A 115343-nucleotide genomic window follows, 5' to 3' on the forward strand; every position below is an offset into this window, starting at 1 on the left:
CAATATCAAGGTAACTTTTATGAGGCCAACGATGGGCCTTTCACCTTGCAGGGTTTGGATTCAAGCTATTTTGTGACGGATGCCGCGATGAATCCGGAGACCTATAAAGTCGTTTTTCCGCAGGGAAACGTGTTTTTGCTAAATGGTGGGAATAGACGAGCGATTGACTGGTACGTGAGGGGCACAGACAAATGGGGAGTGAAGGGATTTAAGGAAGATCTCATGTTATTGGACGGTGCCAAGTTAAATAATGACGCCAAGGTTGATGAGGTGAATCGGGCCTTGATTGATAAAGAATACTTACTAATGGCCAGAAACGGAGCTTATGCTGTGCCTGGTGATATTTTACGTCTGGAGGATACCCAATATGGTCATGACCAGGATCGGCCCCTTATTAATGGATTGAATTATGCTGCAAGTGGTGTATCTGCTGTCTATCTAGATATTGTGGCGGGTAAATATTTAAAACTGCCGCTTACGAACGATCAAGAACTATATTTTGCCAGAAATGCAATGCTGGCAGCTGTAAGCCCGGTGATGGCGATGGGACTAGGTCCATGGAATATTACAAATACCCATTATAAGGATGCAGTCAAGAAAGCAGCGGATTGGCATACCCAATATGCGCCTTATCTCTATAGTGCGGCAGTTAAAAGTTTTAAAGAAGGTTATCCGTATACGATGACACCGTTGCCAATTGCTTTTCCTACAGATACAAATACGTATTATTTAGCGGGGAAGGAACACCGGCAATATGCTTGGATGTTGGGTGAATCCTTATTGGCTACTCCAGTGTACGGAAATGATTATGCCACCGCTACTTCTCGGGATGTCTACTTGCCGGCAGGGAGGTGGATAGATTTTGAAAAAGGGACCGTTTTTAATGGGCCTTGTACATTGCGGGAATATGAATTCCCTACCGACAAGTTACCTTTATTTGTAGGTGGGGACGGGATTTTAGTAAGGAAACAAGGCGATGCGTTTTACGCAGATATATATCCGGTATCAGAAAGAGCATTTTTGTATGATTTCTATTTTCCGGATGGCAGCGGAAAATCTACTGTTAATAAAAGAGGAAAAGGCATCATCAAGGAAAATGTGAGGGTGAAAGATCTGGCGACGAATAAAGAGGTTGAACTGGAAGCAAAGCATAAAAACTTAGCTTGGTCCTTTAGGCTGTTGCCAGGACATCGATATGAAATTTACGAATGAAGTTTCCACGGCAATAATAGGAAAATGTTTAAAAAAGGATTGGTGAGCTTATAACCATTTAGGGATGCGATTGAAACAAATAATAAGAAACGAAGCTACCGACAAAATAAAATTACATATCAATAAATATTAACAGATGAAGTTTAAAGAAGAATTCGTAGCAGCAGGAAGGAATAAGTATGTAGAAGTACTAAAGGCTGATCTTGTTATAACCGGTGGTGGATTGTCCGGTGTTTGTGCAGCTATTACGGCGGCGCGCAAAGGCTCCAAGGTGGTGCTTGTACAAGATCGCCCCGTACTTGGTGGTAATGCCTCCAGTGAGATCCGGTTGTGGATATTAGGGGCTACTTCTCATATGGGTAACAACAACCGATGGAGCCGAGAGGGAGGGGTGGTTGATGAATTATTGGTGGAAAATACTTACCGCAATCCGGAAGGAAATCCTGTTATTTTGGATATGATTCTTTTAGACAAGGTGGCTCAAGAACCCAATATTACCCTATTGCTGAATACGATGGTATATGAGGTCGAGAAAGATGGGCCCGATCATATTTCGGCACTGAAAGCATTTTGTAGTCAGAATTCCATTGAATATCAGCTTCAGGCACCGTTGTTTTGTGACGCTTCCGGAGACGGTATTGTTGGCTTTTTAGCGGGCGCAGCCTTCAGAATGGGGGCCGAAAGCAAAGAAGAGTTTGGTGAACTGATGGCTCCGGGAGCTGTATACGGAGAATTACTTGGTCATAGCCTATATTTTTATAGTAAAGATGTTGGTAAGCCGGTTAAATTTATACCGCCTTCATTTGCAATGGATGTAACGAAAGAAATTCCCCGATTTAGGAATTTTAATGCCAAAGAATTTGGATGTAAATTGTGGTGGGTAGAGCATGGGGGCAGAATGGATACGGTGCATGATAGCGAGAAAATAAAATGGGATTTGTGGAAGATTGTCTATGGTGTGTGGGATTATATCAAGAATTCGGGAAATTTTCCGGAAGCTGATACGATGACCTTGGAATGGGTAGGTGCAATTCCGGGGAAAAGAGAAAGTAGAAGGTTTGAAGGGGATTACATGTTGACACAACAGGACTTAGTGGAGCAAAGAAAACATGAGGACGCCGTGGCTTATGGCGGATGGTCTATTGATCTACATCCTGCGGACGGCGTGTTCGGTGAAAATAATGCTTGTGACCAGTGGCATAGCAAAGGAGTTTTTCAAATTCCTTATCGCTGCCTTTATAGTCGTAATATTAAGAATTTATTTCTGGCGGGACGAATTATCAGCGTAAGCCATGTGGCTTTTGGAGCGACTAGAGTGATGGCTACAAGTGCCTACGTTGGGGAAGCGGTGGGGATGGCAGCTGTTTTATGCAGACAGTTCGAATTAAATCCGGCGGCACTCTTACAGGAAAAAAAAATAGACACACTACAACGGGAATTAATAAAGATAGGTCATTATATACCGCATATAAAGCAGGCTGATCCCTTAGATTTGATGCAGCAAGCGTCTATAAATGCTTCTTCTGTGTGGGAGTTTAATGGATTTGATGCCATAGATGTTCAGTGGAAGCCCTTATTTATTGCTGCTGCCCAATTGTTGCCTATACCCAGTGGTAGGTGCCCGTCGTTTAAAATAACCGTCAAGGCTACTCGTAATACTACATTAGTGGTGGAGTTGCGAAAAAGCAGCAGAATAGGGAATTTTACGCCGGATATGCTGCTGACTAGTCAAACGTTCGACTTGAACGAGGGAGAGCAACTATTGGAATTAACCTTTGACCTGACGCTGGTTGATCCTACATACGTGTTCCTTGTGTTTAAAGATAATCCGAATATTTTACTTCCTTATACGGAACAGCGGGCTACGGGATTGGTTGCTGTTTTTAATGGGGTAAATAAAGCCGTGTCAAATTATGGAAAGCAAATCCCGCCTTTAAATATGGGCGTTGACACATTCGAATTTTGGTGTCCGGCGCGGAGGCCGGAAGGGCAAAATATATTGTTAAGCGTCTCTAAAGGATTGCATATTTTCGATCCTAGGTTTCTTATAAATGGTGTAGATAGACCAACTGTTAGAAGCAATGCCTGGGTTGCGGATCCGACAGATCCCAATCCATCCATCGAGATTGTTTGGAATAAAAAACAAAGGATAAGTAAGCTGGTCCTTTTCTTTGATACGGATTTTGATCATCCAATGGAATCGGTACTAATGACCCACCCGGAACGCGTGATGCCTTTTTGTGTGAGAGCGTATAAGATTCTAGACGATAAGGGAAATACTATATATGAAAAACAAGATAATTTTCAAACGATCAATGCTATATTATTCGATGGTTCCGTGGAAACAGAAAAATTGATTGTTAGCATGGCACATCCTTCGAATAACGTTCCGGCAGCCTTATTTGGAATACGCTGTTATGCTCAAAGATAATTGTATTTAACAAATAAAGACCTAGATTGTGATGAATAACATCGATTATGTAGTAATGGCTGTATTTGCCCTTCTGATTTTATGTATTGGAATGGTGTTTACTTATTCAGGAAGTAAAAATACATCGACTTTTTTTGAAGCTGGGGGGCAAACACCGTGGTGGATTAATGGCCTCTCCTTATTTATTAGCTACTTTTCGGCTGGTACTTTTGTTGTATGGGGATCAATTGCTTATCAAGGAGGCTTCGTGGCTAATGGTATACAGTTAACCATGATGCTAGGTGGGTTGATAACAGCAATTTTTATTGCTCATCGATGGAAGAAAACAGGTGCGCTTACTGCCGCAGAATACATCGGTGTCCGTTTCGGGGTAAAGACGCAACAATTTTATACTACTTTAACGTTATTGTATAGCTTGTTTTCTGTGGCGGCTGTGTTATACCCAGTTGGGAAGATGGTAAATGTTGCTTCGGGGATTTCTATTGAAGCCAGCGTGCTTATTATTGGAGGTATTATTATTTTATACACAGCTGCGGGAGGACTTTGGGCCGTTTTGGTAACAGATGTGGTGCAATTTGTAGTTTTATCTGCCGCGGTATTAATTGTAATTCCACTGGCGCTAAAGGATGCAGGGGGTATCCAGACATTTGCCTCCAATGCTCCGGACCATTTTTTTGACTTTTTTAACAGTGAGTACAGTATAGGATTCTTTTTTGCTTTTCTTTTATATCAAACTATTTATATAGGAGGAAACTGGCCCTATGTGCAACGTTATACCAGTGTTTCCAATGAGAAGAATGCGCGTAAGGTGGCGTTTTTATTTACAGGGTTATATTTGATCTGTCCGTTTATTTGGATGTTACCTCCCATGCTTTACCGTGTGATTAATCCCAATTTACAGGGCATAGAAGCGGAAGGAGCTTATATGATGATGGCACAAAAAGTGTTGCCTGCAGGCTTAGTGGGCTTGGTGCTTTCAGGAATGATTTCGGCTACGGCAAGCAAAGCAAACACTACACTGAATTTAGTTGCAGTGGTTTTTGCGAATGATGTTTATAAAAAATTTTTTCTGTTAAGGCTTCTGACAAAACCTTAGTATGGGTTGCAAGAGTCTTCACTGTGCTTTTTGGATTGCTGACAATGGTTATTGCTATTCTGATACCTAAAGTTGGCGGAATTGTTGAAATGGTATTGAGCACGGCGGCAATAGCGGGCGGTTCACTCTTCGCTCCCTTGATTTGGTCATTATTTTCTAAGAAACAGACCGCAAAATCGATTGTTTTTGCATCTATTGTCAGCTTAGTGGTAAGCATATGGATGAAAATAGGCGCACCATTTATTATGGGTATAAGGTTAGATCGCTTTCTGGAAACTTGCCTCGGAGTAGGTTTGCCCTTAGCTATTTTAGCACTATTTGAATTGATCAACCGAAAGCAACATTATGCGGCGTTTTCAAAAAAAGAGGAATCCATACATGAGTATAACGAGCGACAAGATTCTGTGAAGCAAAATATATTCGGTATAAAAGTTATTGCTTTTTCGATAACACTTGTTGGTTTTGGAATCGCTTTATTGGGAATAGGAGCTGATGATGGTTTAGTAGCAGTGATTGTTGGTGCCGGAATTATGTTAGGAGGTGGTGCCATTTGGAAATCCATTTTAAGTGCTCAATGAAATTTTATGCAAATTACCATGGTAGAAAATAGATAGCTAAACTCAAGGGTACATTCGCTTATTGACGCCTCGCGCGGCCGGCGCATCTATTGGATTTTCAGGCCAGGCATGTTTGGGGTATCTTCTTTTAAGCTCTTTTCGGACTTCAAAGTAAGCATTGCTCCAGAAGCTTTTTAAATCCGCAGTTATTTGAACAAGTTTAAAACCGGGAGAAAGCAGATGAAGGGATACGGGCGTTTTTCCGTCATTGATGGTAGGCGTTTCGAGTAGACCAAAAACTTCTTGCAAACGCACTGCCAAGATTGGCGACTCGCCATTTGGTAAATAGCGAAGCCTAATCTGAGATCCACTGGGCACTGTAAGCTTGGTTGGTGCCAGTTTTTCCAGCTTTCTTTGCAGCTCAAAGGGAAGCCAATGGACCAATATCGAAATTAGGTCCAACTTTTTCAAATCCTCTGCTTTTCGGCACTTAGTAAGATAGGGCGCTAGCCATTCTTCTACGCAATTAAGCAAGCTATCGGTATCAGCTTTAGGCCAATATGCTTTCTGATCCCAGAATTTCAAGCTCATTACGCGATTCTGCCATTGTTCAACCTCCGTCGTATAGTTAAGTAAATGTAGCCCTTCTTTCTTTATTACCTTTAAAAGCACTTCGGTAACCAGATCGGGGGGGATTTGCTGTAATGGCCTTGTCTGAACGATTAGGTTGTCGATTTTCCATTCTTCTCTTGCAAGAAAAGCCCCGTTATTTGAATCCCACTGAATGTTTGTATCGTGTGTTGTCAAAGGAAAAACATCTTCTTTCTTTAGTGGAGCGGCAAGAAATACCTTGCCCTCTCCTCCTCGAAAATCAATATGGGCTATGACCAAAAAGTCTTCGTTACATAAGCTATCACTTAGAAGGAGTGTTGCCTTCCGTCCATTGGCCATGAAGAAGCGGTTGCTGCCCTGCTCTATCTTGCGGGCAATGCGATCGGGATAAGCATAGGCCACAAGGCATCCACTAACGTAAGGATCGGGATCGTCATTGTTCTCTTCAATACCAAATAGCTTTCTATAATAGGCGGCAATCTTAATCACTTTGGAGAAAGACTGATGATACATACGGTTTTTTCTCGCTCTTCTTAATGCTTCAATTCGCAAATTTAAATCGGTTTCAATCGTATTACTTAGGGGATCGCGTTCTTCCAAAAGGGCAGCAATATCTGTTGCTAAGTGCAAATGTAATTTTTCGGATGCTGCTGCGGATAGCATATGCGCTAACCTGGGATGGCATGGTAAACGATGTATCATTTTGCCATGAGCGCTTATCTTTCCATCCATGATGGCCTCGATACGAGTTAAGATCTTTTGTGCTTGCAGAAATCGTTCGAGCGGCGGTGGTGTTAACCATTTTAACTGGTCCACAGATGAAATCCCCCACTTGAACAGTTCTAAGGTTAAAGGCATCAAATCCGCATCGATAATTTCCGGATTGCGATAGGTTTTCATTTTAGCCTCTTGTGTTTTAGACCACATGCGATAACAAGTTCCAGGGCCAAGTCTACCGGCCCTACCACTTCGCTGGATTGCTGAGTCGAGGCTAATACTAACCGTTTGTAAGCTTGACAAATTAGTTTTAGCGTCGAATATTGCTTGGCGCGTAAAGCCACTATCAATGACGACGCGAACGCCTTCGATCGTGAGGCTGGTCTCGGCAATGGAGGTTGCCAGGATGACTTTCCGACCACCTTTTTCATCGGGGAGGATGGCTCTTTGTTGTGCTGCTATTGAGAGCTGCCCATATAAGCAATGGATAATTGCAGTTGTCTTTTTTATTTTCAAGAGATCTTTACATCGGTTAATCGCCGCCTGTCCAGGAAGAAAGACAAGTATGTCTCCGATGGTTTCATGAAGTGCTCGCAATATAGTTTGAACACATAAAGACGGAAGACTTTCCAAGTTTTGCTCTCCTGTATAGATAATATCTATCGGATGTGTTCTCGAAGGACATTCAATAGTTGGAGCTTTTAATAACTGTGCCAGGTTAGGTAAATCGAGCGTTGCCGACATTACCAGTAATCGCAAATCGGGGCGTAAGATTTCTTGCGTTTCCAGACAGAGTGTTAACGCAGTATCGGCATGAATACTTCTTTCGTGAAATTCATCAAAAATAATTAAACCAAATGCTTCGAGGGCATTATCATCTTGTATCATGCGCGTCAAAATACCTTCGGTTACCACTTCTATCCGTGTGCTATTGCTTACTTTATGTTCAAATCGAATCCGATAACCTATGGTTTTTCCTATATCTTCATCTAATAGAGATGCCATTCTCCCTGCGATCGCGATTGCAGCTAAACGACGGGGTTCCAGTAATAGAATTTTTTTGCCTTTGAGCCATGGTTCATCCAATAAACGCAAAGGAAGCAAGGTGCTTTTTCCTGCCCCCGGAGAAGCGCTAACCAATAAATTGGGGTGTTTTTTTAATGAATCCTGAACTTTTGAAAGGATTTGCTGAATGGGTAGTTGTGGCTCCTCTAAAATAGATAACATGGAGGTCAAACTTACGGAATAGATTCGGAATGATCAATGCTATCTTATTGGCTAAGTGGTGCGTCTTGTTCTACCATTGAATGTAATTTCTTTTTTTGAAGAGGCTGGTTTTTATATAAATTGGTAGTGCTTCGCCAGATCCATTCAAGCGGGCCAAAGCTGAATTTTTTGAACCAATAAATCGAAAAAATGATTTGTGCAAAATAGAATAAGTTGGCTAATATGATAATGGAAAGCAATTCTCCATTTTTTACTTGTTTATAGCCAAATTCAAAGAGAAGAAAGAAGAAAAAAGTTTGTAATACATAATTCGTTAAACCCATGCGGCCTAAATTTTCCAAGGCTGACCAAAAAAGCCGCCATTTTTTCTGTACCAATAAAGTAAACAGATGCCGCCGATGTAGCAGAATGAAAGCCATAGACTTTTTAAGGCACTCAACGTAGCTGTATAATATAACGTACTGCCAATAATTAAAAACACGCCAAGTGCAAGCGACCACAGAAGTAAGGATTTTTTTAATAGCTCAGTACGAAAACCCTTAGCATTAAATAGATCAACTGTACCGGCCCAGTAACCAAGATAGAATAAGCTAAGAATCATCAGGAAATGACCGGACGATAATTGATGGATAATACGTTGCGAGAAGCCTAAATTGGCTATTAAGGACATGGAAGAAGAACTTTTAATATGATGGCCGAATTCGGAAGATAAGCAAGCTGCAACAACTAAAATTGCTATTATGAATAGAAGATGTCTTTGATTCAGATGTCTAACAGGAATAAGTAACAAACCGATAATGGCGTAGATATGCAATATATCAAAAGCATAAAATTGATTATGCAGTAAACCAATAATAAATAAAACAAACAGCCTCCATATAAACTTGATTGTAAATGGCTGACCCTTTCTTTTAGCATTTCTAAATTGGATATAAAAGCTTAAGCCGAATAAGAAGGAAAATATTAAGTAAAATTTTCTTTCTACGAAAAAACTTAAGAAACTCTTGATTAAAAGGTCCGTTTCATTGCCGATTTTTTTTCCTTCGGATTGTAATTCAAGAAGATATATAGATGCCGCGTGAGCAAGGATAATTCCGTACAAGGCAAATCCCCGGAGAATATCGAGGATGGAAATTCGTGGTGAGTCAGTTTTTAATAAGGTATCGGCCATGGTAATACAAAGGTAAGCTGGAGACCCAATTAATGGAGACCATGGATACGAACTGATATAAAAACGGGCAATTATACGAAAGGGTGGGAAGTGTTGATTATTTATGTACAACGCTTACAAAGATAAGTGGCGGAAAGCAAGTACAATATACTGATGCGGAAATCGTTTATGTTGATGAGGAGAACAGTGATGTTTAATTTGTTTAGACGAAGTGGACATGCGAGTCTAGAGTGGGTTGAAGTTGATATACATTCACACCTATTGCCAGGCATCGATGATGGGGCGCCAAATGTTTCGGTATCGCTGCTGTTGCTAAAAAAACTTTTGTCTCTTGGTTTAAAATCGTTCATATTAACGCCCCATATATATGATGAGGTATTTCCTAATACGAAGGAGACAATTGATTATGCTCACGAGAGGTTCTATGCTGAAATGGAACGAGCCGGTTTAGCAGATATATATACCCATTCATCTGCGGAATACATGCTTGGCGAGAAATTTGAAGCGCTCTTAGAAGAGCAGTGTTTAAGACCATTTCCAACCAATCATTTACTGGTTGAAATGCCATGGTCGGCCGAACCGATTGCGTTGGAACAGATAGTAAGTCGCATTATCGCAAATGGGTATATCCCAATCATCGCGCATCCCGAACGTTACAATTTTTATTCATCGCAAACAAGGAAGTACCATGAATTAAAAGAGATGGGGTGTTTGTTGCAGTTGAACTTACTTTCTCCAATAGGTTACTATGGAAAACAAGTTACAATAACAACGCAATATCTTATTAATAAAAATATGTATGACTTTTTAGGAACTGATTTGCATCACCATCAGCAATTAACTAAAATAATCAGCTATGTAAAAAGTGGACGCGCTTATAAGGAGTTAGGGCATTTATCTATAAAAAACGCTGAATTGCTATAGTCGATCATGCTACCTTTCGTTTAACGGTTGGTATATTGGATAATAGTACTCAAAAGCGGTCCGTTTGTATACAATTTACGGACATTGCGTTTAAAAAAAATATTATTTATCCGATATTCACCCCGATAAATTTCCTGGCGAAATCGTTTACGTTTGCGAGTCGTCAATATTAGTTCCTTTAAAAATTGATTTAAATTAATAGCAAATGAAACCGACTTTAGTAATCTTAGCCGCTGGAATGGCGAGCCGCTATGGTGGAAACAAACAAATTGATGGTTTTGGACCGAATAACGAAACAATTTTGGAATATTCTATTTTTGATGCCATACGTGCCGGATTTGGAAAAGTATGTTTCATCATTAGGAAAGAACATCAAACTGTATTTGAAGAGAAGTTTGCAAAGGCCCTGAAAGGCCAAATGGAAGTTGATTATGCATTTCAAGAGCCTCAATTGGCAGAATACGGTTTTAATGAGTATATTGAGCGCACTAAACCTTGGGGAACCGGACATGCGCTGTTGGCTGCAAGAAATGTAGTTAAAGAAAATTTTTGTGTGATTAATGCGGATGATTTTTATAGTCTTATAGCTTTTCGGCGAATGGCGGCTTTTCTGGCAGATGAAGCTAAAGATGATTACTTTGCGCTATTAGGGTATAAGATTGACAAAACTTTATCGGATAGTGGCCCTGTAACGAGAGGGGTTTGTGCCATATCAGATTCAAGTGAATTGAAAAGGTTGGATGAGCGAGCAAAGGTTTACAGAAATTCTGAAGGTGAAATCGAGTTTGTTCAGCACGATGGGACACCTGGCAAGTTAAATGTCGACGATCTTGTTTCAATGAATTTTTGGGGTTTTACTCCAGCGATATTTTCGTTACTTGAGCCTTTGTTTGTTACTTTTGTACGTGAAAATATAGCGGATCCGAAAGCCGAATTTCTCATACCGGAGGCAGCGCAGATCTTGCTACAGAAAGGACAGGCAAGCTTTCGGGTGATCCCTATTGACGCCCCGTGCTTTGGAGTAACGTATCAAGAAGATAAACCGTTGGTTAAAAACGAACTGTCTGATTTAGTTGAGAAAGGGGTTTATCCTAAGTACTTATGGAAAGAGGTAGCTGTTTAGCATTTTTTTGCGCAGTTATAAAAAATTATATATGAATAAAAATCATTATGTTGTTATTATGGCCGGGGGCGTAGGTAGCCGTTTTTGGCCAGTTAGTAGAACATCACTTCCTAAACAGTTTATTGATGTGCTTGGGTTAGGTAAAACCTTAATTCAAAGTACTTACGAGCGATTCAAGCAAATTGTTCCGGAGGACAATATTTATGTGCTAACAAACCATAAATATGTTGAATTGGTAAAAGAGCAGTTAGGGATTACCGATGAGAACAGAATTATCGGTGAGCCGGCCATGCGCAATACGGCGCCTTGCATCGCCTATGCCTGTCATAAATTGCAAGCTTTAAACCCTAATGCAACACTCGTTATTGCCCCTTCTGATCATCTTATTCAAGATACGGAGCGTTTTCTGTCGGATATCAAAATGTCTCTGGAAGCAGCGGAAAACAGCGAAGCGTTGATTACCCTAGGAATAAAGCCGTCAAGACCGGATACGGGATATGGGTATATTCAAATTAGCGACGAGACGCTTGCCGGATTTTCAAACTTTAACAAAGTCGCTTCCTTTAGAGAGAAACCCGTTTTACAAGTAGCGCAAGAATATGTTTCGAGTGGTAAGTACCTCTGGAATGCAGGTATTTTCATTTGGAATGTGCAATCTATTCTTGCTGAATTGCAAAAGTATGAGGAAAAGTTAAATGCAGTATTTATGGCTGGATATGGAAAATACAATACACCGGAAGAAAAAGCTTTTTTGGAAGCGTATTATCCGGCATGTGAGAATATATCCATTGATTATGCAATCATGGAAAAAAGCGAACGGGTTTATGTCCTGCCTGTAGATTTTGGCTGGTCTGACTTAGGAACATGGACGTCTGTTTATGGGTTAAGTCAACAGGATAATAGCGGCAATGTGCTTATACCAGACGCTAATAATGTGATTCTATACAACAGCAGCAATTGCATGGTTAATGTGCCGAGTTATAAAAAGGTAGTTTTGAAAAATTTACATAATTATATTATAGTGGAGGCAAATGATACGTTGATGATTTGTCCGATCGATAGTGAACAAGAAGTAAAGCAAGTTGTTGCAGATGCGGCTAAGCAATTTGGTGAAAGTTATATCTAAATATTCTTTGGATTCCATTATGAAATGGGTATGGAGAGTGTGGTGCTTGCTGTATTTTATCATCTTATTCTATGTGGTTTTTTTTGCAGGAAGAAGGCCGAACCCCACATTTGAAAGCACTGATTCGCGACCATTATTATTAATCCCATTTAAAATGAAGTGGTATTTATACAAACATGCAATCGATGTAAATAGTGTGTACCTCGACATATTGGGCAATATTGTAATGTTTGTTCCGCTACCACTTTTTCTTTATATAGTATGGAAGGTCAAGCGACCGCACACAATGTTTTGGATCGGTTTTATCGCGAGTTTTATAGTAGAGTTTACTCAGTATATCACCGGTGTAGGGCTTGCCGATATCGATGATCTCGTATTCAATTCGCTTGGAGTTCTTTGCGGAGTAACTATAATTGACGGCATAAAGCGAACAGCCTTTGAAACTGAAAGATCTAATAATTGAAAAGGAGGCTAAACACCGCATCTCTCTGTTCAAGATTCGTGAAAGAAATGTAACGCTTTGAGATTTTGTCATTGTTTATTTTTGTAACGCACGGCACATAAAAAACATTTAGTTTATAATTTGAATTTATCCTTAAAAATGACTGTAAAAAAAATCTGTTGTATCGGCGCTGGCTATGTTGGCGGCCCAACAATGGCTGTAATAGCCAAGCAATGTCCTGACATACAAGTTACGGTGGTTGATCTCAATGAGGCTCGGATTGCGGCCTGGAATGATCACGATGTTAATAAAATTCCCGTTTATGAACCGGGATTGAGTGAAGTTGTTTCAGAAGCAAGGGGAAGAAACCTGTTTTTTTCAACTGATGTGGATCAAGCTATTAATGAAGCAGACATGATCTTTATCTCAGTGAATACCCCGACAAAAACATACGGAGCAGGAAAAGGACAAGCAGCCGATTTGAAATGGATCGAACTTTGTGCGCGACAAATCGCCCGCGTTAGTAAATCGGATAAAATAGTTGTCGAAAAGTCCACGCTTCCCGTCCGCACGGCTAGGACCTTGAAGGATATTTTACAGCATACCGGAAACGGTGTTAAATTTCAAATTCTTTCTAATCCGGAATTTTTAGCGGAGGGCACGGCTGTAGAGGACTTGTTAAAACCCGACCGCGTGTTGATTGGTGGCGATCAGGACGAAGAAGGAAAGAAAGCGATTGAAGCGCTGGTCAATATATATGCACAGTGGGTGCCCAGAGAACGGATTCTTACTACCAATGTATGGTCGTCTGAACTGTCAAAATTAACCGCCAATGCTTTTCTAGCACAACGAGTTTCATCGATTAATGCGCTCTCGGAACTGTGTGAACATACTGAGGCAGACATTAATGAGGTAGCCCGTGCTATCGGAACAGACAGTCGGATAGGTCCTAAATTTCTGAAGGCTTCGGTAGGGTTTGGTGGCTCTTGTTTTCAAAAGGATATTTTGAATTTGGTGTATATCGCGAGAAGCTACGGACTTACGGAAGTTGCCGACTATTGGGAACAGGTGATTATTATGAATGATCACCAAAAGAAGCGATTCGCGAACAAGATTATAAAAACGCTTTATAATACGGTAAACGGAAAGAAAATTGCGTTCTTAGGATGGGCTTTTAAGAAAGACACCAATGATACGCGCGAATCTGCGGCGATTTATGTAGCCGATCACTTACTATACGAACAGGCTCATGTCGGTGTTTATGATCCTAAGGTACCCGAGCAGCAAGTTTATACCGACCTTGACTACCTAGCTACAAGATCATCGGATGAGAACAGCAAGCTTGTACAAGTATATAATGATCCTTATGAGGCTTGTAAAGACGCCCACGCCGTGGCTATCCTTACCGAGTGGGATGAGTTTAAACACTATGATTGGCAGCGGATCTACGATAACATGTTGAAGCCGGCGCATATCTTTGATGGACGAAATATTCTCGATAAAGCGAAGCTTGAGAATATTGGATTTAAAATTTGTCCGATAGGGAGCTAGTAGAAACGAAAAGTAATTATCAGACTTTTACCAAGTCGAATTAAATTAAATAGAAGGCTAGAATTTTCTGGCCTTTTTGTTTTAATATAAATTTTGTAACAACAATTTTTGCACATTTTTATTTAAGTTTTCTCATAGATAGGTAGATTGTGTTCATTCTGTTAATAATAACGGTATTATATAACCTATTATTATATAGATCGTTAGTTGTTTTTTCTCTTCATTGTTAAATGCAATTGAGATGTGAAATGTGAAACCGACATCCTTTGCTATACAATATTTTACAAAGAGTGAAATAGGCATAAAAATATTTTTTGTCATCTTTGTTAAGACCTAAAAATTCTGGTACTGGACTGAATATTGAAGAAGGATTAAATTCTTGATGAAATAATCATATAGAATTTACACCGATCTAGATTTAACAGGTAAATACATAACAACTGTTTAAGTATTTTATTATGAAAGCAACTATAGGTATAGTAGATGATCATGCGCTGGTTTTGGAGTCTTTAATCATGCTCATTAATAATCTTGCCGATTTCCAAGTCACGATGCACGCTACCGACGGACATGATTTGTTAAATAAATTGAGACGACAAGAAAGCTATCCAGATATATTATTGATTGACGTGCTTATGCCCAATATGAGCGGTGCAGAGCTTACTGGCAAAATCAAGTTTACCTATCCGGATATAAAATTAGTTGCCCTTTCCGTTTTAAGCGATTCGATCAGTGTACTTCAAATGATCCGAGCAGGCTGTTGCGCATACCTTACAAAAAATATGAATGTTTTGGAACTCAATTTGGCACTAACTGAAGTATGGGCAAAAGGGTATTATAACTCTTATTTGACAGAAAAAAGTGTAGAAGACATCGCGCTTCAAATAGATCTGACAGATCGGGAGAAGGAATTCTTGTATTTGGCTTGTAGCGACTTAAATTATCATGAGATCGCAAAACGCATGTTTCTGTCGATTAAAACAATTGATGGTTATCGAGCCAGTTTGTTTGCTAAATTCAAAGTGAAAAGTCGAACCGGACTCGTTTTACAGGCAATTAAACATAAATTCGTCCACATTAGCTAGTGATAACCCGTAATTCTTAGCCTTATTTCCTAAAGACCTTTTGTTAAACAAATGTATAATGCTGTCTATACCTGTGTATAAATAGGTCAGAAATCGAGTATGGCGGCTTGTAGCCGAATACCTACTTTTGCATAGTAGTTCCCATGATGGAGAGAACGACGAATGAAACGAAATAAAGAAGTCTATCAAAATTATGACCTTAATCAGGATATTGTAATTTGGGAGCGAGTATGCTCAATAAGCCATAGTCTATTATTTACCATATAAAAATGTGAGTTTATACACATTTTGTTGAGAAAATAGTGCATTTAAAGAAAGATCAATTTATTTTGATGGCTTATGGCTCAATTGGTATATAAATCATCAAAATCACGTTGCAAAATATTTGGTGATAAAATAGAAAAGTGTAAATATCGGAACACCTCTTTATAAAGAGCTGTTCACTGCCATTAAAAATGATAATTGAAATGAGAGCTTTAAACAGATTTAGTCGGATTGCCGGTCGTGCTGCGTTTGGTGGTATAATGGCACTGGCATTATCCATGACGGCGTGTAAATCAAATAAGTTATATGATTCTCCCCGAGTTTCGTCTTTCCGGGGTAATAGGCTGCCGGCACCTCCGGGAATGGTATACATCCCTTCGGGAACGATCTTCTATAAGAGTTCGCAAGATAGTAGCGACATGGGGAAAAACGTAAGCTTAAGTGCATTCTTTATCGATGAGACGGAAGTCACAAACAGACAGTACCGCGAATTTGTAAACTGGGTTGCCGACTCGGTTGCTGTTGTTGATTATTTAAAAGACGATCAGTACTTTTTAAAAGAAGACAACACGAATGAAGACGGCGCTAACGACGCAAATGTGGAACGACTGATTGATTGGAAAAGGGTGAAAAAAGAGTCTCCCTTATGGCTAAGTAAAAATCCGGAAATTCAAGAGAAGCTGCGTCCAATGTTAACCATGAAGGCAGGTAAAAGAGTTTTAAACGATGCCCTGCTAACTTATCGCTTTTCTTATTTAAAAATGGACGGCAGGAACAATGATCAATATGTAACAGACACCGTGGGAGTGATGCCAGTAGACGACATTTGGTCAAAAGATTTTCCAAATGCTCAAATGCATGCTATGGATGCAAACTACTTTTATCATAAATCTTTTGACTACAATCCGGTGGTCGGTGTAAGTTGGAAACAGGCCCGGGCATATGCTGATTGGCGAGGAAAGGAGATTATGGCAAGTTTGCAAAAGAACTCCTATCTAAAGGGGTATCAATTGACTTTCAGCTTACCTACCGAAGCCCAATGGCAATATGCCGCAGAAGGGAAGCTTGATCCGGTAGATACGATTCAACGGACCCGATTAACAATCGATGATCGCAAATCAGACAAAAAAAGACTTGCAGTAAACTTTAAGCAAGGAGAAGGGACCTATTCAAGAGATGGATCTACCTTTACGGTTCCTGTAAAAGCTTATACTCCGAATGCATTTGGCGTATATAATATGGCCGGAAACGTGTCGGAATGGACGTTGGATGCTTTCAGCCCCTCAGCCATTGAATTTGTGAACGACTTAAATCCCGTTTTATTATACGACGCCGATGATCGTGCAAGTTATGCGTTGAAACGGAAAGTAGTTAGGGGTGGATCTTGGAAAGATAATGGAAGCATGCTGAATAGCGATGCGAGAAATTACGAACAACAAGATGAAGCACATTCCTATATTGGATTCAGGTGTGTAATGTCAGCTTTTGAAATGGCAACCCCACAAGTAAAAACAAGAAAGTACAAAAATTGATGGTTTCAAAATTGCTCCTTAGAGCGTATCTCGAAACGCTAGAAAATCATTGTTGAGAAAAAGAATAATAATTATGAAAATGTTTTTGACCGGTATATTGAGTTTCTTCTGCTTTTTCGGATTGTTGGCGCAGGAAACTCCGGATACAACTATTGTAGAAGAGGGAATAAGTGGAACGATCCCCGATTCGATGGCAGGCAATGGTAGTGTGTTATTGATCGATACTGTGCCCCAAACGGATGGCTATTATCAGGTGAGTGATTTACATGACGCTGTACCTTTTGCTTATCCAAAGGTTAATCCAAAGAATATTCGTTTTTACAAGCGCGTGTGGAGAGACATCGATTTGAAAGATAAAGAGAACTATATTTTTGCTATCCCCGGAGCTTCATTGATGGAGGCTATTATGAAAAGTATCAAAGAAGGTAAATTAACGCCTTATAATCCGGAAGATGATGGTTTTAAAACGAAGCTGACTGCAAGAGAGGGAGAAGCTCGCTTTACAGATAGCGTGCTGGTACCGATTTTTGACAACGAGGGAAACCAAATCGATGCCAAGATGACTTTAAACGAATTTAACCCGGAAAAGGTGACGAAATTTCGTATTAAAGAAGATATATTTTTCGATAAACAACGAGGCAAACTGGAAACAAGGATTATTGGGGTAGCGCCTTTGATGACAATCAATTCTTCGGCGGAATTGGCGGAGTCGGTCGGAGAAACACCCGCCTTTTGGCTGTATTTTCCACAATTGCGATACACGTTGGTACAACTGGATGTGTCTGATCCCGATAAGGAGCTCTATGATATGACAATGGACGATCTATTTGTACAGCGTAAATTTTCAAGCAAGATTGTACGACAAACTTCTCCAAGTCAACGGATGCAATATGCGGCCGACGGACAGGATACGACAGAAAGAGACATCCAAGATAAGATTCAGCTTTATAAGGACCGTTTATGGCGCAATCCCAAAGGGGTCAACTCGGATGATTTAGTTTCGAAGGACGAGGATTATTTGCGAGAAAAGAAGGAAAAGAACGACCGAAAGAAGGAAAAGGCAGTGTTGAGAAATGAACAGGCTGAGGGTAAAGAAAGTCGTCAATAGTAGTCATTGATACTTTTAAACGTTTTATAGATTGTCAAAACTTAGGTTACGATCACTGGTAGTAAAGGCCATACATGCATAAATGTGTAGTTATACTCGATTGATATGGGGCAAAACAGAATAACAATTATTTGATAAAGCCTTCATGATTTTTAAACTTACACGAGGGATGAATAATGGAGTTTACGAACTCTTGAGCAGCCCTTAAGCGAAGATCGGACGGCTTCATCGCCTTTAAAAAATGCAAATTATATACGGATGAAAAAAATCTTCATATTTTTTATTACAGCACTTGCTAGTCTGCAAGTAAAAGCGCAGATTTGGGAAGAATATTCTAGCTTTTATCCCGGTGTAGGCATTCATGTGGGAACTAGGGGGCTCGGAATAGAGGGAGCTTATCCGTTATCGGACGCATTCAATGTTCGATTGGGAGCAAGTATCTTTCCTTCCTCTAAGATGAAATTAGGTAATCGGGTGTTTGAAATAAACCGTTCAGACGTAACTTTATTGGCGGATTGGCAGCCGCTTATTGGGAAAGACAGTTGGATTGCCCGTAAATGGATTGTTAGTGCTGGAATAGGATACTTTTTTGAGAACAGGTATGAGCGTTATGTTGGAACGCGCAAGGTGGCTGATCAAAAGAAGGATTATGGCGTTGAATGGGGGAAATTAAGACCTTACATAGGAACAGGAATAAACGGAATAAGGCTTTCACAACGATTAAATATGGCGGTTAATGTAGGGTATTATATCCCTATAGAGTCGACAGCGATAAAAATCTACGAAAAGGATCCTGTTGACATACCAAAATTACGTGAAGATTTAGATTCTTTCCCTTACAATATGGTGCCCGGGGTAAATGTACAAGTTGGAATATCGTATATCTTTTTTAAAAACAGTTATAATAAATATTTCCAATAATTTAAGTATGAAGAAGAAAGACAATTCAAATTGGCTACACGTAGCTATCTCATGGGGAGCCAGTGTGGTAATCTTAGGAGCTCTGTTTAAAATACTCCATATTGGCGGAGCAATGGCAAACTACATGATCGGAGCAGGTTTAGGTGTAGAGGCTCTATTGTTTTTTTTAATGGGTTTCAACCCGCCGCCTAAGGATCCTGAATGGGAAAGAGTTTATCCTGAGCTAGCCGATGATTATAGCGGAGAATTACCTAAAACTTCGGCGAGGCCGATACAAAATCCGAACGCCTCAACTACCCTCGCCTTGGATAAAATCTTTGCTGATGCTCAGGTTGGACCGGAGACCATTGCCAGTTTAGGTAAGGGTTTACGTTCGTTTAATGAAAAAGTGACCGCCATTAGCAACCTTTCCGATGCTTCTTTTGCGGCCAACGAGTTTACAGAGAAGCTTCGTTTAGCTTCATCTAAATTCGACAGTTTAAGTGTTGCCTTTGAAAAGGCGTCGGCCAATCTTGTTGCCATGTCGTCTACTAACTCGGACACTCGTGGTTACCATGATCAGGTACAACAATTGACTCAAAACCTGAGTTCCCTAAATGCGATGTACGAGCGCGAATTAAGAGATTCAAATGCGCATCTACAGTCAATGAATAGGTTCTATGAACAGCTAAGCTCTACTATGCAGAACTTCAATGAATCTTTAGACGACTCAAAAATGTTTAAAGATGAAGTGAACAAGTTAGCGAAAAACCTTGCTGCCTTAAATGCAGTTTACGGCAATATGTTAAGCGCTATGAACCAACCGCGCATGTAGTTTTCCGGATATTATTCATTGACAATTAAAAACTTAATTAATGGCTTTAGGAAAAGAGACCCCAAGGCAACGGATGATTAATATCATGTATTTGGTATTATTGGCCATGCTGGCGTTGAATGTATCAGATACCATATTGGATGCCTTTAAGAATATAAATGATAGTTTGGAAACTTCGAGATCGAATGTCAACAATTCGGTAGAACAGTTATTTATGGCTTTTGAGAATACCAAGCTAAAAGAAGAGCCGGAACGCGCAAGACCTATCTATGAAAAGGCGAAACAGGCGAGAGCTATAGTAGGTGAGCTGAACGAGTATATCAATACACTGAAGAAGGAGTTTGAAAAGCAGGGTGGTGGTTATGATGAGGATACAGGGGATTTGTCGCAACGCGATAATATGGATATAGCCCCTGGGTTGATGATTAACAAGAAGAAGGGTGCTGAGTTAAAAGAGAAAATAAATGGCACAAGAGAAAAGTTGCTGGCATTATTGGACGAAAAGGATAGGGGAGCAGTAACATTTTCTCTGGAGGCTAACGATCCGGAGAAACGTGTTAACGGAAAGAAAAAATGGGAAGAAATTAATTTTGGCGATGGCACTCCGTTGACTGCTGCCATGGCTATTTTAACCAAAATTCAAACCGATGCACAGAATGCAGAGTCGGATGTGGTGAAACGCATCTTAGGGAAAATGGACCAGGCTGTCGTAAACCTGGATCAATTTGCTGCAGTAGCAGTTGCCCCTACCTCTTATCTGATTCAGGGACAGCCATACACTGCTGAAGTTTTCTTAACGGCTTATGACTCTAAATCAGATCCGTCTATTTCTGTAAACGGGAGTGCTTTACAGGTAAGTAATGGAAAAGGGGTGTATAACGTTAACACCTCTAAAGAAGGCGTCTTTACATGGACCGGTGTTATTAAAGTAAAACAAACGGATGGAACGATAAAGGAATATCGCACTCCCGAACAACGTTATCAGGTATCGAGACCATCGGCCGTTGTTTCTCCGGACAAAATGAACGTGCTTTACATCGGTGTTGATAACCCCTTATCCATATCCGCCCCGGGAACACCGGCCGATAAGATTAAGGTCAGTATGAGCGGTGGCAGTTTATCGGGTTCAAACGGGAAGTACGTAGCGCGTGTGTCATCTCCCGGAACGGCTAAAATATCGGTGTCAGCTGAAGTGGCACCAGGTAAAGTGCAAACCTTGAGTACAACGGATTTTAGGGTGAAGCGGATCCCGGATCCCATCGCTAAATTTGGTGGAAAGTCAGGTGGTGCGATGGCTTCCGTTGCTTTAAAAGCACAAAATGCCTTGTTTGCAAGTTTAGAAAATTTTGATTTCGACGCTAAATTTAATATTACCAAATTTACCATGATCTTAGCAAAGCCACGAGCCGATGCCATTGTTCTTTCAACTAGCGGAAACTCCTTAAGTGCTGCGATGAAGTCGGCTTTGAATGGAATAGGCCCGGGAACAAGAGTTATTTTTGATAATATTATTGCTGTTGGGCCTGACGGGGCTCCAAGGCAGTTAAATGCGGTGGCATTGTCTGCCAATTAACATTATCTTAACTTTTGAAGGTTATGGTATGCCTTAGCATTCTTTAATAAAATTGATTTATATGGAAAAAGATTCTAGAATTTATATCGCAGGCCATCGTGGCATGGTTGGCGGCGCTATTACCCGTCATTTGAAATTAGCAGGTTACACTAATTTAATTACTAGAACTTCTGCTGAATTAGATCTTCGTAATCAAGGGGCCGTCCACACATTTTTTCAGGTAGAAAAACCGGAATATGTCTTTTTAGCAGCCGCAAAGGTAGGAGGAATTGTAGCAAATAATACTTACAGGGCTGATTTTTTATATGACAACCTGTTGATGGAATGCAATATAATTCACGCAGCATATCAGCAGCAAGTTACGAAGCTTATGTTTCTAGGTAGTAGTTGTATTTACCCAAAAATGGCTCCTCAACCTTTAAGAGAAGATTACCTTTTAACGGGGCCGCTTGAGCACACGAATGAACCTTACGCGATTGCTAAAATAGCAGGTATAAAATTATGTGAGGCTTATAGAGATCAATATGGGTGTGATTTTATAAGTGTCATGCCTACGAATCTGTATGGAATAGGCGATAACTACCATCCTCAAAATTCTCATGTATTACCTGCCCTGATTAGACGATTTCATGAGGCGAAAATAGCTAATGCTCCTTCTGTAACGATATGGGGGACAGGGACACCTAAGCGGGAATTTTTATATGCAGATGATCTGGCTGATGCTTGTATATTTCTAATGCAAACCTATTCTGAAAAAGAATTAATAAATGTTGGAACTGGAGAAGATTTAACTATTAGCGAGTTAGCTGAGCTCGTTAAAGATGTTGTCGGATTTGAAGGAGAAATTAGGTACGACACATCTAAGCCGGACGGTACCCCTCGGAAGCTTATGGATGTCAGTAAATTACATAAATTGGGATGGAAGCACAGTGTAGATTTAAAGGAAGGGCTCGCACTCGCATATGATGACTTCTTGCATACTCAGATAGTTGCTGAGCGCTAATTTCAACCCATCAACGCTTTAACCCCTGTCGTCTTTTAAAGATAATAGGGGTTATACTTTAATGAGGCCCTTTATGTTTTAGTCCGAGCGTAGAAATGGTGCTAAAATTTCGAAGGTCTGTATAATTTACACACTTTTATATTCTCTCTAGATTGCTTTTCTCACAAATAGAACGTTCATTTCTCACCGTGCGTAATTCCGAATTTTACGCTTAGTTTTACCGCGGAAATAAAACAGAAATAAGAAGGAATGGACAGTTCGAAAAGTTTGGTGTTGAAAGGAATTTTTTGGAATGGCGCGCAACTGGTAATTAATCAATCTTTTGCATTTATAGTTAAACTAATATTAGCTAAATTGTTATTGCCAGAACAATTTGGGCTAATAGGCATGGCCGCGGTTTTCACCGGATTTGTACAAGTGCTTACCGATTTGGGGTTTGGTGCAGCCTTAATTCAGAGAAAAGAGGAGGACTTAAAGCCCGTGCATTTTCATACCGCATTTTGGACAGGATTGTTATGGTCAATCGCCTTGTTTCTTCTGATGAGTTTTGTGATCGCTCCGCTAGCTGTCGAGTTCTACCATGAAGAGCGGTTAAGGTTGTTGATTCCTGTGATCAGTTTAGGTATTCTTTTTACTCCCATCAACTTGGTTAATAAAGCTCAGCTATCTAAAAAGATGGAATTTAAAAAAATTGCCAGTATAGAAGGAGCCGCTAATATAGTGGCAGGCATTCTCTCTATTATTCTTGCATTTGCCGGAGCGGGGGTATGGTCATTAGCTTTCAATTCTTTTGCTATGGTAACTTTTGCTATCCCTTTTTACTTCAAAGCCACAAATTGGCGTCCGAAATTTCAATGGAATAGGCAGGCGTTTAAGGATGTGTTCGGATTTGGTGTGCTTGCGTCTGGCACGAATCTCGTGAACTACATTATCAACAATATTGATTACCTGCTAATTGGAAAATTTCTTTCAGCGGCATTGTTAGGCGCATATTCTTTCGCCTTTGTATTAACCGATTTGTTTAGAAGCCGCTTGATGGCGGTTATAAACAATGTAATGTACCCACTTTATGGTAAGAAGCAGTCGGAACCAGCAGCCATTAAAAAGTATTATCTAAAAGTAGTAAGCTACAATTGTATCATTGTATTTCCGGTCATGTTGTTGTTTTTTACCTTAGCAGAACCGTTTGTATTGAATTTTTTTGGTGAGAAGTGGCATGCCTCCATTATCCCTTTACAGATATTAGCTGCCTCAATTATGATTCAGATGCTAGTAAATAGCAATACTGTTTTGATACGAGCCTTAGGTCGGCCGGGCTTGGAAATGAGGCTTCAAATCATTAAGGCAGTCGTTTATATCCCGTCGCTTGCTTATGGTGTTTATGCTGGGGGGATTATTGGTGCTTCTTGGGCAGTATTTTTCAACAAAATATTTAATGTGATCGTTGCGCAGTATGCCTTTAGGTACCTGCTGGATCTGAAAATAAGCACATTGGAATTGTTAAGTGAGGTGAAAGCAGCTGTGATTGGTTCGTTAATAGCTTATGGAATCGGGTTTTTGTTACTCAATATAGCACATATGAATTTCGTTGCAGTGGCTATAGTCATGGTAGCCGTTTTTGCTGGCGTAATATATAAGATGGTAGGTCAGGAGTTAATGTTACATCTGAAACCTCAAAAGAAGTAAAATATATTCATGCTGATCAAATGAAAGAACTATCAATAACCTTTGTTTCTATTATAATTCCTACTTATAGGGATTGGCCGAGGCTTGCGTTATGTATCAGCCATCTGAAGAAGCAATCTTGGCCAACGTCAAACTTTGAAGTGATTGTTGTTAATAATGATCCAAATGATTTTGTACCATCCTCGATTATGAACGATTTACCGCAGAACTTCAGTATTATAAATGAACAAAAATCCGGGTCATATGCAGCACGTAATGCCGGCATTCAATTAGCAAAGGGCAATATCCTTGGATTTACGGATTCAGACTGTATACCTGATAAAGATTGGATAAGGAATGCGGTTACGCTATTTAATGCCAAAGCATGTGATCGAATTGGAGGTGCTATTGAAATCTTTTATGATAATGAAGAAAAACCGACGGATGCGGAACTTTACGAGAAGGTGTTCGCCTTTAAACAAGCCGAGACAGTAAATGCTAGTGGTGCTTGTGTAACGGGGAATATGTTCAGTTATCGTTATGTTTTCGATAAGATAGGACTTTTTAACGAGACGTTATTTTCAGGAGGCGATTATGAGTGGGCCCGGCGCGCGTCAGATGCGGGCTTTTCTATCATATATGGCGAAGATGTAAAGATATTTCACCCTGCGAGAAAGTCAATGCAGGAGTTGATAAAAAAAGCAAAAAGGGTTGGAGGAGGGACGGCTCATCAGTTACTTGGGGCAAAAGGCGCTGCTATTAGAGATTATCTGAATACTTTTGAACCCTCACGATATGCCTTGCATATGCTTAGACTTTACGGAGGAGAACTTTCCTTATGGCAAAGGCTGAAAGTATTTGGTTTACGTCTATATATAAAACATACAATGAACTTAGAAAAGATGAAAGTTGTATTTGGAAAGAAGGCGAATAGAGAATAAAGTATGCTGGGTTAATTTTTGAAATTTATCCAGCATACTACTTTATTATTCTACTTTAATAAAGTATTCATCATTTCCTCAATTTTACGGTCTAGCGCTTCGCTGACTTCTTGATAGTTTTCCAAGGTGTCCAATGGGAGTTTGGCGCTGCAATAAAACTTAATCTTTGGCTCAGTCCCAGATGGTCGAGCGGAAACAACACTTCCGTCTGATAACACAAACTGAAGTACGTCTGATTTTGGCAGCGCGAGGGAATCTTGTTTTTTTGTTATCAGATCAGTGCTTATCCCGTTTTCGTAGTCTTTTAATAAGGCGACGGTACTACCACCTAATACTCTTGGCGTCTCTGTTCGTAATTTTTGCATCATCAATTTAATCTCTTCTGCACCGCTTTGACCTTTTTTCGTTAAAGAAACGAGCTTCTCTTTATAGAAACCATGCTTTATATACAAGTCAACTAATGCCTCAAAGAGCGATTTCCCTTGATTTTTATAATAAGCGGTCATTTCGGCAATAAAAGCACACGATACGACAGCATCTTTATCTCTCACTAAATCACCAACAAGATAACCATAGCTTTCTTCTCCGCCTACAAGAAATTTCTCCTTATGCAGAAGTTTGGTCATCAATTCACCTATGTATTTAAATCCTGTTAGCACTTCATAGCACTGTACACCGTGGCTGAGAGAAATATCACTTATTAAATTCGTTGTAACAATCGTTTTGCAAGTGTAATCAGTTTGTGCTAGACTCCCTTCGTCTTTCTTGGAGCTTAAAACATAATCTACCAAAAGGGAGCCGATCTGATTTCCGTTCAATAGTTGAAAATCTCCTTTTAAATTTTTTACCGCAACGCCAACTCGATCGGCATCGGGATCCGTAGCTAAAAGTAAATCTGCATCTAGTCTAACGGCCTCTTGCAGGCCTATGGACATCGCTTCTTCCTCCTCAGGATTTGGATAAACAACGGTCGGAAAATTTCCGTCGGGAATTGCTTGCAATTCAACAGTGGACACATTTTTAAAGCCCCATTTGGCCAGCACTTTCGGAACCAGGGTGATTCCTGTTCCGTGGATAGGTGAGTAAACGATCTTAAGGTCCCCTTGTTTTGTGATAATATTTGGCCTTAATGATAAAGCAGCCAGTTTATTAATATAGAGGTGGTCTATTTCCTCATCAATCTTCCGAATAAGCTCTGACTTCCTTGCAAATTTTACGTCATCGATTGACAAAGCATTTACTTCCCCTATTACATTTTTGTCGTGAGGTGCTATCATTTGACCACCGTCACTCCAGTAAGCTTTATAGCCGTTATATTCTTTTGGATTATGTGAAGCCGTTATCATAACACCGCTTTGGCAGGCAAGCTCTCGGATGGCAAACGATAATTCGGGCGTAGGCCTTAATGCTGAAAAAAGGTATACCTGAATGTTGTTTGCTGAAAAACATCAGCCACTGTCTGAGCAAATAAGGATGAAGAATTACGGCTATCGTAACTTACGACGACTTTTATTGCTTGATTTGGGTAAGTTTTCTGTAAATAGTTGGACAAGCCTTGTGTGGCTTTTCCAACCGTGTAAATGTTCATTCTATTTGTGCCCACGCCCATAACACCTCTGAGGCCTCCTGTGCCGAACGACAGATCTTTGTAGAAAGCATCGTTTAACTCTTCGATATTATTTTGGAGGATTAGGTCCTTGATAGCACTTTTTGTTTCTGTGTCATAATTGCCGTTCAGCCACTGCTGAACTTTTTTTTCGATGGATAATTCTAAGCCGTTAATTGTCATAGGTAAATCAATATGTATCTTAAAGCGGTATAACAGGTACGCACGAAATGCGAAACCCCGATATAAAAGTAACAAAAGCTCGTAAAAAACGAAAGCCGTTAAGATTTTTTCGGCTCTTGTTTTACTTGGTTAACCAGGAGACGATTATACTCCTCTAAAATTCTGATGTATTTGTCTTTCCAATAGCTGCTACTAATTTCGGGGCCAGTTTGTGAATCCTCCTCTGACGTTTTTGCTGGCGCTATTACTTTTTGAAATTCGTCTTCAGTGAACAATTCAGGGAATTCTTCTGAAAAATCATGTTTCAATGCGCAGCCAATGCGGAAAATGATTTCAGGTTTTAAATTTTTTTGGTTGAACCAATTGTATATAGATCTTCTATTTACATTTGTCAAACGCGCCAGTTCGCTTATACTGTAACCATTACGCCTGATAATTCTTTCAATAATATGGCCATAATGTTTGTCCATAGATGTCTGCATTAGGATTAGATTTGCTTGGGTTTATTTTCAAAAATACTCTGATGATTCTTTCATCGGTCGTTAAGCACGTAATAAGTTTTGCTGTGAAACGCTTACTTTAGCTATCAGTGCGCAATTAAATTGCTCTAAAACCATGACGACGGATTTTCCCTTCACCGTTATGACCTCTCCCTGCCAATCGGACAAAATACCTGCTCTTACTTTGATGCGATCCCCAGGATTTACTTGATCAAATGAAACGGTTTCTAACCCCTCGTAATTTTTGGCAACCAAGTTCTTTATCATGTCGATCTCTTCTGGCGTGAGTTTTGCAGGTTTGCCACAGTGATGTACAATATTAACGACACCCGCGGCTTGTTCAACACGGCTTTGTTCAAGAGCGCTAACCTGCGCAAATACATAAGATGAAAACAGTGGGATTTCTACTATTTTTTTCTGTCTGCCCATTGTCTTTTTGTTTTAATCAGAGGACAGAAAGATTCAATTCCCTGTTGAAGTAGAAGTTGATTTACTTTTTTCTCCCATTTAGGCCGTGTGTAAATAGCGATCCATTGTCTTTGATTTCTCATTTTACTAGCTTTGTTATTTGTGCACTATGCTGTCTTTGTAATCACTACAAATGATCAAATTAAGAGTCAAATTTAGCCTCTTGTTGGCGTCTTTTGGTTGATTTTCATCCTTTTGTAGCATATTTTATGGCTATATGTGCACTTCAGCTCAAATGTTAACGGAATGCCACGGAATTGTGAGAAGAAGCTCCTTTTTTATGATCAAAGCAGCATGGATAACGCGATTTCCTTATAAATGTGTGAATTAATTCACATTCTTATCTACAGATTTCAAAAGAGGCGCTCTTATTTGGCAAAGGTGCGTTATACTTGCAGAATATTGAAGGATGGATACATCTGTTTTTCCCAACTACAACTAGAATAACTGTCAAAATTTTACCATGTATGTATGAGGTTCGGCGTTTAAAAAAGACCGATGTGCGATTAGCCAACGCAATATGCGAATCTTTGAAGTCTGCCTACGATCCTTATGTATCGAGATTCTTTGTTCATCAAGACGAGGGATATATCAGGTTTTTTCAGTCTATTCTTGATCATCCTGCTTATGCAACTTATTATGTATATGATCAGTTGTCTGACGAGTTATCTGGTTTTGCATGTTTTCAATTTTTAGAAGGAATTATTTTTTTAAAGCACATTGTTGTCGATAATCGGATGCGTGGAAGCAGAATAGGAACGAAGCTGCTGACCGATGCCATGGCAGATATTAAACAAACCCTACCCAAAGGCGATTACCTATTTCAACTTCATGTTTTCGAAAGGAACAGCAGGGCCTTAAGTTGGTACTTAAGCATAGGTATGGAACCTTTAGATTGTACGTACTGGTACGATTTAAGATCATTGACCGATATCAATAGCCCGCTAAATGGTATGAATAAACAGCTTTTCTCGACACAAAGGGATAATTTTGGGTTTGAACAAATCTACTATAACGAAAACTATATAGGTACCATACTGGCAAGAAGAACACTGATAGTGAAAAATGAAGACATGCTTAGCCAACATCCGGTTTTATGCGCTGCGCTGCGACATTTTAAACTTTCTTTTATAGGTTACATTAGTAGTGAGCCGCTCCAATATGAACTGGTAGATACGGCGTTATTAATGAGCAAGCCGGCAGACCTACTCGTTTTGGCTTAGCCATTCAAAACCGTGTATCTGTAGTTGATGTGTTAATTCGTGTTATTGTGTGAAACTATCTACACAATTTCGTTGATATGCGCTATTTGTTACCATAATAGCTCTGAAATAAGGATTTTATTGTTGATTTAGTAATCTTTGCAGTGGATTTATACGATATAAGTTTTGACGGATTTATATCAAGAAAAAATGACCACTGTAAGTGGAATGGCGAAGCTCTTTCTTTTTGTATAAATTGTTCTTTTGCTGAGTTTAATAATTTCTTAATCGAAAATTGAACGGTTCAAAGTTATCTGTAATGGTCAGTGTAATAATTCCCTGTTTTAATTGTGAGGGCTATCTATCAAGAGCCGTCGAAAGTGTGTTGAACCAAAAGTACAAGGATTGGGAAATCGTTTTTGTAAATAACAATTCAAGTGATGGCTCACAAAAAATAATCGAAAAGTATGTTAAGCAGTTTCCTGAAAGGATGTGCTCCGTGTATGAGTATAAAAAAGGTGCAGGCTTTGCTCGTAATACAGGCTTAAATTTGGCAAAAGGCGAATGGATTCAATTTTTAGATGCGGACGATGAAATTTTGCCAGACAAGCTTCTTGACCAGCTTGAGATAGGAGTGGATGCAGATGTGGTTATTGGGTCCTTCACCCGAGTTTACCGTACCAAGATGCGACCATGCAACTTTAAGGTTGTGTCAGGAGATAGTATTTGGAGGTCTTTATTTTTTTCACGAGCTGGGATAACTAGCGCAAACCTATACCGTAAACACTCATTACTCGCAATTGACGGATGGAATACTACTATCAGTTCCTCTCAGGAGTATGACTTGATGTTCCGGCTTCTCAAGAATAATGTCAGCATAAAAATGAGTGAAAAAATATGCGCAATAATCTATGAAGAACAAAACTCGGTCTCAAGGCCTTCCGATTTAAAAAAAAGACAGAAGATCGGTGAAAACTACGTCGAATTACGAGTAAGGATAGCGGAGCACTTGAATGCTATTGGGGGGTGGGACAAAAAATTGCGCAAAGATTTCGCAGTATCAATTTACAATATGTTATTGGGACTGAGAGGAGCTTCTGTATCAAGTGCCTCAACCAAGATGAGAAGCCTTAACCTTACGGTGCCAATTCAATATAAGGTGCCTTTAATTTTAAAGCATTATATCAAGCGATTTATCATCAGAAGTATTTAGTGTCATTCAAATAAAAACAAGGATCGAATAATTTCCAGCGTATGATTTATGTTACCCAACCGTTTATGCCTCCTCTTGACGACTATCTTGCTTATATTAAAGATATTTGGCAGAGGCATTGGCTTACTAACAATGGCCCTCTTGTGAATCATCTTGAACTTCGCTTAAAACAATACCTTGATGTTGACCATATGGTATTCGTAACAAATGGAACAACTGCGTTACAGATAGGGCTTAAAGCACTTGGAATGAAAGACGAAATCATTACCACGCCCTTCTCGTTTGTCGCAACAACTAGTTCACTAGTTTGGGAGCATTGTAAGCCGGTTTTTGTTGATATTGACCCTAAAACCTTAAATATAGATCATTCCTTAATTGAAGCGGCCATTACGGAGAAAACAACAGGTATAGTTGCAACTCATGTTTATGGTAATCCTTGTGAGATAGACGAAATACAAAGAATAGCGGATAAGTACAACTTGCGCGTTCTCTATGATGCTGCGCACTGTTTTGGGACGAAGTATAAAGGAAAGTCGATTTTTAGTTATGGAGATGCTAGCGCACTTAGCTTACATGCAACGAAAATTTTCCATACAATAGAAGGTGGCGCTATATTCACTAAATCCCCTCAACTGTTAAAGAAAATTGCTTATATGCGTAATTTCGGATTTAGTAACGTAGACGAAGTGTATGACATCGGAATCAACGGCAAAAACTCGGAATTTCATGCTGCCATGGGGCTAGCCAATCTTCCTTATATTGATGAGATTATGAATTATCGAAAAACGCTTTATAGCTATTACGATCAAAATTTAAGTACCTTAGAAGCAAAAAGAATCGAAATCAACAAGGACTCAGAATTCAACTACGCATACTATCCCCTAATTTTTGATTCGGAAGAAACATTAACAAAAAATGTTGCGGAATTAAATAATAACCGGATTTTCCCCAGGCGATATTTTTACCCTTCGTTAGCGAATCTGCCATATGTAGGGTCTTCAAACACACCAATCGCAAATGATATAGCCAAGAGGGTACTTTGCTTACCACTTTATCATGAACTCTCGTTGGAAGAAGTCAATTTTGTATGTCGTATTTTGTTAAGAGTACAGAATAATTAAAGAAATCGATGTATAAATATTTATGTGAAAAAGAAAAGATATGAATCTACATATACTTGATGACGAGAAGTTCTTTGACCCTTTTGTCCAGAAGCTTGAAGCATTGGGACTGTTAGGTAATAACATTTTTGTGGTAAAAGAATGTGGCTCGCTAAAATATATAAAGCGGCAAGACCTGATTTATTGCAGAATGTGTGATTCTCGGCGGATCGGTAATACAAGACATTATGCAAAGGTCTTCATTCACTGTTTTACGCGAGATCTATTCGAATGGGTATATGATAATGATTTTCAGGAGCTAAATTGGATTATTTGGGGAAAAGACCTTTACCTAACCGAAGACCTATTTGAAAAGCAAACGAAACATATTGTAAAGAAGATTAAAGATCGACGTTCTGCCATTGAACTTCGTTTGACTCGTGCTCGACACTTTTTTCTCAATATTGACTTAAGCAAAGTTTATACAAAGGTGGCGAACGTTTTAACTTGGATAAAACCTGAATATGACTATGCAGTAACCCATATTAAGGGGTTAAAAGCTAATCATTTGGATTTTGCTTACATGTTTGAGTACGATGCCGAATTTATCGTAAGCCAATTTTTGTATAATCGTAATTTTAAACACAAGAAAATTAGTGATTTTAAGATCGTTCTTGGCAATTCGGGTGTTGCTTCCAATAATCATTTAGACGCGTTGGAAGAGTTAAGACAGCTCGGATTTGAAGAAATAGTTATTCCGTTAAGTTATGGTAACGAGAAATATATTAAGATCTTACAAAAAGAAATTGAAAGGAAGCCGTTATTAACAAAAATAACCTACCTTACTCAGTTTTTAACGCTACACGAGTATCTAACCGCTTTTTATAAGTCTGATATATTTGTTAGCAATTCGATTCGACCGCTTGGTATGGGCAACATTTGGATTGCACTTCTTTTGGGTAAGCTTGTTTTCATGAACCCAAAAAATCTTGTGTTCGATTTTTTAAAATCAATGGGACTTCAAGTCTTCGCTATTGGGGAGCTAGAAAGCGTAGAAGATATTGCGCAAACTATAGACGTAAAGGCCAATGTGGACATTGCTATCGATTTTTTATCGACAGCACGAATAGACGCAATGTATAGAAACCTTTTTAGTGCAACTGTAAGAAACACCTCAGAGCTACACCTATGTACATCTACATTATAAATAAATATACCAAATTAAGACTATGAAAACTAAATGCAAAAAGCCTTTGATGATTTTCGTAATGGCAATAATCGCGATTACCTCCGCTTGTACTAGTTCTAGAAAGTTGAAATACTTTCAGGATCTGCCCGAGGTAAAATCGGGAACAGAGTTCGCGATGATCAAATTTGAAGAGGTGAAGATCAAGCCAGATGATATTTTGAATATCCGTGTAAATACAGTAGATCAGGAAGCATCGGAAGCTATTAATAGTGGAAATACGTCAGTACCTGGAAATATTGTAGGAATTGGAACGAGTGTTAACAGTCAAATGGTCTTAGGGTACCTTGTTGGTCAAGATGGAACTGTTGAAATTCCTATTCTAGGCAAGATTGATCTTGCTGGTAGTACGCTTCTGCAAGCGAAGGAAAAAATCCGTGAAATCGCTTCTCAGTATTTTAAGGGCGCTACCGTTAGCCTGAGATTCTCTAATTTTAGGGTTTCTGTATTAGGTGAGGTTGGACGTCCTGGTACCTTTATCATTCCGAATCAACGTGTCTCGGTATTGGACGCTATCGCTTTTGCCGGTGATTTATCAGTGTATGGCCGCCGTTCCAATGTGCTTGTTGTGAGGAAAGATGATGAAGGAAAGGCAGTCGCGGTAAAGATGGATTTAACTTCTAAAGATGTTTTTAATTCACCATACTTCTATTTGAGGCAGAACGATATTGTATATGTTGAACCATCAAAAGCCAAGCTATTAAACGCAGACACTTCTCTTGTTAGATATTTAAGCTTATTAGCATCATTAGTATCGGTGGGTATACTGGTGTTTAGAAATTAATCTCCGTAAAAATTAGGATTATGAAAATGCAAGTAGATAGAGACAACGATAAAAAAATGTCAAGGTTTTTTAAACGCATGGCCAGCTTCTGGTACGTTTATCTTTTAGGAGTTTGTTTCTTTGTTTTGTTGGCATTCGCTTACTTGAAATATTCAACACCTCAATATTTGGTGTCCGGGGTTTTAATGTTAAAGGATCAAAAGAGTATGACGGAGAGTAAAGCTGTAACATCATTTGCAAATGATAACGGACTTTCTTTTCTGCTCAAGCCGACAGAGAACGTAATGAATGAAATGAAGGTGTTGTCTTCTAGAAGTTTAGCACTTGAGGTTGTAAAGGAATTAAATTTGAATATTAAAACGGGAATAAAAAACGGTCCTACATTTAAGGAACTTTTTGATAAAACTCCATTCAATGTATCTGTCAGCAAAATTATTGTCGATTCCGTTAAAGAACGAAACTTTGAAGTCGAAGTTTTGGAAGGTGAGAAGCTCCGTATTATAAGCGAAGATGAAAATTTTAACAAGGTAATTGCGGTCAATAATATCCTTAATACAAAACAATACAATATTGGCATTTCGAAGAAAGAATCGGCGGAATTGCGGATTGGAGAAAAGTATTGGATAAACATTATCTCGGAAAATGCGGCAGCCAACTCATTACTAAATAGTTTTAGTGTAGAGCTAACCGATAAAACTGCTACAACAGCCAACTTACAATTATTCTATCCTGATCCGAAACGGGGCGAGTTGATCCTTCAAACTATAATGAGTAGGTATATAAGTGATAATAAAGATAAAAAAATTAGGTTAGCGGATAGTATGTTGGTGTTTATTGACGACCGATTGAACTTGGTAGCATCTGAATTGACTGATGTCGAAAAGGAGTTGGAAGGATTTAGAAGCAGCAACCGAATTACCGACTTATCTGAGCAATCAAAAATGCTAGTTGGCAACGCGAATGAATATTATAACAGGTTGAAAGACCAGCAGGCTCAATTGAAAGTGATACGTCAACTAGAAGCTTACGTGCAAAATCCTTCGAATAGCCATATACCTAGTTCTACAGTAATCCAAAATGCTGCTTTTAATTCTTCTTTGAACCAGTATAATGTATTGTTGCAAGAATATGAAAAGAAGAAATTATCATATACAGATTCGAACCCCGTAATCATCAACCTTACACAACAGATCAAATCAGAAAGAAATAATCTACTTCAGAACATAGCGTCTTACAAAAAGGAATTGCAAGTGACAAATGAAGAGTTGGGACGGGTAAATAGCGGGTTTAATAGCCAAATAAGCCAAGTTCCAGCCAAGGAAAGGCAGTTTGTTAACTACAGTCGTCAGCAGGAACTTAAACAACAACTCTATGTATATCTATTACAGAAGCGTGAAGAAGCTAATATTGCAAAATCATCTAACGCGGAGCTCGCCAACATAGTTGATGATGCAAAAAGCAGCGAAGGCCCTGTAAAACCCATGCCTTCTGTCATCTATTTAATGGCAACTATGATGGGGCTGATTGTGCCTTTTGGCTTTCTAAATTTGAGAGAATTAACACGTACAAAAATCCAATCTGAATTTGATTTTGAGCGGTATAGTGATGTTGAAATTATCGGAAAGATTGGACATAGTGCTTCCGAACAACAACATGTGGTGGGATCAGGAGCTAGAAACTCAGCACTCTCAGAAGGGTTTAGGAGCTTGCGAGCCAACCTGTACTACGCCTTGCAGTCTAAGCAGTCCAAAACTATAATGGTCACTTCTACTATCAAGGGAGAGGGCAAAAGCTTTATGTCTCTCAATCTAGGTCTTTCTCTTTCATTAACTGGGAAAAGGGTGGTTTTTGTTGAACTTGACTTGCGACAACCTAAGTTGGCAGCGATGATGGGTATTAACGAGCCTGTAGCGGGATTTTCGGAAGTAATTTCAGGCCGTTTAGAGGTGGAAGATTGTATTGTGCAAAGTCCACTTAGCCCGTCATGTTTTCTGTTAAGCGCTGGCATTTCAATCGAGAACCCTGCGGAACTAATTCTTGATGAAAAGGTTGAAGCTTTGTTCGACAAGTTAAAGCATCGATTCGATTACGTCGTTGTTGATTCACCTCCAGTTGGGTTAGTGTCAGATGCTTTTATAATCCAACAATATGTTGAGATGACGGCCTATGTGTGCCGGCATAATTATACTAAAAAAGATCAGTTCGATTTTATTAATGAATTAAATAAAAAGAATCGGCTCAAAAATATGTATTTGATAGTTAATGATATTAATGTAAACAGCTCAGCGTACTATAGCTATGGATATGGATATGGTTACGAAGATACGTTAGAGAGAAAGAACTGGAGAAAACGATTGAAGCTTTAAAGTATGAAAAATGAAAATTTTCCTTTAGAACTTAGTTCTTATGAAGGAGTGGTAAATGAAACATACGGTGTGATGCCATTTTACAGAAGTAGTATCAATTTTGCCGTTTTGTTCTTTCCAATAACATCATTTTTACTTATCCCCTCTGTACAAGGCACAACCATCATAAGTGTACTTATAGCGATTCTTTTTGGGGTTGTATGTGCGTTTCCTGCAGGGAATCAAAAAAAATGGTCTTAAGAGATTTAAGCGTTTTCTTTTTGATTTATATCTGCTTTAGTATAATCTCTCAATTTCTTAATCTGATCTATGAGTTAAAATTAGATGAGCGAATCGTGCTAATAAATCAGGGTATGTTTTTGGATTACTTTTATCGACCTTCCCATTTGACACAATCTCTCTATTTAATGATCTCAGTTATAATTTATTTGCTGGTTAAATATTACGCCGATCATTCCATTATAGATTATATTTATTGGGCCTTACGTATTTTATGCTTTTACGCGATTTATGAAGTGATCTTTTATATGATAACGGGTAGCCCTGGAGATTTCGTGACCAATAGAAAGTTTGGAGAAACCTCTGCATCTTTGTTTCAAACAACTACTATTGCTGGTATGAGATTTCAGAGGATGAAAGGATATACAGGCGAACCATCAATGTTCACCTTTACTATACAACCTTTTTGGGTGCTAAGTTACGCCTTACGGAGAAAGTTTGATTCTGTGTTATTACTTGTTTGTTTAATTTTTACTTTTTCTACTACCGCATACTTTTCAATCATTGTTTTTTTTATTGCTTGGTTCGTTTACAGAAAACGCTACAAACAAATTTTTTACGTAATGATTGTCGTACTCGCGGTGTTGGCAATACTACAACTGGACGCATTTCGCAGTACATTTGATGCACTTTACGACAGCGTGTTTGGGAATAAGCTCAGCGGCGATAGTAGTTCGTCGCAAGATAGGGGTGGTAAGTTCTCTTATCATCTTGCTTACTGGACCGGGTTACATTTTCCACATAAACTCTTTGGAATAGGATTTGGATATATTCGATCAACGGACTTTATTACAACGATACTTGTAAATAATGGTATCATAGGCTTCCTGGTGTTTTCCTTCTTTATATTGAAGCATACGCGTATTTTTATTCTTCAGCGGGATGTGGCTTTTTGTTATAGTATAGGGCTGTTAATTCTCTATTTTAATTTGATGGCAACGGTCCCTGAGTTTATGTACCCTTCTTTTTGGATTTTTCTAGCGCTAGGCTATATATTGAAAGTTTATTATAAAAACAAATCGGATGCTGTATTTTGAGAAACTCCTTGGGCTTATATTTCTGATATTCTTTTTATCATCGAGTAACCGTGTTAACGGGCAGACAAAGGAAAACAGAGTATTTATTTGGGGAATAAATGGGCATCCTTTTACGCAACAGGCATATAACAAACGTACCTGGGCAGAACAACTTTCATTTTTGAAAGATCTGAAGGTGGATTATTACCGGATTGATGTGCCTTTAGCGAATACAGGGCGATCGAAAAACGAAGCCGCATTTTACGCATTTGTAAGACAACTAAAGTCCATCAATGTGAAACCGATGCCAGCCGTTTTTCCAAGGATTGATACTACTGTAATTGACTCATTGAACACCTATAATTTGTATTATGAACAAGGGAAAACATTTGCAAAAGAATATGGAGACCTAATAGATGTTGTGGAAGTAGGAAACGAGTGGGAAACAAAATTGATAAAAAGCAGAAAGCTTGATGGAACAAGAGCCTCTCACTATGACCTAGTAAAGGCGAAGAAGCGGATGTGGTTGCTGCAAGGGTTTATTAACGGTATGAAGACAGTTAAATCATCTTTACGTGTAAGTATCTCTTTGGGTTGGACGCATTGGTATTATCTAGAGTTGTTAGAAAAGCATCATGTCAACTACGATATTATTGGGTATCACTGGTATTCAGACATGGGGGATATTACAAATGCTAGAAAGCCTTACGGTGATTTTTTGCCGACGCTTAAAGAAAAATATAGAAAGGAAATTTGGGTTACTGAGTTTAATACTCATGCGGGAACAGTAAAGCATTCGTTTGCGTCTCAAAAAGACTATATAGCGAAAAGTATAGAGCGAATTTTGAAGCATAAAGTAATTAGTGGTTTATTTATTTATGAGTTATTCGATCAACCTGCGCTAAAGCCAAGATATCCAGATGAACCGAATTATGGTTTGATATACATGGAAGGAAATCAACGTCGTTTAAAACCTGCTTATTTAATTTTTAGACAATTTATAGCTTCGACGAAATAATAACTAATTTTATTTCTCTCATAATTCATGACAATATATATTAATGGTAAATACCTTACACAGCGACTTACGGGTGTGCAGCGCTACGCTTTTGAGATTACAAAAGCGTTAGTATCACTAGAGGTAGATGTTAAAGTAATTATTCCCTCTTTCTTGGAAACTACTGAAATTGATCTGCCGGGGCATGTATTGTTACCTCTAGACGGATGTAAAAGCATAATACTTTGGGAACAGCTAACTATTGCACGGTTTTTAAAAAACAAAAATGACTATATTTTATTGAACCTTTGTAATATAGGCACTCTTTTTAACAAAAATCAAGTGCTTTGTATTCACGACATGACATATAGGGTAGATCCTAAATGGTTTAGTTGGGCGTTTAGCAAATATTATCAATTTATGATACCAAAACTGGTAAGGATAGCAAGGGAGATTGTAACCGTTAGTGAATTTTCCAAAAAGGAAATAGCCGATCACCTTGATGTGAGTAAGGATCGTATTACAGTAATTTATAATGCACCATCGAATGATTTTGTATATAGCAGTGTCGAAAATATAGTATGTAACAAAGAAGACTTCTTTTTGTTTGTAGGGTCTATGCATCCCAGGAAGAATATAAATCTATTAATTAAATTATTTTCTTTGGAAGAGTTCAGAAATCAGAGACTGGTCGTTGTTGGAGCTAAATCGAAAGAGTTTGCAGAAGTGGATTTCGATTTGCCTACAAATGTTGAGGTATTTGATAAATGCAATGATAGTCAGTTAGCAAGTTTATACCTTCGAGCAAAGGCACTATTGAATCCGTCGATATATGAGGGTTTTGGAATACCGATAGTCGAAGCAATGGCTAGCGGATGTCCTTTGATAATATCTGATATACAAGTTTTTAAAGAAATAGCTGGGGATGGTGCTATTTATTTTAATCCAAACTCTTTAATGAGTTTAAAAAATGCTTTTAATACTTTTTTAAGTAAATCTCAAGAAGAGGTAACCCATATTATTCAATCTAATTTTACACGTAGTAAAGAGTTTACTTGGGAGCGTTCGGCAAAAAAATTATTGGATCTTATAAATAAATCGCAATGGGTTGGATAAAAGAGACAGGACGAGATCTTCGACAGCTGAAAAAAGTTTATGAAATCAATTATTTGCTGGCAGTGTTAGCGAATCGTGGCTTTCACGCACTTTTTGTATATAGATTAAGCAACTGGTTGTATAAAATAAAGATCCCATTACTACCTTTAATATTAACAAGATGCATCCAAATACTTTATGGTATAGATATCGATTACCGATCGTCCATCAGCGGCGGGATTGTGATCATACATGGAGTGGGGTTAGTAATCGGAGAAGGAGTTGTTATTGAGGAGGGCGTGACCCTGTACCATGGGGTTACCTTAGGTAGAAAGAGACAAGGAAAGGTAGTGCCAAATGATGATGGGTTTCCCTCCGTTGAAGCAAACAGTGTAATAGGTGCCGGTGCCAAGTTAATCGGTCCGATAAAAATCGGTAGAGGGAGTTTGGTTGGGCCAAATTGTGTCCTTACTCAAAGTATTGATGCAGAAACTCTGGTGAAAATAAGTCAACAAAGTTATATATTAAAAAATATTCGATCAACTTCAACTAGTTAAGGGTCAAGAAATAAAGTCGACAATCCTATTTGAATAAGGAAAACTTTGATGTTTTAATATCATCACAACTATTACCCTAGTCATTAGTTCGCTTAAATCTTGAATCTTTATAAAGAAGATTTTTAGTCAAATTACAGACCGCAAACATTACTATATATGAAATTAGCAATTGTTCAAGACGATATTGTTCGAAGAGGGGGGGCCGAGCAGGTAGCCTTAAGTTTTCATCAGGCTTTTCCAGATGCACCGGTTTATACACTTGCATATGATCCTCACGCTACATATGAAGAATTTAAACAAGTGAACATTAAAACAAGTTGGTTTGGTAAGCTTGTGAGAAATGAGGACACGATGAAAAAGCTCTTTTTCCCTTTTGGAGTTTGGGCAATGAGACAGTTAGATCTAACTGCCTATGATGTTATACTTCAATCTACGACACATTGCGCTAAGTATATCAAAACAAGAAGTGATGCATTGATCATTACGTACTGCCATACGCCATTTCGCTTAGTTTGGCGATCAGAAACCTACGAGCAGGTGAGAAATGCGTCGTTCTTAAAGAGAATAGCGTTTCAATATGTTATTAATCGTTTGCGAAAAATTGATTTAAAATCTGCGAGAAGGACTGATTGGTTTGTTACAAACTCTAGCGAAGTTGTACCCAGAATTGAACAGGCTTATCATCCTAAGCAACCAATTAGCGTTATTAATCCATCAGTTAAATGCAAAAATTTTTATGTGGATGAAAATCCTGAAGATTATTTTTGGTTGTCTCCCGATTTGAGCCTTATAAAAAGGTTGACTTAGTGATTGAGGCATTTAATCAAATGCCTGATAAAAAGCTATTGATAGTGGGAAAAGGAACAAAGGAAAATGAATTACGCTCTATGGCAGGACCTAATATTCAATTTCTTAAATCACTAAGCGCTGATGCATTAGCAACGGTTTTTGCGAGATGCAAAGCACTGATATTTCCGCAGCTTGAAGATTATGGTATAACACCTCTTGAAGCAAGTGCTTCAGGCAGACCTGTAATTGCTTATGGTAGTGGGGGCGTACTCGATACTATGATACCGGTTAGTGATATTTCAAGCGCTGAGAGATCGACGGCTCTATTTTTCAACACACAAACAACCGAAGCGATTATACATGCCGTGAGTATATTTGACAACTTTGCTTTTAATTCGGCCTTTATCAGGAAACATGCTGAATCATTTGATGAAGAACAATTTGTAATGAAGATAAAAAAGTTTGTAATTGAAAAGCATAAAGAGCATTGCGAAGCTAAGGTATTCGACTTTGTGAATTAATTCAAAGAGCTCGAGGTGATTATATATTTAGCGTAAAATTAATATAAAAGTTGTGAGAATACTTTTGGTGAATACGTTTTATTATCCGAAGCTCATTGGAGGAGCTGAGGTTTCAGTTCAGTTACTTGCTGAGGGGTTGAAAGAACAGAAGCACGAGGTATTTGTAATAACACTGGGTGCTAAGGATGAAGTGGTGAAATTAAATGGTGTGGTTATAATACGGTTGAAAGAGAGAAATATTTTCTCCCCCTATTCAGGTATAAAGAGAAATCTCATTCAAAAAATAATCTGGTTCTTTATTGACTCGGGAAACCCTTTTTATAATTCCAAATTGGGGAAAATTTTAAAAAGAATTAAGCCAGATATCATTCACACAAATAATATTCAAGGCTTTTCGCCGCATATTTGGAAAACGTTTAAGAATATGGGATTTCCTGTCGTTCATACGATGCGTGACTACTATCTGCTCTGCCACCGCTGTAATATGCACAACAAGCTAGCAAATTGCGAAACATTATGTACGCCTTGCGCTTTTACCCATTATATCAAAAAGAGATATATGGATTATCCGGATGTATTTGTGGGAATATCCAAATTTATTGTCAATAAACACCGAATTTTTGGTGATTTCTCGAAAATGAAACATGCTAAAGTGGTATACAACGCTGTTGATATGCCAAAATCGACCCTTATAAAGGCTGCAAACGAGAAGGTCGTTTTTGGATTTATGGGTAGAATAGCGGAAGATAAGGGGGTCAGTTACCTGGTTGAACAATTACGAATCGTACATGCTAAGTTCCCAGATAGCTTTTCTTTGGTGTTAGCAGGGAAAGGGGATGATCTTTATCTGAACATTATTAAAGAAAAGCTTGACGGTATAATCTGTCATTTTGTTGGCGTAGTAAGTCCTACGGAATTTTACAAGCAAATAGATGTATCCATCGTGCCATCAATTTGGGAGGAGCCCTTTGGTAGGGTTGCGATTGAATCTTTAGCTCATAGCGTGCCAGTTTGTATGTCAAGTAAAGGAGGGTTGCCCGAAATCTTTAACGGCGAATGCGCATGGCTTTTCAATCCCGAAAATGACGAGTTATCGGAAATTTTATTAGAAATAATAGACAATAGGGAGTTGATAGAACAGAAAGGCAAGCTCTCGAAAAAACATGTTGTTCGATTTAACAATGAAAATAATATCACAAACTATCTGCGTCTATATAGTCAAGTAACCAATAAAGAGGATTTACTTCATAAGGATAATCATGATGATATGCACCTTATAGTCTAGCATTTTCCTATGGTGTAAAAAAATAGAGGCCCCTTTTAGAGAGCCTCTACTTAGCAGTGATCAACAGTCTTAAATACTAATAAAAAAATGGCTATCTAGCGAAAGATTTCGCACGGTACTCGGTATATTGTTTAGCCCATTTAAAAATGCCGTAATTAGCTTCCAGTCCGGTCCCTTTTTGTGGTTCGTCGAATAATTGGTAAATGATGGCAGCGCGGACTTGCGGATTATTCCTGCATTTAGCAATGAATGAATCGAGAAAAGCTTTCTGCTCAGCTTCTGAGCGAGTGCCGGTTTTGTTCCGGACACCGACTTCTAGGAACCATATCGGTTTATTAAACTTAGACGATAAAAATTGTGTAATGTCACTGATGTTATGGTTTTTTAAAGCTAAGGACTCCATTTCATCGTACCAATGATATCCAACAATGTCAAATTTAACTCCATGGCGTTCGAGCATGAGAAGGTACTGATAGTGCATCCAGTTGGCGTTAATTATGGTTTTCGCATTTGGATCTTTGGATTTGATACCATCGTTCATCCCTTTTAAATAAGCGGCGACTACTTTGAACTTTTTTTGATCATAATGCGATACTGACGCTCCAGAGAGTGACCCCGATAGAAGGCACCTTAATTCCATTTCGTTTCCGATATTATAATAGGTGAAATCATTCCCATATCGACGGGCAAAACGATCGCCAAGAACACGTCCTCGTTCGTAGGATTGACGCTCAGAGAGATTTATGTCAAAATCTCTTGGATAAAGCATAGGTAGTAACGTAACTCCCGCAGCGTCAGCGGCTTCTTTAAGCGGTTTATACAAATGAGGTACTGTTATATAGCCGTTATCTAATTGAGATTGCACATCAATTCGATAAATGTTCATGCCCATACCTTTTAACAGATTAATTTGAGTTTTCGCGGGTACACTTGTGTAGGGTTTGGTGCCCAGGGGATGACCGTTTACTCCGTAAAAAAAAGTTGACGAACTTTTCCCCGATGTGGACATAGTAGCTGAAGGACCTTCAGTTAGTTGCGTTTCTTCTATTAAATCTTGTTTTGAACATGCGGCAGCCAGTAACAGCGCACTTGCGGTTGAGAAAATAAAAAAGAATTTTTTTCATTTAAGTGTTGAATTGTGTAATAATAACGAAACTGAGGCAAAAGAAAACACAACGGTTGGTTGTAAATTGTAAACTCCGCCAAAAGTGAGCGTTATTCGTTACGGTTGGATTAAAAAAATAACGTTGATCACTGCTTAATACTAACGGCTGTGTGCCAAAGAAATTGTACTGCTAGTGTAAATCTGACACGCAAAGATAGATAAAATTTTCTAATTGATAAGTTTTTAAGTATATAAATCGGAAAAATGCCTTAGAATAGGCGTGACTAAACAGTATATAACTCATATAAATCAATCATTTCAAATAAAAGCAATGAAAAAAGAAAGAGTATTAATCACCGGAGCTGCTGGTTTTTTAGGGTCTCATTTATGCGATAGATTCACCCAAGAAGGATTCCACGTCATTGGTATGGATAACCTGATAACAGGCGCCTTGGCTAACGTAGAACATTTGTTTAAATTACCAAACTTCGAATTTCATCATCACGATGTTTCTAATTTCGTACATGTTCCTGGAAAACTCGATTACATTCTCCATTTTGCGTCGCCAGCAAGTCCCATAGATTATCTCAAGATTCCTATACAAACTTTGAAAGTTAGTTCTTTAGGGACTCATAATCTTCTTGGTTTGGCTATGGAAAAAAAAGCCAGAATTCTAGTTGCTTCTACGTCAGAGATATACGGTGATCCTTTAGTTAATCCGCAACCTGAGGAGTATTGGGGGAATGTCAATCCTGTTGGACCTCGAGGTGTCTATGATGAAGCGAAAAGATTCCAGGAAGCGATTACCATGGCCTATCATACTTTCCATGGTTTGGAAACGAGAATAGTGCGAATTTTTAATACCTATGGTCCTAGAATGCGGCTAAATGATGGGCGGGTTTTGCCAACTTTTATTGGGCAAGCATTAAGGGGAGAGGATTTGACCGTTTTCGGCGATGGTTCACAGACGCGTTCTTTTTGTTTTGTGGATGATCTAGTAGATGGAATTTACCGACTACTTTTAAGTGATTACGCACTTCCTTTGAATATCGGTAATCCAGATGAAATTACTATCCGTGAATTTGGAGAAGAAATTTTACGTCTGACTGGTGCGAATCAAAAACTGATATGTAAGCCACTACCAACAGATGACCCTAAACAAAGACGTCCTGATATAACAAAGGCGAAAGAAATATTGGGTTGGCAACCTAAAGTATCAAGATCTGAAGGATTAAAAATTACATACGAGTACTTTAAGCAGATAAAAGATAAAAATCAGCAATTTAAAGATTTTACTCACTTTAATAAACATACAATTTCAGTGAGGTGACGTGAAGGATTTCTCTTTTTTTTACATAGAATATTCTCATGTTTTAAGGTTTTTTCACACTTCTGCTTTCCTTATACGATAATCCACAATAGCGTAACATGTGCTGAGAAGATACGCTAATCGATCTCGATTAGCGATATCTTTGCTTTGTCATTCAACTATGTGTTTTATATGAGCTGTTGTTTATGAGGGCGCTTTTGGGAAATAGCTTTTGGTATTAATAATAATTTCTCTAACACACAAAACATGAACATACTTTTAACGAACACATTTTCTACAGCTAAAATAACAGATGCAAATGGTATAAAAGAGAAAGATACTTGGAATCACTATATTAAAGAGAGTACCGAATTCGACTTTTATCATACGCATGACTATCATTTAATGGACCATGGAGGTGATCCTTTTATTTTTGTTTACCAGGAAGGTAGTCGATTTCTGAGCTTACCTTTTATTAAACGCAAAATCGAACAAACACCATATTTCGATTGTACATCGGTTTACGGTTATACTGGTGCGCTAACCAACATAGATAGAACTAATTTTGTAGACGATGGCTTTATCGATAGGTTTTCAGATGCACTTAAAAAATTCCTGCTAAAAGAAAATATCATTTGCTGTTTTAGTGTGCTTCATCCGTTATTTGATCAAAAAGCAATTTTTAAAAGTATTAAAGATGGGCAATTATTAGACGTTGGGCAGACTGTTGCTATTAATCTTCAAACTTCACTAGAGGAACAACGATCAAAATATCGGCGCCCCATACGGATGAAAGTTAGCCAGTTGAGACGCAAAGGCTACGAGGTGCATCGGGCAGATTCTGAATTACAATTAAGAGAGTTTATCACGATTTATCGAGAGAATATGATAAAGGTGGGTGCGTCTGAAAAGTATTTTTTTGAAGATGAATACTTCGAACGTTTTATGCATGCTACAGATTATCAAACAGAGTTACTGCTGGCATGCTATGAGAATAAAATAGTGGCTGGAGCGATGGTAGTATTAACAAACGACATTATGCAACTTCATTTAGCTGGAACTAGGAGTGAATTCTTTTCGGAGTCGCCAATGAAGCTAATCTTTGATGAAGCTACGCTACTGGGCAGAGCTAGAGATGCTCGGCTTCTGCATCTTGGCAGTGGAGTAGGTGGAAAAGCCGACTCCCTTTTTCATTTTAAAATAGGTTTTTCTGATAACCTATTCGACTTTACGACATGGCAGTTTATCGCTAATGAAACGATTTACAATGAATTGGTTCAGAATAAAATTGAGAGAGGATTAACTCCGAATCCGCTCTATTTTCCGTTATATCGATCTTGTTAATATTTACCTCATCTATCTACTATGAAAACACGTTATTTATACTTATTGATTTTTATTCTCGCTGTAAGCGATCTTTTAATAGTAAACGTCAGTTACCTTGGCACTTTCTATTATTTTGTGGCAGATGATTCTCGCTTGCAAGGAATTTATATGGACGGATTGATTGTGAGCAATTTAATTTGGCTTGTATCATCCTTCTTTTGCAAGTTGTATACTGAGAAGACGGTCCGTCGAATTGATTTTATTTATTCAGCCACCTTAAAAGCTTTTTATTGCATTTTGCCTTATTTGCCTGTTTATACGGCTTTTTTCAAAGAAAAAGCGATTTCTCGCGAATTTCTGCTGGTTATGTATATAGGTTTGTCGCTGTGTCTCTTTGTCAGTCGTTTTTTGGGAACCTTTTTTGAAAACAGACTTTTACGGTATTTTAAGGCAAGCAGGCCGGTCGCGGTGTTGGGAATGAACAAAATGGGACTTCGTTTAGCGGCCTTTTTTGAACAAAAAAAGAATCAGTATGAATTCAATGGCTTCCTAGATGATAGTGAGGAGCTCAGTATTGGCGAGGACGGACGGCTACTGCCTATGGTTTGTCAGCAAATAGAAGTTGCCGCCAAAAGCGGTATTCAAGAGGTATACGTACCCCTTACTCCTGAAAATATGGCGAATGCAAATGTCTTGTTGCGGGAAGGTGAGCGGCAGTGCGTCCGTATGAAATTTGTCCCTGATTTAACTGGAACGCTTGTTACACCATTTAAGTTGAGTTATATGGAAGAATTCCCAGTGATTAGCATGCGGCATGATCCTTTGGAAGAAATTGAGAATCGATTTAAAAAACGTATTTTTGATATTGTTTTTAGTCTATTGGCAATTGTTTTTGTCTTGAGCTGGTTATATCCTATCATCGGACTTATTATTAAGATTCAAAGTCCAGGACCTATTCTTTTTAAGCAAAAGCGTGACGGGCGCAATAATCAGACATTTTACTGTTATAAATTCAGGAGTATGAAGGTCAATAATGAGAGCGATACTCGTCAGGCTACTAAGAATGATGACCGGATTACACCAATTGGTCGCTTCATTAGAAGAACTAGCCTTGACGAACTACCTCAGTTCTTCAACGTATTGTTTGGAGATATGAGTGTAGTAGGACCAAGACCTCATCCACTTTCTCTTACAAAGCAGTATCGTGAAATAATTGATCAGTACATGGTAAGGCATTTTTTGAAGTCAGGGATTACGGGCTGGGCGCAAGTGAACGGTTTTAGAGGCGAAACTAAGGATCCCGAGCTCATGAGAAAACGCGTAGAGTACGACGTTTGGTATTTAGAAAATTGGTCTATTTGGCTTGATGTCAGAATTATTTTGCAAACTGTAATCAATATGATTAAAGGCGAGGAAAATGCTTATTAATACGCATCATTCTTCAGTTCATTGAGATACATTCTACAGAAAAGCCGGTTTATCTAAAAGCCGGCTTTTTTCTGTAGAAAATGTACGGATAAATTTGTTGTTCAATTTAAATCCGAAACATTTAACTCAGATGATTGAAGTACCATATGCTCATTTCTCTTGAGATACTACAGCGTCATTTCAGGAATATTAATATAGTAAATAAAATAGAACCCGCTTACTATATTACTATAATTTCTTTCTCAATATATTAAACATTGAATTTTTGGCTAACTTGTTTAATAAAATGCCCCTAGCAACATGTTGCTAGGGGCTAATGCATTTCTACTTAGAATAGCTGTTTCGGTAAGCGATTAATCTCTACAAGGACAATGTAATTCAATACTCCCTTGGCGGCTAGCCGCTGTTTTCGTCTCTCCGTTCTCTTTATACTGTATATCGGAATTGTCAGTCGATACAATAGACCAGCTCATCGTCTTTTCAGTGAATGCGGTCACTTCATATTTGTCTAACTTTCCCGAGTCCCAGGTAATATTTACATAGTCTTTTTTATCCTCTCGCGAAATATTCCAAGCTCCTGAAGTCAGCTTATTCGTAAACTTGTCTAGTCGTGTCACCCGATGATCGTCCGGAGTTGCCTCGTTAGGTCTAAAGTTATACTGTATACTTTTATTTCTAAAATCTTCGTATACTTTACTGCTTTGATAGACAGTGGTTCCATCACTCGCTTTGTACTCGTATTTTTCCGAAACGGTATTCCATACCGTGCGGATAAGCGTTTGATCGATGGTTTTCGGGATTTCTACTCCAGGATCCTCTGTTTTATCACATGATAAAATGAATAATACCAATGGTAAAAGTAAAATGCGCTTTGACATAATAATAGATGTTTTTAATAATTTAATTACTCTCCAAATTTCGCAAGTATATCCTAAGAAAATGGGCGTAAAAGCGGATTGTATAAGGAAATAGGAAATTTTGGGTATGAAAATATGGGAATTAATAAAGTACTTGTTGGGCACTGTGTTGCACTTGTGCTTAAAATGGGAAAATAGAGCCATACATTTGAAGTATTTTTCCTATTATAGTGATAGTTTATTTTTTGTGTTATATCTTTAAAGAAAAAAATCAAAGGTATTTGAAAGATTGGTCGAGACGGGCAAAAACCACATTTGTTAATCTTTAGAAATCTTCAATAGATGGAACGAGATTTGTTAGTTAAGCAACGTATTTTATTTAAAAGGTGGTAAACATATGATGAAAGGAACTATCGGTATAGTTGACGATCAACAATTGTTCTTGAAAACTGTAGGTATGTTTGTCAATACCTTCCCGGATTTTGAAGTGATATTATATGCATCTAATGGACCCGACTTATTACAGAAGCTAAAATCTCAGAACCCCTTACCTGACATTCTGTTGATTGACGTTAACATGCCTGAAATGGAAGGAGCTGAGATTGTTTCAACGATTAGGAAGACATATCCAAGTATTAAGATGGCAGCACTCTCCATGATGGAGGATTCGCAAAACGTAATTAGGATGATTAAGGCAGGGTGTTGTGCTTATCTTTTGAAAAATATGAATCCCAATGAACTGGAATTGGCATTAAAGGAAATTTTACTACGGGGATTTTATAATACCTATGTGACAAATATGTGTTATCAGGAGATGTTTAATAAGGACTCTATAGATTTGAAAGATAGAGAGCGTGAGTTTTTAGAACTAGCATGTAGTGACTTAACCTATCAACAAATAGCGTCGAAAATGTTTTTGTCAATCAAGACGATCGACGGCTATCGAGCAGCTCTTTTTGAAAAGTTCCAGGTTAAAAGTAGAGTAGGTCTCGTATTGGAAGCTATCCGGCAGAACGTTATATCTGTATAATTAGCCAGCCGTACGTATAGGATTTTTCCTGTTTGATTTTACGGCTTTTCCCTTAATATAACTAAAATAATAATTGTTAATTTGTGCGGCAAATTAACGCGTTAATGAAGATGAAACCAACGTGTTTCAGTGTGTGGAACGTGTTTTTTTAAGTTTGGTGCCATTTAAGGTCATTATCGCGGAGTTGATTGTTCTTTGATTTGCAGATTGGTCGTTAATTTCTCGAGGGAATGGAGGATGTCTTGCATTGTTAAAACTTCCGAACGGATACTTCGGATTTCAGCTGCTGTATTTAGCATGGTTTCCTTCCGGTATGAAGATGTCGTTGATAATGTCGAAATGGTTGATAGATCTATATCAGACAATTTAGTGCCGTCTTGCGGAGATGAAACTTTGATGTCGCTCCCGAGATCAGTAAAGGGTTGGTGTTCCAGATTGTTTTCTACTCGTGCTATGTAACCGTTGGCAAACACTTCTAAGGACACGGATATGTTATTATAAATACCATCATAAATGCCTTCGATAGAGTTTTGTTTATTCTCTGCGTACATCGTCCTGCAGAATCCCAATCCAATTAAACCATTTCTAATACTGATCATAAAAAAAATACCTATTGCAAATATAAAATATCTTTATTCGCATTAATCGATATGAAGAATATTTTAATATTTTGTGTATCGATAACTGTGCCAATTGCCAATGAAGAAATAAAGGAAGATTGTATTTTGTATAAGATCGATCTGTATATTGATAAATGGCATGATTCTTTGTGATTTAAATTGCTTAAGTTTGACATTAAAAAGAACTTTTACGTCCAACCGTTATGAAGATTTACGTTTTTTTAGAATATTTTTAATGAAGGATTTGAGGATAAAACAAACACCAGGGAAATCTTTTATCGATCTGAAGCCTACAAAGGACGATCATATAAGGCAGAACAATTTGTTACTGTCGGTAAATGAATGGTCTGGTGAAGGAAGTAAAGTATGCAGTATATATTTGAATATCGAGCAAACGAGCGTGCTTTATGAATATTTGAAATCTTTTTTAGAAGAAAAGGGCGAGGTACTTGCTTACCACCATCAAGAAATAAAAGAAAAAAAGCGTATGTTGAATGATGTTTACGAAGAATCTAAAGACAGCGGCTTGATAACAAGCGGGCAGATCAATAACTTGAGTAAAATAGGAGTTCCGATTGTGTCGCTACTGGCAAAAGATCTTCAAGTCCCCGCGCACGAGATTATAGCAATAGCAGAAAGCAATCCGTTGCCCTTTGCTCTTTTGAACAAACATTTCCGAACTTGTTGGGAATCGGTTCTAACAGAACCTCTTCCTTCCAATTATTTGTTCTAAAAAATGAGTATAGAAAAAATGTCAACAAGCGAAGTGTTAAAATAAAAATTATAGTTGTTACATCTTTACTTGTGCAAATAACATTTCATAAAAATGGACAAAGAAATAAACCGAGTTGATCAGTATGAATGAAGAGATAAAAATTTTATACTTGGATGATGAAGTGAACAACTTGGTTGCATTTAAAGCATATTTTCGACTGGATTATCAGATTTTTGTTGCTGAAAATACAAACGAGGCACTTAAAATATTGGAAGAGCACCCTGATCTGCGAATTATATTTACAGATCAACGGATGCCGGACAAATTGGGTACAGATTTTCTGGATGAGATTCGAGTAATTTATCCGTTACCGGTTAGAATTCTGCTAACAGCTTATACGGACGATTTAAATACCGCAATAGATGCGATAAACAAAGGTAATGTTTATCGTTATGTGAAAAAGCCGTGGTCGGTTGAAGCAATTTCAGCTGTTATAACCGATGCCAATAGGTATTATTTAACGAACTCATTGCTATCTGTAAAGAACAGAGAATTAGAACAAGCTTATAACGAACTGGATAAATTTGCTCATAGTGTAAGCCATGATATCCGTGGGCCGTTAGCAGGCATAATGGCCGCTGCTCAGCTGGCACAAGATATAAGTGATCTTAGTGAAATTGGTGAACTTTTGCAAATAATAGTCAATTCTGCCGAAAAGCTTGATCGCTATATTTTGACAATACACGACTATTACAGTGTCCGGCGAGGTGAGTTTAATATCATGGATATCGACCTTAACACCTTAGCTGACGATCTGCGGGTAATGTATGAAGCTATTGCGAACGCGAAAGGCATCCGATTTACAATAACGATCAATAACTCGGATGTTTTTAGGTCGGATGAGGTTTCTGTAAAGTTAGTGTTGAATAACTTATTATCTAACGCCTTTAAATATCAAAAGAAGGATTACAATTACAAGTATGTGCACTTGGAAATGGGAGTAGAGCGAGGTGTTGCTACTTTTGTTGTAAAGGACTCCGGAATAGGTATTCCGGAAAAATATCTAGGCGAGATTTTTAAGTTGTTTTTTAGGGCTACTTTGCTCGAGGCTGGTAGCGGGCTCGGACTTTATAACGTTAAGAATATTTTAACGAAGTTAGGAGGGCAGATAATAGTGAACTCTGTTGAAAACGTTGGTACTGAGTTCGTTGTGGCCATTCCGACAAAGTGATTTAATGTTAGATGGAAAATTTGAATTGAATATTAATGTATTGTTAGATAAATGAAATATCCTTTTATAGTTATTGATGATAGTCCGATCGATTGTCTCATTGTAAAGAAAGTGATTGGTTTTAGTGGAAAGAGCTCGGACGTAAAGGTTTTTAATGACGCTACACTTGCCCTTCAATACATAGAAAGTAACGAAGAAAGCCTAAGCGCGTCTATTTCTTTTATAACATTGGATATTATGATGCCGATCATGAATGGTTTTGAGTTTTTAGATAAATTTATAGATCTGCCAAAATCAATTCAAGAGCGCTATAAAATCATTATTCTCTCCTTGTCTAATAATGAACATACAATAAAAAGATTGCAGAAATACAAGGTAATAGAGGCCATTGTAGAAAAGCCTATTACCATGGATAAATTCGCTGCGGTCATCGGGAAATTTCAAGAGTAACGAAGATCGTTCATCAGATCTTGCATTATCTATATAATATAGGTGCTATAAAATCATCAAATGGGAGAAACACGACAAGAGGCCGTCGGGAATAATTTTCGGCCTATTATTTTTAGAAGAAGGCATCTTGAGGATAGCAAAGAAATGGATAAGTTATTGGCAATTGAAGGAGCCGTACAAATAATCGATACCATTGATATGCAGTTAGCTGAATTGATCAAGATCGAAAATCCGTCAGAGGGTTTCGATGAAAAGAAGCTCAGAACATATATAGATGCTTATATATATCCATCTTCATCTTTTGATTTTGGCGCATGGGTTTATTATCCCTGGTTAAATAAAATTATACATTTATTGGATGAGCCTGAATTTGTAAAGGTTAGGACCAGCAGAAATATATATAAGATTAAGCCTGAAGAGATCAATGTGCTAAAGGAAAAGAAAGTAGGAATAGTTGGATTATCCGTTGGGCAAAGTATAGCATTGACTTTAGCAATGGAGCGGAGTTGCGGAGAGCTACGCTTGGCCGACTTCGATTCAATTGAATTAAGTAATATGAATCGTATCCGTGTTGGTGTACAGGATTTAGGACAGAGTAAGGTTATTACTGCTGCAAGACAAATCGCCGAGTTAGATCCGTATATCAAAGTGCTTTGTTTTACGGACGGTTTAGATACCGGCAATATGGACCAATTCTTACTCGAAGGAGGAAAACTAGACATGCTGGTTGAAGAATGCGATGGTATTGACATTAAAATTATTAGTCGACTGAAAGCAAGAGCATATGGTATACCGGTAATCATGGATACAAACGACAAGGGTATGTTGGATATAGAGCGGTTTGATTTAGAAAGAGACCGCCCCATTCTTCATGGACGACTTCAAAAAATAGAAGGTTATACCATTCAAGACATGGAAGTACAACTAAAAGAACTGGACCTTGAGCAAAAGATAGCGTATTTAGTGGATATAATAGGTTTTGAAAATGTTTCTGAAGCAATGAAACTATCACTCCATTATATGAAAAAAACCATCATTGGATGGCCACAGTTGGCCTCAGCTGTCACGTTGGGCGGCGCAATGGTTACTGATGTGGTAAGACGGGTGTTTCTTGATCAATTTAATGATTCAGGGCGGTATTTTGTTGATTTCGAAGAGTTAATTCATAACACTAAAGTTGATTAACTATGATCCATATACGAACTTTTAGAGCACCAGATGATCCGGAAGCATGCGAAAAGTTCATAATTGGACATAGAAAATTATTGGAAATTTTTGGCATTAGCCAGATTACTTCTAATCGGCAAGATTGGGTGGACGATAGGGATACTATTGTTATCTTAGTAGAAAATACGGAAACAAAAACGGTATATGGCGGTGCTCGCGTCCAAATGGCCAATAGTAAATATGCGCTGCCTATAGAAACTGCAATTGGAAGATATGATGCTAAAATATACGACCTAATACAACATGACCAAGCTCGTGGAGGAACTTGCGAAATTTGCGGATTGTGGAATTCAAGGGAAGTAGCTGGTATGGGAATCGGTAGTTATATTCTGTCGCGAGTTGGGGTCGCAATCACAAAGCAGCTGCCAGTTGTTAGTCTTTTTGTACTATGTGCACCTATTACAGTTAAAATGGGAATCCGATTGGGTTGTAAGGTAGAAAAGACGTTGGGGAACAATGGATTGTTCTACTATCCAAAAGATGATTTAATTGCGACCGTAATGCGTATGGAGGACATAAATGACCTGTCGTTAGCAACAGATCTGGAAAGGGAAAAAATTTTGTCTTTGCGAGACAGGCCCCACCAAGAAGTACTGGAGCGAGGCCCGAAAGGTGAGTATCCTGTCACTTATGATCTCGTTATTCCAAATTTTCCTTAGTCATGTAACATAAAAAAGACTGAAAGCAATGAAAAACGTTAGTATCTTTTCGAAATTCAGAACTTTTTTAATACCTCTTGTCGTGCTGTTATGCCTTTGCAAAATAGGTCATACCTTCCAGCACGACCGTATAGTCAGATTTAGTGATGCGAGTAGCGAACTTTTATTAAATCGTCATATTTCTATTTTTAAAGACGCTTCAAAGAAGCTGCCTATTAATTCCGTTAAGCAACAAAACTTTGCAGGTTATCCAAAAGACGGTATTATCAATTTAGGAGCAACAAAAGACAGGGTGTGGCTAAAATTTACCGTTCAAAATGATACCGACGATGAAGATTTATATTTATTATTGCAGCAAGCAACAATTGATGAAGCCATTTTATTCCTTGAACATTCGAATGGTGACGTTTTAATCGATACTTTAGGAAAATATAAACCATTTGAGGAAAGAGCGGTTTATGCGCCCGATTACATCTTTCCAATCAATGTGAAAAAGGCAAGTAACGCAACCATTTACCTCGGCGTTTCTTCAAACGATCAGATGCAGTTGCCTCTCTATATCGGCAGCAAGGAAGTCATCTCGACAAAAATGTCAACGAAAAACCTTTTGTTCGGATTGTATGCAGGGGCAGTGTTGATCATGATGCTGTATAATCTATTTATTGGCCTTTCTACACGCAACGGCAGTTATATCTATTATATTGTTTATATATTCACTGTAGGACTTACGCAGGCAATGTTTCAAGGATATGCTTATATGTATCTTTGGTCCAATAGCCCTTGGATGGCAAGTCGAAGTTCTATTATTATTCCCTTCCTTTCCGGTTTAGCCACGATCGCATTCATCAAGACTTTTCTACATACGAAAACAAATACCCCTAAACTCGATAAAGGAATTAACGTAATCGTTATTTGCTATTTCGTAGGTTTATTCATTGGCCTATTCGATGTTTTTCAGGGGGCCATCGTTTTGCAAACAATGGCCTCTTTGGGCATTATATATGTGATGTATGTCGTTAATCAGATCCGTAAAAAAGGATATAGACCGGCAGTTTTTTTTCTAATTGCTTTTACCTTGTTTTTTTCCTGTGTTATAGCGTTTGTTCTCCGTAATTTTAACCTAATTCCTTACAATGGATTCACCGCTTATATTCTAGAGATTGGTTCGATTGTAGAGATTTCATTACTTTCTTTTGCATTGGCTGATCGGATAAATTTCTATAGAAAAGAGAAGGAGGCATCGCAAGCGCAGGCGTTGCGAATATCACAAGAGAATGCGAGAATTATAAGGGAGCAAAATCTATTATTGGAAACGGAAGTTGATAAACGAACCAAAGATCTGAAAAGAACTAATGAGAGTTTAAATGAGGCCATGTACAATTTAAAGCAAGCTCAGGCTCATTTGGTTGAATCCGAAAAACTAGCTTCATTAGGTATGTTAACTGCAGGCATTGCTCACGAGATTAACAACCCAATAAACTTTGTAACCGGCAGTATAAAGCCTTTAAGTAGAGATGTGGATCAATTAATTGAGGCGCTGAAGGTTGTTGAGGAAATAGCATTCAAGGATATTCCCGAGGAGTCAAAGATTGCCGAGCTGGAGAGTTATAAAGAAGATATTGATTTAGCGTTCTTAAAAGAGGAGATTCAGTTATTATTAAAAGGGATACAAGAAGGGGCTTTTAGAACAGCGGAGATCGTAAAAAGCTTACGGGTTTTTTCAAGGGTGGACGAAGACGACTTAAAACTGGCAGATATTAATTTGGGACTTGAATCCACTTTAGTCATCTTAAACAGCATGTTTAAAGATAGGATCAACGTTAAAAGACATTACGATGAAATTCCATATGTGGAGTGTTTCCCGGGAAAGCTAAATCAGGTTTTCTTAAATTTGCTAACCAATGCCTTCCATGCCATTGACCAAAAATTCAAAGGAAAGCAAGGAGGGAAAATCACTATCAAAACGTACTATAAGGACGATTTGGTATATATTTCTATAAAAGATAATGGGGTAGGGATAAAAGAAGAGTTGAAAGATAAAATATTTGACCCCTTCTTTACAACCAAAGATGTAGGAGAGGGAACGGGATTAGGTCTTGCAATCGTTTCACAAACGGTGGCGAAGCACCATGGTAGTATCTCCCTGGTTACTGAAGAAGGTAAGGGATGTGAATTCATTATTAAGATACCCACAGTTCAACCAAATGATAATCAACTAAACAACGAAAATGTCCAATCAGGAGAGGAGTTTCTGTCGAAGTAAAAATTCCAATTGTTCATTGGTAATGGACAATAACTGATTCTCATCTTTCATCTTTTTCTTTTCCAAATATAACTGATAGGCTTTTTGAATTGTACTATCCAACTCTTCTTCATTCCAAGGTTTGGTGAGATAATGAAAAATCTTTCCCTTATTAATAGCATCAATAACAGCAGCCATATCCGTATAGCCGGTTAAAAGGATGCGAACGGGGTCGGGGTGTGTCTGTATGATCTGCTCGAGGAATTCAACACCGGTCATCCTAGGCATTCGCTGATCGGTTATGATAATATCAAACTCTAGATTCTTAAGTTTTTCAATCGCCTCTAAACCACCAATGGCTGTTTCAATTTTATATCTGGTTCTAAAAGTAGCTTTGAAAGAGATCAAATTGTGTTCCTCGTCGTCGACAAAAAGGATTCGAATTTTCTGCGGTTCCATAACAATCCATTTAATAAGTGTACCTTAACAATTCTTCTGCCAAGACGGCTCTAAAAAGAAAAAAATGCTGCAATTTCGAGTCGATTATATTTTATGTATCGATCAAGTGCTATGCATCACCGTTAACTTCGTTAAATGTAGAAAAATATAGTGTATTAACTCATGTTTTCCGAAAACGAGCAAAATAATTTTGAAAGAGCTATCTTGCAAGATTAAAAAGCAAATGTTGACAAATTATGGAGAAAATCAAAATTTTAGTGGTGGGTTGCGGTAATATGGGGGCTTCACATGCCAAAGCCTATCATTCGATGGATAAATTCGAGATTTGCGGATTGGTTTCCACCGGTAAAAGTAAAGAAGTGCTAAACCGGGAACTAGGTGGTTTGTATGAGCTATATGACAAATATGAAGAGGCCTTGCGTTTAGCAAAACCGGATGCTGTTTGCATAGCTACTTACCCCGATACGCACGAAGACTTTGCGATTAAGGCTTTTCAAGCAGGATGTCACGTTTTTATCGAGAAACCTTTAGCAGATACCATTGATGGAGCAGAAAGGGTAGTGGCTACAGCCAATAGATATAATAAAAAACTAGTTGTCGGTTATATTTTGCGCTATCATCCTTCTTGGGAGATGTTTATTGAGCAAGGGAGGAAGCTTGGTAAACCCTTGGTAATGCGCATGAATTTAAACCAGCAAAGCCACGGTTACATGTGGAAAGTACACCAAAATTTAATGAAAAGTTTAAGTCCTATTGTCGATTGCGGTGTGCATTATATTGATGTTATGTGCCAAATGACAGATGCGAGGCCTGTTCAAGTAAGTGCGATTGGCGCAAGGCTAACTCAGGACATTCCTCCGGATAATTACAATTATGGCCAGCTGCAAATTAAATTCGAAGACGGATCAGTAGGTTGGTATGAGGCGGGTTGGGGACCGATGATAAGCGAGACGGCCTTTTTCGTAAAAGATGTAATTGGGCCGAAAGGCTCTGTATCGATCGTTGCGAAGGAAGCATCAAAAACCGGAAAATCCGATGCCGTAGAGTCGCATACAAAGACCGAGTCTCTTAAAATACATAACGCTCAATTAGATACAGATTACAACTTTGTTCACAGAGATACTTTGGTTAATTTGGAAGATGAACCTGATCACCAAGAGTTGTGTAATAGGGAACAGCGATTTTTCTTGCAGGCTATACTTGAGGATTTAGATTTAACAAAAGCTAATATCGACGCCATCAATAGCTTACGGATTGCTTTGGCATGTGATGAATCCGTAAAAACAGGAAATATTGTCCGTATGTAAGGTGTATTCACGTACAAAGTTATTCCTTCATTTTATTATAATAAATGGTTTAGAGGTTTCCATAGATAATTTGAGAATAAATGTGATGTAAGGCAACATAAAATGTACGTTCGGGGAAGAATGGTTGGTAGGCGTCCTAAATAACTTTAATATTGTTCTCGCTGAAATAAGATTTTATTAACTAAAGCGGTGACAATATGTTGTTTAACTCCATCAGCTTTGCTGTTTTTCTACCAATTGTTTTCATTCTCTATTGGTTTGTTGTAAACAGGTCTCTTAAGCAACAAAATATACTTTTGTTGATCGCAAGTTATTATTTTTATAGTTGTTGGGACTGGCGCTTTTTGTTTTTACTTGCTTTTTCTACTTTTCTCGACTACTTCTCCGGCTTGGCAATTCATCGTGCCGAAAGTCAGAAAAGTAGAAAATTTTGGCTTATTTTAAGTATAGGAATCAATCTAGGCTTTCTCGCATTCTTCAAATATTATAATTTTTTTGTAGAGTCGTTCGCTGATCTCGTTGGCCAGTTTGGGTTTAATCCGAATATATCGACGTTGAACATTATTCTGCCTGTTGGCATCTCTTTTTACACCTTCCATGGATTATCTTACGTACTGGATATTTATAACAGAAAGATCGAACCTAGCACGAATTGGGTGCATTACTCGTTGTTTGTCAGTTTTTTTCCGCTCCTGGTAGCGGGGCCAATCGAAAGGGCCACGCATTTGTTGCCTCAAGTAGAGAGAAAGCGGAACTTTGATTATACGCGAGCTGTTGACGGATTGAGGCAAATTCTTTGGGGCTTTATTAAAAAAATCGTTATTGCGGATAATTGTGCGGAATATGCAAATATGATTTTCAACAATTCATCCGCTTACTCCAGTGGCGTGCTAATCATAGGCGCTGTTTTATTCGCATTTCAAATCTATGGCGATTTCTCTGGTTATTCTGATATTGCCTTAGGGGTGGCACGGCTGTTTGGTTTTGAACTTTTAAAGAACTTCAACTTCCCTTACTTTTCGAGAGATATTGCCGAATTTTGGCGCAGATGGCATATTTCCTTATCGTCATGGTTTAAGGATTATCTATATATACCCTTAGGAGGCAGTAGAGGAGGTCTATGGATGAGCATACGCAATACATTTATCATATTTTTAGTAAGTGGATTCTGGCACGGCGCGAATTGGACGTTTATAGTTTGGGGCGGATTGAATGCGCTCTTCATTATGCCGTCTATAATTTTCAGGACGAACCGGTCGAATCTCGATATTGTTGCTAAGGGACGTTTGTTCCCTAATTGGCGAGAATTGCTCCAGATAGCAACTACGTTTATTTTAACGGTGCTGGCGTGGATCTTTTTTCGAGCCGCAAGCCTCGATCATGCCTTTAGTTATATTGGCGGGATATTTTCACATGTTGGAGATGGATATATTCCTTTACAATCGAACGAGTTAAGAGGTACCTTCATTTGCTTCCTGCTCATTATACCATTTGTCATGATAGAATGGCTTGGGCGAGAACAGAATTATGCAATCGAAAAAATCGGCTTTATTTGGCCGAGAATCATAAGATGGTCTTTCTATTCTATCATGCTCTTTGTCATCTTGATGTATATGCAAACAGGAGGAACAGAGTTTATATATTTTCAATTTTAACATGAAAAAGTTCTTCATATCCTTAATTGCTTTTGCTGGAGTCGCATGCATTATTTGTTGCTTGGGAATCATCGCTTTTGGACGCTTTGTTCCCTTTTCCGTTCGATCAAACTTACCTTATGTTTTGGGCGGCGTGGGGTATTCTTACACAAGATTTAACGAAGCGAAAGAAATTGATAGAAATGTAGATGTGCTTGTTGTGGGATCCTCTCATGCTTATCGTGGTTATGATCCTCGAATTTTCGAGCAATATGATTGGAAACTCTTTAATTTAGGCTCTTCCGCACAAACACCTGTTCAAACTGCATACCTATTCGATAAGTATATTGCTAAATTCAGACCTAAATTGGTTGTTATTGACGTTTACCCCGTTCTGTTCAAATCCGATGGGATAGAGTCGGTTATAGATTTGGTTTCAAATGGCGAGCTTGATGAAGAGCTCGTACGTTTAAGCGTTGCTCAAAATAATATCAGTGTGTATAATACGCTGTTTTATAGAGCTTTTGCAGATGCTTTTGGATTCAATAAAGGTTTTGTTGAGAAGAATCCAAGCAGCACCGGCGACTTGTATGTTTCAGGTGGATATGTAGAATCAAAGGGCCGTTTCAAAGGAAAGAAAGAATTTAAAGCAACGAGTTATTCTTTTCTGCCAAATCAGGTCGATGCGTTTGAACACATCATTGCGAAAATGCGGCAACGGAATATTCCCTATATCATTCTACAATCGCCTATTCCGCAGGCGAAATATGCACGTGTTACCAATAATGCCTATGCTGATGCATTTTTTTCTAAATATGGCTTTTATAGGAATGCGAATGAAGTATTAAAGTTGCCTGATAGTTGCTTTTTGGATGAAAGCCATTTAAATCAATGGGGTGTTAATCGATATAATGAATATGTGGTTAATTTGATAGAGGAAAAGGGGTATTTGAACGTGAAGAAGAGGGAATATCGATTCGCTTCTAAATACGAATGATAAAAAGTCCCTCAGTTCTTGTCGAGAAGACTGGCGGATTGCTTATTCCTGGCTTCTTTATAAAAAGTAAGAAGAAATATAACAGAATCAATAAAGATTATAGGAAAATCTTCAAAATGATCGTTTTCTTATCATAAACTCATCGTAAATACTGCGTAAAATTTACGATCAATTTACGATAGATTTACGATGAATTTACGACAACATTGAATATTAATCAGGTTTCTTTATTTTTTCTAACGATGTTTTAAGTAGCTTTTATTGTGAAAAAAGGAAAAAAGAAGGGTATAACGAACCTCAATTGATCTACGATTAGGAAACACTGAAAATAAATCCAACGCCATACACGTTTTCAATATTGACGCGAGTGGAATGTGTCAAGGCCTTCCGAAGTCTGGAGATAAAGACATCTAGGCTTCGTCCCAAGAAATAATCATTTTCACCCCATAGATGCAATAAGATTTCTTCTCTTTTTAAAATACGATTGCTGTTGAGGTGTAAATACTCCAGTAGCTCCGCTTCCCTTAGGGTAAGTGATACTGCTTTTTTATTTGGCAACGATAACTTCAATAACTCCTTTTGAAAAATGAGATCACCGATTTGCAACTCACCGGGAAGTATTTCAGGGCGTATTTCTTTATTATTTCTCTTAATGATGTTTTTTATTCTTAATACCAGCTCGTCAATGTCAAATGGTTTGTTGATATAATCGTCTGCTCCAATATGGAGTCCGTGTATGCGATCTTTTTTTTCATTTCTTGCTGTTAGAAAAAGAAACGCTTGGGTTTTATTCTCTTTGATTATCTTTTCCGCCAGTTCAAAACCATTGTAATCAGGTAACTGTACATCAATGATGAGCAGGTCATAACTGTGACTTTGTTGATAATGTAGAAGCGCTTCATGAGCACTCATGCACCAGATAACATTAAAGTTCATGAACTCTAAATACTGTTTGACAACATTTCCAAGATCTTGTTCATCTTCCACGAAAAGTAAACTATGTTTCATAAGCCTGTATTATTGGTATGATAGGGGATAAAGATACAAAATTCACTTCCTACACCAATTTGACTTTGTAAGTGTAGTCGCCATCCGTGCGCTTCTAACGATTGTTTCACATAAAAGAGACCTAAACCTAAACCACCGGTTTGTAAATTATGCTTTCCACGGTAGAATTTTTCAAAAATATGTGAAATCGTACTCTCTGCCATTCCAATGCCATTATCTTTGATTGAAACAGTTAAGTGTCTTTCCTTCCAATCCGTTATTACGGTAATATTTTTGATAGCAGCGTTATTGTACTTTAACGCATTGTCGAAAATATTGTAGAGCATTGTGGTAAAGAGAAATCTATTTAGCAGGACGATCGAGCCAGATGTAAAAGCAGTGTATCGAATTTGAACTTTCTCCGGGGTTTTCAATTCATAATCGTTTATAATTTCTTCTAACAATTTTTCCAAGTCATGTGATTCTTTTTCAATATTTTCTTTACTCATCGAAGTGATATCCAATGCTTGATTGACTAAGGTTTGAAGGCGGTCTGTCTGCCTTTTTATAATGCCTGTTAAGGTGTTGACTCGTGTATAATTCGTTATGATGTCCGGGTTTTGCAGGCTTTTGTTCGCTACAAGAATAGCTGAAATGGGTGTGTTGAACTCGTGTGTAATACTGTTCAGAAAATCAGACTTCATATCCGCATTTTTTTTGTTTCAGCCAATTCCTATACGTAAAGTAATAAATGAGCAACACAAAGGCTATGGACATCAAAGACAAGCTTAGGGTAGGGACCATCTGTTTTAAAATCGCTATTTGCCTATTATATTGGTCAACGTATAAACTGAAGCTAACTTGTAGGGTATTGGGCGAGGGGTCTGAAATGCTGATGCTTGTGACCAAATTTTCCCGATTAGCGAAGGACAAATCACCATCAATCAGCATCCCTTGGCTTACCTCACGAATATTAACCGGAGCATCGCCAAAAACACCTTTATGGTATATCGGTATATAGCTAATACCATCGAAAGTAATGGCGATATTGTTTAAAATAAGAAGGAATTGTAGATCGTTTGTCAGTGCAAGTTGCGTATGGATTGCCCGAAATAAACTATCCATTGTGCTATAGCGGGTAAGATCTTTGTATAGCTCTTCACTGACCTGCTTTTGAAAGGCTTCAAATTCTTTTGGCCCGTTGGTGTAAAGTTCTTGGAATTTCACCAGGTTATTGTCTATATGTTGCTTCAGGATTTTCGCACCACCGGGAAATAAGACTTCATTCCGAATCGCCTGTTTGTAAGCGTCGTTGATAAGTTCTTTTTCATCTAGATTATATTGGCGATTCTTCAGCTCATAGGTGTTGTATATGAGTTTTGCCTGAACAACAATGAGAATGGCCATACAGCAGATAGCAATCGATCGATATAAAATGATCGACGGTAACAACAATCGATTAATCTTTTCTTTAACCATTTGATTTTCGTTGATTGTCTTGTTAAGATTCTGTTAACAATCTGTTATGATTTGGTTGACAACTTTTTCTTTCGTCTAGACTTACCTTTACGCGAGTAATCAGACTAATACTTTAAGCCTGTTAAACTTTCGGGATAGAAATAATGATCTCTTTGCTATAGCTAGTGTTTAGGCAAAGCTAAAACGTTTTTATTAACAAAACAAGATACAATGATAAGATAGTTTACGAATTACTTTCTAATTATGACAGGTCAACAGTCGCTTGACTAGCTTACAATTAAACAAATACCAACCAATCATTTAACAATATGTATCATTTTTTACCAATCAAAAAAAGTAAAAGGACAATATTTCCGAAATGGCAGTTTCTTTTTACGATGTTTATTTTATTCAATACTACGCTTTGGGCGCAAAATCGAACAATTACGGGTATTGTTACAAGTGGGGTGGATCAAGCACCTTTACCTGGGGTTTCTGTTTTAGTAAAAGGTACTAGTACCGGTACTACCACGGATGAAAAAGGAAGATTCACTTTGTCTGTACCGGAAAAGGCTGTTCTATCGGTTTCGTATATTGGGTTTTTGTCAGAGAACGTGGATGTCGGTAAGCAAACAAACTTGTCAATCATACTTCAATCAGATACTAAAAGTATGGACGAAGTAGTCGTAGTAGGATATGGCAGCATCAAGCGAGGAGATTTGACATCTGCAACAGCGCATGTAGGCCCAAAAGATTTTAGACAAAGTGGCGCCAGAAATGCGATGGATTTATTGCAAGGAAAGGTTGCTGGTTTGCAGGTCACTAGATCTGGCAGTAATCCGAACAGCGGTGTTTCAATCCAATTGAGAGGAGCTACTTCGATCATGGGAGGAAACTCGCCACTGATTGTTGTCGATGGGATACCTGGTGGTAACATGGACTTACTTCAACAAGAAGATATCGAGTCAATCGATGTGCTTAAAGACGGCTCCGCTGCTGCAATTTATGGTACGCAGGCAAATGGCGGAGTTATCTTGATAACGACAAAAAAAGGGAAGCCAGGGCAAACGCGTTTTGATTATGCGAATTATTTCCGAAAAGAATTTGTTCAACGTCAACCGAAGTTTCTTTCAGCTGACGAATATCGAAAAAAAATGGAGGATGGAGTTTTTACGGGTACAGATGGCGGAGCTAATGTAAACGCTTTCGACGAATTAATCAATAAAGACAATATCAGTCAATATCATACCTTGGCTATCTCTGGTGGCGGAGAGAATAACAGCTTTCGTGCGAGCACTTACTATCGGAATTTAGAGGGGATTGCCAAAGAAAACGGGCGACAAGAGTATGGCATTAGAGCCAATTTCAATGGGAAAGGGCTCAATGATCGCTTAAATACCTCCGTTAATTTAGTTACCAATTACAACAATGCAAATTTATTAGGTGGTGGCGGATGGGAATGGGCTTATACCAGAAATCCAACACAACCATTAAAAAATGCTGATGGTTCTTGGTATTACGAGCAAACAACGACGAACGAAGTAGCTCGTTTGTATGAAGAAAAATATAGGCGACAGCAACAGACATCTTCGCTCGACGGAAAAGTGAGCTATATGTTCTTAGATGGATTAAACGGATCTGTTTTTGGATCTATACAGCGAAATTCCTATACAGATAGTTATTACGCAAGCTTGAATTCAGAACCGTCATTTAAGAATGGTAACGGTTATAAGGGTGAAGCGGAACAAACTTCTTTTTTGCGTACGGATTATGCGTTTGAGCCTACAATCGATTATAAAACGATTGTTAACGAGGATCACTCAATTACAGCAGTAGCGGGTTACAGTTATCGCCGTTCGGTAGAACAAGGATTTGATGCTAAAAATTTCGGTTTTTCAAGTGATGTACTTGAAGACAATAAGTTGCAAACAGGAAACGCCTTAATTGACGGGAAAGCCGAGATGAACAGCAATAAATGGGATAGCAAATTGATTGCCTTCTTCGGTCGAGCAAATTATTCTTATAAGGGGAAGTATATGTTCCAAGGAATTTATAGAAGAGAGGGATCTTCCCGTTTCGGGGCGAATAACAAATGGGGAAATTTTGGATCAGTGTCTGCTGGTTGGAATATTTCTGCAGAAGAGTTTATGAAAGAGGTCTCTTTTGTGGATGACTTGAAACTAAGGGCAGGCTATGGAGTTACAGGAAATCAGGATATCGGAAACTATAACTCTCTTGTAACGTTGGGCACAGGGAATTTTTATATTTTTCCGGAAGGAGAGAATGGAATTTGGAGACAGACCTACGGCCCTAATAGAAATCCTAATCCAAATTTAAAATGGGAAACGAAAAAGGAATTCAATATAGGTTTAGATTTCTCTCTGTTTAATGGGAAATTAGGTGGGTCAATTGACGCATATAAACGAGTTACGGACGATTTATTGGGCGAATATAAATCGCAGCAACCTCCTTTTATAAGGGATTTTTTAGTTACAAATGTAGGCCAATTATCCTCGAAAGGTATCGAATTGACTTTAACGGCATCGGTAATTCAGACGGATAAAGTTACATGGCGAACAGATTTTATAGCTAGCAGCAATAGTGCCCGAATGGATAGCTTTTCAAATGATGTTTATAAGGTTAGCTATCGTGACTTCGGCTCAATTGGAGGTGCTGGCGCACTTGGTGACGCTTTCAGAGTAATGGAAGGTGGAAAGCTCGGAAATTTCTATGGAAAACGTTTTGCTGGATTTTCTGAGGATGGCAAATGGCTTTTTTATAAAAGGATGGTTCAGCGGTGCCGTTTGATCAAATAAACGACTCGAGAACGGATTTAGAAAATACCGATTTGGCGGTTATTGGCAATGCCATTCCGAAATTTTATGCTAGCTGGAATAATACCATAACCTATAAGAATTTTGACCTAAGAGTGTTTTTTAGGGGACGTTTTGGATATGATGTTTTAAATACAACAGAGCTTTCCTACGGCAATCGCGTGGCGTTACCTAATAATGTGTTGGAATCAGCCTTTACTAAACATGAAGCCTTGAGTGACACTTATATGTATTCCGACTACTATATAGAGAGTGGTTCTTTTGTGAAGCTTGACGAAGTGACTTTGGGCTATACATTTAAGCTTAACACAGCGAAGTTGCGTAATTTTAGAATATACGTAACCGGACAAAATTTAGCAACCTTTACAAGTTACTCGGGTGCCGACCCGGATTTTATCCTAGATAATGGCTTCGGAAATGAAATTAATGGTAGAAGGCTAGGTTTGGATCCAAGAGACCCTTACCCAAGTACGCGCTCCTTTTTAGTTGGGCTGAATATCGGATTCTAGTTTAGTTGATTCACTGAAAATATTTTTGAAATGAAATACTTAAAAAATATCGGTCGTGCTGTATGTTTCTTGGCACTGTCGTTACATATAAACGCATGTACTAATTTGGATGAGAAAGTTTATGATGAATTGGTAACAGATAATTATTATAATAATAGAGAGCAGGTTTTATCAGCTGTTTTACGACCGTATACCCATGCAAATGCTTGGGCTACGCCTGGACAGGATGGTTGGTGGAGACTCAGTGAGTATGCAGCTGACCAGTTGGCGTGGCCAGTTAAAGGACGTCATGGACAGGATGGAGGAAAGTGGATACGCTTGCACTATCATACTTGGATTCCCGACGATACCTTTATTTCAGGTGCCTGGAATTTAATGTGGTGGGGTATGGGTTTATGTACTGATCCTATCGAAAACTTAGAGAAACGTGATATTGCTGCAATGGGAATAACAGAGGAAGAAAAGGCGGCATTTATTGGAGAGCTAAAATTATTTAGAGCCTTCCACTATCTAAAAATTATGGATCTTTGGGGCAATGTTCCAATTGTGACCAAGGTTGGTGAACCCCTAAGCCCGGAAACTGCTTCGAGACAGGACGTATTTAATTTTATTGAAAAAGAGATTCTGGAGAATATGAATAATGTGCCTGTTCTTTCTAGGCAAATGTTGGGAAGAATGTCGCGTGCGGGAGCTTACGCGATGTTGGTAGAATTATACTTAAACGCAGAAACATGGACTGGCACACCTAGATGGGACGATTGCATAAAGGCTGCGGACGCCTTAATCAATGGGGAGGCTGGCGGACAAAACGGCGCTTTGGTATTGGAGCCCAATATTTTTGACGCATTTAAACCCCAAAATGATATTTCAAAAGAGGTGGTGTTTTCCATTGCGTATGATTTTCAACGAGCTAACACCCAGCCGCAGTGGACAGGTGATATGTTTTATTTTAATCAACGTGGTATCACGGGAGGCGGAAGAAATGGCAACGATGGTTGTGTCGTGATTCCCGGTGTATATAGTACATTTAATGAAAAAGATAAAAGGAGAAATGAATGGCTGCTAATTGGCCCGCAATATCGTTTTGATGATCCAACAAAGCCTGTTTTAGGAGCCAATGATGAATATCAAGATCAGCCTCTAGTGTTCGTAGATAATATCCGTAAAAATCTCGAAGCAATCAACAACGGGACGGATCCGGAAAAATTACCTTCCAATATGAATACAGGGGAAGGCAATAGTGGAGTACGTTTCAATAAGTACCAATTAGGCGATTTAGCTCATCCATATTATAATAGCACAGATTGGAACGTGTATCGTTTAACTTGGATTTACTTTGCCAAGGCGGAAGCACTGATGCGAAAGAATGGCGGTGTAGCGACACAAGAAGCTGTAGATCTCATAAATGCAAGTAAAAGACGCGCTTTCGAAGCCGAAGATTGGGATGCGATTGCTTATACTACAGGATCATTAACTCTGGATGAATTACTCGCTGAAAGAGGACGTGAATTTATTTTTGAAGGTTTTAGAAGAACGGACTTAATCCGCTTTGGTAAATTTCATACGGAAACTTGGTGGGATCATCAACCAACCGATGCCACAAAGGCTTTGTTTCCAATTCCCAATCAACAGCGTATATTAAACCCTAACCTTCAACAAAATCCAGGTTACAATTAAGTACATTTGATCCATGGATGCAAAGAAACCTCATTTGCATCCATGGATACCAATACAAGCCATTATGAAAAGCATATGATACGATACCTAAAGCAAACAAAATCTATTCTAGCTGTAGTCATTGCCATTAGTTTAAGCTGGTCTGTTGCCTATGGACAGCAGAATTCTTCCGTACTCAAGGATAGGCAACAAGCCTTTATTGATTTGGCATTCGGTATGTTCATCCATTATAATATACCTACGTATATGGAAGATGACTGGGCTGATCCTGATGCATCACCGGCCATTTTTAACCCCAAGCGGCTAAATACTGATCAATGGGCAGAGGCTGCGAAAAGCGCGCACATGAGTTACGGATGCCTTACAACCAAGCACCATAGCGGTTTTGCTATTTGGGATACGAAGACAACCGATTATAACGTAATGAATAGTCCCTTGAAACAAGATGTTGTAAAAGCTTACGTCACCTCCTTTCGTAAAGCAGGACTGAAGGTCATGTTGTATTATTCCATTTTGGATATCCATCACCAGCTTAGACCGGGCCATATAACAACCGAGCATATTAAGATGGTAAAAGACCAATTAACTGAACTACTTACTAATTACGGAGAAATTGAGGCACTAATTATCGATGGATGGGACGCACCTTGGTCACGTATTTCTTACGACGATGTACCCTTTGAGGAGATATATAGACTTATAAAGACCCTACAACCAAATTGTCTGGTAATGGATTTAAACGCTGCGAAATATCCCACAGAAGCACTTTTCTATACAGATATAAAATCTTACGAACAAGGAGCAGGGCAGCATATATCGAAAGAACAAAATAAATTGCCGGCACTTTCTTGTTTGCCTTTACAGGCGAATTGGTTTTGGAAGTCGTCTTTTCCAACTTCTTCCTTAAAAGATGTAGAAAGTTTAGTGAACGACAACCTTATACCTTTTAATCAGGTTTATTGTAATTTTATTCTGAATGTAGCTCCAAATCGTGATGGTATAATCGATGACAATGCTCTCGAATCATTAAAGAAAATAGGGCAGCTTTACCAAAGACCAAAGAATCTACCAACATTACCACCCAACGATGGGCCAATTATTTCATCCAATTTGGCTAAAATGAAGTCAGCTAATAGTAGTTGGAGCTATGACATGAATATTATGGACTTTGCCAACGACGATAAATTTAGCACCTTCTGGCGTGCTCATCCAAGTGTAAAAGAACCTTGGCTAGAGATCGATTTGGGAAGAGAACAGCCGTTCAATAGCGTGGTAATAACAGAAGAGAAATCCAATGTGTCGGCTTATACATTAGAGTATTATGCAGAAGGAAAATGGACACCCTTAGCAAATGGACGCGATGAAAAACGCGTGAAGATTATTCGTTTTGATACTGTTTGGGCACAAAAATTAAGAGCCCGCTTTGGTAGTTTCAAAGAAGCACCTGCCATAGCGGAATTTGGCATTTATAATGAAAGACGATAAGATATGATGATAAATAAAATAAAGGCGTATGCTTTTGCTGTCTTCATGATCAGCGGCTTAGGGGCCCTGCAGCCTGCATGCGCGCAAAGTAATGAAGTAATGGTCGACCCGGTCGACTACGTAAACCCCTTAATGGGCACCGACTCAAAAGTTTCCTTGTCTAACGGAAATACATATCCTGCAATTGGATTGCCTTGGGGAATGAACTTTTGGACACCGCAAACGGGTAAGAATGGCAATGGCTGGCAGTATACATATGCGGCTGATAAAATTCGAGGTTTGAAGCAAACGCATCAACCATCCCCTTGGATGAACGACTACGGACAATTCTCTCTTATGCCGGTAAGTGGTAAAGCGGTATTTGATGAAGAGGACCGAGCCAGCTGGTTTTCGCATAAAGCGGAAGTATCTAAACCTTATTACTACAGCGTGTATTTGGCAGACCATGACGTAACCGCCGAGGTAACGCCTACCGAAAGAGCAGCCATGTTTCGTTTCTCTTTTTCCAAAACCGATAGTGCGTTTGTAGTATTGGATGCTTTTGACCGTGGTTCGAAGGTAAAAATAATCCCGGAAAAGAATATGATCGTTGGATATTCTTCCCGTTACAGCAGAGGAAAGCTAAAGAATTTCAAAAATTATTTCGTAATCGTCTTTGATAAACCGTTCAGCAATTTCGCAACTTGGGCCGATTCAACGAAATATCCCAATCGAACGGAATTGGCTGCTGATCACGTAGGTGCCGTTGTAGGGTTTTCAGTGCGTGGAAAGACAGATCAGGTACATGCAAAAGTGGCCTCTTCTTTCATTAGCGAAGAACAAGCATTGCTTAATTTGAAAGAACTCGCCAATGATTCATTCGATCAAATTGCCGGCAAAGGACGTGCAGTATGGAATGAGAAGCTGGGCAGACTGCAGGTAGAGGGTGCCAGTGTTGATCAGTTGCAAACTTTTTATTCCTGCTTATACCGTACGCTATTTTTCCCCAATAAGCTTTATGAAGTAGATGCAAAGGGCAAAATTGTCCATTATAGTCCTTATAATGGTGAAGTTCTTCCAGGATACATGTTTGCCGGGACAGGTTTTTGGGATACATTTAGAGCTCTTTATCCATTTTTAAACCTGATGTACCCTTCCATCAATAAAGAAATGCAAGAAGGGCTTATTAATGATTACAAAGAAGGGGGATTTTTACCTGAATGGAGTAGTCCTGGTTTTGCTGATATTATGGTCGGTAATAACTCAGCTTCAGTTGTAGCTGATGCGTATATAAAAGGCCTAAGGGGATATGACATTGAGAAATTATATGAAGCCTTGATTCATGGCGCCAATAATGAGGGGCCGATGTCTGCCGTTGGAAGAAAGGGCGTTGAATACTACAACAGTTTAGGCTATGTTCCCTACGATGTAAAGATTAATGAGAATGCGGCGAGAACATTGGAATATGCCTATGATGATTTTGCCATTTATCAACTGGCAAAAGCACTTAAAAAGCCAAAGAAGGAAATCGAATTGTATGCAAAACGCAGTCAAAATTATCGTAATCTGTTCGATAAAGAATCGAATTTAATGCGGGGAAAAAATAAAGACGGCTCTTTTCAGTCGCCTTTTAATCCGCTTAAGTGGGGAGATGCGTTTACCGAAGGTAACAGCTGGCATTATTCCTGGAGTGTTTTTCATGATGTGCAGGGACTTATCGACTTAATGGGTGGTGAAAAGATTTTTGTAACCATGCTCGATTCTGTATTTAACCAGTCGCCCACCTTTGACGATAGCTATTACGGAGGTGTTATTCATGAGATTAGGGAAATGCAGATCGCTAATATGGGGCAATATGCTCATGGAAACCAGCCTATTCAACATATGATCTATCTTTATAACTATGCGGGGCAACCCTGGAAAACCCAATATTGGGTACGAGAGGTTATGAACCGGTTATACTTAGCTACTCCTGACGGCTACTGTGGAGATGAAGATAACGGCCAAACATCGGCATGGTATGTATTTTCCGCGTTAGGCTTCTATCCGGTATGTCCTGCCACTGATCAATATGTTTTGGGTGCCCCTTTGTTCAAAAAAGTAATATTACGCCTCGAGAACGGTAAAAGATTCGAAATTGCGGCGCCGCAAAATAATAATGAAAATCGTTACATCAAAGACGCCTTGTTAGACGGTAAGGCTCTTGATCAAAATTGGATAAGCCACCAACGTATTTTAGATGGTGGTCAGTTGTTATTTCAAATGGATAAAACACCCAATAAAACGAGGGGGACCAACGCAAAAGCATATCCTTTTTCGTTTTCATCAAGCAATTAGTAACGAAACCAAAAAAACGCAGCAAGACACGTTGCTTAAAAGGCTTCTGGTCATGCATTAAAATTTTCAATAATGTTTATTTCAAAATTCAAAGTACTTTCACTAATCGGGTTCATTTATATACAGTGTCAGGTCGCTCATGCTCAAAATCGCTGGGATGCAGTAGATGAAGATATAAAAATAGCTACGTCTGTCGATACAATGAAGCAGGGAAAATATAGTTTGATATTTATTAACAAATCGGTGGACTTCGATACGGTGGTTAAAAAGAGGCTTGTTGAAGTCTTTTTTATAAATTATCCCAAAGAGGCTAAAATATATAATAAGAAAACGACAAGGAAGGTTGTTTTTGTAATTGATCCCGATTATAAAGGTGTTGCTGCTGCGGCTGGAGGTGTCGTACGTTTTAATCCCCTATGGTTTAAGAAGAATCCAGGTGATGTAGATGTCGTTACGCATGAAGTGATGCACCTTGTCCAATCTTATCCGGACGGTGCGGGGCCAGGCTGGATAACAGAGGGGATTGCGGATTACGTGAGGTTTACTTTGGGTGTCGACAACGAAGGGGCAAACTGGAAACTACCGGAATTTGACGAAAAACAATCTTATGAAAACGCATATCGGATAACTGCCCGCTTCTTCTACTGGATTGAAAAAAACATAAAAAGGGGCACGATTAAAAAACTAGATGCAGCAATGCGCACTAAAACGTATTCGGATATTTTTTGGGAAAAGAATACCGGTAAAACCGTAGACGAACTATGGGCTGAGTATGCAAAAAAACCAACAATTAGCTAATATATTTACACGTAGACGGCCGTTCAATCCTCATTTTGGTTTGTTGATAAGGATTGCGGCTGTCTTTATTATAAGAGCAATAACGTATTCCTCTTAACGTTTTATAAAAATATTTCGCTTTTAACACTAAAATGGCTTATTTTAAGAAGTAGGTGTAGTGAAGCGAACCCTTGGGTACTCTTTAAGATAGCAGTGGATAATAAATAAGTAACTATATATGAATAAATGGAAGAAAATCTTGATTTTTCTTATGCTCCCGATAGGGGCATATGCGCAAGATTTATCGTTGGTGCAGTATGTTAAACCAATTATCGGAACAGCAAAAATGGGACATACCTTTCCCGGAGCGACGGTACCGTTCGGTTCGGTACAGCTTAGTCCGGATACCGATACCATTCCGTATGCCGTGGATGGGAAATATAATGGGGAAGTATACAAATATTGTGCGGGTTACCAGTATGCGGATCCTACAATCGTAGGTTTCAGTCATACGCATTTTAGTGGAACAGGCCACTCCGATTTAGGCGATTTTTTAATTATGCCTACCACAGGAGACGTGCAGATGAATCCGGGAACGAGTGATCAACCTGAAAATGGTTATCGTTCAGCCTACAGCCATGATAATGAGGTTGCAGAGCCTAATTACTATCGGGTAAAACTAGATGATCATCAGATTTTGGCAGAATTGACTACCTCTGCTCGGGTTGGATTTCACCAATATACGTTTCCAAAATCAAGTAATGGTCATATTATTCTCGATTTGATGGCTGGAATTTACAACTATGATGATAAGAACGTATGGACTGTTGTACGGGTAGTCAATGATAGTTTAGTGACCGGTTATAGACAAACTAATGGTTGGGGGCGAACGCGAACGGTTTACTTTGCGATGAGTTTTTCGAAGCCTTTTAAAGAATATGGTACCCAAAATAATGACCCTGTACAGGTATACAAAGGCTTTTGGCGAAAATTCAATCAAGAGAAAAATTTTCCGGATCTTGCTGGAAAAAAACTCAGAATGCACTTCGATTTTAGTACTGAAGAGGGAGAAAAGGTCAAAATAAAATTTGCCATAAGTCCTGTAAGTATGCAAAATGCGCTGGCTAATATGCAAGCTGAAATTCCGCATTGGGACTTTGACCGAGTTAAACACCATGGACAGCAATTATGGGAAAAAGAGTTGCAAAAGATCGTTGTTGATGTTCCAACTAATGAGGATCGTATTAACTTCTATACGGCAATGTATCATGCGGCCCTTATGCCGACAATGTACATGGATAACAACGGTCAGTATAAAGGCTTGGATCAAGAAGTGCATCAGGCGGATGGATTCACGAATTATACATCTTTTTCGTTGTGGGACACGTTTAGGGCTTTTCATCCCTATCTTAATCTCGTCAATCCGAAACGAAACGCCGATATGGTAGCTTCTATGATGGCACATTATCAACAAAGTGTTTTGCATATGCTTCCTATTTGGTCGCATTATGCAAACGATAACTGGTGTATGAGCGGTTATCACAGCGTATCGGTTATTGCAGATGCTATCATAAAGGGTGTTTATAAAGGGGATGCATTGGCCGCATTAGAGGCTTGCATCCAAACTGCAAATGCCAGAAACTATGATGGTATTGGTGCCTATATCGACAAAGGATATGTTCCTGCCGATATTTCCGGAACCGCTGTATCCAATACACTCGAATATGCCTATGACGATTGGTGTATCGCTCAGTTAGCTAAAAAATTGGGAAGAATGGATGTGTATCAGGATTTTATTAAACGGTCATCCAATTGGAAAAACGTATATGATCCTTCCGTTGGATTTATGCGTCCGCGGATGACTGATGGCACCTTTAAAAGAGATTTTGATGTACTTAAGACCGATGGACAAGGATTTATTGAAGGGAATGCATGGAACTTCAGTTTATATGTGCCTCACGACCCTGAAGGAATGATGGTCAATATGGGCGGTAAGAAGCGTTTGTCCCGCTATTTAGACTCGCTATTTAGTATGCATTTGCCAGATGAGTTCTTCGCACATACGGAAGATATTACAAGAGATGGCATTATCGGGAATTATGTGCATGGAAATGAGCCTTCGCACCACGTAGCTTACTTGTATAATATAACAGGTGAGCCTTGGAAGGCTCAGCAAAAGATCCGAATGATTCTTAAGCATCAATATCACAATGGGGCAGACGGTTTAGGTGGAAATGATGACTGCGGCCAAATGAGTGCTTGGTTCATCTTTAGTTCGCTAGGCTTTTACCCGGTGGCTCCGGCATCTGACGAATATTGGTTGGGAAGCCCCGCCGTTCGAAATGCAAAATTACAGTTCGACAATGGGAACACCCTCATAGTAAAAGCGATTAATCAGTCAGATAAAAATGTTTTTGTTAAGAAAGTAACGCTAAACGGTGAAGAAGTTAAGAGCTATAAGCTAAAACACGCTGATTTAATGAACGGAGGAGAGCTCATCTTTTATATGAGTGAAAAAAAGTAAATAAAAAGCCGATGACTGCCGCGTAACGGCAATCATCGGCTTTTATGACGCCTTAAACGCTTAACTGATTTCTCTATTCTCCTGCATCAATTTCGATTTCAATACCTTTCTCTTGATAATAAGAAAAGTTATTAAGTACTTCGTCTATACCCAATAACTCCTTTTCACTTAACGCTGTAACGGACGCATCGTCCATAAGTTCCCCTCTTTCAGGCTCTTTGCTCGGAATGTATACTAAGTCGTCGCCGTCCCGGGCACTTGCTATTAATGTAGTAAATCCGTTTTCCTTCAATTTTTTTAATAAAGGAACAGTTATTGGCTCGTTCATAAAAATTTGTGTTGATAACTACTTAACAAATAGAGGCATTTGGGTGTTTTATTATTTTATATAAATATGCGCAGAAAAAATATTAGCTTTAACGATAAACATCAAAAAGACAATATTTTTGAACAATGGGTTTGGTGTTTTCTAATCGATTTGTTATAAATGCTATCAAAAAGTAAAGAGGAACTATTAGCAGTCATCGCAGAGCAAGAGAGAACTATCTTGAAGTTGGAGGAGAGTAATCAATTGAAAATAAAGTGGATTAGTTTGCTTGTGCATGACCTGAGAGGTTTTCTGGGAAATACAATTTGGTTTGTAGATAACTATTTAAAGCGCGGAATTGGCGACGAGGTGTTTTTGGAGCTATTACCGGAATTAAAAAAAACAGCCGAGCTGCAGTTGGAGGGGTTTAACAAAACCGTTGTTTGGGCAAGAGAGCAATCGGTGGTGTTAGATGAGGACCCCGTAGCACTTAATTTGAAAGCCATTATAGCTTCCGTATTGGAACAGCATAATGCTGCTATCCAAGCAAAGCAAATAACAGTCTCCGTCTCTTATTATGAAGAAGTAATGCGCGCTAGTGGCTATCCAATGCTGACTCAGTTTGTTATTAAGCATGTGCTGGATAATGCTATTAAATTTACTGATAAGGGAGGAAGTATCTCTATTAGATTGGAACAAGTGGATAATAGCAGAATATATGTTGACATTGTAGATGCCGGAATAGGAATGAATGAAGAAACACTCAAAAATATTTATAATCCAGGTAAGATCAAGTACCTTGGGACTGCAGGGGAAACAGGAATTGGGATTACGTTAATGATTTGCCGAGATTTTATGGATATGCAAAAGGGAAGACTTTCTGTACAGTCGTCCCTTGGAAGCGGAACAACAGTAAGACTTGAATTTATAAAAGCTACTAATTGATGAATTTATGGCCACGCCCCACATATTAATAGCCGACGATCATTCTATTGTTAGGTTGGGTATTTCCCTTATTATTCAAAAGCAATATCCCAAAGCCATTATTAGACAAACGGATAACTACCAGGGGGTATTGGACATGGTAGCAAAAGAAGACTTTCATTTAATCGTATTAGATATCAAAATGCCAAATGGAAGTTTTCAAAAGACCTTGAATTTTATCAAAAAGAAACGATGCGAAACAAAGGTATTGGTTTTTTCTACACTTGAGGAAGAACTTTACGCCGCTAAATATTTGAAGGCAGGAGCTGACGGCTTTCTTCAAAAACAAGTAAGTGAAGAAAGTGTGAGGACTGAATTGGAGAAAATGATACGGAAAACAGGGTACACCAACAGCTGATAGCTAGGATAGCAGCTTGTAAAACCAAAATTGTTTGTGTACCAACTGTTCCTTTTTGTAAATAAGTAACACTTTGAAAAAATATTTGAATTTTTTTTATTAAAATAAAAAATAAATTGTATTTTTATCAAAGAATATAAACTTATATCATATCGACGTTTTTCATGTGTGAATAGTCTAAGCACAATAAGTACCCGTTGGTGGTTCTACGGGTACTTGTGCTGGACGCTTTAAAATCTTAACCATTATTCTACCGTTACTGATTTTGCCAAGTTTCTAGGCTGGTCGACATTGCAACCCCTCATAACGGCAATGTGATAGGATAGCAGTTGCAGCGGGATTGTGGCTAAAATAGGTGTTAATGCTTCTTCACAAAACGGAATTTCGATGATATAATCTGCTATGTCTCGGATGACCGTATCTCCCTCGGTTACAATAGCGATGATCTTACCTTTACGTGCTTTCACTTCCTGTATATTACTGATAATTTTTTCGTACGAAGAATCTTTAGTAGCAATAACTACAACAGGCATTTGCTCATCTATTAAAGCAATCGGACCATGCTTCATTTCTGCGGCAGGATAGCCTTCGGCATGAATGTAAGAAATTTCTTTTAGTTTAAGTGCCCCTTCAAGTGCTACAGGAAAGTTGATACCGCGGCCAAGGAATAAGCAATTCGTACTGTCCTTAATTTCGCTTGCAATTAATTGTACAAGTGGCTCGCTTTTTAAGCAGCTTGTGATGAGATCCGGTGTTTTTTGCAATTCGGCTAGTAAGGTCGCAATTCTGGAGGAAGGCAAACTGCCTTTATGCTTTGCTATATAAAGGGCTAAAAGTGAAAGCGCGGTCACCTGCGCCGTAAAGGCCTTGGTAGAAGCGACGCCGATTTCCGGGCCTGCATGGGTATACATCCCGGCATGCGATAGTCGTGGAATAGAAGATCCGACAACATTGCATATTCCAAAGATCGTTGCTCCGGCTTTTTTTGCTAACTCTACCGCTGCCATCGTATCTGCTGTTTCGCCTGACTGCGAAATGGCAATGACTATATCGTCTTTACCGATAATAGGATTCCTATACCTAAATTCGGAAGCATATTCTACCTCCACGGGTATCCGTGCATATTCCTCAATTAGGTACTCACCTACCAATCCAGCGTGCCATGAAGTTCCGCAAGACACAATAATAATCCGTTGTGCCTGCAAAAATTTATTGGCGTATTCGCTTATTCCTCCAAGGTTGATTCGTGCTTCCTCTGCATGGATTCGTCCGCGCATACAGTTGGCAATGGAACGCGGCTGCTCATGAATTTCTTTAAGCATAAAATGTTCGTATCCACCTTTCTCTAACGCTTCCAGTTCTAATTCAAGCTCTTGAATATATGGAGTAATTTTCAGATTTGCGAGGTCTCTTATCTCCATATTTTCTCTGTTAAGAAATACAAGCACATTATCATCAGGATAATATACCTGCTTCGTATACTCAACAATCGGCGATGCATCAGAGGCAACAAAGTATTCATGTTCTCCTATTCCAATTACCATAGGGCTCCCTTTCCTGGCAGCAATTAATAAATCCGGTTCTTCTTTACTTAAGATTACGATGGCGAAAGCACCTGTAACATGTGTCAATGCAACTCGAACGGCTTCTCGCAAATCAGATTCACCCTCCATTTGAATCTGTTCTATTAATTTAATAAGAACTTCCGTGTCGGTGTCGCTTAAAAATGTATGTCCTTTTTGAACAAGCATTTCCTTGATTGCAGCGTAATTTTCTATAATTCCGTTGTGAACGATAGCTAATTTTTGGCTCCCGGAAAGATGGGGGTGTGCATTTCTGTCACTCGGTGCTCCATGAGTAGCCCATCGTGTATGCCCCATTCCTAAACTACCGGACAGTTCTTCATTTTCTGCAAAGCGCTCGAGGTCATTCACTTTACCGGCTTTTTTGTAAATGTTCATTTCTCCATTTACAAGTGCGACACCCGCACTGTCGTATCCTCTGTATTCTAATCTTTTTAACCCTTTGATTATTATTTCCCAGGCATCCCTATGCCCAATATAGCCTACAATTCCACACATAAATAAAGCGTTTTTTTGAACGTGATTGTTTATAATATTTGTAAGGAGCTAAAATAGAACAAAAAGATAATCAACGCAACCGATTGCGTAACTATTTTATGGAGGCAATAGAGAAAGGTCAGTGCACAAACTTTATATTACATGTGAAGTATATTCAGCTAAAATATACCTGGCCTATAGTTTGGATTTTCGCCGCAAAGAATAGGCTTTGTAATCCAAATCAGGCTTAACTGAAACCCAAGAGCCATCATAAAGCCCCTGAACGTCAAAAAGTGCTGTAAATTCCTTCCACAAACTTTTTAAAAGGACTTGAAAAAGCCCCGTATCTTTCTCAATAATCAATAACGCATCGGGTTGGCTGATCATAAAATCTACTAAAATTTGTGCAAGCGTATCATGGAGATTATCTGAAGGAATGTAAGTGTAATTAATAAAGTTGTTGATCTCGTCATCGTTCAGATTGCTTTGTTGTTTGATGTTAAGGTAATAGCTGTTCTCAATGACTAATTTCCGAAATTGAATGACTGCATAGTTTTGTTGCGACGGTTGGTCACAATAAAATACATAATTCAATATACCCTCTTTTGGAGAGGTTGGCTTGCCGCTTTGTGTATGCAAAAAAGAAGAGAAAGGCCTTAAGCTTCTCTTCTTATCTAGTATGGTGTGGTTTATGTAAGGTGGTTTGGAATTGCTGTCTCCAATAGTTTGTTTTTTCATTATATAAATAGATAGATGCTATAACATTTTTACAAAAATGATGCCTAATATCTATTTACCTTTTCCTTGAAACATGACCTTTACCGTCTTAAAAATTATTTGGAGGTCGGCAAAGAAGTTAATTCCTTGTAAATATTGCAAGTCTAATAACATCCGCTCACACATTTCATCAACCGTTTGCGCATATCCAAAATTAACCTGTCCAATAGAAGTAATACCTGGTTTGATAGTCAATAATTTTTTATAGCTCGGGGCTTTATCTACAATTTGCTTAATAAAATGTGCTCTTTCCGGACGAGGACCAACAATTGACATATCACCTTTTAACACATTCCAAAATTGCGGAATTTCGTCAAGGCGCGTTTTACGCATCAGCCTTCCCCATGGTGTGATACGTGGATCTACATCCTGAGCTAACTGCGGACCAAACTTCTCCGCATCAATATACATGCTTCTAAACTTATAGATGAAAAATGGTTTCTCATGTAAGCCGATACGTTCTTGTTTGTAAAAAACGGGCCCTTTTGAGCTTAGCTTGGTAATAATGGCAACTAATAAAAATAGGGGAAAGCCAAGAATCAAAGCCACTAGAGAAAATACGATATCAAAGCTTCTTTTGAAAAATTTAGACGTTATATCGAGCGCTTCACCTTTATTAATAAGAATGATAGGGAAGTCTGCATAGTGCAAAAAATTGTTTTCAATTAAACTGGTAAACGATGTTCTTAGCATCACATTAGGCACAACAATGCTTTGATCTACACTGGTAGCCTGCTTCATTTCTTGTATTTGCGAATCTCTTAACATGTCTCTTCTAATTATATGTTAAGCAAAAGCCAAGAAATATGCCAAATCCCCGAATGCCTGTTTATAGGTATTTAAACCCACTTTTTAGATTCAATTTCAATTTGTTAGCGATAATAAGTGGGGATTTTTTTCCACAAAATGGAGGGTTCGATTAGCGATCTATATTGCTTTGAGATCATTTCCAATACGCTTTATGCATGGAAAAGCATTTATTCCAAAGGGTGGGTAAATATCTATGGGCCAGTCCAAGCTTGTAACCGAACCATTTGGCGGCGGTAGAGAAAAAAGCTTTTGGAAGTTCAGTAACATGATGTTTAACGATATAAGAAAATTCAGACTTTACATATTTAAAACCTTCCGATTCTGCATGTCCAAAGTTTTGAAATATCCACGCATTGGTGGCGTGGAAAACGCCGATATCGAAATATCGTTTGAACTCTTCTTTTACCGAATAACTATGGGAATGATGGGCTTGCGCATCTGCGAGGTAGGCAAGTTGCCAACCATTTAAGATAATACGCCCGGCTGCTATAACATCTTCTCCCAAAATAGTGCCGCTCGGAAAGCCACCGGCTTCTTCAAATGCTGTTCTCCGATAGGCAGCAAAAGAGTTTGAGCAGGAGGCCGTTTTAATACCATACTTACTTCTATTATCCAGCCCGCGCAATTGCGAGTGTGCGGGGTAGTTAAATAGCCGGGCATGAGCTTCTAATCCTTTCGCTCCAATATGTGGAAGTTGGCGTCCGTAAGCTACTCCAATTTGAGGATTTTTGTCAAATACCTTTATTAGATTGCCTAGGGAATGCGCATTGGCAAGGACTGCATCTTGTGTCAGAAAAACGTATATGTCAGCATCGGGGAAGCGATTAACCGCCATCTGCCTCGTCCCTCCATGGTCAAAATCTTTTTTATCAATGTGGATAATCTCGAAATCTTTCATGGAAGGGTGCGACAGTGTACCATCGGTTGAGCCGGAGTCAATAATTACAACCTTATCGGGTTGAACAAGCTGTGTCTTAATGCTTTGAATTACGTCTGCCCATAACTTTCCGGCATTTAGGGTGGGAATATATAATATCGTTTTCATTTCTAACTACAACTTCTTAACAACAACCTTACCATAATCAGGATATCCGCTAACAATTTCCTCGTCGGCAATATAGGCGTGTCCGGTACCTTCTAAACGGATTGAGTTGTCCGTTTTGCCACCTTTATGCGTATTGCCTCTCAGTATAAGGTTGTTAGGGTTTTGGCTTATTAATGTTCTATTTAATTTTCCACCCTGAAGAGAAATAAGTTCGTTAAACTCTACTACTAAGTTCTTGGAGCCTTCATCTATAATACAAGCGTTAACCGATTCGATAATATTGTGTTCCAGACGAACTGCATCGGCTGTCTTTCTAACAGTAATAGCATAACCGGAAGTACTCTTTATACTATTATTTGCAAGTGAAGCACTCTTTGATTTGACAAGTAGGACGCGCCGGTTGGTTGGTTGCTGAAAATCTTATTTTCGTTCAGTATTACACGACCTTGCAGGTTAATATTCAAGCTCGCATTGGTAAGCAAGTTACGGGTTAAAATGAGCGAATCTATCGTAATACCATTTGGTAGCAATAAAGTTCGGAGCTTATTCCCTGCTAATTGTAAAGTAGTACCTTTCGTGTTTGCAAGTGCAGTTAAGGCATCGAACGTGTTATTCTTTAAAAAAATCGTATTAAACGACTTTACAATTTCTACTTTATTATCAGTGATATTGTTTTCGGCCTGGATAATACCGCAGCGTTCTAAGTAAAGTGCCGGGCGATTCGATCGCTGCGATCTATTATTGAAGAGTTGAACTTCGCTTACATTAACTAAAGTAGCCAATCCCGATCCGTCCACTGTTGATTTGCCTGCAACAAATCCGTTATTCAAGCTCCTGTTGCTTTTTATAATACAGTGAATGGGAAAAGGGTCGGAAGTTATTTTATTGTTGATATCAATAGCATCGGCCGCGTTATGATTCAATGTATTGTTGGAAATGTCAAAGTACTGCTCTTTTTTTGCTTTCCCGAAGCCAATCTGAATAGCACTCATTCCATTGTACGCGATGTGGTTATTTTTTATAGTTGCTCTGCCGCTTCCGTGCATAAAAATACCATTCTCGCCATTTTTTATTATCTGATTGTTTTCGATCTTAATGTTACTGCAAGATAGTAATCGAATCCCGGTTCCTGCTTGGTAGGTCGAGGCTGACTGGCGCGCGGAACCGTAGGAGGTGATGTTGCTGTTCCTAATAGCGATGGTATCACACTCATAAAACAGCATGCCGGGAAAGGCATATATTTTTTTGTCATTTCCTTTGATGTGGGTATCTGTAATGCGAATATTGGTGCTTTTTGAGACATACAATGCTTCGTTTACGGTAAATGCGCGAAAACGCAGGTTTACGTTCCTTAAATTTCTTCCAAAGAATAGAGGAGCGGAGGAATTTTGGACAACACGGGTGAAGTTCTGTGTGTCGCTCGGAAGAACTTGTTTTAATAACCCTAAACATTTTATATTAATATCCGACTTCAAAACCAGTGTTTTTACTAAGTAGGTCCCTTCCGGGATCAAAATAGTATCTCCTCTTTGTGCCGCCTTGATGGTTCGTTGTATATTTTCCGTATCATCTGCCTTACCGTCTCCTTTCGCTTGAAAGGCTTGTACATTCAACACCTGATAAACTTGTGTGTTTTCGGTTTTCTTGGTATCGGCGCCCTTGTTGGATTTCGGCTTTGTTTGGCAGCATGAACAGCACCAAAGAATGAGGCTCATAGAAATAAACCAGAATTTTGTAAGTAGCACTTTTTTCATCTTGACATGCTCTACGAGTTATGAAAGTATTGCTTTCCAGGTCTGAATTGCGGTATGTTCCCACTGAAAAGCGTTTATTCGTTTCCTTCCTTCTTCGATATAATAATTCCTAAGTTCGTTATTGTTAACCAATTGCTCGATTCCATTTGCCATTTCGTTAATATTGAAAGGGTCAACGCATAAAGCACCGGGGCCGGCTATTTCCGGAAGTGAGCTGACGTTTGACGTCAAAACAGGCGTGCCGGATGCCATCGCTTCCAATATAGGTAATCCAAATCCTTCCATTAAGGATGCGTAAAGAGTGACCAAAGCACCCTTATAAAGTTGTGGCAAAGTCTCTTCTTGTATGAAACCTAAAAATTTTATTCTTTCGCGGACGCCCGAACGTTCTGCCTCTTGAAGCAAGAAAGTATCAGGCTCACCCGAAAGCGCGAAAATTATCTCTTTATCTATTGCAGCACGCGCAAAAGCGCGAATCATTGCAGGAATGTTTTTATTCTTGCGCCGGTTACCAATATACAATAGGTAAGGACGGTCAAGCTTTATACGCTCCTCATTCTGAATAAACCGTTCGTCTACACCGTTGTAAATGACTGTAATGAGGTGTTCATCAATACCAAGAAGTTGGACCAGTTGCTGTTTGCTGTGGTGTGAAACGGTGATTATTTTTTTTGCTTTCTTTGCTAATCGCGCAATGACTTGTTGATAGTATATTTTATGTAGAGGAGAGTAATAAAATAAGTGCATCAAGTCGTGTATCGTAATGACAAAAGGTATGCTAGAGAAAGCGGGTGGCATAAAGGATGGACTGTAGAAAATGTCTGCAGTAGAAGAACGGATTGCTTTTCCCAACATGAAGGGGGAATAAAGGCTCCCCAATCGCATATTGCTTTTAACATGCTCACCCACTACATGTGGTGGTTTTCTGTCCATTACCTCTCGGTACAGCCTGCCAATTCCTGTATTTCCTGCCCACCTGCTGTCAATAAGCACCTTTGTGTTCATTTAAAATCCGATTTTTATTTTTTCCTTAACTATTGTTTGAAAAGTTCCCAATACAAATGCCAACTGTAAATAAAGTATGATGTCGTTATCATATCCTGAATAGAGAATCATCATAATGGCTAGTAGAGGCAAAAATACTGCCAGCCAGAAACTACGGAGATTATTCATATGTATACAGTAGCGATAAAAAAACCAAAGGAAGAGGCAATAAGAGATGAATCCTACGATACCAAGTTCCAGGTAATTGGACAAAAAAGTGTTGTGAATATGAGGCTCACCATGGTAGTAAGCTGCGTGTCGCCGTAAAAAATCCCCTCCCTTCAAGAAACCATTGCCCCACGGACGGATTTCATCAAAATGTTGAAAAAAGGCCTTCCAATAAGTTATTCGTACCCCCATACCATCATTGGAAGCCGTGAGTGTGTCTACACGTAAAACTTTTACAAATAGGTAAGGCGTCAATGCGCATAGACCAACAAGCAAAGCAGCTCTGATTGGCTTTTTGCAAAAACCAAAAAACAAGAAACACGCCAATGAGTAATGCTACGATAGGCGTTCTCGATAGTGAAAGAAAGGCGAGCAAAAAAACAAGTAAGATCCGCAGACAACTTATACGGGAATCCCTTACCAGCGGAATTAAGAGGTAGATGAAGCCTAATAAGGCCAGTCTGGCTCCAAACATATTTTTATCACTTAATCCCCAAAAAATAATTCTTTATTATATAGAGCGCTGCCCTTAGCGGAAGAAGAGGCACCTGTTAACAAATGAAAATGGAACGCTTGATGGTATACAAGTAATTGTATAAAACACAGTAAAAAGATAATATGCATCGTCCAGTCGATTATACGGACAAGACTTGCTTTGTCAAGCTGATTTAACCGGTAAATGCCGGTTATAAAAAAACAGATATTGATAAGCATTTTTATCAGGCTGTCCCGTATTTGCGGTTGTCCATTTGTTGTAAGGAAGAAGCTTCCGCAGGCGTAGAGAACGAACGCACTGATAGCTAAAAACCAGGGTTGCCGCAGGAACTTTTTCAGGCTTTTTGGATCCAATTGATATGCGCTGATAAAAAATATAACCGATGCAAGAAGAAACACAATGGGGTATACTTTCCACGGTAGAAACACACTCAGTATGGCTAAACAGAATAATAGCTCTGTTAAAAAATAACGTTTATGCCCTGCTTCCACGGATCGTTTCATTTAATACAGTTGAATACTCATTTATCATCCTTTGTTTGCTGAGAATAGCTTCTACCGATTTGCGCGCATTTTTTACCAAGGTATCGTACAATAAGGGCTCGTCATACAAACGCTGTATCGCATCGCCCAACGAGTTCATCTCTTCTGATGTACACAATAACCCATTAAAGCCCTCTATAACGGTCTCTTGTAAACCTCCCACGGCATTCGCAATAACCGGCAGATGGTAAGCAAGCGCTTCTATTGCCACCATGCCTAAGGGTTCCTGCCAAAGTGATGGAACCACTAACACATCAATAGTTTTATAAAATGCCGCCGGATCTGTATAGCCGATAAACGAAATATTCGCACCCTCGGCTTTGGCTTTTAAGAAGCGCTCATAGTCTTCTTTTCCACCACCGGCAATTTGTAGTTGAGCATTGATCGAAAGGCGTTTAAATTGGTCTAATAACCATTCAATCCCCTTCTTTTCTGCTAAGGTGCCTATATAGCCAATGGTGAAATTAGTATCATGCGCTCTTGGCTGTGGTAATGGCGTTTCAGGTATTTCCCTGGTATTGTATATGACGTATTTTTTGGCTTTATCAAAGTATTGATACTGTTCAAAGCGTCTCAGAATAAACTTACTAATACCAATCACCGCGTCTACTTTACCCGACAATTTTTTATGCTTTTGCCTTAATAAAGCACAACTAAAACACTGCGTGTCGCACGAAGCATCATCTTTAAACATATCACTGTTTGGACATAGCAAATACAAATCGTGGAGTACCTGAACAATTGGGATATTCGCAGCTTTTATTTCATCCCAAACCGCAACACTCCAGCCAACTAAATTATGACATGAAACAATATCAGGCTTTTCTTTCTCGATAACCTTTTTAACGACTTGCCTCATGGCTGCATTGTATCGATCCCGTGCATGCCAAAACATTCGATCTAGTTTTCCTGCTCGTATTTTTTCAAAAGGCCAGTATAAATTTTTTAATGCCGTTCTATAAACTTTTATATGGTCAATCTCTTCTGTGCTCAAATCACCTGTGGGCTTTAAACTCAGTACAGCAACTTCATGCCCGGCGGCTTGCATCCCCTCCGCAATAGCTTTTAGGGAGATTTCTGCTCCCCCCTGTATAAGGGGGCTATATAAGGCATTTATATAGAGTATTTTCATGATAATAAATTATCTTAGCGCGATGATACTTCATCTATCAGAGGTACAGTTTATGTTTTCTTTCATCAAATTAGGTATTCTTATTGAATTTATCCGTTAAAAGTTCCCTATACGTACGGATTAAATCCACTCCGATTTGATGGTTATTATTTCGATATTGCACGTACCTAAGTAATCGATCCCCTTTTTCCTTAAAAATATGATTGCTATGCTTCTTTAACGCAACGGCCTTGGCGATGGTTTTTCTCAATATAGGTTCGTGCTCATGCTTGTCGTCATAGTTATAGATAAGCATATCAGCATGCATTTCATCCATATCTGCTATTGTACCAATAAGGGGGCAAATCACAGTTTTTCCGTAAGAAAATGCTAGAATAGCAGTGCCCGAATTTAAACTGCTTTCTAAATCATAGGGTAATATTAATAAATCGGCTTCGCGAAAGAGGCTGGGTATTTCGGCGTCGTCAATAAAACGTAACTGAAGATTTAAGTTATCCGTACCTGTAGCCATCTTTTCCAGTTCTTGTCTGTATTTATCTGTCGAAGGCTTTCCAGCTATGGTCAATTGTAATTCCTTGTTAAATTCCCTTGCTAATTTAATCAACAATTCAATGTTTTTATAAGGCTTAACGACTCCCATAAAAAGCAACTTTAATAAGTTGGAATCTTCCGGGCCCGGTTGAATAGGTCCATATACGTTAATAAAGTTTGGATGGGGTATGTATATGATTTTGGCAGTGGTTTGTCTATCGCGTTGTGCTAATATACTGGCTGAGGCATGGCTATGAATAATGATGCGGTCGGCCCATTTGACAAGCAGGGCAGTAAGGGTGCGACTAAAGAAACGAAGGCCTTTTTCATGCGAACTTCGATTATGCATGGTCCATATGAGCGGCTTTCTAAATAATTTAATCGCTAGAAGTACAATCATTTTTCGGAAAAAACTCCGAAAAGCGACAAAAAAACTGCTGTCATCAACATTTTCGAACCAGTTAAGATGCACTAGATCAATTGATTTGAAATGCTTATATGACGAAAAGAAACTGTCCAACGGGTAGATCTCAAAACCCGATTCACGTAATGGGGCGACCATTAAGCTGATATATTGATTTTCTTTATTATCCGGCGGGTTGAATACAATCTTCACTATTTCGTTTCTCTTAAATTTATACTCTTTACTGCGGCAATAAAAATATCCTTTATTTGTATGTCAAACACGCGACGGTGTTTGAGCCACAGCCAAAAATTGCCAAATAGGGAATAGCGCATGGATAGCGCCATCGTGAAAATTTTTCTTTTGCTCATGAGATAATCTTGCTTCTTCACAAGATACCTGTGAATAACAAGAGCCTCTTCATTAGCTGGTTTTTCACTAAGAAATGCTCTTAACCAGTTCGCATAGCCGATGTTTGCCTCCATTTTATGTAAGTTATTTCCCGTTGAGGTGATGGACAAAGCGTTACTTCTGTATCGGAAAACAGCCTTATTAGTATGTGCAATACCGAGTTGTCCCGTAGCCATAAAAGCTGTTATATCGTCCGAACCCCAGGCAAGGGGGAGCTTATAAAATCCATCTTGCTTTCTAAGTGGTTCAACGCGATATACAAAGTCAGAAATGTAGTTTGAACGATACTGAGCCAAGCGGTGCCAAATGCTATCATATACGTTTTCAAACGACGGATGTGCCGGTGTTAGCATCATGGTTTCACCTTCGTCGTTGATTATTTTGCTTCGACAATGATATACATTTAATGTTGGATATTGTTGAATAAGTTTCGAGAACTCCTGCAAATAATCCGGCTCTAATTCATCATCATCGCCCATAATCATCAGATACTTTCCCTTGGCTAGCGATAAACACTTATTCCAATTGTCAACGAGATTAATGGCTCCGACATTTTTGTCATTGCGGTAATAATGTATCCGATTGTCCTCAAATTGTTGCACGATAAGATCTACAGGTTCGGGGGAACAGTCGTTCAATATAATCAACTCAAAGTTATCGATGGTTTGTTGCAAAATACTTTCTATACACGATTGTAGGTATCGGCTTTTATAAGCAGGTATGCAAATGGAAAATTCAACCATGGATGTATAACGTTTTCCCTTAACTAACAATTTTCAGTCCAATAGTTCAATTTTTAAAGAGGAACGGCACGATTTTTATATAGGTATGGCCGTGTTATTAATTTCGTAGCTTGAAAAGGAGACGAAGGGTTTGACTATATATCTTCTAAGGCCAACACAAAGGTAACTAAAACTAACAAATGCGTGCAGCGAATAGAGTAGCTCTTAATACATCCATACTTTACCTACGAATGTTGGTTACTACCGGCATAACGCTCTATACGACAAGAATAGTACTAAATATACTTGGAAGTACTGATTACGGCTTGTTTAACTTGGTTGCGGGTATTGTATTGATGCTGTCCTTCCTCAATACCACCATGGCCTCATCTACACAGCGTTTTTTGTCATTTTACCAAGGGGCGGGCGACTTAGCGATGCAAAAACGTGTGTTTAGTAATAGTATGCTATTACATATTGTAATTGCTATTATTATCGTAGCCGCTCTGGAAATCGCGGGTTTGTTCTTGTTTAACGGAACATTGAATATTCCGGCGAATAGACTGGAAGCAACACGCTTTGTCTATCATTTTATGGCGGCCACCGTTTTTTTTAATGTAGTGGTTGTTCCTTTTAATGGGGCTTTAATTGCTCATGAGAACATGATCTGGGTGGCTGTCGTGAATGTAATAGAAACATTATTGAAGTTGGGAATTGCCTTATTATTAACAGTGCTTTCTTATGACAGACTAATGGTTTACGGGGCACTTACCGCTCTCGTTAGTGTTGTCAGTTTCTTACTTTATGCTTTTTATTGTTTACGAAAGTATGCTGATTGTTCTTTAAGTGGAATTACAGTACAAGCTGATAAGCCATTATTAAAGGAGTTGTCCACTTTCGCCGGATGGAATCTATTGGGTACACTATGTGGGCTAGGAAGAACACAGGGTCTAGCCATCCTCTTGAATATATTTTTAGGGGCCGTTATCAATGCAGCGTATGGGATCGCTAATCAAGTAGCGGCCCAACTTAACTTTTTTTCCGCAACCTTACTGCGAGCACTCAATCCTCAAATTATGAAAAGCGAAGGGGCCAATGATCGGCCGAGAATGTTACGTCTGGCTATGATGGCCAGCAAATTCGGCTTTTTCTTGCTCGCGGTTATTGCCGTTCCGGCTTGTTTTGAAATGGAAGCGATCCTGAAACTTTGGTTGAAAAATGTACCACCACATACGGTCGTTTTCTGTCAGCTTATTCTCATAGCTACCCTGATCAATCAATTAACAATCGGTTTGCAATCGGCAGCACAAGCTATTGGCAATATTAAATATTATCAGATAGTGGTAGGTACTACGTTGCTATTAAATTTGCCAATTGCTTATATTTTACTCTCACTTCATTACCCGGTATATGCTGTCATCATAAGTTATGCCGTTGTTGAATTCATAGCCTGTGTGCTACGAATGTTCTTTTTAAGACATTTAGGAGGCTTATCCATTCGCACTTACTTGTCAAGAGTAGTCTATCGGGAAGTTATTCCGTTAATAATAGTTTTACTCGTAGGCGTATTGGCAACAAAATATATCCACTATCATTATCGATTTTTAATTACGATCCCGCTCACGGGATTTGTTTTTGGATTGAGCATCTATTTTTTCGGTTTATGTGCAGATGAAAAAATATTGATGCGTAATTTTATGGACAAGATAAAACAGAAAATAACCGGCTAAATTGCTAACAAATGAATAAAATATTAATTATAGGGGCTTTTGACCGATTTAACTACGGCGATTTATTATTCCCGATTATCATCGAGCAACAATTAAAAACATATGGACACCCGCTAGATATCGGATATTTTGGAATGATAGAAAGCGATTTAAGCGATTTGGGAGGAAAACCGACTCAAGATATACAGGCATTTTATCGTGCGTGTAATGCGAACAATGAAAGAGCCAATATCATCGTTGCGGGAGGCGAGGCTATCGCAGTCACTTGGAATTCTTTGTTGGTGGCTTTGAATGAAAGGTATCGGTTAATAAGGCGTTACCAGCATCATTTAGAGAAGTTTATTGACCTTAATAAATGGGCGAAACGCAAATTGAAAGGACAAACGGTGCTTCCTTTTGTGTTCAATAAAACAGATTTTAAGAGCGTTGATCACGTCTTGTTCAATTCACTGGGTGGCTCGGAAATACCAGAGCAAATTTTCACTAAAATAGAGGGCTTACAGCAGAAACTAAAGAATGTCGACTATTTTTCCGTGCGAGACACCATTACCCGGAAAAATCTGAAAAATAAGGGAGTCGAGACGAAATTATACCCTGATTCGGCTATCCTTATGTCTAAATTTTACGCTATTGAACACCTGGACGAATTGGTAAATATTGATGTGCGGCATTTTGTGGCGTTAAAAAAAGGGAAATATGTGTTTTTTCAGATTAATCGAAATCACGCAAAACAAAAAGAGGAAAAAATAGCTGCACTTCTAAATGCTATTCACCATGAAACCGGGGCAGACATCTGTTTATGCCCGATAGGAAAAGCATCAAATCATAATGATGACGAAGCTTTGCAATTGATTTTCCCTCATTTGGACGGCGATGCTCAATTTTTTAACGACGTTACTATTTGGGACATTATGTATTTAATTGCCAATGCGCAATGTTACATCGGTACCAGTTTACACGGCGCCATAACAGCCATGAGTTATGCGGTTCCTTACGTCGGAATAAATGTTAAAAAGCTAAATAGCTATCTCGGTACTTGGGGGGTGGAGAATCTGCAAAATGTTGTAGCCATTGAAAGTCTCTATGATCAATATCTAAAAGCGATCAAAGTTCCGAAACAAGACTTGATAGAATCAAAGAACAAGCAGTTTGCTGCGATAGAAGAGTCGTTCAATCTCATGGCTACACTTTTATTTAGAAGCTGATTCCTCCTTATTTGCAGGCTCGGGTGTTGGCTTTTCATCATATTGTCCTTCTTTAAAGGCACGTACGCCTTGCCCCAATCCACGCATCAGTTCGGGGATTTTCTTGCCGCCGAAGAGCAATAACAATGCAATAACAATGACACCCAATTCAGGCCCGCCAATGACACCTAGTAATATTGAATAAAGCATAATATATTTTTTAGTTTAACTTTGCAAAGTTAACCTGTCTAATATTAGATACAGATTAAAATAAGATTAGGATTGGTAAACAGGAGACCCGTTAACGATTTGGATCATATGGGGAGTAGTATGTTGTAGGTTGGTATACGGGAATGCGTCATTATAGGTGGCAGAAAAGAAGGGGATAAATAGAATGATGATCTATGAAGTTTAAGGTGCAAAGAAAACGAGAGAAGACTTCCGGTATTCTACAAAGACTACTATTTGTCTTCTTAATATTTGTGTTTTTACTCACGGCCGGTTCGCTTCTTTTAAGACACTCCATTGCAGAGAAGCTGGCTTATTTAAGCGTAAAACTTAAAGCACCTCCCGAAACAGGCGAAATAAGTAATGTCTTACTGGAGCTAAGTAGCGCCGAAAATGACTTTCAGCAAGCTAGTCTTTACGGCTATGGTGATAAACTCGATGAGTATCAACGAAAAGTATTGAGCGTCTTTGCTAAAATCGATACTATTTTGCACGAATATCCAATATTGGCGGACAGTCTAGGCAATTCATTGGACGAAAGAGAATTTAAAAAATATGTGGATGGAAAGCTGGATCTTTCGCTCAAAGTTTTCGCGCTAAAGAAAAGTTTCGACTCTTTACTGATAAAAAGTACGGATGAAAATATTTTTGGGAACAGCAAAGTTAGGATAGCTAAGGAAAGAAGACAAATACGCCGAAATGCAGAGCAAGATACCATCATAAGGGAAGTGGCGTCAGCGGTCAAGAAAAAAGGGTTCTTAAAACGTTTAAGGCAAGTTTTCTCCCCCGGTTCAGATACACTTCGTACAAAGTTACTACTCGTTGCGCGGGAAAATGCTGTGCGGGATTCGATTGCAAGAGAGTTGCAGATTCAGAATGAAAAAGGGCAGCAACAGCTCTTGGAAAGGTTAAGCAAAGAACATACATTACTTGCTCAATCTCAACAACAGCTCATATCTTCGAATTTATCACTCATCATACAATTACGGCAGCTTATCGATCAAATCAAAGATAATTACTTATTGACTTGGGAAAGAAATCAACGGGAAACCTTAGCTCAATATGAAGAAGCTGTTGATGATTTAGACAGTTTTACGATTACTGCCACTATCATGGTGCTGATTTTTGTTGCGCTTCTTTTGTTCTATATCAAAAAAGCTGCTAAAGCAGAAGATCAGTATAAAGTTGAAAACGCTCGTGCTATTGCGCTTGCGGAACAGAAATCGGAAATGCTTGCTACAATGAGCCATGAAATTCGAAATCCGTTGACAGCGATAACCGGGTTCGTTTATTTGATGAAAAATACACCGCTGACCGCTGAGCAGAACCGTATGGTAAGCTCAATAAAAGCTTCTTCAGATATGTTAATGGATACCGTGAATGATATTTTGGATATGACTAAAGTTGAAAGCCAACAGTCAGAAGTACTTAAAGTTGTTTCTTTTACTCCATTTCATGAAATTAAGGAAACGGTAGAAACCATGCGCTTCATAGCCATTAAGAAAAATATATCCTTAAATTTTAGTTTTGACGGTTCTCAGGACGAGATGGTTTATGGCGACCCTTTTCGACTGAAGCAGGTGGTCATCAATTTACTTGGGAATGCCATTAAATATACGGACATTGGAGGGGTGGAGGTGTATTGCACAATGAAAAAAGGTGAGCAAGACGGTATGCAGGAACTTACGGTACGTATTAAAGATTCCGGTATTGGCATTCCGCAAGAACAACAGACCAAATTATTTACTAAATATTATCAAGCGGGAAAGGAAAATGCAAGGCCTGGCACCGGTTTGGGCCTGTATATCTGCTACCAGCTGATTAAATTGCAACATGGGGACATCTACGTAGAGAGTGAAGAGGGAAAAGGTTCTACGTTTAGTTTTCGTATTCCCTTTAAATCAGCTAACGTTTGATCAATTGAATAGTAAAAATACAAAAGACTCTCTTATTTATTAAATAAACAACGTCATCCGTTGTAAATATCTTGTTTGATGTGTTTAGTTGATTTTTTGAACCAAATACCGTTTCAGGGTTTGATTTAAAGCCATTTTTCTCCGCCACTTTTATGTAATTTTCTTTGTCGGTTGTGTGGAAAATACCCTGAAAAGGAGTAGGTTTGCACTCTTTATTGAAATTTTGTTAATATAAAACCTTTTATGGGTGCTAGAATACAAGCGATAGAATACTATTTTCCAGAACAAAAAATTACCAACCAAGATCTTAGTGAGGAATTTCCGGATTATGATTTTTCTAAGTTTGAATATAAGATAGGTATAAGTAGTCGGTATGTTGCCGGAACAAATGAAACCGCTTTGGACTTAGCCGAAAAAGCTTGCCTAAAACTTTTTAAACGCATTAATAAGGCTAAAATCGATTATATTTTGTATTGTACCCAAAGCCCCGAATATATTATGCCGTCAACGGCTTGTATATTGCAGGATCGCCTGGCTCTTAATAAGACAGTGGGCGCTTTTGATTTCAATTTGGGATGCTCGGGTTATACCTATGGCTTGAGTATGGCGAAAGCTTTCATAGAAAGCGGCCAAGCCAATCACGTGTTATTGGTAACAACAGATACCTATTCAAAATATATCAATAGGAAAGACCGGTCTAATCGAGCGATCTTTGGCGATGCGGCAAGCGCAACCGTTATTTCGTCAAATGATGACAACGGAATCCATAAATTCAAATTTGGTACCGACGGAAAGGGGTATAATAAATTAATCGTTAAGAACGGTGGTACTCGATTTCCTGTTGATGGCCAAGCTGTGGAGCACCTTTATGGTAGAGGCAATGTTTATACGGAAAATAATCTTTATATGAACGGGCCCGAAATATTCCGTTTCACCAGTACTGTGGTGCCTCCTTTTATTGAGGAAGTTCTTACGCTCAACGCTGTAAAGAAGGAGGACGTTGGGCAGTTTATTTTTCATCAAGCAAATGCCCACATGTTAAAAGTGATGCGAGAACGCTTAACAATATCTCCTCAAAAGTTCTACATCAATTTACGTGATGGGGGAAACACCGTTTCTTCTACCATACCCATTGCATTGAAAAACTATTGCAAGGAGGATCTAACAGAAGAAAAGGCCTCCATTATTGTTGCCGGTTTCGGCGTTGGCTTGTCCTGGTCTGCCGGATTAATCGAAGTTTCAAAAAATCTATAATTATAGCCACCCTTTTTTTCTGAACCAAAAATAAATGGCTAAGGTGATAATCGCCATGACAAGCATTACTATTGGGTACCCTAAGTGCCAGTTAAGTTCCGGCATATAATGGAAGTTCATGCCGTATATCCCTACTATAAACGTTAATGGCATAAAAAAAACAGAGAAGATCGTTAATATGCGCATGATTTCATTTGTTCTATGGGAAGCGATGGAAAAGTAAGCCGATAGAAGCTGTGCGGTATTCTCTGAAAGATTGTCGTATATATTTTGCATTCGCACATATTGATCCCGTAAATCCCGGGTATAGATATTTCGTTGTTTGGGAGTATCTATTTTATCGATAATCTCATAAGACAAGATCAAGAGACGTTTGATCACATCGACTTTTCGTTTTACATAATAAAGCCCTCTTAAAACGGGTGCCTTGCGCTGCTTCAGGAAAACATTCTCTTCAAAATAATCTAACGACTGTGCCAACTTCACACTAGGCTCTTCAAAAGTAAGCAAGGACGCCCGTACAATACGGTTTACTATGCATATGGTGTCCTTACAGCCTCCTGCATCTATCGCTTTGGCTTTAACGTCGGCGATAAGAGGTTGTTCAGTTCTATGAACAGTGATGACATAGTCGGAAGTATAAAAAATGGCAATTTTATTTGTTAATTCCTGTATGGTATCCGCGTCATTCATGGGGTCCTGTGTGTATACTCGGACGATTATAAAGGTATAGCCGTCTACGATTTCATGCTTCGGTAAGTGGTCGGGCTGCATACAATCTTTAATAGATGTTTCATGTAATGCAAATCGTTTGCTTATGTCCAGGATTTCTTCCATAGAAGGATCTGTTAAATCGATCCAATCGAAACCGTGCGTATCCCTTGATGCGAATATTTTTTTCATTAGAATAAATTGTCTTTTAATGGCCATGAAACCCGCTTGCCTACTGCAAGTAACTATAAGCTTGGTTTATTCATGTCGTTCTCTACATGCTGTAGCATATAGTGTTTTCTTAACATCATTCCTTACCTCATCGTTTTTTGATAAACCAACTAAACTCGCTCGTTTTAAATTTCTGTCGGCTCTTGCTTTTTCTCTGTTGCTTCCTGTATGTCTTCGGCATCGGGTATCAAAGCCTCTTGTTGCTCTGAAGCCTTTGCTTCATATTGTATTTTTATAAAGATAGGGAAATGATCAGAATTAAAATTCGATAGTCGTTTCAACTCCCTAAGTTTGAAATCTGTCGAGAAAAAGGCATGATCAAGTGGAAAACGCAAAAAGGGATAATGTGCATGAAACGTGTTGTAAAATCCCCTGCCGCGGCGTGGATCGAGTAATCCACTCATTTTTAAAATAATTCCGTTGTATAGCTCCATGCTACATCATTTAGATCGCCGATGACAATAACCGGTCTACTGCTTCGTTTAGCTAAATCTGCTATTAGCAACAGTTCTTTGTCTCGTTCCGTAGATCGTGGGTTTTCATTCGGCACAGGGGGAGTAGGATGCACAGCATATAATTGCACCTCAAGTCCACTCCGGAGCGTTAATACGCAATGAATCGAAGGAATGTCCTTTTCAACCAAATAGCCGATCTTGGTAGCTGACAATGGTAATTTGGAATATAGCAGCATGCCATACGTATTCTCTAAGGGCACGCGTACATGATAAGGATATTCTTGGGATAAACTGCGTGTCTCAAGGTCCCATCGCTTGTTGGTTTCAAGCAATAAAACAACATCGGGATCAGCCCGGGTTATTTCTCCTAAGCACCCCGCAGTGTTTTTATTGTCTTGATAAACGTTAGATACCATTAAACTCACCGATTGCTCTTGCATATTGCCTTTGGCATATAATACCTGCTTTTTTGCAAGCGGCGTAAAGGGCATAATTTGTGACGATAGGTAAATGCCATTGATCATGATCACGGTAAGTGCAATCCAGTCAAAGATTACCGAACGGTCAAAATAACCAAGTAATAGTGCAAAACAAATGGCTGTCAATACTAGTTTTTGCAATCGCGGATAATCGAAAACCCTAAAAATCCAATATTCGTGTTTAATAAGGGGAATGAGGGTAAAACAAATAGTTAATAAAGAGACACTATATATAAAAACGTTCATAGGTAGTATATGCTGTTAATAGTCAAACATAAGAACAAAAACAAATGAATAAAAATTTTTCTTTTTCAGCTGCTTAAACTCTTTGCCGCCCGATTTAAATTAGAAAATCGATTTAGCATATAAAGGATAGTCGCATTAATTTGTTACTTTTAGGCACATTATTTATTGAAATCTTAAACAGATAATATTGATTGAAATGATTCGAGTTTATCGCTATTACGCAGCACTTCTTTTACTAAGCTTTTTCTTAGCCGCTTCAGTTGGTAAAGCGCAAACAAATCCGATTTTCGATGGTTGGTATGCCGATCCCGAAGGTATTAGATATGGCAATGAATATTGGATTTTTCCAACTTATTCAGCGCCTTACGAAGAACAGGTGTTTATGGACGCGTTCTCATCCAAAGATTTGAAAAATTGGAAAAAACACGCCGGAATAATTGACACTGCTGCGGTAAAGTGGGCAAAAAAGGCAATGTGGGCGCCAGCTGTTTTAATGAAGGATAAAAAATATTACCTGTTTTTTGGCGCAAATGATGTTCATGAAGGCGAAGTTGGTGGAATTGGTGTGGCGGAGGCTGAAAAACCACAGGGCCCTTATCGCGATTTACTCGGCAAACCCCTAATCAATGAAATCGTGAATGGCGCTCAACCAATCGATCAATTCGTCTTTAAAGATACTGATGGAACTTATTATATGTACTATGGGGGATGGGGGCATTGCAATGTGGTAAAATTAAAAGATGATTTTACCGGGATTGCTCCTTTTGAAGATGGCACTACCTATAGGGAAGTAACACCGGAAGGCTATGTCGAAGGGCCCTTTATGTTCGTCAGAAATGGAAAATACTATTTTATGTGGTCGGAAGGTGGATGGACCGGGCCCGACTATAAAGTAGCATATGCGATAGCCGATTCGCCTTTCGGCCCTTTCAGACGAATCGGAACAATTTTACAGCAGGACCCCGCTATTGCTACAGGCGCAGGACATCATTCCATCATACAAGGAAAAGGAAAAGACGAGTGGTACATCGTTTACCACCGTCGTCCTTTAGGAGAAACGAGTGCCCACCATCGCGTTACCTGTATAGATAGAATGTATTTTGACGAAAATGGTTTTATAAAACCCGTAGTAATGACTAAATAGTTATCTCTTTATACGTATAATGATCGAAGAAGAGATACAGGTTTAATTGTCAATAAAAAAATGAGTAAAATTATAGTACTAGGAGGCCAGGGGCAACTGGGGCAGTGCTTGCAATCCGTTTGCGAAGATAAGGCCATGGTTTTTTTATCATCGAAAGAGGCCGATATTAGTAATGAAGCTCAATTGGAGCAATGGTTCATTCAGTATAACCCCAGTCATATTATCAACTGTGCGGCCTATACCGCCGTTGATAAAGCGGAAGATGAAAAAGAGGAAGCAAGTAAAATCAATACGATAGCACCGGGTATCCTGGCCGGGTTATGCAAACGCTTCGATGCAATTTTAATTCATATTTCTACTGATTTCGTGTTTGAAGGTAATCAAACGGGTCTGTTAGAGGAAACGAGTATTGCCAATCCGACCGGTGTTTATGGACAAACTAAGTTAGATGGCGAAACGACCATTCAGCAAATATGGAATAAGCATATTATTATCCGTACAAGCTGGTTATATTCTGAGTATGCCAATAACTTTGTTAAAACGATGCTGCGACTCGCTCAAGATCGCGAGGAACTCAAGGTAGTGGCAGATCAGGTCGGAACTCCTACTTATGCACGCGACTTGGCCGAAGTCTTATGCAAAATTATTGATAACAATATTACAGAAGATGAATACGGTCTTTATCATTATAGCAATGAGGGAGTTGCAAGTTGGTACGATTTCGCCTATGCCGTTTTTGAATTGAGCAATACCAATATCCGCCTGTTTCCGATTAAAACTGCTGATTTTCCTACAAAAGCGAAGCGTCCGGCGTATTCTGTAATGGATAAATCAAAAATAAAAAAGCAATTCAATTTGGTTATACCGAATTGGCGGGATAGCCTAAAAAACTGCTTACAACGGTTAAAAGAAATTCAAAACTAATACGCCTCCCATCTATCTTAAACACATGAAGTGGAAAACCCTAACATCCGAATATTTAGTAAAGGCCCCTTGGGCCGTCTTAAGAAAAGATTCGTGCGAAATGCCTAATGGCCATATCGTGCCGGAATATTATGTATTGGAATATCCGAATTGGGTAAATGTGGTAGCATTTACTGAAAGAAACGAAATAATCTTAGTAAGGCAATATCGCCATGGCGCTGGTAAAGAGTTTTTGGAAATACCGGGAGGAGTCATTGATGAAGGTGAAGATGCACTGACTGCTGCTAAACGCGAAATGCTGGAAGAAACCGGCTACGCTTTCACGACAATGGAAAAACTCGTGGATTTGTATCCTAACCCTGCAACGAGCACTAATATTACGACAACTTATGTGGCTAAGGGTGGTGTGAAGGTGAAAGAACAGGCTTTGGATGATCAGGAAGAAATTGAGATTTTGCTTTATTCAGTTGATGACGTCAAAAGGTTGCTAAAAGAAAATAAGATTGGCCAAGCGCTTCATACGGCAGCACTCTTTTATGCGCTTTATGAGTTGTAAAAAACTCCTCATTCATCGTTTAGAACTCTTAACTAAATCTTTACCTTTGCCCCATGGCAAGAGAGATTTTGGAAAATAAGCGTAAAGCGCTAAAAATTAATTTAAGTGAACAGATCTACGGCACTTTTGCGGAAATAGGTGCCGGACAGGAAGTAGCACGAAATTTTTTCACCGCTGGAGCGGCGTCGGGAACCATCGCTAAAACTATGAGTGCATACGATATGGCTTTTAGCGATGCCATTTATGGCGCTGAGGCAAACGGACGCTATGTGAGTAGTTCGCGTTTGGAGAAGATGCTCGATCATGAATACCAGCTGCTTACCGATCGACTGAAAGGGCCTAAATATCAGAACCGTAAGTTCTTTGCCTTTGCCGATACGGTAACTACCTTGAATTTTAGTAAAACGAACGATCCACATGGGTGGATTGGACTTCGCTTTCAATCGGAAGTAGGAGGGGAGCCAAATGATATTATTTTTCATGTACGCCTCTTAGATAGCGACGCTTCATTGCAACAAAAAGTTTTAGGGGTATTAGGTGTTAATCTTGTATTCGCGGCTTATTTTTATATTCATGATGTACAAACGATGATTGAAAGCCTGGTGGACAATTTAGCTGCGGGATCGGTTGAAATCGACTTAGTTAAGCTGAATGGATCTGCATTTAAAAATGTGAGTGAACGGCTGGTTAATTTGTACCTCATCGCTAAAGGCTTCTCACGGGCTGCAATCTTCGATGAAGAGGGGCATGCACATCAGGCAAAAGACTTTCTTTACAAAAAGGATGTTATTATTCTGAGAACAAAATATAAACAGAAATCCAATCCAAATTTTGATTTATTCAATTTGGCTGTTGATCAGTTTAAGCGCAACCTGGGAATCAAGGATAAAAATCTTCTTGTTATGATTGAGGTGCTGATGTCAAACGCGTTGGAGGATCATCCCGTCCTGAGTAACGAAGATTTGGAATATTTCGCTAAGCGAGCTGAAGAACTATGTGCTACGGGGAATCATATTCTGGTGTCTAATTTCACGAGAAATCATAAATTGGCTGAATTCCTTGCCCAGTTTAAACCAAACAATGTCGGTATTTCTACCAATATTTCCAATCTCCGTAATATCTTCAACTCCAAAAACTACGGTGAAAGTTATGCTGATGAGTTGTTAGCCTACGTGAGTGGCATGTTCAGTAAAAACGTAAAGCTGTATGTTTATCCTTATCTAGATAGAAAAAACAATGAAATCATAACTACTCAAAATATGCCGGTATCTCCTGAAGCCAAACCACTCTTTGATTTCCTCATTCAAAACCATTATATTATTGATATAGAAAATTACGACGAACGTTTTGTGAAAACGGTTTAATTAGCTGTTAGCATTTAGGTATTAGCCATTAGCGAACAACTAATAGCTAATACCTAACCGCTTACCTCCTAATAGCTCGCGGCTGCCTCCTCATATTCACTTAAAGGCGGGCAAGAACATACTAAAGAGCGGTCACCGTAAGAATCATTCACTCTTCCTACTGCGGGCCAAAATTTATGTGCAGCAACATATGGGAGAGGATATGCGGCTTCTTCCCTTGTATAAGGTCTATTCCATTCATTGGCACTAACTACTGCCAAAGTATGTGGCGCATGCTTTAATACATTTTCGTTTTTATCCACCGCTCCCGACTCAATGGCAGCAATCTCCCTTCTGATAGCCAAAAGCGCATCGCAAAAACGATCTAATTCTGCTTTTGGCTCCGATTCTGTCGGTTCTACCATAAGCGTACCGGCAACAGGGAAAGACACCGTTGGTGCATGGAAGCCGTAGTCCATTAAGCGTTTAGCAATATCGCCTACTTCAACACCATAACTCTTGAAGCTTCGACAGTCGAGAATCATTTCATGGGCACATCGGCCACTAGCGCCTGCATACAATATTTTATAATCGTGTTCAAGCCTAGCCTTAATATAATTGGCATTAAGAATAGCAAATTTAGTAGCATTGGTTAGGCCGTCGGCACCCATCATCGCGATATAAGCATGCGAGATAAGTAAAATAGAAGCTGATCCAAACGGTGCTGCTGCAACGGCAGAGATAGACTTGCCTTCATTAATATTAACCACTTCATGGCCAGGTAAGAAGGGTACTAAATGCTCGGCAACACCAATAGGTCCCATCCCGGGGCCACCACCACCGTGCGGAATACAAAAAGTCTTATGAAGATTGAGGTGGCAAACATCTGCGCCGATACTTGCAGGACTTGTTAAACCAACCTGCGCGTTCATGTTGGCACCATCCATATATACCTGACCGCCATTTGCATGGATAACCTGGCAAATATCGATAATCGATTCTTCAAATACCCCATGGGTAGATGGGTAGGTAACCATCAAACAACTTAAATTATCCTTATGCAGTTCAGCCTTGGATTGCAAATCGGCCACATCAATATTACCACGCTCATCACAGTTTACAACAACGATTTTCATGCCGGCCATCGAAGCAGAGGCCGGGTTGGTACCATGTGCAGACGATGGAATGAGCACGACGTTGCGGTGATGGTCGCCTCGGTCTTCATGGTATGCTCTAATAACCATGAGACCTGCATACTCACCTTGTGCACCGGAATTGGGCTGAAAACTCATTTTAGCAAAGCCGGTGATGGCAGAAAGCCACCGGTTTAGCTCGTCAAGCATTTGCATATAACCACCAACCTGATCGATGGGGGCAAAAGGATGTACTCTATTGAACGACTCCCAAGATACAGGTATCATTTCGGTTGTAGCGTTTAACTTCATCGTACAAGATCCCAGTGGAATCATCGAATGGCAGAGCGATAAATCTCTAGCTTCGAGCGATTTGATGTAGCGTAGCATTTCGTGCTCAGCATGGTGCGTGTTAAACACTTCATGCGTTAAATAGGCCGAGGTACGTTGCAGCGCGGTTGGGATTACGCTTTCCAGTGCTGATGTTTTGAATTCAACATCCGCCAAATTTTTTGCTTTTACCTTCGCAAAAACACGAACAATTTCTTTGATATCCTCCAAGCTGGTGGTCTCATCTAATGAAATATGGACGGTTTCGCCTTGGTAGTGAAAGTTCATTTCATGGTTCAGCGCTTCTGCATGTAACGGATTACATAAATCACCAAGATGGAAGGTTAGGGTGTCAAAATAGGCCTCATTCTCTTGTCTATAGCCAAGCGATGTAAGCGTATTAGACAAAAGCACGGCTAGTCCATGAATTCTTTCTGCAATAGCGCGTAAGCCTTGTGGTCCGTGATAGGTGGCGTAAAACCCCGCCATAATAGCAAGAAGCGCCTGCGCCGTACAAATATTAGAGGAAGCTTTGTCCCTTCGAATATGCTGTTCACGTGTTTGTAAAGCCATTCGCAGCGCGTAATTCCCCGATGAGTCGATGGTGACCCCAATAATCCTGCCCGGAATATTACGTTTATAAGCGTCCTTTGTTGCAAAGAAAGCTGCATGAGGACCGCCAAAACCCATAGGGACACCAAAGCGTTGCGAGGAACCAACCACAATGTCTGCTCCCCATTCTCCCGGTGGCGTTAGCAAGGTAAGGCTCATCAGGTCGGCCGCAACACTCAAAGTTGCTTGATGTGCATGAACCTTTTCAGCAAAGCTGCGGTAATCAAATACCTTACCGTCGCCGGCCGGATATTGGACTAAAGCTCCAAAGATATTTTCATTAAATTCGATCGAAGTATGATCACCAACTAAAAGTTTGATGCCGTAAGAAACGGAACGTGTCCTTAATACATCTAAGGTTTGTGGAAAAACATTCTCTGATACAAAAAAAGTATCGGCATCTTTATTTTTACGTAGGCTATACTGCATAAACATCGCTTCTGCAGCAGCAGTTGCCTCGTCTAATAAGGATGCGTTCGCTATTTCCATACCGGTAAGGTCAATGATAACCGTTTGGAAATTTAATAAAGCCTGTAATCGGCCTTGTGCTATTTCAGCTTGGTAAGGTGTGTATTGTGTATACCAGCCTGGATTTTCAAATACATTTCGCAAAATAACACTGGGTGTAATCACATCGTAATATCCTTGGCCGATGTAAGATTTGAACACTTTGTTTTTAGAAGCAATTTGCTTCAATCGTTGTAAATATCCCGTTTCAGTTAAAGCCGGTGGTAAGCTTAAGGGACTTTTTAAACGAATTTTAGTTGGAACGGTTTCATCAATCAACTGATCGATGCTATTAACGCCAATAGTTTTAAGCATCTCAGGAACATCTTGCTTATTCGGCGCAATATGGCGTTCCTCAAATTTCTCTTGAAAATTTATGTTTAAGTTCATTCATGTATGAATTATAGACGCAGTTTCAATCTAAGTAACAGAGCATAAAGCTGTTTAAGAGGGATTTAGCTGGTTGTTACCCATTTTAAGATCTCTTCATTTAAGGGCACAAACATAGATAAAATGCCCTTCATTTGCAAGTCATTAACACAGCTTATCTATACACACTTTGTCATTTTTATGTGGCGATAAAATTAAAGAATGGACGCTGTTAAAAAGATTTTACCTAGCTTTGAATATCGAAGACTACTAAGTATGAAAAAATCGTTACCACTGATCGCGATGGTTTCCGGGTTTATATCTTTTATTGGAATTATTTACATGATGCTGCATCCCGAATTACCCAGTATATTGGTTTTTCTAATCTACGGGCTAGCTACCTGTGCAGGTGTATGTGGTTTACTTTTAATCGGAAAAAAAAGAGAACGTTAGCCAATACAACATTTGCATATTGGCTAACTACTCGCTAATTGTAATCGCAAGGTTATGAACCCACTTTGTGCGGTTATCACATTGACGATTGTTTTTATTCCACCTTGTAACGATAAACAGCCCGCCCGATATTGCCGTTCTCATCGATTCCTTCTACCACAGCTTTATAAGTGCCTAGGCCGCTAGCATTATAGAATTGGAAACTCGCTTTCCCTTGACTATCGGTAATAACATCCGGATTCCAATAAACGGTGGTACGCCAATCGATTCCGGGAGTACTGGTTGCCGTATATTTCGGTAGGTAAAAGCTGCGTTCAGCTTGGTAGCCTAAAGGTGTAATCGTTACGATGTTAGATTTTGGCAAAAGATTTTCCAATTCAGCCTTGCTGATGCGCGTACCTTGTGGTTTCTTTTTCGTGTTGATCACCAATACGCCATTGCTTTGGTAGGTTCTGTTTACGGTGCCCAGATCATCACGTAAAAATATCTCCACTGACTCCACCTCTGCCGGACTAACGGTATTGATGCCATTCACATCAATGGCCATTCCATTTAAAAACACCTGTACCGGTGTCCGATTTCCTTGGTTATAATCTCGTGTGATGTAAAAGTTGTTGTCCATAAAGGTTAAACCCATTGCGGCTGTCTGTAAGCAATTAATAAGCAGATTACAACCGGTGAATCGAGCGCCGTCAATCAGGTGGTCGGGGATCGGGCTTAAGCCTGATAAAGCCGGGTACTGCGTATGGCGAGGTTTTGGTGCTACTCTTTCCGTAATAACGACTTCTTCTAAAAGCCGCTCAGTTCGATACTGCCTTGCACTATTTTTAAGATAGGGCGTTAATGTACTATCTATATTAAGTATTTCGTCCGGTGCGGTGAAACCTGGTGTGATAGCAGGAAATGCGTCTCCATTCAATGTGATCTTTAAATTTTTATAGTTCTCATTGTTCCTTGCGCTGATAGTGACCTGTGCCGAGTCAGTAAACATAACATTGCTAAACTTGAAGTTACCCTGTTCATCGGAGTAAGTTTCAACTGTCTTCTTATCATTGCCTATGCTCAATTCGAGTTTGCCGTTAGGTACTGCTATTCCGTTTAATAGGCGGAGTGTGCCGGTGATATCAATGCCCTGTTCCGGTAAGAAAGAAACAGGAGGTATTTTATCACCGATAATATCTTTATAATCAAAACGGCGATACCCTTGCGTCAACATAAGTATGTCTAAATGGCTGCGAGTTTCAGGTGTTACTTTTTTGAAGTAATAGTTCGGTTGCTCCACATAACCCTTGATATCTGAGGTTAACAACAGGCTGCTAAGAATTGTTGTCTCTGCATTTTCGTTGAAAGGAACCTTCGACTCGTCAATAACCGAAACAGAAAAAGTTCCAACGGATTGTGAGCTATCCGTGGATGCATTTAAATGTAATTGAACGGCCTGCTTCGCTGCATAACTTTTTTTATCGGAGCTTAATGTAAGTTTAAGTTCGTTCGCACGTTGAATAAAGACCAGTCGCTCACTCAAAGGGATACCGGAAGGGGAAAGTAGGGTGAATTGTACAATGCCTGACGGAAATTTATTCTTTGGTACGGAGGCATTGATGCTCGCACTGTTCAAAGGGGTTTGCGCTGCATAATAGATTACACCATCGCTTTGCGCGACTAATGAGAAAACTTTATTCTGATTTTGTTGTAGATAAAGATCATTCGAAATAATTTTCACAGCTATGTTTAAACTGTCTGAGGGATCAACGGCCAGACTCGTTCCGAAAGGTCGTACCTTCGGAAGTTGATAACTGTACGTAGCACCGTTTTCGGTTGTAACTTTTGCAGTGTATACAGCATCCGCTTTAGGCGTTAAACTAAATTTGCCCATGCCTAGATGTTGGGTCTCAATGCTTGCAACTTCCTGGTCCTGTTGATCTACCACTTTGCCTTTGATAGCCACTCCCAATCCATCACCTCCTACCGCCTTGAAGGCAACTTCACTTGGTAAATCGGCAATTAAATATCCGCCTTCCGGAAAAAATTGGACATCCGGTGTCTGAAATGCCCCACGTAGTTGATAACTTGTGTTAACGGAGCGGTTATTGTCCAAACTAATGGACGTATTTAATATCCCGTCTTTTAAAGCCTGTTGTTGCTCATTCGATAGACTTACTTGCAAATAGCCATTTTTGTCAGTATTACCTCTTCCTTTGCTTAAGCTGCTTGTGCCGCGTATAAGTTCCCAGGAAACCCGTTTATCTATTAATGGCTTCCCTTCTTCGTCTGTATAGCGGATTCGGCCGTTAACAGTTGTTGCTTTTCCTCCGGGGGCAGCAACAAAACTAGCGTGAGTTTTTACCCTTTTATTGAAAACGTCTCCAATAATGATATTTTTATTAAAAAAATAATTCGGGTCAAAATTCATCATGTATTTTGTATATGCTCTAATGCGATAATTCCCCTGTTTATAGATAAGCGGGTCTAAAACGAGACTTCCATTGCCCGTGCCGTTATTGCTGGGAATCATGGAGGTTTTCATTAAGGAATCTCGGCTATTGAGCACCTCTATGTAGACAACCTTACTAAGATTCGAAAGTTGATGATGACTGGTCAAATAAGATTTAAACCATATGGTGTCGCCCACAGCATAATAGGGTTTGTCAAAATGGAGATAAACTTTTTCAATAGGTTGCTGCGTAGCTAAGGTATTGGTTTTTTCAACAATGGTATTTAAATTAATTCCCTTTTGTCGGGATTGACTCCAGACTTGTAGGCTGTAAAACGATAAAATAGCAAAAAGTAAATATCGGTTGAGCTGTCTCATATAGTGATTGTCGAATTTTTTATAAATCGCTAATTTATCGATTTATTCATTTACTTCTGTTTTTTAACAGATTTTTAACAAAACTTATACTATATCATAGGCCCTCGTTAATCATCATGTACTGCTGCATCCTTAACCTCCTCATCTGCTCATAGCTAGGGTTTAAATAGACATGAAGTAAATGTACGAGCCAAAAATATGTATTTACAGAGAAGGTACTTTAAGGTTACACGAAAGATACTTCATAGGTGCTTTAAGCTGGCATTGCTGTTAAGTGATACCGATTAGGGCATATATTCGCGTTTCCTTCCATGATCTTAACACTTGCTCAAATCAATAGGTGAAATGCTAGGTAGTACTCACAAAACTTCCTACCTTTGGTGCTTCATCAGATTTGCCATACAAATACGATTGTTGGTAAAAATGAGAAAGAATATAGAATAAAAGAAATAATTAAAATGAGCAAAATTAATCGTAAGCAAGATGCGCTAGACTATCATGCTAACGGCCGTCCGGGTAAAATTGCCGTAATACCTACCAAACCAACGAATTCGCAACGAGATTTATCATTGGCCTACTCACCGGGCGTTGCTGATCCCTGTTTGGAAATTGCCGCCAATAAAGAGGATGTCTATAAATATACAGCCAAAGGAAATTTGGTGGCTGTTATCAGCAATGGAACTGCCGTGTTAGGACTGGGTGATATCGGACCTGAGGGGGGGAAACCTGTTATGGAAGGAAAGGGTCTTTTGTTTAAAATATTTGCCGATATTGACGTCTTCGACTTAGAACTTGATACCAAGAATGTAGATGATTTTGTCCGCACGGTTAAAATATTGGAACCTACGTTTGGAGGAATCAATTTAGAGGATATCAAGGCGCCGGAATGTTTTGAGATTGAGCGTCGATTAAAAGAGGAAATGTCTATTCCGGTTATGCATGACGATCAGCACGGTACCGCCATTATCTCCGGTGCTGCCTTAATCAATGCCTGTGAGTTACAAAAGAAAAAGCTGGAAAAAGTTAAAATCGTTGTTAATGGAGCTGGGGCTGCTGCTATTTCTTGTTCACGTATTTATGTTTCGCTAGGTGCAAAGCCGGAAAATATTGTGATGATTGATCGGGCGGGTGTAATAAGAAAAGATAGGGAAAACCTAGACGCATTAAAGGGTGAATTTGCGACTGATCGGAACATTCATACTTTAGAAGAGGCTATTAAAGACGCCGATGTATTCATCGGCCTTTCTGCGGCCGATGTACTAACAGCCGATATGCTAAAAACCATGAGCAAAAATCCCATTGTTTTTGCCATGGCAAACCCAAATCCTGAAATCGCGTACGACTTGGCCGTAAAAACGCGTAAGGATGTTATCATGGCGACAGGCCGTTCTGATTATCCAAATCAGGTGAATAATGTATTAGGTTTCCCTTATATATTCAGAGGTGCCCTTGATGTACGAGCTACAGGTATTAACGAAGAAATGAAATTAGCGGCGGTATATGCTATTGCGAAGTTGGCGAAAGAACCGGTGCCGGAATCTGTAAATCTCGCCTATAATATAAACAACCTCAAATTTGGTAAAGACTACATCATACCTAAACCAACTGATCCGCGTTTGATTACGGAAGTTGCCCCTGCTGTTGCGAAGGCAGCTATCGAATCTGGTATTGCAAGGGCAGAAATTAAAGATTGGGAAGCATATAAAGAAAATCTTAGAAAGCGTTTAGGTTTAGATGACGTCTTAATGCGCGACTTAAGTGCTGCAGCGCGGCAAAGCCCTAAACGTGTTGTTTTTGCGGAGGCAGATAACTATAAAATCCTAAAAGCAGCCCAAATCGTTAAAGATGAAGGTATTGCTCACCCCATTCTGCTGGGTAGAAAGGAGAAGATCCAGCGTATCATCTCCGAGCATGCTTTAGACCTACCAAATGTTACAATCATTGATCCGTTGGAGGAGATCGATACGCCAAAATTTAAACAATATGTAGAGGCACTTTATAGAAAAAGGCAACGTCGCGGTATTACCTTGTTAGAAGCTAATAAATTTATGTTAGATCGTAACTACTATGGCGCAAGTATGGTCGAGTTCGGTGAAGCAGATTGCCTGATTTCCGGTTTGACAAAAAATTATGCGACAACTATTCGTCCGGCACTGCATGTCATTGGTACTCGTTCAGGTAGCCGCGTTGCAGGTATGTATATGATGCTAACAAAGAAAGGGCCTGTTTTCTTTGGAGATACAACTGTAAACAAAAATCCAACTGAAGAAGAATTGGTAGACATCACGGTACTCCTGCATGATGCGGTCAAGAAAATGAATATTGACCCGCGAATTGCCATGTTGTCCTACTCAAATTTTGGTTCAAACGAAGGGGAGATCCCTACAAAGATGCGTAATGCAGTTAAAACGCTGCATGAGAAATATCCTCATATTGTAGTGGACGGAGAAATGCAGGCCAATTTTGCCACTAATAGTCAAATGTTGGCAGAGAATTTCCCGTTTACCAATTTGAGTGGCGGCCCCGCCAATGTATTGGTTTTCCCTACTTTAGAATCAGGTAATATTGCTTATAAATTATTGCAAGAGTTAGGAGAAGCAGAGGCAGTAGGACCAATTTTGTTGGGACTTAATAAACCGGTGCACGTTTTACAGCTAGGCAGTTCTGTCCGAGAAATTGTGAACATGGTCACTATTGCGGTCGTCGACGTGCAAGCCAAAGAGAAAGAAGCGGTAGGGAAAGAGAAAAAGAAGTAGATTTTTTAACTAGCTAGTCGGTGATAACCAACTAGCTAGTAATTATACTAACAACTAAAGGTTAATACCTAAAGAAATGTACGAATATTTAAATGGAAAACTGGCATACAAATGTCCCACGTATGTGGTACTGGATGTGAATGGCGTCGGCTATCATGTTAACATTTCTTTGTATACATTCGGTAAGATCAAGGATTGTGAGCAATGTAAGCTCTATGTTAGTTTTCAGGTTAAAGAGGACGCTCATTCACTATATGGATTTGCAGAAGAAGGAGAACGTAAATTATTCAATCACTTACTGTCTGTTTCGGGTATTGGAGCGAGTACAGGACGAATGATTCTGTCATCGATTACGCCAACTGAAATCCAAACCGCTATTGTCCAAGGCGATGTAAAGCAAATACAACGCATTAAAGGAATCGGACCTAAGTCTGCGCAACGCATTATATTAGAGCTGCAAGACAAGTTAAAGAAAGAGGGTGCCGACACCCTGATATCGGTTCCACAACATCAGTCTGTACCTGAGGAGGCTCTTACAGCCTTAGTAATGCTTGGTTTCAATAAAGCGCAAGCTGAAAAAGTACTAACCGAAATTCAAAAAAACAATGCCGCTCAATTTACCGTCGAGGAATTGATTAAAGAGGCCTTACGGAGGTTATAAAAACTTTCCGGTTTATATCGACTGTGCTCGAACAAGGCTTGCAAAGCAGTTTGATGTTCTGCTATTAAACTCTTTTGATCTTCTTGTAATGAGGAAAGAACATAAACTCTGACTTTTGCCTCGTAAAACTTCAGATTAAACTGTTTTGAAATCAATATTAATTGGCGGGCAAGGTGCAAGAAATCTCTATGCTGGTTTCTTAACAAGTCCAGATCCAATAAGCCTAATTGTAGTCGATTGATCGTGTGGGAGCTATTTGTCTGTACAGCCTCTTCCTTTGCTTGTAAAGCAAGGTCTGTTTGATCCATCGCTAGATATCGTTCGGCGAATGCCAGCTGAATACAGGCTTTAAAGTCGCTGGTCACTTTCCTATTCATATCCAAGCCATACTGATTTACAATCTGAAGATATTGCAAGGTGATTTCCTCGGAAGTTTTAATCTTTAACAAAATGTAGCCCAAGACATAAATAAGTTGTTTATGTACAAGATTTGTGCTCCGCTCAGGATAACGGCAAAATAAACGTATTTCGTCAATGGCATCTTCTTTTAAAACGTTATGCCGATAATAATGGTGGATATTTTCGATAATGAGCAAGGGATTCAATGAAAAGTCTGCAAAATGCTCTCGAGGCATTGAACGTAATATTTCAATATGTTTCAAGGTCTCTTCATCACGCAGATATAGCAATTCAAAAAAGGCTAGTGAAGTGTGAAGTAAAATTTTTTGTTGTGGAGAAATATGATATTGAAGCAATTTTTTAAGTGCTAGCTCATATTCTGTTTCCAATAGTATATGGTCCAGGGCGATATCAATAAAGGCTGAGTTGGCAAAAGCCCGATTAAGGGTGCTACCGATCGCTGGATTAGCATTTATTACGTAATCGAGGTTGCTACAGGTAAATAAAATGAGCGAAGCTTGATAGGGTTCAATGAACTCAACGTCTTGCATGTGGTTGAAAATATCCAAATCACCTGTTTCAAGTGAAAAAATGATAAACCACTTTAATAATGTAAGTTTTATGCTATCCGTATAAGGGCTGCTTTGAACCCAATCGATCAAGGCTTTATCGACCTGCCCATGTTGTTTGTCGAGAACATCCTGAGTGATAAAATAGGAAGCAAGAACTAACGACTTGAACCTTATCTGGTAAGCGGCTCTCGTACCTTTTTCTTCTTGATGTTCATAAAGGATGCCTGCATGCAAAAGTTCGCTATAAATGCTGTTATTTTCTTTAATAATGGCATATGCTTCTTTTTTGTTGATGTATGCGTGATCATCCGAAAAATTCACCATTCCAATCAGCTGGCTGAGCATAACCTGTTTTTCAGCAGCCAATGCGCCCTTAAGAATATTCTTGTGTAAGTATAAAGAGGCAATTGCAAATTCATCTGCCGGATTTAATTGATCAACTCCCAGACTATCACCTTTTAACTGATAGTAATATTGAAAGTGTAAGGGCAAGCTAATTACCGGAAAATATTTTCTGGCATAATCTGTGTCGATAGCCTTGGCATTGCTAATCTTGTCAATTAATTCATGAATCTCCTGGCTTGTAAAGGCTGGTAGGTTAACGGCATTTGCGCGTTTGCTGCAAGGGAAATCGGTAAACCAGAGCTTATTGATTTCTGAATGATTTTCGATGAGGTGCCCGTACTTTTGCCAAGTAGAGGGACGAAGCGTAATGATGATCTTCATCCAAGGATAATTGGATAGATAGACCGTCATATCAATCAGTTGTTTGAAAACAATGTCAAATAATCGATTATTGATAAGATTATTGTTGAAATCGTCTATGATGATATAAAAATTTCCCGGTGCTCCCTTTTCATACTGTAAGATAAAATCTTCAAAATGTTGTTGTTGAGGAAAATTAAGTAAATGTGCCAGCCATTTGTTGCTATGAAATCCAAAACCCGCAGCAAAAAAGAGCGAAGAGCTGTTCACATGTAGAAAAATGTTACTCCTGTTTTCTACATGGTTTGCTGCCAATTGCCTATCTACCCAATGCGTGATACCAATCGTTTTGCCCATTCCTGAAGGTGCACTGATAATGCAGCCCGTGGTATCGGTCTCTAAAAAACGCTGAATATGATCTGTGATCGACTGCCGTTCAATGGTATATAAATAGGAAATTCCACACTTATGTTTATTTGTTTGGATGGTAAAACGTGTGATATTATGTGCAGCTTGTGCGATTTCGTTCCAGGTAATATGTTCTTTGGAATCATCTTTTTGCGTCTCCATCTGTTTGATGAAGTCTGTCCAACTATCGTAACCACAATACTGCGATAGCGCATTCAACGTAAAAGTAGAGGGCGCATAACGGGCGTGTGCAAAACCGTATACACGCTTGATCGTCGTTTGACTGATCGTTTTGTGCGTTTTGGTTGAGATATCCAATGCAAGTTTATAGCAATCAGCGGCGATGATGTTATCAATCTTCGCAATTTCTAATACCTTATTTTTTAACTCTTGAATATGAGGTTGTAAAAATATCTTCATGCTTTCTGTTTTGGTCAACAACTGTGTTAATGCACCGTGTGATAAAGATAAGAGTTAAAGTTTTGGTTAACAAAAACAGAAAGCTTAATAAAAATGAAAATTTCTTTCGCAAAATTTAAAAGCACTTTTTTTTCTTGAGAGCGTAAAGTAGGAGAGCAGTTAGTGTTTTCCATCTACTTAATATGTAAATCCTTTGTTTTATAGCTTTTTAACAATCTTTTTACATCAATAACCTAGCAATCAATTATTGATAAGTAAGTTCTGAACAGTGTGATTAGTGTGAAAAAATTGTGAATAAATGTGTTGTTTGTTTTAAAAACTGAACAAACTGAACATGAATTTGTATTAGTGAACACCGTGAACACGCCTAATTCTAAATGAACATTGTGAACAACTAATTCTTCATTTTGGTGAAATACATTTGTATGACAATTATTATGCGATAATAATGAGTAATACTGTGTGTATTGTATCACTAATTACTCACCATTTATACAACGAATAGTTCACTAATTTATTGTTATCGGTTTCGAATGAAAATGTTTGCATGGAGGGAAACTATAGTTGCCTTTTTAATATGCTTTTATTTTAATGCGGAGTGATAGCTGAATTTGGATTATTCTTCAAAAATAGACATTCTACTTAACAGCTGTTGTATGGAAACAACTTTTACGTTCAGAAAATCTTTTTCCCACTTTGTATTTACTGTCCTAGCGGTATTCTTTGCCGTATTTGGTATGACCGGAAAGGGATATGGGCAAACGAAATCTTATGCGACTTGGACACCTAACTCCGGACGAATCCAAATTGGGTTATTTAATGGTGGAGGTGTAACGGACGCGGGTAATGCTGCAATAGCAGATGACACCTATGCAACTATAACATCCCAGAGAACAGTATTGTTGGCTGGAGGAGATGGGTGGTTACAGTTGAAATATCCAACCGCCCAAGCTGCAAATGCAATTTCGTTCATTAAAGTTTCCGAGCTAGCAGAGTCGGGCCTTGGTCTCAACTTAGGTCAATTGTTAGGAGCTCCTAATGATATTATCATTGCTGATTTATACCAGAACGCGAATAACGGTTCAACGACCGCTGATGAGGGAACTCGAATCGCAGGCCTTAATATAGAAACTTCCTTTGTGCGAGACAATAATGGAGATCTATATTTAGCAATAGCTGCGCCTCAAAATACTATTCCATATAACGGCGTAAGAATTAGATTGACATTCCCTCCAGAGGTAAACGTCGCTTCAACTATATCAATGAGGGTTCACCATGCTTTACCCTTACTCTGGCACTTCATGTGGATTAGCAACTTACACAGATGTAGGTAAAAGCACGGGGCTAAACGTTGCCTTAACGGATGTCGTCCAAAATCCACAGAATGCAGTTGATAGCGATCCTAACAACTATTCTACAATCAGTACAGGCACCTTGCAAGTTGCGGGCTCTGTATTCCAAACTTTCTATTTTAATGGCTTATCGGCCCCACAGGATTACTTCAAAATCAAATTTTCAATCGGGGGCGGCAGTTTACTGGACCTTAATTTAATAGGTAGCTTTGAAATCCGTGCATATAACGGAAATCAACAAGTCTTTTCAAAGAAATTACAAGGAGGACTCATCAATGGTGTCGATTTATTAGGTCTATTGCGTAATGGCGAAACTGTAACTTTGCCGTTTGGTCCGGGTGTACCGTTCGATCGGGTAGCGATAGGGGTGAACACTTCGGTAGGATTAAGTTTAGCCAGCTCGCCATTAAGAGTCTACAGTGTTGAACGATATGGTGGAGCGAA

At 39.0% G+C, this 115343-nt stretch carries 98 protein-coding genes and 2 pseudogenes (2 of these 100 cut by a window edge); 67 read left to right on the forward strand and 33 right to left on the reverse strand.

The features are described from left to right. From QT327_RS20645 to QT327_RS20660, 4 genes are all read left to right on the forward strand, one after another. A protein-coding gene (locus QT327_RS20645; RefSeq protein ID WP_289553907.1) for a glycoside hydrolase family 31 family protein crosses the window boundary here: on the forward strand, nucleotides 1-1212 show its 3' portion. Its footprint begins 219 nt before the window's first position; only the last 1212 of its 1431 coding nucleotides appear in the window; its start codon lies beyond the left edge, outside the window; it ends in the stop codon at nucleotides 1210-1212. 136 nt (nucleotides 1213-1348) lie between these two features. Then, the gene (locus QT327_RS20650) at nucleotides 1349-3643 is read left to right on the forward strand and encodes an FAD-dependent oxidoreductase (RefSeq protein ID WP_130856179.1); all 2295 of its coding nucleotides are present in this window, start codon (nucleotides 1349-1351) and stop codon (nucleotides 3641-3643) included. Between the two features lie 31 nt (nucleotides 3644-3674). Beyond that, entirely contained in the window at nucleotides 3675-4739 is a 1065-nt protein-coding gene (locus tag QT327_RS20655; RefSeq protein WP_289554451.1) for a sodium:solute symporter family transporter, read from the forward strand. Nucleotides 4740-4783: 44 nt separating this feature from the next. Next, on the forward strand, nucleotides 4784-5317 hold the full coding sequence (locus QT327_RS20660; RefSeq protein WP_289553908.1) for a hypothetical protein: 534 nt from the start codon (nucleotides 4784-4786) through the stop codon (nucleotides 5315-5317). Between the two features lie 42 nt (nucleotides 5318-5359). Here QT327_RS20660 and hrpB read toward each other — a convergent pair whose 3' ends face one another. Genes hrpB through QT327_RS20675 form a run of 3 tightly spaced genes read right to left on the reverse strand, consistent with a single transcriptional unit; the run spans nucleotide 5360 to nucleotide 9023 of the window. Beyond that, entirely contained in the window at nucleotides 5360-7852 is a 2493-nt protein-coding gene (gene hrpB / locus QT327_RS20665) for an ATP-dependent helicase HrpB (protein ID WP_149105281.1), read from the reverse strand. 44 nt (nucleotides 7853-7896) lie between these two features. Further along, a complete protein-coding gene (locus QT327_RS20670; protein WP_289553909.1) occupies nucleotides 7897-8271 on the reverse strand; it encodes a DUF418 domain-containing protein in 375 nt (124 codons plus the stop codon). Beyond that, nucleotides 8181-9023, reverse strand: a complete 843-nt coding sequence (locus QT327_RS20675; protein ID WP_289553910.1) for a DUF418 domain-containing protein — start codon at nucleotides 9021-9023, stop codon at nucleotides 8181-8183. Before QT327_RS20675 ends, QT327_RS20670 begins: the two co-directional genes overlap by 91 nt. A gap of 174 nt (nucleotides 9024-9197) precedes the next feature. Here QT327_RS20675 and QT327_RS20680 point away from each other — a divergent pair, with 174 nt between their 5' ends. The 14 genes from QT327_RS20680 to QT327_RS20745 all read left to right on the forward strand — a co-directional run bounded on the left by QT327_RS20680 (nucleotide 9198) and on the right by QT327_RS20745 (nucleotide 25095). Further along, nucleotides 9198-9947, forward strand: coding sequence for a tyrosine-protein phosphatase (locus tag QT327_RS20680; protein WP_130856182.1), 750 nt, complete (start codon nucleotides 9198-9200; stop codon nucleotides 9945-9947). Nucleotides 9948-10152: 205 nt separating this feature from the next. Beyond that, on the forward strand, nucleotides 10153-11070 hold the full coding sequence (locus QT327_RS20685; protein ID WP_130856183.1) for a nucleotidyltransferase family protein: 918 nt from the start codon (nucleotides 10153-10155) through the stop codon (nucleotides 11068-11070). A gap of 31 nt (nucleotides 11071-11101) precedes the next feature. Continuing rightward, complete coding sequence (locus tag QT327_RS20690; protein ID WP_130856184.1) at nucleotides 11102-12196, forward strand: mannose-1-phosphate guanylyltransferase; 1095 nt, start codon at nucleotides 11102-11104, stop codon at nucleotides 12194-12196. 19 nt (nucleotides 12197-12215) lie between these two features. Then, a complete protein-coding gene (locus QT327_RS20695; RefSeq protein ID WP_165446974.1) occupies nucleotides 12216-12659 on the forward strand; it encodes a VanZ family protein in 444 nt (147 codons plus the stop codon). 138 nt (nucleotides 12660-12797) lie between these two features. After that, the gene (locus QT327_RS20700; protein WP_130856186.1) at nucleotides 12798-14189 is read left to right on the forward strand and encodes a UDP-glucose 6-dehydrogenase; all 1392 of its coding nucleotides are present in this window, start codon (nucleotides 12798-12800) and stop codon (nucleotides 14187-14189) included. A 458-nt stretch (nucleotides 14190-14647) separates the two neighbouring features. Further along, on the forward strand, nucleotides 14648-15274 hold the full coding sequence (locus QT327_RS20705) for a response regulator transcription factor (RefSeq protein ID WP_013665289.1): 627 nt from the start codon (nucleotides 14648-14650) through the stop codon (nucleotides 15272-15274). A gap of 467 nt (nucleotides 15275-15741) precedes the next feature. Beyond that, nucleotides 15742-17070, forward strand: coding sequence for a T9SS ring complex lipoprotein PorK/GldK (gene porK / locus QT327_RS20710; protein ID WP_165446975.1), 1329 nt, complete (start codon nucleotides 15742-15744; stop codon nucleotides 17068-17070). 73 nt (nucleotides 17071-17143) lie between these two features. Then, entirely contained in the window at nucleotides 17144-18178 is a 1035-nt protein-coding gene (gene porN / locus QT327_RS20715) for a type IX secretion system ring subunit PorN/GldN (protein WP_130856188.1), read from the forward strand. Between the two features lie 258 nt (nucleotides 18179-18436). After that, nucleotides 18437-19099, forward strand: coding sequence for a hypothetical protein (locus QT327_RS20720; RefSeq protein ID WP_013665292.1), 663 nt, complete (start codon nucleotides 18437-18439; stop codon nucleotides 19097-19099). A 7-nt stretch (nucleotides 19100-19106) separates the two neighbouring features. Further along, nucleotides 19107-19913 (forward strand): type IX secretion system motor protein PorL/GldL, encoded by an 807-nt coding sequence (gene porL, locus QT327_RS20725; RefSeq protein ID WP_013665293.1) that lies wholly within the window; start codon nucleotides 19107-19109, stop codon nucleotides 19911-19913. Between the two features lie 40 nt (nucleotides 19914-19953). After that, entirely contained in the window at nucleotides 19954-21486 is a 1533-nt protein-coding gene (gene porM, locus QT327_RS20730; protein WP_130856189.1) for a type IX secretion system motor protein PorM/GldM, read from the forward strand. A gap of 61 nt (nucleotides 21487-21547) precedes the next feature. Beyond that, nucleotides 21548-22489, forward strand: a complete 942-nt coding sequence (gene fcl / locus QT327_RS20735; RefSeq protein WP_130856190.1) for a GDP-L-fucose synthase — start codon at nucleotides 21548-21550, stop codon at nucleotides 22487-22489. A gap of 249 nt (nucleotides 22490-22738) precedes the next feature. Beyond that, nucleotides 22739-24175, forward strand: a complete 1437-nt coding sequence (locus tag QT327_RS20740) for a lipopolysaccharide biosynthesis protein (RefSeq protein ID WP_130856191.1) — start codon at nucleotides 22739-22741, stop codon at nucleotides 24173-24175. A gap of 20 nt (nucleotides 24176-24195) precedes the next feature. Next, nucleotides 24196-25095, forward strand: coding sequence for a glycosyltransferase family 2 protein (locus QT327_RS20745; protein WP_130856192.1), 900 nt, complete (start codon nucleotides 24196-24198; stop codon nucleotides 25093-25095). Nucleotides 25096-25145: 50 nt separating this feature from the next. On the opposite strand, the gene QT327_RS20750 is transcribed toward QT327_RS20745, so the two are convergent. The 4 genes and pseudogenes from QT327_RS20750 to QT327_RS20760 all read right to left on the reverse strand — a co-directional run bounded on the left by QT327_RS20750 (nucleotide 25146) and on the right by QT327_RS20760 (nucleotide 27935). Further along, nucleotides 25146-26372, reverse strand: a complete 1227-nt coding sequence (locus tag QT327_RS20750; protein ID WP_354004829.1) for a phospho-sugar mutase — start codon at nucleotides 26370-26372, stop codon at nucleotides 25146-25148. A gap of 18 nt (nucleotides 26373-26390) precedes the next feature. Further along, nucleotides 26391-26884: pseudogene (locus tag QT327_RS28330) on the reverse strand (phospho-sugar mutase); the annotation flags it as partial. A gap of 98 nt (nucleotides 26885-26982) precedes the next feature. After that, nucleotides 26983-27354: a helix-turn-helix domain-containing protein gene (locus QT327_RS20755; protein ID WP_130856194.1), complete on the reverse strand. Its 372-nt coding sequence runs from the start codon at nucleotides 27352-27354 to the stop codon at nucleotides 26983-26985. A 72-nt stretch (nucleotides 27355-27426) separates the two neighbouring features. Continuing rightward, nucleotides 27427-27935, reverse strand: a pseudogene (locus QT327_RS20760) (UpxY family transcription antiterminator). A gap of 384 nt (nucleotides 27936-28319) precedes the next feature. Here QT327_RS20760 and QT327_RS20765 point away from each other — a divergent pair. The 14 genes from QT327_RS20765 (at nucleotide 28320) to QT327_RS20830 (ending at nucleotide 42302) form a co-directional block, all read left to right on the forward strand. Continuing rightward, on the forward strand, nucleotides 28320-29075 hold the full coding sequence (locus QT327_RS20765; RefSeq protein WP_130856196.1) for a GNAT family N-acetyltransferase: 756 nt from the start codon (nucleotides 28320-28322) through the stop codon (nucleotides 29073-29075). Between the two features lie 298 nt (nucleotides 29076-29373). Then, the gene (locus QT327_RS20770) at nucleotides 29374-30267 is read left to right on the forward strand and encodes a glycosyltransferase family 2 protein (RefSeq protein ID WP_130856197.1); all 894 of its coding nucleotides are present in this window, start codon (nucleotides 29374-29376) and stop codon (nucleotides 30265-30267) included. A 41-nt stretch (nucleotides 30268-30308) separates the two neighbouring features. Further along, complete coding sequence (locus QT327_RS20775) at nucleotides 30309-31388, forward strand: DegT/DnrJ/EryC1/StrS family aminotransferase (protein WP_130856198.1); 1080 nt, start codon at nucleotides 30309-30311, stop codon at nucleotides 31386-31388. A gap of 40 nt (nucleotides 31389-31428) precedes the next feature. Next, complete coding sequence (locus QT327_RS20780; RefSeq protein WP_130856199.1) at nucleotides 31429-32574, forward strand: TDP-N-acetylfucosamine:lipid II N-acetylfucosaminyltransferase family protein; 1146 nt, start codon at nucleotides 31429-31431, stop codon at nucleotides 32572-32574. 22 nt (nucleotides 32575-32596) lie between these two features. Continuing rightward, entirely contained in the window at nucleotides 32597-33397 is an 801-nt protein-coding gene (locus tag QT327_RS20785; protein ID WP_130856200.1) for a polysaccharide biosynthesis/export family protein, read from the forward strand. Between the two features lie 20 nt (nucleotides 33398-33417). Further along, nucleotides 33418-35763 (forward strand): GumC family protein, encoded by a 2346-nt coding sequence (locus QT327_RS20790; protein WP_130856201.1) that lies wholly within the window; start codon nucleotides 33418-33420, stop codon nucleotides 35761-35763. 3 nt (nucleotides 35764-35766) lie between these two features. Beyond that, nucleotides 35767-36003: a hypothetical protein gene (locus QT327_RS20795; protein WP_289553913.1), complete on the forward strand. Its 237-nt coding sequence runs from the start codon at nucleotides 35767-35769 to the stop codon at nucleotides 36001-36003. A 602-nt stretch (nucleotides 36004-36605) separates the two neighbouring features. After that, nucleotides 36606-37079, forward strand: coding sequence for a hypothetical protein (locus tag QT327_RS20800; protein WP_289553914.1), 474 nt, complete (start codon nucleotides 36606-36608; stop codon nucleotides 37077-37079). Further along, nucleotides 37066-38076 (forward strand): glycosyl hydrolase 53 family protein, encoded by a 1011-nt coding sequence (locus tag QT327_RS20805; RefSeq protein WP_130856203.1) that lies wholly within the window; start codon nucleotides 37066-37068, stop codon nucleotides 38074-38076. Before QT327_RS20800 ends, QT327_RS20805 begins: the two co-directional genes overlap by 14 nt. A 27-nt stretch (nucleotides 38077-38103) precedes the next feature. Next, nucleotides 38104-39171: a glycosyltransferase family 4 protein gene (locus QT327_RS20810; protein WP_130856204.1), complete on the forward strand. Its 1068-nt coding sequence runs from the start codon at nucleotides 38104-38106 to the stop codon at nucleotides 39169-39171. Next, nucleotides 39159-39707 (forward strand): serine O-acetyltransferase, encoded by a 549-nt coding sequence (locus tag QT327_RS20815; RefSeq protein ID WP_130856205.1) that lies wholly within the window; start codon nucleotides 39159-39161, stop codon nucleotides 39705-39707. Before QT327_RS20810 ends, QT327_RS20815 begins: the two co-directional genes overlap by 13 nt. Before the next feature lie 156 nt (nucleotides 39708-39863). Continuing rightward, on the forward strand, nucleotides 39864-40514 hold the full coding sequence (locus QT327_RS20820) for a glycosyltransferase (RefSeq protein ID WP_289553915.1): 651 nt from the start codon (nucleotides 39864-39866) through the stop codon (nucleotides 40512-40514). After that, nucleotides 40514-41017, forward strand: coding sequence for a glycosyltransferase (locus QT327_RS20825; protein WP_289553916.1), 504 nt, complete (start codon nucleotides 40514-40516; stop codon nucleotides 41015-41017). Before QT327_RS20820 ends, QT327_RS20825 begins: the two co-directional genes overlap by 1 nt. 52 nt (nucleotides 41018-41069) lie before the next feature. Further along, nucleotides 41070-42302 (forward strand): glycosyltransferase family 4 protein, encoded by a 1233-nt coding sequence (locus QT327_RS20830; protein WP_130856207.1) that lies wholly within the window; start codon nucleotides 41070-41072, stop codon nucleotides 42300-42302. 91 nt (nucleotides 42303-42393) lie between these two features. Here the strand turns inward: QT327_RS20830 and QT327_RS20835 are convergent, their stop codons facing one another. Next, a complete protein-coding gene (locus QT327_RS20835; protein ID WP_289553918.1) occupies nucleotides 42394-43188 on the reverse strand; it encodes a glycosyl hydrolase 53 family protein in 795 nt (264 codons plus the stop codon). A gap of 550 nt (nucleotides 43189-43738) precedes the next feature. Between QT327_RS20835 and QT327_RS20840 the strand changes: the two genes are divergently transcribed. From QT327_RS20840 to QT327_RS20850, 3 genes are all read left to right on the forward strand, one after another. Beyond that, a complete protein-coding gene (locus tag QT327_RS20840) occupies nucleotides 43739-44737 on the forward strand; it encodes a UDP-glucuronic acid decarboxylase family protein (RefSeq protein ID WP_130856209.1) in 999 nt (332 codons plus the stop codon). A gap of 246 nt (nucleotides 44738-44983) precedes the next feature. Next, nucleotides 44984-46060 (forward strand): GNAT family N-acetyltransferase, encoded by a 1077-nt coding sequence (locus tag QT327_RS20845; RefSeq protein WP_130856210.1) that lies wholly within the window; start codon nucleotides 44984-44986, stop codon nucleotides 46058-46060. A gap of 21 nt (nucleotides 46061-46081) precedes the next feature. Further along, complete coding sequence (locus QT327_RS20850; protein WP_289553919.1) at nucleotides 46082-47470, forward strand: undecaprenyl-phosphate glucose phosphotransferase; 1389 nt, start codon at nucleotides 46082-46084, stop codon at nucleotides 47468-47470. A gap of 353 nt (nucleotides 47471-47823) precedes the next feature. Here QT327_RS20850 and QT327_RS20855 read toward each other — a convergent pair whose 3' ends face one another. Continuing rightward, a complete protein-coding gene (locus tag QT327_RS20855) occupies nucleotides 47824-48348 on the reverse strand; it encodes a hypothetical protein (RefSeq protein ID WP_130856212.1) in 525 nt (174 codons plus the stop codon). Nucleotides 48349-48724: 376 nt separating this feature from the next. On the opposite strand from QT327_RS20855, the gene QT327_RS20860 reads away from it, so the two are divergent. Further along, entirely contained in the window at nucleotides 48725-49357 is a 633-nt protein-coding gene (locus tag QT327_RS20860) for a response regulator transcription factor (RefSeq protein WP_041387262.1), read from the forward strand. Nucleotides 49358-49530: 173 nt separating this feature from the next. Here QT327_RS20860 and QT327_RS20865 read toward each other — a convergent pair whose 3' ends face one another. Further along, nucleotides 49531-49956 (reverse strand): hypothetical protein, encoded by a 426-nt coding sequence (locus QT327_RS20865; RefSeq protein WP_130856213.1) that lies wholly within the window; start codon nucleotides 49954-49956, stop codon nucleotides 49531-49533. Nucleotides 49957-50212: 256 nt separating this feature from the next. Between QT327_RS20865 and QT327_RS20870 the strand changes: the two genes are divergently transcribed. The 6 genes from QT327_RS20870 to QT327_RS20895 all read left to right on the forward strand — a co-directional run bounded on the left by QT327_RS20870 (nucleotide 50213) and on the right by QT327_RS20895 (nucleotide 56522). Further along, on the forward strand, nucleotides 50213-50710 hold the full coding sequence (locus QT327_RS20870) for a hypothetical protein (RefSeq protein WP_130856214.1): 498 nt from the start codon (nucleotides 50213-50215) through the stop codon (nucleotides 50708-50710). A 124-nt stretch (nucleotides 50711-50834) separates the two neighbouring features. Then, nucleotides 50835-51923 (forward strand): hybrid sensor histidine kinase/response regulator, encoded by a 1089-nt coding sequence (locus tag QT327_RS20875; protein WP_130856215.1) that lies wholly within the window; start codon nucleotides 50835-50837, stop codon nucleotides 51921-51923. 51 nt (nucleotides 51924-51974) lie between these two features. Continuing rightward, nucleotides 51975-52373: a response regulator gene (locus QT327_RS20880; RefSeq protein ID WP_013665325.1), complete on the forward strand. Its 399-nt coding sequence runs from the start codon at nucleotides 51975-51977 to the stop codon at nucleotides 52371-52373. A 60-nt stretch (nucleotides 52374-52433) separates the two neighbouring features. Then, nucleotides 52434-53558, forward strand: a complete 1125-nt coding sequence (locus QT327_RS20885) for a ThiF family adenylyltransferase (RefSeq protein ID WP_130856216.1) — start codon at nucleotides 52434-52436, stop codon at nucleotides 53556-53558. 2 nt (nucleotides 53559-53560) lie between these two features. Further along, a complete protein-coding gene (locus tag QT327_RS20890; protein ID WP_013665327.1) occupies nucleotides 53561-54259 on the forward strand; it encodes a hypothetical protein in 699 nt (232 codons plus the stop codon). Nucleotides 54260-54287: 28 nt separating this feature from the next. Further along, the gene (locus tag QT327_RS20895) at nucleotides 54288-56522 is read left to right on the forward strand and encodes a sensor histidine kinase (protein ID WP_130856217.1); all 2235 of its coding nucleotides are present in this window, start codon (nucleotides 54288-54290) and stop codon (nucleotides 56520-56522) included. On the opposite strand, the gene QT327_RS20900 is transcribed toward QT327_RS20895, so the two are convergent. Further along, nucleotides 56496-56960, reverse strand: a complete 465-nt coding sequence (locus QT327_RS20900) for a response regulator (RefSeq protein WP_013665329.1) — start codon at nucleotides 56958-56960, stop codon at nucleotides 56496-56498. The genes QT327_RS20895 and QT327_RS20900 overlap by 27 nt on opposite strands. Nucleotides 56961-57196: 236 nt before the next feature. Here QT327_RS20900 and QT327_RS20905 point away from each other — a divergent pair, with 236 nt between their 5' ends. From QT327_RS20905 to QT327_RS20915, 3 genes are all read left to right on the forward strand, one after another. Beyond that, complete coding sequence (locus QT327_RS20905; RefSeq protein WP_130856218.1) at nucleotides 57197-58267, forward strand: Gfo/Idh/MocA family protein; 1071 nt, start codon at nucleotides 57197-57199, stop codon at nucleotides 58265-58267. A gap of 197 nt (nucleotides 58268-58464) precedes the next feature. Then, the gene (locus tag QT327_RS20910) at nucleotides 58465-59922 is read left to right on the forward strand and encodes an MBOAT family O-acyltransferase (RefSeq protein WP_130856219.1); all 1458 of its coding nucleotides are present in this window, start codon (nucleotides 58465-58467) and stop codon (nucleotides 59920-59922) included. Between the two features lies 1 nt (nucleotide 59923). Then, complete coding sequence (locus QT327_RS20915) at nucleotides 59924-60898, forward strand: hypothetical protein (RefSeq protein ID WP_130856220.1); 975 nt, start codon at nucleotides 59924-59926, stop codon at nucleotides 60896-60898. Nucleotides 60899-61210: 312 nt separating this feature from the next. Here the strand turns inward: QT327_RS20915 and QT327_RS20920 are convergent, their stop codons facing one another. From QT327_RS20920 to QT327_RS20930, 3 genes are read right to left on the reverse strand one after another with little or no spacing between them, the layout of a single operon-like run. Then, nucleotides 61211-61906, reverse strand: coding sequence for a response regulator transcription factor (locus QT327_RS20920; protein ID WP_013665333.1), 696 nt, complete (start codon nucleotides 61904-61906; stop codon nucleotides 61211-61213). After that, entirely contained in the window at nucleotides 61903-62589 is a 687-nt protein-coding gene (locus tag QT327_RS20925; RefSeq protein ID WP_289553923.1) for a sensor histidine kinase, read from the reverse strand. The genes QT327_RS20920 and QT327_RS20925 overlap by 4 nt, the downstream gene beginning before the upstream one ends. Then, nucleotides 62579-63364 (reverse strand): hypothetical protein, encoded by a 786-nt coding sequence (locus QT327_RS20930; RefSeq protein WP_289553924.1) that lies wholly within the window; start codon nucleotides 63362-63364, stop codon nucleotides 62579-62581. The genes QT327_RS20925 and QT327_RS20930 overlap by 11 nt, the downstream gene beginning before the upstream one ends. 308 nt (nucleotides 63365-63672) lie before the next feature. On the opposite strand from QT327_RS20930, the gene QT327_RS20935 reads away from it, so the two are divergent. The 7 genes from QT327_RS20935 to QT327_RS20965 all read left to right on the forward strand — a co-directional run bounded on the left by QT327_RS20935 (nucleotide 63673) and on the right by QT327_RS20965 (nucleotide 75465). Then, nucleotides 63673-66159 (forward strand): SusC/RagA family TonB-linked outer membrane protein, encoded by a 2487-nt coding sequence (locus QT327_RS20935; protein ID WP_289553925.1) that lies wholly within the window; start codon nucleotides 63673-63675, stop codon nucleotides 66157-66159. Continuing rightward, entirely contained in the window at nucleotides 66141-66686 is a 546-nt protein-coding gene (locus QT327_RS20940) for a hypothetical protein (RefSeq protein WP_289553927.1), read from the forward strand. Before QT327_RS20935 ends, QT327_RS20940 begins: the two co-directional genes overlap by 19 nt. A 30-nt stretch (nucleotides 66687-66716) precedes the next feature. After that, the gene (locus tag QT327_RS20945) at nucleotides 66717-68363 is read left to right on the forward strand and encodes a RagB/SusD family nutrient uptake outer membrane protein (RefSeq protein WP_149105283.1); all 1647 of its coding nucleotides are present in this window, start codon (nucleotides 66717-66719) and stop codon (nucleotides 68361-68363) included. Between the two features lie 75 nt (nucleotides 68364-68438). Then, nucleotides 68439-69848, forward strand: a complete 1410-nt coding sequence (locus tag QT327_RS20950) for an alpha-L-fucosidase (RefSeq protein WP_289553929.1) — start codon at nucleotides 68439-68441, stop codon at nucleotides 69846-69848. A 3-nt stretch (nucleotides 69849-69851) separates the two neighbouring features. After that, nucleotides 69852-72164, forward strand: a complete 2313-nt coding sequence (locus QT327_RS20955; protein ID WP_371718394.1) for a GH92 family glycosyl hydrolase — start codon at nucleotides 69852-69854, stop codon at nucleotides 72162-72164. 72 nt (nucleotides 72165-72236) lie between these two features. Beyond that, nucleotides 72237-72962 carry a basic secretory protein-like protein gene (locus QT327_RS20960; RefSeq protein ID WP_013665339.1) on the forward strand — a complete coding sequence of 242 codons (726 nt, stop codon included), beginning with the start codon at nucleotides 72237-72239 and terminating at the stop codon, nucleotides 72960-72962. A 217-nt stretch (nucleotides 72963-73179) separates the two neighbouring features. Beyond that, nucleotides 73180-75465 carry a GH92 family glycosyl hydrolase gene (locus QT327_RS20965; protein WP_130856225.1) on the forward strand — a complete coding sequence of 762 codons (2286 nt, stop codon included), beginning with the start codon at nucleotides 73180-73182 and terminating at the stop codon, nucleotides 75463-75465. A gap of 73 nt (nucleotides 75466-75538) precedes the next feature. Here the strand turns inward: QT327_RS20965 and QT327_RS20970 are convergent, their stop codons facing one another. Further along, nucleotides 75539-75793 (reverse strand): hypothetical protein, encoded by a 255-nt coding sequence (locus QT327_RS20970; protein ID WP_130856226.1) that lies wholly within the window; start codon nucleotides 75791-75793, stop codon nucleotides 75539-75541. A 159-nt stretch (nucleotides 75794-75952) separates the two neighbouring features. Here QT327_RS20970 and QT327_RS20975 point away from each other — a divergent pair, with 159 nt between their 5' ends. Beyond that, entirely contained in the window at nucleotides 75953-76717 is a 765-nt protein-coding gene (locus QT327_RS20975) for a sensor histidine kinase (protein ID WP_130856227.1), read from the forward strand. A 7-nt stretch (nucleotides 76718-76724) separates the two neighbouring features. Further along, the gene (locus QT327_RS20980; RefSeq protein WP_289553930.1) at nucleotides 76725-77114 is read left to right on the forward strand and encodes a response regulator; all 390 of its coding nucleotides are present in this window, start codon (nucleotides 76725-76727) and stop codon (nucleotides 77112-77114) included. A 245-nt stretch (nucleotides 77115-77359) separates the two neighbouring features. Here QT327_RS20980 and glmS read toward each other — a convergent pair whose 3' ends face one another. The 11 genes from glmS to QT327_RS21035 form a co-directional block, all read right to left on the reverse strand. Further along, nucleotides 77360-79195 carry a glutamine--fructose-6-phosphate transaminase (isomerizing) gene (glmS, locus tag QT327_RS20985; protein WP_013665344.1) on the reverse strand — a complete coding sequence of 612 codons (1836 nt, stop codon included), beginning with the start codon at nucleotides 79193-79195 and terminating at the stop codon, nucleotides 77360-77362. 174 nt (nucleotides 79196-79369) lie between these two features. Next, nucleotides 79370-79912, reverse strand: a complete 543-nt coding sequence (locus tag QT327_RS20990; protein ID WP_013665345.1) for a DUF6934 family protein — start codon at nucleotides 79910-79912, stop codon at nucleotides 79370-79372. A gap of 51 nt (nucleotides 79913-79963) precedes the next feature. Continuing rightward, nucleotides 79964-80719 carry a sugar transferase gene (locus tag QT327_RS20995; protein ID WP_013665346.1) on the reverse strand — a complete coding sequence of 252 codons (756 nt, stop codon included), beginning with the start codon at nucleotides 80717-80719 and terminating at the stop codon, nucleotides 79964-79966. 175 nt (nucleotides 80720-80894) lie between these two features. Then, nucleotides 80895-81806: a glycosyltransferase family 2 protein gene (locus tag QT327_RS21000; protein WP_130856230.1), complete on the reverse strand. Its 912-nt coding sequence runs from the start codon at nucleotides 81804-81806 to the stop codon at nucleotides 80895-80897. A gap of 344 nt (nucleotides 81807-82150) precedes the next feature. Beyond that, on the reverse strand, nucleotides 82151-83521 hold the full coding sequence (locus QT327_RS21005; RefSeq protein ID WP_289553932.1) for a right-handed parallel beta-helix repeat-containing protein: 1371 nt from the start codon (nucleotides 83519-83521) through the stop codon (nucleotides 82151-82153). A gap of 57 nt (nucleotides 83522-83578) precedes the next feature. Next, a complete protein-coding gene (locus QT327_RS21010; protein ID WP_013665349.1) occupies nucleotides 83579-84565 on the reverse strand; it encodes a glycosyltransferase family 4 protein in 987 nt (328 codons plus the stop codon). After that, nucleotides 84566-85048 (reverse strand): O-antigen ligase family protein, encoded by a 483-nt coding sequence (locus QT327_RS21015; RefSeq protein WP_289553933.1) that lies wholly within the window; start codon nucleotides 85046-85048, stop codon nucleotides 84566-84568. Nucleotides 85049-85258: 210 nt separating this feature from the next. Beyond that, a complete protein-coding gene (locus tag QT327_RS21020; RefSeq protein ID WP_289553934.1) occupies nucleotides 85259-85771 on the reverse strand; it encodes a hypothetical protein in 513 nt (170 codons plus the stop codon). Continuing rightward, complete coding sequence (locus tag QT327_RS21025) at nucleotides 85743-86942, reverse strand: glycosyltransferase family 4 protein (RefSeq protein ID WP_013665351.1); 1200 nt, start codon at nucleotides 86940-86942, stop codon at nucleotides 85743-85745. The genes QT327_RS21020 and QT327_RS21025 overlap by 29 nt, the downstream gene beginning before the upstream one ends. A 70-nt stretch (nucleotides 86943-87012) precedes the next feature. Then, nucleotides 87013-88089, reverse strand: coding sequence for a glycosyltransferase (locus QT327_RS21030; protein ID WP_130856233.1), 1077 nt, complete (start codon nucleotides 88087-88089; stop codon nucleotides 87013-87015). Continuing rightward, entirely contained in the window at nucleotides 88089-89030 is a 942-nt protein-coding gene (locus QT327_RS21035) for a glycosyltransferase family 2 protein (protein ID WP_130856234.1), read from the reverse strand. The genes QT327_RS21030 and QT327_RS21035 overlap by 1 nt, the downstream gene beginning before the upstream one ends. Nucleotides 89031-89209: 179 nt before the next feature. Here QT327_RS21035 and QT327_RS21040 point away from each other — a divergent pair, with 179 nt between their 5' ends. Together QT327_RS21040 and QT327_RS21045 are read left to right on the forward strand one after the other, a co-directional pair. Then, complete coding sequence (locus QT327_RS21040; RefSeq protein WP_130856235.1) at nucleotides 89210-90739, forward strand: oligosaccharide flippase family protein; 1530 nt, start codon at nucleotides 89210-89212, stop codon at nucleotides 90737-90739. An 11-nt stretch (nucleotides 90740-90750) separates the two neighbouring features. Next, entirely contained in the window at nucleotides 90751-91944 is a 1194-nt protein-coding gene (locus tag QT327_RS21045) for a polysaccharide pyruvyl transferase family protein (protein WP_130856236.1), read from the forward strand. On the opposite strand, the gene QT327_RS21050 is transcribed toward QT327_RS21045, so the two are convergent. Then, nucleotides 91930-92133, reverse strand: a complete 204-nt coding sequence (locus QT327_RS21050; protein WP_013665356.1) for a Sec-independent protein translocase subunit TatA/TatB — start codon at nucleotides 92131-92133, stop codon at nucleotides 91930-91932. The two genes, QT327_RS21045 and QT327_RS21050, sit on opposite strands and share 15 nt — an antisense overlap. Nucleotides 92134-92327: 194 nt before the next feature. On the opposite strand from QT327_RS21050, the gene QT327_RS21055 reads away from it, so the two are divergent. Both QT327_RS21055 and QT327_RS21060 read left to right on the forward strand, forming a co-directional pair. Continuing rightward, nucleotides 92328-94067 (forward strand): sensor histidine kinase, encoded by a 1740-nt coding sequence (locus QT327_RS21055; protein ID WP_013665357.1) that lies wholly within the window; start codon nucleotides 92328-92330, stop codon nucleotides 94065-94067. A gap of 243 nt (nucleotides 94068-94310) precedes the next feature. After that, nucleotides 94311-95321 (forward strand): 3-oxoacyl-ACP synthase III family protein, encoded by a 1011-nt coding sequence (locus tag QT327_RS21060; RefSeq protein ID WP_130856237.1) that lies wholly within the window; start codon nucleotides 94311-94313, stop codon nucleotides 95319-95321. On the opposite strand, the gene QT327_RS21065 is transcribed toward QT327_RS21060, so the two are convergent. The 3 genes from QT327_RS21065 to QT327_RS21075 all read right to left on the reverse strand — a co-directional run bounded on the left by QT327_RS21065 (nucleotide 95322) and on the right by QT327_RS21075 (nucleotide 97443). Continuing rightward, entirely contained in the window at nucleotides 95322-96224 is a 903-nt protein-coding gene (locus QT327_RS21065) for a magnesium transporter CorA family protein (protein ID WP_013665359.1), read from the reverse strand. Between the two features lie 164 nt (nucleotides 96225-96388). Beyond that, nucleotides 96389-96697 (reverse strand): endonuclease/exonuclease/phosphatase family protein, encoded by a 309-nt coding sequence (locus tag QT327_RS21070; protein ID WP_289554465.1) that lies wholly within the window; start codon nucleotides 96695-96697, stop codon nucleotides 96389-96391. After that, a complete protein-coding gene (locus QT327_RS21075; protein WP_289553936.1) occupies nucleotides 96670-97443 on the reverse strand; it encodes an endonuclease/exonuclease/phosphatase family protein in 774 nt (257 codons plus the stop codon). The genes QT327_RS21070 and QT327_RS21075 overlap by 28 nt, the downstream gene beginning before the upstream one ends. Before the next feature lie 196 nt (nucleotides 97444-97639). On the opposite strand from QT327_RS21075, the gene QT327_RS21080 reads away from it, so the two are divergent. The 4 genes from QT327_RS21080 to QT327_RS21095 are packed head-to-tail and all read left to right on the forward strand — an operon-like array spanning nucleotide 97640 to nucleotide 101431. Continuing rightward, a complete protein-coding gene (locus tag QT327_RS21080; protein WP_130856239.1) occupies nucleotides 97640-98587 on the forward strand; it encodes a glycoside hydrolase family 43 protein in 948 nt (315 codons plus the stop codon). A 60-nt stretch (nucleotides 98588-98647) separates the two neighbouring features. After that, complete coding sequence (gene rfbD / locus QT327_RS21085) at nucleotides 98648-99511, forward strand: dTDP-4-dehydrorhamnose reductase (RefSeq protein ID WP_130856240.1); 864 nt, start codon at nucleotides 98648-98650, stop codon at nucleotides 99509-99511. 25 nt (nucleotides 99512-99536) lie between these two features. Next, nucleotides 99537-100067: an NUDIX hydrolase gene (locus QT327_RS21090; protein WP_013665363.1), complete on the forward strand. Its 531-nt coding sequence runs from the start codon at nucleotides 99537-99539 to the stop codon at nucleotides 100065-100067. Nucleotides 100068-100120: 53 nt separating this feature from the next. Further along, nucleotides 100121-101431 carry a hypothetical protein gene (locus tag QT327_RS21095; RefSeq protein WP_013665364.1) on the forward strand — a complete coding sequence of 437 codons (1311 nt, stop codon included), beginning with the start codon at nucleotides 100121-100123 and terminating at the stop codon, nucleotides 101429-101431. 68 nt (nucleotides 101432-101499) lie between these two features. Here the strand turns inward: QT327_RS21095 and gcvP are convergent, their stop codons facing one another. Then, the gene (gene gcvP, locus QT327_RS21100) at nucleotides 101500-104382 is read right to left on the reverse strand and encodes an aminomethyl-transferring glycine dehydrogenase (protein WP_130856241.1); all 2883 of its coding nucleotides are present in this window, start codon (nucleotides 104380-104382) and stop codon (nucleotides 101500-101502) included. 255 nt (nucleotides 104383-104637) lie between these two features. Between gcvP and QT327_RS21105 the strand changes: the two genes are divergently transcribed. Beyond that, nucleotides 104638-104814 (forward strand): hypothetical protein, encoded by a 177-nt coding sequence (locus QT327_RS21105; protein WP_165446977.1) that lies wholly within the window; start codon nucleotides 104638-104640, stop codon nucleotides 104812-104814. A 94-nt stretch (nucleotides 104815-104908) separates the two neighbouring features. Here QT327_RS21105 and QT327_RS21110 read toward each other — a convergent pair whose 3' ends face one another. Next, on the reverse strand, nucleotides 104909-107626 hold the full coding sequence (locus tag QT327_RS21110; RefSeq protein ID WP_130856242.1) for a carboxypeptidase-like regulatory domain-containing protein: 2718 nt from the start codon (nucleotides 107624-107626) through the stop codon (nucleotides 104909-104911). 458 nt (nucleotides 107627-108084) lie between these two features. Here QT327_RS21110 and QT327_RS21115 point away from each other — a divergent pair, with 458 nt between their 5' ends. Further along, complete coding sequence (locus QT327_RS21115; RefSeq protein ID WP_013665367.1) at nucleotides 108085-110382, forward strand: NADP-dependent malic enzyme; 2298 nt, start codon at nucleotides 108085-108087, stop codon at nucleotides 110380-110382. A gap of 76 nt (nucleotides 110383-110458) precedes the next feature. Then, on the forward strand, nucleotides 110459-111043 hold the full coding sequence (ruvA, locus tag QT327_RS21120; RefSeq protein ID WP_130856243.1) for a Holliday junction branch migration protein RuvA: 585 nt from the start codon (nucleotides 110459-110461) through the stop codon (nucleotides 111041-111043). Here ruvA and QT327_RS21125 read toward each other — a convergent pair. Then, the gene (locus QT327_RS21125) at nucleotides 110995-113547 is read right to left on the reverse strand and encodes a hypothetical protein (RefSeq protein WP_041387270.1); all 2553 of its coding nucleotides are present in this window, start codon (nucleotides 113545-113547) and stop codon (nucleotides 110995-110997) included. The two genes, ruvA and QT327_RS21125, sit on opposite strands and share 49 nt — an antisense overlap. A gap of 656 nt (nucleotides 113548-114203) precedes the next feature. Here QT327_RS21125 and QT327_RS21130 point away from each other — a divergent pair. Both QT327_RS21130 and QT327_RS21135 read left to right on the forward strand, forming a co-directional pair. Then, a complete protein-coding gene (locus tag QT327_RS21130) occupies nucleotides 114204-114881 on the forward strand; it encodes a hypothetical protein (protein WP_289553939.1) in 678 nt (225 codons plus the stop codon). Beyond that, nucleotides 114823-115343 carry the 5' end (the start) of an Ig-like domain-containing protein gene (locus QT327_RS21135; protein ID WP_289553940.1) on the forward strand. Its footprint extends 10663 nt past the window's final position, so only the first 521 of its 11184 coding nucleotides appear in the window; the start codon lies at nucleotides 114823-114825; its stop codon lies beyond the right edge, outside the window. The genes QT327_RS21130 and QT327_RS21135 overlap by 59 nt, the downstream gene beginning before the upstream one ends.

The sequence above is a fragment of the Olivibacter sp. 47 genome (assembly GCF_030372825.1).
GTDB lineage: Bacteria > Bacteroidota > Bacteroidia > Sphingobacteriales > Sphingobacteriaceae > Olivibacter > Olivibacter oleidegradans.

What these genes read in the sequence shown, in the direction of transcription:
- fcl (WP_130856190.1), top strand. Translation starts at nt 21,548, where the DNA reads ATGGAAAAAGATTCTAGAATTTATATCGCAGGCCATCGTGGCATGGTT.
- QT327_RS21110 (WP_130856242.1), bottom strand. Translation starts at nt 107,626, where the DNA reads ATGAGACAGCTCAACCGATATTTACTTTTTGCTATTTTATCGTTTTAC.
- QT327_RS20995 (WP_013665346.1), bottom strand. Translation starts at nt 80,719, where the DNA reads ATGTTAAGAGATTCGCAAATACAAGAAATGAAGCAGGCTACCAGTGTA.
- QT327_RS20705 (WP_013665289.1), top strand. Translation starts at nt 14,648, where the DNA reads ATGAAAGCAACTATAGGTATAGTAGATGATCATGCGCTGGTTTTGGAG.
- QT327_RS20850 (WP_289553919.1), top strand. Translation starts at nt 46,082, where the DNA reads ATGAAAACACGTTATTTATACTTATTGATTTTTATTCTCGCTGTAAGC.
- QT327_RS20650 (WP_130856179.1), top strand. Translation starts at nt 1,349, where the DNA reads ATGAAGTTTAAAGAAGAATTCGTAGCAGCAGGAAGGAATAAGTATGTA.
- QT327_RS20975 (WP_130856227.1), top strand. Translation starts at nt 75,953, where the DNA reads ATGCTATCAAAAAGTAAAGAGGAACTATTAGCAGTCATCGCAGAGCAA.
- QT327_RS20875 (WP_130856215.1), top strand. Translation starts at nt 50,835, where the DNA reads ATGAATGAAGAGATAAAAATTTTATACTTGGATGATGAAGTGAACAAC.
- QT327_RS20740 (WP_130856191.1), top strand. Translation starts at nt 22,739, where the DNA reads ATGGACAGTTCGAAAAGTTTGGTGTTGAAAGGAATTTTTTGGAATGGC.
- QT327_RS20965 (WP_130856225.1), top strand. Translation starts at nt 73,180, where the DNA reads ATGAATAAATGGAAGAAAATCTTGATTTTTCTTATGCTCCCGATAGGG.
- QT327_RS20820 (WP_289553915.1), top strand. Translation starts at nt 39,864, where the DNA reads ATGAAATTAGCAATTGTTCAAGACGATATTGTTCGAAGAGGGGGGGCC.
- QT327_RS21055 (WP_013665357.1), top strand. Translation starts at nt 92,328, where the DNA reads ATGAAGTTTAAGGTGCAAAGAAAACGAGAGAAGACTTCCGGTATTCTA.
- QT327_RS21035 (WP_130856234.1), bottom strand. Translation starts at nt 89,030, where the DNA reads ATGGTTGAATTTTCCATTTGCATACCTGCTTATAAAAGCCGATACCTA.
- QT327_RS20905 (WP_130856218.1), top strand. Translation starts at nt 57,197, where the DNA reads ATGGAGAAAATCAAAATTTTAGTGGTGGGTTGCGGTAATATGGGGGCT.
- QT327_RS20870 (WP_130856214.1), top strand. Translation starts at nt 50,213, where the DNA reads ATGAAGGATTTGAGGATAAAACAAACACCAGGGAAATCTTTTATCGAT.
- QT327_RS20775 (WP_130856198.1), top strand. Translation starts at nt 30,309, where the DNA reads ATGATTTATGTTACCCAACCGTTTATGCCTCCTCTTGACGACTATCTT.
- QT327_RS20675 (WP_289553910.1), bottom strand. Translation starts at nt 9,023, where the DNA reads ATGGCCGATACCTTATTAAAAACTGACTCACCACGAATTTCCATCCTC.
- QT327_RS20780 (WP_130856199.1), top strand. Translation starts at nt 31,429, where the DNA reads ATGAATCTACATATACTTGATGACGAGAAGTTCTTTGACCCTTTTGTC.
- QT327_RS21020 (WP_289553934.1), bottom strand. Translation starts at nt 85,771, where the DNA reads ATGAAACGATCCGTGGAAGCAGGGCATAAACGTTATTTTTTAACAGAG.
- QT327_RS20980 (WP_289553930.1), top strand. Translation starts at nt 76,725, where the DNA reads ATGGCCACGCCCCACATATTAATAGCCGACGATCATTCTATTGTTAGG.
- QT327_RS20880 (WP_013665325.1), top strand. Translation starts at nt 51,975, where the DNA reads ATGAAATATCCTTTTATAGTTATTGATGATAGTCCGATCGATTGTCTC.
- QT327_RS21040 (WP_130856235.1), top strand. Translation starts at nt 89,210, where the DNA reads ATGCGTGCAGCGAATAGAGTAGCTCTTAATACATCCATACTTTACCTA.
- QT327_RS20990 (WP_013665345.1), bottom strand. Translation starts at nt 79,912, where the DNA reads ATGAAAAAACAAACTATTGGAGACAGCAATTCCAAACCACCTTACATA.
- QT327_RS20680 (WP_130856182.1), top strand. Translation starts at nt 9,198, where the DNA reads ATGAGGAGAACAGTGATGTTTAATTTGTTTAGACGAAGTGGACATGCG.
- QT327_RS20895 (WP_130856217.1), top strand. Translation starts at nt 54,288, where the DNA reads ATGAAAAACGTTAGTATCTTTTCGAAATTCAGAACTTTTTTAATACCT.
- QT327_RS20845 (WP_130856210.1), top strand. Translation starts at nt 44,984, where the DNA reads ATGAACATACTTTTAACGAACACATTTTCTACAGCTAAAATAACAGAT.
- QT327_RS20935 (WP_289553925.1), top strand. Translation starts at nt 63,673, where the DNA reads ATGTATCATTTTTTACCAATCAAAAAAAGTAAAAGGACAATATTTCCG.
- QT327_RS21090 (WP_013665363.1), top strand. Translation starts at nt 99,537, where the DNA reads ATGAAGTGGAAAACCCTAACATCCGAATATTTAGTAAAGGCCCCTTGG.
- QT327_RS21080 (WP_130856239.1), top strand. Translation starts at nt 97,640, where the DNA reads ATGATTCGAGTTTATCGCTATTACGCAGCACTTCTTTTACTAAGCTTT.
- QT327_RS21125 (WP_041387270.1), bottom strand. Translation starts at nt 113,547, where the DNA reads ATGAAGATATTTTTACAACCTCATATTCAAGAGTTAAAAAATAAGGTA.
- QT327_RS21005 (WP_289553932.1), bottom strand. Translation starts at nt 83,521, where the DNA reads ATGAGCCTCATTCTTTGGTGCTGTTCATGCTGCCAAACAAAGCCGAAA.
- QT327_RS20950 (WP_289553929.1), top strand. Translation starts at nt 68,439, where the DNA reads ATGATACGATACCTAAAGCAAACAAAATCTATTCTAGCTGTAGTCATT.
- QT327_RS20695 (WP_165446974.1), top strand. Translation starts at nt 12,216, where the DNA reads ATGAAATGGGTATGGAGAGTGTGGTGCTTGCTGTATTTTATCATCTTA.
- QT327_RS20910 (WP_130856219.1), top strand. Translation starts at nt 58,465, where the DNA reads ATGTTGTTTAACTCCATCAGCTTTGCTGTTTTTCTACCAATTGTTTTC.
- QT327_RS20790 (WP_130856201.1), top strand. Translation starts at nt 33,418, where the DNA reads ATGAAAATGCAAGTAGATAGAGACAACGATAAAAAAATGTCAAGGTTT.
- QT327_RS20920 (WP_013665333.1), bottom strand. Translation starts at nt 61,906, where the DNA reads ATGAAACATAGTTTACTTTTCGTGGAAGATGAACAAGATCTTGGAAAT.
- porK (WP_165446975.1), top strand. Translation starts at nt 15,742, where the DNA reads ATGAGAGCTTTAAACAGATTTAGTCGGATTGCCGGTCGTGCTGCGTTT.
- QT327_RS20690 (WP_130856184.1), top strand. Translation starts at nt 11,102, where the DNA reads ATGAATAAAAATCATTATGTTGTTATTATGGCCGGGGGCGTAGGTAGC.
- QT327_RS21130 (WP_289553939.1), top strand. Translation starts at nt 114,204, where the DNA reads ATGGAAACAACTTTTACGTTCAGAAAATCTTTTTCCCACTTTGTATTT.
- QT327_RS20815 (WP_130856205.1), top strand. Translation starts at nt 39,159, where the DNA reads ATGGGTTGGATAAAAGAGACAGGACGAGATCTTCGACAGCTGAAAAAA.
- QT327_RS20805 (WP_130856203.1), top strand. Translation starts at nt 37,066, where the DNA reads ATGCTGTATTTTGAGAAACTCCTTGGGCTTATATTTCTGATATTCTTT.
- QT327_RS21060 (WP_130856237.1), top strand. Translation starts at nt 94,311, where the DNA reads ATGGGTGCTAGAATACAAGCGATAGAATACTATTTTCCAGAACAAAAA.
- QT327_RS21050 (WP_013665356.1), bottom strand. Translation starts at nt 92,133, where the DNA reads ATGCTTTATTCAATATTACTAGGTGTCATTGGCGGGCCTGAATTGGGT.
- QT327_RS20835 (WP_289553918.1), bottom strand. Translation starts at nt 43,188, where the DNA reads ATGAACATTTATCGAATTGATGTGCAATCTCAATTAGATAACGGCTAT.
- QT327_RS21045 (WP_130856236.1), top strand. Translation starts at nt 90,751, where the DNA reads ATGAATAAAATATTAATTATAGGGGCTTTTGACCGATTTAACTACGGC.
- QT327_RS21025 (WP_013665351.1), bottom strand. Translation starts at nt 86,942, where the DNA reads ATGAAAATACTCTATATAAATGCCTTATATAGCCCCCTTATACAGGGG.
- QT327_RS20970 (WP_130856226.1), bottom strand. Translation starts at nt 75,793, where the DNA reads ATGAACGAGCCAATAACTGTTCCTTTATTAAAAAAATTGAAGGAAAAC.
- QT327_RS20865 (WP_130856213.1), bottom strand. Translation starts at nt 49,956, where the DNA reads ATGATCAGTATTAGAAATGGTTTAATTGGATTGGGATTCTGCAGGACG.
- hrpB (WP_149105281.1), bottom strand. Translation starts at nt 7,852, where the DNA reads ATGTTATCTATTTTAGAGGAGCCACAACTACCCATTCAGCAAATCCTT.
- QT327_RS21010 (WP_013665349.1), bottom strand. Translation starts at nt 84,565, where the DNA reads ATGAACACAAAGGTGCTTATTGACAGCAGGTGGGCAGGAAATACAGGA.
- QT327_RS21000 (WP_130856230.1), bottom strand. Translation starts at nt 81,806, where the DNA reads ATGAAAACGATATTATATATTCCCACCCTAAATGCCGGAAAGTTATGG.
- QT327_RS21105 (WP_165446977.1), top strand. Translation starts at nt 104,638, where the DNA reads ATGAAAAAATCGTTACCACTGATCGCGATGGTTTCCGGGTTTATATCT.
- QT327_RS20720 (WP_013665292.1), top strand. Translation starts at nt 18,437, where the DNA reads ATGAAAAAAATCTTCATATTTTTTATTACAGCACTTGCTAGTCTGCAA.
- QT327_RS20660 (WP_289553908.1), top strand. Translation starts at nt 4,784, where the DNA reads ATGGTTATTGCTATTCTGATACCTAAAGTTGGCGGAATTGTTGAAATG.
- QT327_RS20915 (WP_130856220.1), top strand. Translation starts at nt 59,924, where the DNA reads ATGAAAAAGTTCTTCATATCCTTAATTGCTTTTGCTGGAGTCGCATGC.
- ruvA (WP_130856243.1), top strand. Translation starts at nt 110,459, where the DNA reads ATGTACGAATATTTAAATGGAAAACTGGCATACAAATGTCCCACGTAT.
- QT327_RS21115 (WP_013665367.1), top strand. Translation starts at nt 108,085, where the DNA reads ATGAGCAAAATTAATCGTAAGCAAGATGCGCTAGACTATCATGCTAAC.
- gcvP (WP_130856241.1), bottom strand. Translation starts at nt 104,382, where the DNA reads ATGAACTTAAACATAAATTTTCAAGAGAAATTTGAGGAACGCCATATT.
- QT327_RS20750 (WP_354004829.1), bottom strand. Translation starts at nt 26,372, where the DNA reads ATGATAGCACCTCACGACAAAAATGTAATAGGGGAAGTAAATGCTTTG.
- rfbD (WP_130856240.1), top strand. Translation starts at nt 98,648, where the DNA reads ATGAGTAAAATTATAGTACTAGGAGGCCAGGGGCAACTGGGGCAGTGC.
- QT327_RS20955 (WP_371718394.1), top strand. Translation starts at nt 69,852, where the DNA reads ATGATGATAAATAAAATAAAGGCGTATGCTTTTGCTGTCTTCATGATC.
- QT327_RS20770 (WP_130856197.1), top strand. Translation starts at nt 29,374, where the DNA reads ATGGTCAGTGTAATAATTCCCTGTTTTAATTGTGAGGGCTATCTATCA.
- QT327_RS20930 (WP_289553924.1), bottom strand. Translation starts at nt 63,364, where the DNA reads ATGGTTAAAGAAAAGATTAATCGATTGTTGTTACCGTCGATCATTTTA.
- QT327_RS20810 (WP_130856204.1), top strand. Translation starts at nt 38,104, where the DNA reads ATGACAATATATATTAATGGTAAATACCTTACACAGCGACTTACGGGT.
- QT327_RS21075 (WP_289553936.1), bottom strand. Translation starts at nt 97,443, where the DNA reads ATGAACGTTTTTATATATAGTGTCTCTTTATTAACTATTTGTTTTACC.
- QT327_RS20800 (WP_289553914.1), top strand. Translation starts at nt 36,606, where the DNA reads ATGATTGTCGTACTCGCGGTGTTGGCAATACTACAACTGGACGCATTT.
- QT327_RS20670 (WP_289553909.1), bottom strand. Translation starts at nt 8,271, where the DNA reads ATGGCTTTCATTCTGCTACATCGGCGGCATCTGTTTACTTTATTGGTA.
- QT327_RS21095 (WP_013665364.1), top strand. Translation starts at nt 100,121, where the DNA reads ATGGCAAGAGAGATTTTGGAAAATAAGCGTAAAGCGCTAAAAATTAAT.
- QT327_RS20795 (WP_289553913.1), top strand. Translation starts at nt 35,767, where the DNA reads ATGAAAAATGAAAATTTTCCTTTAGAACTTAGTTCTTATGAAGGAGTG.
- QT327_RS20840 (WP_130856209.1), top strand. Translation starts at nt 43,739, where the DNA reads ATGAAAAAAGAAAGAGTATTAATCACCGGAGCTGCTGGTTTTTTAGGG.
- porN (WP_130856188.1), top strand. Translation starts at nt 17,144, where the DNA reads ATGAAAATGTTTTTGACCGGTATATTGAGTTTCTTCTGCTTTTTCGGA.
- QT327_RS20855 (WP_130856212.1), bottom strand. Translation starts at nt 48,348, where the DNA reads ATGTCAAAGCGCATTTTACTTTTACCATTGGTATTATTCATTTTATCA.
- QT327_RS20785 (WP_130856200.1), top strand. Translation starts at nt 32,597, where the DNA reads ATGAAAACTAAATGCAAAAAGCCTTTGATGATTTTCGTAATGGCAATA.
- QT327_RS20945 (WP_149105283.1), top strand. Translation starts at nt 66,717, where the DNA reads ATGAAATACTTAAAAAATATCGGTCGTGCTGTATGTTTCTTGGCACTG.
- QT327_RS20765 (WP_130856196.1), top strand. Translation starts at nt 28,320, where the DNA reads ATGTATGAGGTTCGGCGTTTAAAAAAGACCGATGTGCGATTAGCCAAC.
- QT327_RS20900 (WP_013665329.1), bottom strand. Translation starts at nt 56,960, where the DNA reads ATGGAACCGCAGAAAATTCGAATCCTTTTTGTCGACGACGAGGAACAC.
- QT327_RS20755 (WP_130856194.1), bottom strand. Translation starts at nt 27,354, where the DNA reads ATGGACAAACATTATGGCCATATTATTGAAAGAATTATCAGGCGTAAT.
- QT327_RS20960 (WP_013665339.1), top strand. Translation starts at nt 72,237, where the DNA reads ATGTTTATTTCAAAATTCAAAGTACTTTCACTAATCGGGTTCATTTAT.
- QT327_RS20700 (WP_130856186.1), top strand. Translation starts at nt 12,798, where the DNA reads ATGACTGTAAAAAAAATCTGTTGTATCGGCGCTGGCTATGTTGGCGGC.
- QT327_RS20890 (WP_013665327.1), top strand. Translation starts at nt 53,561, where the DNA reads ATGATCCATATACGAACTTTTAGAGCACCAGATGATCCGGAAGCATGC.
- QT327_RS20745 (WP_130856192.1), top strand. Translation starts at nt 24,196, where the DNA reads ATGAAAGAACTATCAATAACCTTTGTTTCTATTATAATTCCTACTTAT.
- porM (WP_130856189.1), top strand. Translation starts at nt 19,954, where the DNA reads ATGGCTTTAGGAAAAGAGACCCCAAGGCAACGGATGATTAATATCATG.
- QT327_RS20860 (WP_041387262.1), top strand. Translation starts at nt 48,725, where the DNA reads ATGATGAAAGGAACTATCGGTATAGTTGACGATCAACAATTGTTCTTG.
- porL (WP_013665293.1), top strand. Translation starts at nt 19,107, where the DNA reads ATGAAGAAGAAAGACAATTCAAATTGGCTACACGTAGCTATCTCATGG.
- QT327_RS21070 (WP_289554465.1), bottom strand. Translation starts at nt 96,697, where the DNA reads ATGGAGCTATACAACGGAATTATTTTAAAAATGAGTGGATTACTCGAT.
- QT327_RS20685 (WP_130856183.1), top strand. Translation starts at nt 10,153, where the DNA reads ATGAAACCGACTTTAGTAATCTTAGCCGCTGGAATGGCGAGCCGCTAT.
- glmS (WP_013665344.1), bottom strand. Translation starts at nt 79,195, where the DNA reads ATGTGTGGAATTGTAGGCTATATTGGGCATAGGGATGCCTGGGAAATA.
- QT327_RS20885 (WP_130856216.1), top strand. Translation starts at nt 52,434, where the DNA reads ATGGGAGAAACACGACAAGAGGCCGTCGGGAATAATTTTCGGCCTATT.
- QT327_RS20655 (WP_289554451.1), top strand. Translation starts at nt 3,675, where the DNA reads ATGAATAACATCGATTATGTAGTAATGGCTGTATTTGCCCTTCTGATT.
- QT327_RS21065 (WP_013665359.1), bottom strand. Translation starts at nt 96,224, where the DNA reads ATGAAAAAAATATTCGCATCAAGGGATACGCACGGTTTCGATTGGATC.
- QT327_RS20925 (WP_289553923.1), bottom strand. Translation starts at nt 62,589, where the DNA reads ATGAAGTCTGATTTTCTGAACAGTATTACACACGAGTTCAACACACCC.